91 protein-coding genes and 1 riboswitch (2 of these 92 cut by a window edge) are annotated in these 115,343 nt (G+C 72.4%); of the genes, 47 read left to right on the top strand and 44 right to left on the bottom strand.

Annotated features, from left to right (window positions below; translation table 11 throughout):
- A protein-coding gene (locus tag DEJ48_RS15385; RefSeq protein WP_055569378.1) for a cobalamin B12-binding domain-containing protein crosses the window boundary here: on the top strand, positions 1-52 show its end. The gene continues 362 nt to the left of window position 1, outside the view; only the last 52 of its 414 coding nucleotides appear in the window; the start codon falls outside the window, past its left edge; its stop codon occupies positions 50-52.
- A 106-nt stretch (positions 53-158) separates the two neighbouring features.
- On the opposite strand, the gene DEJ48_RS15380 is transcribed toward DEJ48_RS15385, so the two are convergent.
- On the bottom strand, positions 159-1,730 hold the full coding sequence (locus tag DEJ48_RS15380; RefSeq protein ID WP_150221202.1) for a DUF5691 domain-containing protein: 1,572 nt from the start codon (positions 1,728-1,730) through the stop codon (positions 159-161).
- Between the two features lie 230 nt (positions 1,731-1,960).
- Positions 1,961-3,373 carry an SWIM zinc finger domain-containing protein gene (locus DEJ48_RS15375; RefSeq protein WP_150216664.1) on the bottom strand — a complete coding sequence of 471 codons (1,413 nt, stop codon included), beginning with the start codon at positions 3,371-3,373 and terminating at the stop codon, positions 1,961-1,963.
- A 153-nt stretch (positions 3,374-3,526) separates the two neighbouring features.
- Between DEJ48_RS15375 and DEJ48_RS15370 the strand changes: the two genes are divergently transcribed.
- The 5 genes from DEJ48_RS15370 to sucD all read left to right on the top strand — a co-directional run bounded on the left by DEJ48_RS15370 (position 3,527) and on the right by sucD (position 10,942).
- On the top strand, positions 3,527-4,681 hold the full coding sequence (locus DEJ48_RS15370) for an ATP-binding protein (protein ID WP_150216663.1): 1,155 nt from the start codon (positions 3,527-3,529) through the stop codon (positions 4,679-4,681).
- Complete coding sequence (locus DEJ48_RS15365; protein ID WP_150216662.1) at positions 4,678-7,176, top strand: DUF5682 family protein; 2,499 nt, start codon at positions 4,678-4,680, stop codon at positions 7,174-7,176. Before DEJ48_RS15370 ends, DEJ48_RS15365 begins: the two co-directional genes overlap by 4 nt.
- Positions 7,177-7,370: 194 nt before the next feature.
- Complete coding sequence (locus tag DEJ48_RS15360; protein ID WP_150216661.1) at positions 7,371-8,546, top strand: VWA domain-containing protein; 1,176 nt, start codon at positions 7,371-7,373, stop codon at positions 8,544-8,546.
- Between the two features lie 311 nt (positions 8,547-8,857).
- The gene (sucC, locus tag DEJ48_RS15355; protein ID WP_150216660.1) at positions 8,858-10,036 is read left to right on the top strand and encodes an ADP-forming succinate--CoA ligase subunit beta; all 1,179 of its coding nucleotides are present in this window, start codon (positions 8,858-8,860) and stop codon (positions 10,034-10,036) included.
- Between the two features lie 21 nt (positions 10,037-10,057).
- Positions 10,058-10,942 (top strand): succinate--CoA ligase subunit alpha, encoded by an 885-nt coding sequence (gene sucD / locus DEJ48_RS15350; protein WP_150216659.1) that lies wholly within the window; start codon positions 10,058-10,060, stop codon positions 10,940-10,942.
- 329 nt (positions 10,943-11,271) lie between these two features.
- Here sucD and DEJ48_RS15345 read toward each other — a convergent pair whose 3' ends face one another.
- Positions 11,272-12,588: a helix-turn-helix domain-containing protein gene (locus tag DEJ48_RS15345; protein WP_150216658.1), complete on the bottom strand. Its 1,317-nt coding sequence runs from the start codon at positions 12,586-12,588 to the stop codon at positions 11,272-11,274.
- Between the two features lie 152 nt (positions 12,589-12,740).
- Between DEJ48_RS15345 and DEJ48_RS40960 the strand changes: the two genes are divergently transcribed.
- Entirely contained in the window at positions 12,741-14,912 is a 2,172-nt protein-coding gene (locus DEJ48_RS40960) for a DUF6350 family protein (protein ID WP_411757459.1), read from the top strand.
- A gap of 93 nt (positions 14,913-15,005) precedes the next feature.
- Here the strand turns inward: DEJ48_RS40960 and DEJ48_RS15335 are convergent, their stop codons facing one another.
- Positions 15,006-15,839 carry a hypothetical protein gene (locus tag DEJ48_RS15335; RefSeq protein WP_223832057.1) on the bottom strand — a complete coding sequence of 278 codons (834 nt, stop codon included), beginning with the start codon at positions 15,837-15,839 and terminating at the stop codon, positions 15,006-15,008.
- Positions 15,840-16,099: 260 nt separating this feature from the next.
- Between DEJ48_RS15335 and purN the strand changes: the two genes are divergently transcribed.
- The gene (gene purN, locus DEJ48_RS15330) at positions 16,100-16,762 is read left to right on the top strand and encodes a phosphoribosylglycinamide formyltransferase (RefSeq protein WP_150216656.1); all 663 of its coding nucleotides are present in this window, start codon (positions 16,100-16,102) and stop codon (positions 16,760-16,762) included.
- Positions 16,759-18,360, top strand: a complete 1,602-nt coding sequence (purH, locus tag DEJ48_RS15325) for a bifunctional phosphoribosylaminoimidazolecarboxamide formyltransferase/IMP cyclohydrolase (protein ID WP_150216655.1) — start codon at positions 16,759-16,761, stop codon at positions 18,358-18,360. Before purN ends, purH begins: the two co-directional genes overlap by 4 nt.
- A gap of 75 nt (positions 18,361-18,435) precedes the next feature.
- Here the strand turns inward: purH and DEJ48_RS15320 are convergent, their stop codons facing one another.
- Positions 18,436-19,065, bottom strand: coding sequence for a hypothetical protein (locus DEJ48_RS15320; RefSeq protein WP_150216654.1), 630 nt, complete (start codon positions 19,063-19,065; stop codon positions 18,436-18,438).
- 279 nt (positions 19,066-19,344) lie between these two features.
- Between DEJ48_RS15320 and DEJ48_RS15315 the strand changes: the two genes are divergently transcribed.
- The 4 genes from DEJ48_RS15315 (at position 19,345) to DEJ48_RS15300 (ending at position 22,911) form a co-directional block, all read left to right on the top strand.
- Complete coding sequence (locus DEJ48_RS15315; protein ID WP_150216653.1) at positions 19,345-20,199, top strand: bifunctional methylenetetrahydrofolate dehydrogenase/methenyltetrahydrofolate cyclohydrolase; 855 nt, start codon at positions 19,345-19,347, stop codon at positions 20,197-20,199.
- Positions 20,200-20,232: 33 nt separating this feature from the next.
- Positions 20,233-20,766, top strand: a complete 534-nt coding sequence (locus tag DEJ48_RS15310) for a DUF3017 domain-containing protein (protein WP_150216652.1) — start codon at positions 20,233-20,235, stop codon at positions 20,764-20,766.
- Between the two features lie 266 nt (positions 20,767-21,032).
- Positions 21,033-22,196 (top strand): sensor histidine kinase, encoded by a 1,164-nt coding sequence (locus DEJ48_RS15305; protein WP_150216651.1) that lies wholly within the window; start codon positions 21,033-21,035, stop codon positions 22,194-22,196.
- A gap of 13 nt (positions 22,197-22,209) precedes the next feature.
- Positions 22,210-22,911, top strand: coding sequence for a response regulator (locus tag DEJ48_RS15300; RefSeq protein ID WP_150216650.1), 702 nt, complete (start codon positions 22,210-22,212; stop codon positions 22,909-22,911).
- An 11-nt stretch (positions 22,912-22,922) separates the two neighbouring features.
- On the opposite strand, the gene DEJ48_RS15295 is transcribed toward DEJ48_RS15300, so the two are convergent.
- The gene (locus DEJ48_RS15295) at positions 22,923-23,219 is read right to left on the bottom strand and encodes a hypothetical protein (RefSeq protein WP_150216649.1); all 297 of its coding nucleotides are present in this window, start codon (positions 23,217-23,219) and stop codon (positions 22,923-22,925) included.
- 535 nt (positions 23,220-23,754) lie between these two features.
- Between DEJ48_RS15295 and DEJ48_RS15290 the strand changes: the two genes are divergently transcribed.
- A complete protein-coding gene (locus DEJ48_RS15290) occupies positions 23,755-25,245 on the top strand; it encodes an XRE family transcriptional regulator (RefSeq protein ID WP_150216648.1) in 1,491 nt (496 codons plus the stop codon).
- Between the two features lie 407 nt (positions 25,246-25,652).
- A complete protein-coding gene (locus DEJ48_RS15285; protein WP_150216647.1) occupies positions 25,653-26,642 on the top strand; it encodes a malate dehydrogenase in 990 nt (329 codons plus the stop codon).
- A gap of 92 nt (positions 26,643-26,734) precedes the next feature.
- On the opposite strand, the gene DEJ48_RS15280 is transcribed toward DEJ48_RS15285, so the two are convergent.
- Positions 26,735-28,132 carry an MFS transporter gene (locus tag DEJ48_RS15280; RefSeq protein ID WP_150221201.1) on the bottom strand — a complete coding sequence of 466 codons (1,398 nt, stop codon included), beginning with the start codon at positions 28,130-28,132 and terminating at the stop codon, positions 26,735-26,737.
- 119 nt (positions 28,133-28,251) lie between these two features.
- On the opposite strand from DEJ48_RS15280, the gene DEJ48_RS15275 reads away from it, so the two are divergent.
- The gene (locus DEJ48_RS15275) at positions 28,252-29,169 is read left to right on the top strand and encodes a LysR family transcriptional regulator (RefSeq protein WP_150216646.1); all 918 of its coding nucleotides are present in this window, start codon (positions 28,252-28,254) and stop codon (positions 29,167-29,169) included.
- A 14-nt stretch (positions 29,170-29,183) separates the two neighbouring features.
- Here DEJ48_RS15275 and DEJ48_RS15270 read toward each other — a convergent pair whose 3' ends face one another.
- Entirely contained in the window at positions 29,184-29,510 is a 327-nt protein-coding gene (locus DEJ48_RS15270) for a hypothetical protein (protein WP_150216645.1), read from the bottom strand.
- A 61-nt stretch (positions 29,511-29,571) separates the two neighbouring features.
- Here DEJ48_RS15270 and DEJ48_RS15265 point away from each other — a divergent pair, with 61 nt between their 5' ends.
- From DEJ48_RS15265 to DEJ48_RS15235, 7 genes are all read left to right on the top strand, one after another.
- Positions 29,572-29,817, top strand: a complete 246-nt coding sequence (locus tag DEJ48_RS15265; RefSeq protein ID WP_150216644.1) for a helix-turn-helix transcriptional regulator — start codon at positions 29,572-29,574, stop codon at positions 29,815-29,817.
- Positions 29,817-30,377 carry a hypothetical protein gene (locus tag DEJ48_RS15260; protein ID WP_150216643.1) on the top strand — a complete coding sequence of 187 codons (561 nt, stop codon included), beginning with the start codon at positions 29,817-29,819 and terminating at the stop codon, positions 30,375-30,377. Before DEJ48_RS15265 ends, DEJ48_RS15260 begins: the two co-directional genes overlap by 1 nt.
- A gap of 101 nt (positions 30,378-30,478) precedes the next feature.
- Entirely contained in the window at positions 30,479-32,008 is a 1,530-nt protein-coding gene (locus DEJ48_RS15255; protein WP_190537434.1) for an aldehyde dehydrogenase family protein, read from the top strand.
- 138 nt (positions 32,009-32,146) lie between these two features.
- Positions 32,147-33,682, top strand: coding sequence for a GMC family oxidoreductase (locus tag DEJ48_RS15250; protein WP_150216641.1), 1,536 nt, complete (start codon positions 32,147-32,149; stop codon positions 33,680-33,682).
- On the top strand, positions 33,679-34,782 hold the full coding sequence (locus tag DEJ48_RS15245; RefSeq protein WP_150216640.1) for a glycine betaine/L-proline ABC transporter ATP-binding protein: 1,104 nt from the start codon (positions 33,679-33,681) through the stop codon (positions 34,780-34,782). Before DEJ48_RS15250 ends, DEJ48_RS15245 begins: the two co-directional genes overlap by 4 nt.
- On the top strand, positions 34,782-36,749 hold the full coding sequence (locus DEJ48_RS15240; protein WP_150216639.1) for an ABC transporter permease: 1,968 nt from the start codon (positions 34,782-34,784) through the stop codon (positions 36,747-36,749). Before DEJ48_RS15245 ends, DEJ48_RS15240 begins: the two co-directional genes overlap by 1 nt.
- 1 nt (position 36,750) lies before the next feature.
- Positions 36,751-37,716, top strand: coding sequence for an ABC transporter substrate-binding protein (locus DEJ48_RS15235; protein ID WP_150216638.1), 966 nt, complete (start codon positions 36,751-36,753; stop codon positions 37,714-37,716).
- Between the two features lie 56 nt (positions 37,717-37,772).
- Here the strand turns inward: DEJ48_RS15235 and DEJ48_RS15230 are convergent, their stop codons facing one another.
- From DEJ48_RS15230 to DEJ48_RS15220, 3 genes are read right to left on the bottom strand one after another with little or no spacing between them, the layout of a single operon-like run.
- Positions 37,773-38,510, bottom strand: coding sequence for an isocitrate lyase/phosphoenolpyruvate mutase family protein (locus DEJ48_RS15230; protein WP_150216637.1), 738 nt, complete (start codon positions 38,508-38,510; stop codon positions 37,773-37,775).
- A complete protein-coding gene (locus tag DEJ48_RS15225; protein WP_150216636.1) occupies positions 38,504-38,950 on the bottom strand; it encodes a carboxymuconolactone decarboxylase family protein in 447 nt (148 codons plus the stop codon). The genes DEJ48_RS15230 and DEJ48_RS15225 overlap by 7 nt, the downstream gene beginning before the upstream one ends.
- Positions 38,947-39,441, bottom strand: coding sequence for a carboxymuconolactone decarboxylase family protein (locus DEJ48_RS15220; protein WP_150216635.1), 495 nt, complete (start codon positions 39,439-39,441; stop codon positions 38,947-38,949). Before DEJ48_RS15220 ends, DEJ48_RS15225 begins: the two co-directional genes overlap by 4 nt.
- Before the next feature lie 47 nt (positions 39,442-39,488).
- Between DEJ48_RS15220 and DEJ48_RS15215 the strand changes: the two genes are divergently transcribed.
- A complete protein-coding gene (locus DEJ48_RS15215; RefSeq protein WP_150216634.1) occupies positions 39,489-40,901 on the top strand; it encodes a PLP-dependent aminotransferase family protein in 1,413 nt (470 codons plus the stop codon).
- 82 nt (positions 40,902-40,983) lie between these two features.
- Here DEJ48_RS15215 and DEJ48_RS15210 read toward each other — a convergent pair whose 3' ends face one another.
- Complete coding sequence (locus DEJ48_RS15210) at positions 40,984-41,823, bottom strand: hypothetical protein (RefSeq protein WP_150221200.1); 840 nt, start codon at positions 41,821-41,823, stop codon at positions 40,984-40,986.
- A 158-nt stretch (positions 41,824-41,981) separates the two neighbouring features.
- Here DEJ48_RS15210 and DEJ48_RS15205 point away from each other — a divergent pair, with 158 nt between their 5' ends.
- From DEJ48_RS15205 to DEJ48_RS15195, 3 genes are read left to right on the top strand one after another with little or no spacing between them, the layout of a single operon-like run.
- The gene (locus DEJ48_RS15205) at positions 41,982-42,353 is read left to right on the top strand and encodes a hypothetical protein (RefSeq protein ID WP_150216633.1); all 372 of its coding nucleotides are present in this window, start codon (positions 41,982-41,984) and stop codon (positions 42,351-42,353) included.
- Between the two features lie 12 nt (positions 42,354-42,365).
- A complete protein-coding gene (locus DEJ48_RS15200) occupies positions 42,366-43,553 on the top strand; it encodes a glutathionylspermidine synthase family protein (RefSeq protein WP_150216632.1) in 1,188 nt (395 codons plus the stop codon).
- Between the two features lie 50 nt (positions 43,554-43,603).
- Positions 43,604-44,239 (top strand): hypothetical protein, encoded by a 636-nt coding sequence (locus DEJ48_RS15195; protein ID WP_150216631.1) that lies wholly within the window; start codon positions 43,604-43,606, stop codon positions 44,237-44,239.
- 28 nt (positions 44,240-44,267) lie between these two features.
- On the opposite strand, the gene DEJ48_RS15190 is transcribed toward DEJ48_RS15195, so the two are convergent.
- On the bottom strand, positions 44,268-45,287 hold the full coding sequence (locus DEJ48_RS15190; protein WP_150216630.1) for an NADP-dependent oxidoreductase: 1,020 nt from the start codon (positions 45,285-45,287) through the stop codon (positions 44,268-44,270).
- A gap of 143 nt (positions 45,288-45,430) precedes the next feature.
- Here DEJ48_RS15190 and DEJ48_RS15185 point away from each other — a divergent pair, with 143 nt between their 5' ends.
- Positions 45,431-48,775, top strand: coding sequence for an AfsR/SARP family transcriptional regulator (locus DEJ48_RS15185; protein WP_223832056.1), 3,345 nt, complete (start codon positions 45,431-45,433; stop codon positions 48,773-48,775).
- 12 nt (positions 48,776-48,787) lie between these two features.
- Here the strand turns inward: DEJ48_RS15185 and DEJ48_RS15180 are convergent, their stop codons facing one another.
- Entirely contained in the window at positions 48,788-49,912 is a 1,125-nt protein-coding gene (locus DEJ48_RS15180) for a serine hydrolase domain-containing protein (RefSeq protein ID WP_411757539.1), read from the bottom strand.
- Positions 49,913-50,127: 215 nt separating this feature from the next.
- Positions 50,128-51,309: an ornithine--oxo-acid transaminase gene (gene rocD, locus DEJ48_RS15175; protein ID WP_150221197.1), complete on the bottom strand. Its 1,182-nt coding sequence runs from the start codon at positions 51,307-51,309 to the stop codon at positions 50,128-50,130.
- A gap of 183 nt (positions 51,310-51,492) precedes the next feature.
- Positions 51,493-51,586, top strand: a riboswitch (ZMP/ZTP riboswitch).
- Positions 51,587-51,626: 40 nt separating this feature from the next.
- Here rocD and glyA point away from each other — a divergent pair.
- Positions 51,627-52,910 carry a serine hydroxymethyltransferase gene (glyA, locus tag DEJ48_RS15170; protein WP_150216629.1) on the top strand — a complete coding sequence of 428 codons (1,284 nt, stop codon included), beginning with the start codon at positions 51,627-51,629 and terminating at the stop codon, positions 52,908-52,910.
- Positions 52,911-52,970: 60 nt separating this feature from the next.
- On the opposite strand, the gene DEJ48_RS15165 is transcribed toward glyA, so the two are convergent.
- Entirely contained in the window at positions 52,971-53,717 is a 747-nt protein-coding gene (locus tag DEJ48_RS15165; protein ID WP_150216628.1) for a hypothetical protein, read from the bottom strand.
- Positions 53,718-53,941: 224 nt separating this feature from the next.
- Here DEJ48_RS15165 and trpS point away from each other — a divergent pair, with 224 nt between their 5' ends.
- The 3 genes from trpS to DEJ48_RS15150 all read left to right on the top strand — a co-directional run bounded on the left by trpS (position 53,942) and on the right by DEJ48_RS15150 (position 56,875).
- Positions 53,942-54,955, top strand: a complete 1,014-nt coding sequence (gene trpS, locus DEJ48_RS15160) for a tryptophan--tRNA ligase (RefSeq protein WP_150216627.1) — start codon at positions 53,942-53,944, stop codon at positions 54,953-54,955.
- Between the two features lie 86 nt (positions 54,956-55,041).
- On the top strand, positions 55,042-55,623 hold the full coding sequence (locus DEJ48_RS15155; protein WP_150216626.1) for a 2'-5' RNA ligase family protein: 582 nt from the start codon (positions 55,042-55,044) through the stop codon (positions 55,621-55,623).
- A gap of 34 nt (positions 55,624-55,657) precedes the next feature.
- Complete coding sequence (locus tag DEJ48_RS15150; RefSeq protein WP_150216625.1) at positions 55,658-56,875, top strand: hypothetical protein; 1,218 nt, start codon at positions 55,658-55,660, stop codon at positions 56,873-56,875.
- 15 nt (positions 56,876-56,890) lie between these two features.
- On the opposite strand, the gene DEJ48_RS15145 is transcribed toward DEJ48_RS15150, so the two are convergent.
- Positions 56,891-57,646, bottom strand: coding sequence for a decaprenylphospho-beta-D-erythro-pentofuranosid-2-ulose 2-reductase (locus tag DEJ48_RS15145; protein WP_150185834.1), 756 nt, complete (start codon positions 57,644-57,646; stop codon positions 56,891-56,893).
- Positions 57,647-57,713: 67 nt separating this feature from the next.
- Positions 57,714-59,138 carry an FAD-binding oxidoreductase gene (locus tag DEJ48_RS15140; RefSeq protein ID WP_150216624.1) on the bottom strand — a complete coding sequence of 475 codons (1,425 nt, stop codon included), beginning with the start codon at positions 59,136-59,138 and terminating at the stop codon, positions 57,714-57,716.
- A 176-nt stretch (positions 59,139-59,314) separates the two neighbouring features.
- Between DEJ48_RS15140 and DEJ48_RS15135 the strand changes: the two genes are divergently transcribed.
- The 4 genes from DEJ48_RS15135 to DEJ48_RS15120 are packed head-to-tail and all read left to right on the top strand — an operon-like array spanning position 59,315 to position 62,301.
- Positions 59,315-59,836, top strand: coding sequence for a phosphatase PAP2 family protein (locus DEJ48_RS15135; protein ID WP_150216623.1), 522 nt, complete (start codon positions 59,315-59,317; stop codon positions 59,834-59,836).
- On the top strand, positions 59,829-60,785 hold the full coding sequence (locus DEJ48_RS15130; RefSeq protein WP_150216622.1) for a decaprenyl-phosphate phosphoribosyltransferase: 957 nt from the start codon (positions 59,829-59,831) through the stop codon (positions 60,783-60,785). Before DEJ48_RS15135 ends, DEJ48_RS15130 begins: the two co-directional genes overlap by 8 nt.
- A complete protein-coding gene (locus tag DEJ48_RS15125) occupies positions 60,782-61,279 on the top strand; it encodes a GtrA family protein (RefSeq protein WP_223832055.1) in 498 nt (165 codons plus the stop codon). Before DEJ48_RS15130 ends, DEJ48_RS15125 begins: the two co-directional genes overlap by 4 nt.
- Positions 61,267-62,301, top strand: a complete 1,035-nt coding sequence (locus tag DEJ48_RS15120) for a YihY/virulence factor BrkB family protein (protein WP_150216621.1) — start codon at positions 61,267-61,269, stop codon at positions 62,299-62,301. The genes DEJ48_RS15125 and DEJ48_RS15120 overlap by 13 nt, the downstream gene beginning before the upstream one ends.
- On the opposite strand, the gene DEJ48_RS15115 is transcribed toward DEJ48_RS15120, so the two are convergent.
- Entirely contained in the window at positions 62,292-63,530 is a 1,239-nt protein-coding gene (locus DEJ48_RS15115; protein ID WP_362724791.1) for a D-alanyl-D-alanine carboxypeptidase family protein, read from the bottom strand. The two genes, DEJ48_RS15120 and DEJ48_RS15115, sit on opposite strands and share 10 nt — an antisense overlap.
- 133 nt (positions 63,531-63,663) lie before the next feature.
- On the opposite strand from DEJ48_RS15115, the gene DEJ48_RS40320 reads away from it, so the two are divergent.
- From DEJ48_RS40320 to DEJ48_RS15100, 4 genes are all read left to right on the top strand, one after another.
- Positions 63,664-63,906: an SCO4848 family membrane protein gene (locus tag DEJ48_RS40320; protein ID WP_055566125.1), complete on the top strand. Its 243-nt coding sequence runs from the start codon at positions 63,664-63,666 to the stop codon at positions 63,904-63,906.
- Between the two features lie 2 nt (positions 63,907-63,908).
- Positions 63,909-65,189, top strand: a complete 1,281-nt coding sequence (locus DEJ48_RS15110) for a metallophosphoesterase (RefSeq protein WP_190537431.1) — start codon at positions 63,909-63,911, stop codon at positions 65,187-65,189.
- Positions 65,190-65,338: 149 nt separating this feature from the next.
- Positions 65,339-65,737 (top strand): ATP-binding protein, encoded by a 399-nt coding sequence (locus DEJ48_RS15105; protein WP_150216619.1) that lies wholly within the window; start codon positions 65,339-65,341, stop codon positions 65,735-65,737.
- Between the two features lie 61 nt (positions 65,738-65,798).
- The gene (locus DEJ48_RS15100; RefSeq protein WP_150216618.1) at positions 65,799-66,128 is read left to right on the top strand and encodes a MarR family winged helix-turn-helix transcriptional regulator; all 330 of its coding nucleotides are present in this window, start codon (positions 65,799-65,801) and stop codon (positions 66,126-66,128) included.
- A 2-nt stretch (positions 66,129-66,130) separates the two neighbouring features.
- On the opposite strand, the gene DEJ48_RS15095 is transcribed toward DEJ48_RS15100, so the two are convergent.
- The 9 genes from DEJ48_RS15095 to DEJ48_RS15055 all read right to left on the bottom strand — a co-directional run bounded on the left by DEJ48_RS15095 (position 66,131) and on the right by DEJ48_RS15055 (position 73,164).
- Positions 66,131-66,541: a VOC family protein gene (locus DEJ48_RS15095; protein ID WP_150216617.1), complete on the bottom strand. Its 411-nt coding sequence runs from the start codon at positions 66,539-66,541 to the stop codon at positions 66,131-66,133.
- A gap of 100 nt (positions 66,542-66,641) precedes the next feature.
- Positions 66,642-67,721 (bottom strand): hypothetical protein, encoded by a 1,080-nt coding sequence (locus tag DEJ48_RS15090; RefSeq protein ID WP_411757458.1) that lies wholly within the window; start codon positions 67,719-67,721, stop codon positions 66,642-66,644.
- Positions 67,709-68,353, bottom strand: coding sequence for a hypothetical protein (locus DEJ48_RS15085; protein ID WP_150216616.1), 645 nt, complete (start codon positions 68,351-68,353; stop codon positions 67,709-67,711). Before DEJ48_RS15085 ends, DEJ48_RS15090 begins: the two co-directional genes overlap by 13 nt.
- A gap of 54 nt (positions 68,354-68,407) precedes the next feature.
- On the bottom strand, positions 68,408-68,794 hold the full coding sequence (locus DEJ48_RS15080; protein ID WP_150216615.1) for a hypothetical protein: 387 nt from the start codon (positions 68,792-68,794) through the stop codon (positions 68,408-68,410).
- Positions 68,795-68,983: 189 nt separating this feature from the next.
- Entirely contained in the window at positions 68,984-69,748 is a 765-nt protein-coding gene (locus DEJ48_RS15075; RefSeq protein ID WP_150216614.1) for a succinate dehydrogenase iron-sulfur subunit, read from the bottom strand.
- Positions 69,748-71,502 carry a succinate dehydrogenase flavoprotein subunit gene (sdhA, locus tag DEJ48_RS15070; RefSeq protein ID WP_150216613.1) on the bottom strand — a complete coding sequence of 585 codons (1,755 nt, stop codon included), beginning with the start codon at positions 71,500-71,502 and terminating at the stop codon, positions 69,748-69,750. The genes DEJ48_RS15075 and sdhA overlap by 1 nt, the downstream gene beginning before the upstream one ends.
- A 16-nt stretch (positions 71,503-71,518) precedes the next feature.
- Positions 71,519-72,013: a succinate dehydrogenase hydrophobic membrane anchor subunit gene (locus DEJ48_RS15065; protein ID WP_150216612.1), complete on the bottom strand. Its 495-nt coding sequence runs from the start codon at positions 72,011-72,013 to the stop codon at positions 71,519-71,521.
- Positions 72,014-72,021: 8 nt separating this feature from the next.
- Complete coding sequence (gene sdhC, locus DEJ48_RS15060; RefSeq protein WP_150185849.1) at positions 72,022-72,402, bottom strand: succinate dehydrogenase, cytochrome b556 subunit; 381 nt, start codon at positions 72,400-72,402, stop codon at positions 72,022-72,024.
- Between the two features lie 150 nt (positions 72,403-72,552).
- A complete protein-coding gene (locus DEJ48_RS15055; RefSeq protein WP_190537429.1) occupies positions 72,553-73,164 on the bottom strand; it encodes a 2-oxo-4-hydroxy-4-carboxy-5-ureidoimidazoline decarboxylase in 612 nt (203 codons plus the stop codon).
- A gap of 220 nt (positions 73,165-73,384) precedes the next feature.
- Here DEJ48_RS15055 and DEJ48_RS15050 point away from each other — a divergent pair, with 220 nt between their 5' ends.
- The 3 genes from DEJ48_RS15050 to DEJ48_RS15040 all read left to right on the top strand — a co-directional run bounded on the left by DEJ48_RS15050 (position 73,385) and on the right by DEJ48_RS15040 (position 76,429).
- Positions 73,385-75,007, top strand: coding sequence for a beta-N-acetylhexosaminidase (locus tag DEJ48_RS15050; RefSeq protein ID WP_223832053.1), 1,623 nt, complete (start codon positions 73,385-73,387; stop codon positions 75,005-75,007).
- 216 nt (positions 75,008-75,223) lie between these two features.
- Complete coding sequence (locus DEJ48_RS15045) at positions 75,224-75,745, top strand: hypothetical protein (RefSeq protein WP_150216611.1); 522 nt, start codon at positions 75,224-75,226, stop codon at positions 75,743-75,745.
- Positions 75,746-75,823: 78 nt separating this feature from the next.
- Positions 75,824-76,429 (top strand): hypothetical protein, encoded by a 606-nt coding sequence (locus DEJ48_RS15040; protein ID WP_150216610.1) that lies wholly within the window; start codon positions 75,824-75,826, stop codon positions 76,427-76,429.
- Here DEJ48_RS15040 and DEJ48_RS15035 read toward each other — a convergent pair.
- The gene (locus DEJ48_RS15035) at positions 76,423-76,683 is read right to left on the bottom strand and encodes a hypothetical protein (protein WP_150216609.1); all 261 of its coding nucleotides are present in this window, start codon (positions 76,681-76,683) and stop codon (positions 76,423-76,425) included. The two genes, DEJ48_RS15040 and DEJ48_RS15035, sit on opposite strands and share 7 nt — an antisense overlap.
- Before the next feature lie 384 nt (positions 76,684-77,067).
- On the opposite strand from DEJ48_RS15035, the gene DEJ48_RS15030 reads away from it, so the two are divergent.
- Both DEJ48_RS15030 and DEJ48_RS15025 read left to right on the top strand, forming a co-directional pair.
- Positions 77,068-79,284, top strand: a complete 2,217-nt coding sequence (locus tag DEJ48_RS15030) for a hypothetical protein (protein ID WP_150216608.1) — start codon at positions 77,068-77,070, stop codon at positions 79,282-79,284.
- 30 nt (positions 79,285-79,314) lie between these two features.
- A complete protein-coding gene (locus DEJ48_RS15025) occupies positions 79,315-80,904 on the top strand; it encodes an amino acid ABC transporter substrate-binding protein (RefSeq protein ID WP_223832052.1) in 1,590 nt (529 codons plus the stop codon).
- A gap of 21 nt (positions 80,905-80,925) precedes the next feature.
- Here DEJ48_RS15025 and DEJ48_RS15020 read toward each other — a convergent pair whose 3' ends face one another.
- Positions 80,926-83,562: an FG-GAP-like repeat-containing protein gene (locus tag DEJ48_RS15020; protein WP_411757457.1), complete on the bottom strand. Its 2,637-nt coding sequence runs from the start codon at positions 83,560-83,562 to the stop codon at positions 80,926-80,928.
- Positions 83,563-83,780: 218 nt separating this feature from the next.
- Here DEJ48_RS15020 and DEJ48_RS15015 point away from each other — a divergent pair, with 218 nt between their 5' ends.
- Together DEJ48_RS15015 and DEJ48_RS15010 are read left to right on the top strand one after the other, a co-directional pair.
- Positions 83,781-84,638: a hypothetical protein gene (locus DEJ48_RS15015; protein ID WP_150216606.1), complete on the top strand. Its 858-nt coding sequence runs from the start codon at positions 83,781-83,783 to the stop codon at positions 84,636-84,638.
- Positions 84,639-84,741: 103 nt separating this feature from the next.
- Positions 84,742-85,320 carry an RNA polymerase sigma factor gene (locus DEJ48_RS15010; protein ID WP_150216605.1) on the top strand — a complete coding sequence of 193 codons (579 nt, stop codon included), beginning with the start codon at positions 84,742-84,744 and terminating at the stop codon, positions 85,318-85,320.
- 15 nt (positions 85,321-85,335) lie between these two features.
- Here DEJ48_RS15010 and DEJ48_RS15005 read toward each other — a convergent pair whose 3' ends face one another.
- From DEJ48_RS15005 to DEJ48_RS14940, 14 genes are all read right to left on the bottom strand, one after another.
- Positions 85,336-87,549 carry an MMPL family transporter gene (locus DEJ48_RS15005; RefSeq protein WP_150216604.1) on the bottom strand — a complete coding sequence of 738 codons (2,214 nt, stop codon included), beginning with the start codon at positions 87,547-87,549 and terminating at the stop codon, positions 85,336-85,338.
- A 48-nt stretch (positions 87,550-87,597) separates the two neighbouring features.
- Positions 87,598-88,404: a class I SAM-dependent methyltransferase gene (locus DEJ48_RS15000; RefSeq protein ID WP_150216603.1), complete on the bottom strand. Its 807-nt coding sequence runs from the start codon at positions 88,402-88,404 to the stop codon at positions 87,598-87,600.
- Positions 88,405-88,455: 51 nt separating this feature from the next.
- The gene (locus DEJ48_RS14995; protein WP_150216602.1) at positions 88,456-93,762 is read right to left on the bottom strand and encodes a MupA/Atu3671 family FMN-dependent luciferase-like monooxygenase; all 5,307 of its coding nucleotides are present in this window, start codon (positions 93,760-93,762) and stop codon (positions 88,456-88,458) included.
- The gene (locus DEJ48_RS14990) at positions 93,759-97,178 is read right to left on the bottom strand and encodes a non-ribosomal peptide synthetase (RefSeq protein ID WP_190537427.1); all 3,420 of its coding nucleotides are present in this window, start codon (positions 97,176-97,178) and stop codon (positions 93,759-93,761) included. Before DEJ48_RS14990 ends, DEJ48_RS14995 begins: the two co-directional genes overlap by 4 nt.
- A complete protein-coding gene (locus DEJ48_RS14985) occupies positions 97,175-100,582 on the bottom strand; it encodes a bifunctional LLM class flavin-dependent oxidoreductase/SDR family oxidoreductase (protein ID WP_150216600.1) in 3,408 nt (1,135 codons plus the stop codon). Before DEJ48_RS14985 ends, DEJ48_RS14990 begins: the two co-directional genes overlap by 4 nt.
- Complete coding sequence (locus tag DEJ48_RS14980) at positions 100,579-105,765, bottom strand: type I polyketide synthase (protein WP_150216599.1); 5,187 nt, start codon at positions 105,763-105,765, stop codon at positions 100,579-100,581. Before DEJ48_RS14980 ends, DEJ48_RS14985 begins: the two co-directional genes overlap by 4 nt.
- A gap of 111 nt (positions 105,766-105,876) precedes the next feature.
- On the bottom strand, positions 105,877-106,221 hold the full coding sequence (locus DEJ48_RS14975; protein ID WP_223832477.1) for a GYD domain-containing protein: 345 nt from the start codon (positions 106,219-106,221) through the stop codon (positions 105,877-105,879).
- Between the two features lie 181 nt (positions 106,222-106,402).
- Positions 106,403-107,809, bottom strand: coding sequence for a 3-carboxy-cis,cis-muconate cycloisomerase (pcaB, locus tag DEJ48_RS14970; RefSeq protein ID WP_150216597.1), 1,407 nt, complete (start codon positions 107,807-107,809; stop codon positions 106,403-106,405).
- Complete coding sequence (locus DEJ48_RS14965) at positions 107,806-109,833, bottom strand: FAD/NAD(P)-binding protein (protein WP_150216596.1); 2,028 nt, start codon at positions 109,831-109,833, stop codon at positions 107,806-107,808. Before DEJ48_RS14965 ends, pcaB begins: the two co-directional genes overlap by 4 nt.
- The gene (locus DEJ48_RS14960) at positions 109,782-110,384 is read right to left on the bottom strand and encodes a hypothetical protein (protein ID WP_150216595.1); all 603 of its coding nucleotides are present in this window, start codon (positions 110,382-110,384) and stop codon (positions 109,782-109,784) included. The genes DEJ48_RS14965 and DEJ48_RS14960 overlap by 52 nt, the downstream gene beginning before the upstream one ends.
- A gap of 71 nt (positions 110,385-110,455) precedes the next feature.
- Positions 110,456-111,250: a maleylpyruvate isomerase family mycothiol-dependent enzyme gene (locus tag DEJ48_RS39730; RefSeq protein ID WP_190537425.1), complete on the bottom strand. Its 795-nt coding sequence runs from the start codon at positions 111,248-111,250 to the stop codon at positions 110,456-110,458.
- Positions 111,214-114,984: an AMP-binding protein gene (locus tag DEJ48_RS14950; protein WP_150216593.1), complete on the bottom strand. Its 3,771-nt coding sequence runs from the start codon at positions 114,982-114,984 to the stop codon at positions 111,214-111,216. Before DEJ48_RS14950 ends, DEJ48_RS39730 begins: the two co-directional genes overlap by 37 nt.
- The gene (locus DEJ48_RS14945; protein WP_150216592.1) at positions 114,984-115,295 is read right to left on the bottom strand and encodes an acyl carrier protein; all 312 of its coding nucleotides are present in this window, start codon (positions 115,293-115,295) and stop codon (positions 114,984-114,986) included. Before DEJ48_RS14945 ends, DEJ48_RS14950 begins: the two co-directional genes overlap by 1 nt.
- Positions 115,288-115,343, bottom strand: partial view of a PEP-utilizing enzyme gene (locus DEJ48_RS14940; RefSeq protein WP_150216591.1) — the 3' end only. 1,486 nt of this gene lie beyond the right edge of the window; the window shows 56 of its 1,542 coding nt (coding positions 1,487-1,542); its start codon lies off the right edge, out of view; its stop codon occupies positions 115,288-115,290. The genes DEJ48_RS14945 and DEJ48_RS14940 overlap by 8 nt, the downstream gene beginning before the upstream one ends.

Here is a 115,343-nt window from a genome sequence, read left to right as displayed (position 1 = left end):
CACGTCGATCGTGGAGTGGGTCCGGGGAAACGTGCGGCAGGCCGCCGTCTGACCTCCTCCGGTCGCAGAGTCGTGCCCCGCAGGTACGTCGCCCGTACCTGCGGGACCCGCGTTCTCGTGTCATGCCTCGTGTCCCGCCCTCGTGTTCCGTTCTCGCGTCACGGCGGCGGGAGTTCGTCCCGGATCGCCGCGCGCAGGCGCAGCGTGGTCACGAGGCGCTGGAACGCCTCCGACCAGTAGCCGCCCGCACCGGGAGAGGCGTTCTCCGCCTCGTCGGGTATCGCGGTGAGCGCCTCCAGGCGGACCGCCTCCGACGGGTCGAGGCAGCGCTCCGCGAGGCCCATCACGCCGCTGAAGCTCCAGGGGTAACTTCCCGCGTCGCGGGCGATGTTCAGGGAGTCCACCACCGCGCGGCCCAACGGCTCCGCCCAGGGGACCGCGCAGACGCCGAGCAGTTGGAACGCCTCCGACAGGCCGTGCGCCGCGATGAAGCCGGCCACCCAGTCCGCCCGTTCGGCGGCGGGCAGCGAGGCGAGGAGCTTGGCCCGCTCCGCGAGCGACACGGCGCCGGGGCCCGCCGCGTCGGGCGACGCCGGGGTGCCGAGCAGGGCACGTGACCAGGCGACGTCCCGCTGGCGCACCGCCGCCCGGCACCATGCGGCGTGCAGCTCGCTCCGCCAGTCGTCGGCCACCGGGAGCGCCACGATCTCGGCCGGTGTGCGGTTGCCGAGCCGCGGCTGCCAGGTGGCGAGCGGGGCCGCTTCCACCAGCTGACCCAGCCACCAGGAGCGCTCGCCGCGGCCGGTGGGGGGCTTCGGAGTGACGCCGTCCCGTTCCATGCCCGCGTCGCACTCGTGCGGCGCCTCCACGGTGAGGGTCGGTGCGTCGGAGGTGTGGTCGACGGCCACGCAGGAGGCCGCGCGGCTCGACATCCTGCCTGCCAGGGCCGAGTCGGGGAGCGCGGAAAGCAGCTCCGCCGCGGTGGCACGGACATTGCGGCTGCGGTCGGTGAGGGCCCGCTCCAGGAACGGCTCGTCCGCGGCGGACAGTCCCGTGCGCAGGGAGTCGAGGAACATCAGGCGGTCCTCCGCCCGCTCCGTCGACCACGTGGACACGAGCAGGTCCAGGGTCGCTCCGGCGTGATGCGCGCGCAGTGTGGTGAGGAGGGCGACGCGCTCGGCGAAGAGCCCTTCCTCCCAGAGCCGTCGCACCTTCGGCGCGTCGTCGGCGGAGGGCAGGGTCACGCCGCCGCCGGGAGTGGCCCGGAGTGCGAACTTCCAGTCCGGGTTCAGGCGGGCCAGCCAGAGGGCTCTGGGACCCGCGAAGGTGAGGGCCTGAGGGCGCAGATCCGTGCGGCCCCGCGCCGCGTTCAGGAGCGCGGGCAGCAACTCCGGCGGTGCGCCGTAACCCCGCGCGTTGGCCAGGGCCAGCCACTGGGGCAGGAGCTCCACCAGGTCGGGGGCCGCGCCCCTGCGTCCGCCGCCGGTGCCGGGCTGGTCGGTGAGCAGCGTGGCGAGTCGTCGCCGGGCCGCCGGGGGTACCGGGGGCCTGGGGTCGTCCGCCGCGGGCTCGGGCAGCGCGGCGGCCGGGGCCGGGCGCAGACCCGCCCGTCGGCGCAGCGTTTGCAGTGCCGCCGCGTCCAGGAGGGCGATCGGCGCCTCCTTGCCGGGGGCGTGCGCAGCGGCCGGCAACGGGCGGCGTTCGGTGCCCAGCAGGGCCGTTGTGACCAGGTCGTCCCAGGAAGGGCCGGTGGAAGCGGCCGGGCTGGTGGAACCGGCTGGGTTGGTGGGGCTGGTGGGGCTGGTGGAACCAGCTGGGTTGGTGGGGCTTGTGGAACTGTCCGGGCTGCTGGGGCCGAGCGAACTGCTGGGACCGGCCGAACTGCTGGAGCTGGCCGAGCTGCTGGGGCCGGCCGAACTGTTGGGGCCGTCCGGACCGCCGGCGCTGGTGGGCGCGTTCTTCAGCACAGCGACACCGTCTCTCCTGAGTCCTTCGGCCAGGCCGCCAGTGGGGTGAAGCCTCGGTGGCCGCACTCGCCGAACACCGTCAGAGGTGCGCCTCCGGAGAGGGCGATCAGACGCCACAGGCCCGGCCGGGATGTGGCGGAGGGTGCGAGGGGCAGGGCCGAGTCGGTCGCCGGATCGACCAGCTGCCAAGAGCCCGTGTCCCGGGTTTCCCGTGCGTCGCGCGTGCCCCGTGCATCCCTCGCGTCCCGCGGGTCTTGCGCACGGGTCGGTATCACCTCCGCGAGCGTCACCGGCCACGACTCCAGCCAGGGGTCGTCCCCAAGCGCCTCGCCGTAGCGGGCCGCGGCCTCTTCAGGACGTACGCCCGGTGGCCGTTGTGCGGTGGGCGCCGGTGCCGTGAACTGCTCGCCCAGCTCCACGCGCAGTTGCCCCGTACCCGTGTACCCGGTCACCTCGGCATCCAGCGCGAGGCCGACGGGCAGCGCGAGCGCGGGCGCCCGGCCCGCCGCCCTGTACGAAAGGAGGAGCGCGGTGCGTCCGGACTCCGTGCCGTACAGCCATATGCGGCGCGTGGTGAGCCGGCTGTCCGCCGTGTCGTACTGGGCGAGGACCACCCAGCGGTCACGCACCGGCGGTCCCTCCGCCTGTGCGGGCAGGCCGACTCGGGAGCGGACCGTGGCCGCGAGGCCGTCCGGCAGCCGGTCGCGGTGGAGCCAGCCCTGGTCGAGGAGGTGGAGCAGCGCGCACTCCTCCAGGAACCGTACGGGCCAACCGGGCCCGGAGGACGGTATGGCCCCCAACTCACGCACGCGCGCGGCCAGTCCGGGCGCCTGGGCGTCGACCATGCGGGCCGCCGTCTCCTCCCACAAGCCGTACCCCATCTGCTCCGCCGATGCCGTGCCACCGCGGAGCAGGTCGGACAGGCGCTGCTCCAGCTCCGTCGCGCCCGCGGTGATGCGCTCGGCCCGTTTCTCCGCTCTTTTGCGCGCGGCCTCCGGGTCGGCCGATGCGGCGGGCGCGGCAGCCGAACCCTGCTTGGCGTCCGCTCTCTTGCGGCGCGCCGCGAGCCACTCCTCGGCCCAGGCCGGCGGCTCGCCGCCGTCCGGCACGGTGCCGTCCGTCCCCGCCCACACCAGCAGCAGCCCCAACGCGTGCTTGCACGGGAATTTACGGCTCGGGCAACTGCATTTGTACGCCGGGCCCGCGACGTCCGCGATGTCGACGATCGTCTGATACGGCTTGCTGCCACTGCCCTTGCACAGTCCCCACACCGCCCCCTCGCCAGTACTTCCGGCCTCCGACCACGGCCCCGCGGCGCCGAGTTTGCTGCCCGCCTTGCGTGACGGGGCATCAGGAGCCAGTGCCAGCACCTGATCCGCCGTCCAGCGCACCCCCTGCTGAGTCATGTCTCGAAGGTAGGTGCCGCCACTGACAATCGGTTCGAGCCCGGGTGTTCACGCAGGTCAGAGCTGTTCGGAGGGCGATTGTCAGTGGCGTGGTGCACGGTGGAGACATCTCCGGGCCAGATGCGTCCGGACGAGCTGGAGGGGGATCGCTCCATGACCGTTTCCGTCGACTCGACGACGTCCGCGACCGCGAATCCGACGGCGCCCGCGCCCGGTTCCGCAGACGGTGCGGAAGCGCTCAGGCCGCATGCCGAGGATGCCTTCGCCGCCGAACTCGCCGCGCTCGCCGCGCAGGACGACCGGCCGCGGCCGCGGCGGTGGAAGCTGTCGCCGTGGGCCGTCGCCACCTACCTGCTCGGTGGTACCCTGCCCGACGGCACGGTGATCACGCCGAAGTACGTGGGGCCGCGCCGCATCGTCGAGGTCGCCGTCACGACGCTCGCCACCGACCGCGCCCTGCTGCTGCTCGGCGTGCCCGGCACCGCCAAGACCTGGGTGTCCGAGCATCTGGCGGCCGCCGTCAGCGGCGACTCGACGCTGCTCGTGCAGGGCACGGCGGGCACGCCGGAGGAAGCGATCCGGTACGGCTGGAACTACGCCCAGTTGCTCGCCCACGGCCCCAGCCGCGACGCGCTCGTGCCCAGCCCCGTCATGCGGGCGATGGCGGAGGGCATGACGGCGCGCGTCGAGGAGCTGACCCGCATCCCCGCCGATGTGCAGGACACGCTGATCACGATCCTGTCGGAGAAGACCCTGCCGATCCCGGAGCTGGGGCAGGAGGTGCAGGCCGTGCGCGGCTTCAACCTCATCGCGACGGCCAACGACCGCGATCGCGGAGTCAACGACCTGTCGAGCGCCCTGCGCCGTCGCTTCAACACCGTCGTCCTGCCGCTGCCGGAGAGCGCCGAGGCCGAGGTCGACATCGTCTCGCGCCGCGTCGACCAGATCGGCCGCTCCCTCGACCTGCCCGCGGGTCCCGAGGGCATCGACGAGATACGCCGTGTCGTCACCGTCTTCCGTGAACTGCGCGACGGCGTCACGGCAGACGGGCGTACGAAGCTGAAGTCGCCCAGCGGCACCTTGTCCACGGCCGAGGCGATCTCCGTCGTGACCAACGGCCTCGCGCTGGCGGCCCACTTCGGGGACGGCGTGCTGCGCTCCGGTGACGTGGCGGCCGGCATCCTCGGCGCCGTCGTCCGGGACCCGGCGGCGGACCGCGTCATCTGGCAGGAGTATCTGGAGACGGTCGTGCGCGAGCGCGACGGCTGGAAGGACTTCTACCGCGCGTGCCGCGAGGTGAGCGCATGACGGGGGCGCGCGTAAGGGAACCGCTGCTGCTCGGGGTGCGGCACCACGGTCCCGGATCGGCGCGTGCCGTGCGGGCCGCGCTCGACGCGGGGCGGCCGGACGTCGTCCTCGTGGAGGGACCGCCGGAGGCCGACGCCGTGGTGGAGCTCGCCGCCGACGAGGGGATGCGGCCGCCGGTCGCACTGCTCGCGCACGTGGTGGACGAGCCGGGCCGCTCGGCGTTCTGGCCGCTCGCCGGCTTCTCCCCGGAGTGGGTCGCCATCCGTTGGGCCCTCCGGCACGGGGTGCCGGTGCGGTTCATCGACCTCCCGGCAGCGCACTCGCTCGCCCTCCGCGCCGAGGACGACAGGGAGGGCGAGGGCGAGGGCGGTGACGGGGAGCGCGGTGGCGACGGGGGCGGCAAGGGGAGTGTGCGGGTCGATCCTCTCGGCGTGCTCGCCGAGACAGCCGGGTACGACGACCCCGAGCGCTGGTGGGAGGACGTCGTCGAGCACCGGGGGACGGCCGATGACGCGTTCGCGCCGTTCGAGGCGGTGGGCGAGGCGATGGGAGCGCTGCGCGAGGCCTACGGGGACGGGGGACACGTCCGCGACCTGGTGCGCGAGGCGCACATGCGGATCCAGGTGAGGGCCGCGCAGAAGGAGTTCGCGCCCGAGCGGGTGGCCGTGGTCTGCGGAGCCTGGCACGTACCCGCGCTGCGGCAGAGGACCACCGTGGCCGCCGACCGAGCCCTCCTCAAGGGGCTGCCCAAGGTCAAGGCCGAGATGACGTGGGTGCCGTGGACCCACCGCAGGCTCTCGCGCGCCAGCGGGTACGGGGCGGGGATCACCTCCCCCGGCTGGTACGTCCACCTCTTCGGAGCGGCCGACCGGCCCGTGGAGCGCTGGATGACGAAGGTCGCCCGGCTCCTGCGCGACGAGGACAGGCCCGTCTCGTCCGCGCACGTCATCGAGGCGGTGCGGCTCGCCGACACACTGGCCGCGATGCGGGGGCGGCCGCTCGCCGGGCTCACCGAGACGGCGGACGCGGTGCGGGCGGTGATGTGCGAGGGCTCCGACGTACCGCTGGCGCTGGTGCACGACAAGCTCGTCGTCGGGGACGTGCTGGGCGAGGTGCCCGATGCGGCGCCCGCGGTTCCGCTGCAGCGCGACCTCACCAGGCTGCAGCGCAGGCTGCGGCTGAAACCGGAGGCGCTGGAGCGGCAGTTGGAGCTCGACCTCCGCAAAGAGACGGACGCCGCGCGCAGCAGGCTGCTGCACCGGCTGCGGCTCCTGGGCGTCGCCTGGGGCGAGCCGACGGCGTCCCGGGGGAGCACGGGCACGTTCCGGGAGACCTGGCGGCTGCGGTGGGAGCCGGAGCTCGCCGTGCGGGTCGCCGAGGCGGGGGTATGGGGGACGACGGTCCTGGGCACGGCCACGGGCAAGGCGTCCTCCGACGCGGTGGACGCGGGGGCGCTCGCGGACGTCACCGCGCTCGCCGAGCGGTGCCTGCTGGCCGACCTGCCGGATGCCTTGCCGGTGGTGATGCGCGTCCTCGTGGACCGGGCGGCGCTGGACACGGACGTCGGGCACCTCGCGCAGGCGCTTCCCGCGCTGGTGCGGTCGCTCCGGTACGGGGACGTACGGGGGACCGGCACGGAAGCCCTCGGTGAAGTCGCTCTCGGGCTCGCCGAGCGGGTCTTCGTCGGGCTGCCGCCCGCGTGCACGGGGCTGGACGCGGACGCGGCTCTGGAGATGCGGCGGCATGTCGATGCGGTGCATCAGGCGGTGGGGCTGCTGGGGGAGTTCGGACCGAGCTCCGGTACGGGCACGGGTGCTGGTGCTGGTACGGGGTTCGGTGCGAGGGCTTCGGAGGGGGTCCGCGCCCGGTGGTATTCCGTACTGAGGGCGCTCGCCGAGCGAGAGTCCGTCGCCGGGGTCGTGCGGGGGCGGTGTGTGCGGCTGCTGCTGGACGGCGGGGAACTGGGGGACGAGGAGGTAGCCCGCCTCATGGGGCTCGCACTGTCCCGGGGGAGCGCGCCGGCCGAAGGGGCCGCCTGGATCGAGGGGTTCGTCGGGGGCGGCTCCAGCGGCGGAATGCTCCTCGTGCACGACGAGCGGCTCCTGGGGCTGGTCGACGACTGGCTGTGCGGGGTGTCGGAGGGCGCCTTCACCGACGTACTGCCGTTGCTGCGGCGCACGTTCTCGGCGTATGAGCCGGGGGTGCGGCGGACGTTGGGGGAGTTGGTACGGCGGGGGCCGACGGGTCGGCCGGGCGGTGCCGGCGACGGCATCGGGGGTGCGGGCGGGCAGGTCGAGGGGCTGCCCGGTTTCGGCACGGCGATCGACCCCACGCGCGCGGACGCCGTCGCGCCGATCGTCCGCTTGCTTCTGGGGCTGCCGACGGAGGCTGGCGCCGGGGCAGATGCAGGAGTGGAAGCGGAAGCGGAAGTGGAAACAGAAGCAGAAGCAGAAGCAGATGTCGTTGGCAACGGCTGCGTGGGGGTGGCGGGATGAACGAGGTGACCGAAGTGACTGGAGTGACTGAGGTGACTGCGGTTTCTGACGGAGCTGGCGTGACCGGGGGCGGGGTCGAAGGTGGAGTCGCGGTCGGAGTCGGAGTTGGGGCCGAAGCCGGGGCCGGGGGTGGGGGCGCAGACGGGTTCGGGGGCGGGACTGCCGCCGGGACCGGGCGCCGGGGCGGGAGCGGGATGGATGAGGGGAGCGGTGGGTCTGGAGAGCGGGTTCGGCGGTGGCGGCTCGTTCTGGGGGGTGAGGGGGGCGACGGGACCGGGTGTGCGCTTGGGGGGCGGGACGCGGCGATGGATGCCGCTCTTGGGGCGCTGTACGGGGGCGCGGGGGACAAGGACGACCGGGGGCGGCGGGAGCGTTCGGCGGGGCTGGGAGGCTCCGCGCCGTCCGTGGCGCGCTGGCTCGGGGACATCCGGACGTACTTCCCCTCGTCGGTCGTGCAGGTGATGCAGCGGGACGCCATCGACCGCCTGGGGCTCTCCACGCTCCTCCTGGAGCCGGAGATGCTGGAGGCCGTCGACGCCGACGTGCACCTCGTGGGCACGCTGCTCTCCCTGAACAAGGCCATGCCGGAGACGACCAAGGAGACCGCGCGGGCCGTCGTGCGCAAGGTCGTCGAGGACCTGGAGAAGCGACTGGCGACGCGGACCCGTTCCACGCTCACCGGCGCGCTGGACCGCAGCGCCCGCGTCAGCAGGCCGCGCCACCACGACATCGACTGGAACCGCACGATTGCGGCCAACCTCAAGAACTATCTGCCGGAGCACCGGACGATCGTCCCCGAGCGGCTCATCGGGTACGGGCGGGCGTCCCGGTCGGTGAAGAAGGAGGTCGTCCTCTGCATCGACCAGTCCGGATCGATGGCCGCGTCGGTCGTCTACGCCTCGGTGTTCGGCGCCGTGCTCGGGTCCATGCGGTCGCTCGACACCCGGCTCGTCGTCTTCGACACGAACGTCGTCGACCTGACCGATCAGCTCGACGACCCGGTGGACGTGCTTTTCGGCACTCAGCTGGGCGGCGGCACCGACATCAACCGCGCCCTCGCCTACTGCCAGTCGCAGATCAGCCGGCCCGCCGACACGGTCGTGGTCCTCATCAGTGACCTCTACGAGGGAGGCATCCGCGACGAGATGCTGAAGCGGGTCGCGGCGATGAAGGCGTCCGGAGTGCAGTTCGTGACGCTGCTCGCGCTCTCCGACGAGGGGACACCCGCGTACGACCGCGAGCACGCGGCGGCGCTCGCCGCCCTGGGCGCGCCGGCCTTCGCCTGTACGCCCGACCTCTTCCCGGAGGTGATGGCCGCGGCGATCGAGAAGCGCCCCCTTCCGATACCCGACCCCGACACGGTCCTCTGATCGCGGGAGCAACCGGAGCAAACAAGGGGTGTCCGACGACACAGAGGCCGCCCGGTCACCACGGCGGCAGCGGATTTTGCCGCGGTGACCACGTGATCTGTGACCGTCATCACCGCCCAAATGTGATCTGTGATTTAGGGACCTACGTCCCGCGGCGATAACCTGCGAGACGGACATGCCGCGTACCGGACTCCGTCCTACGCCTCCCTTGTGACAGCGCAGTCACGTTGCCCTCCGCGGCACGCCCACGCAGACAGCTGACACCAAAGCAGCGAGATCGCAGCGAGATCACGGAAAAGGGACGGACGCGCGTGGACCTGTTCGAGTACCAGGCGAGGGACCTCTTCGCCAAGCACGGTGTACCGGTGCTGGCCGGTGAAGTCATCGACACGCCTGAGGCGGCGCGCGAGGCCACCGAACGCCTTGGCGGCAAGTCGGTCGTCAAGGCACAGGTGAAGGTCGGTGGCCGCGGCAAGGCCGGCGGCGTGAAGCTGGCGGCGAACCCGGACGAGGCCGTCGCTCGCGCGACGGACATCCTCGGCATGGACATCAAGGGCCACACGGTCCACAAGGTGATGATCGCCGAGCTGTCCCCGGAGATCGAGGCGGAGTACTACGTCTCGTACCTCCTCGACCGCACCAACCGCACCTTCCTGGCCATGGCCTCGGTGCAGGGCGGCATGGACATCGAGGAGGTCGCCGAGAAGACCCCCGAGGCGCTCGCCAAGGTTCCGGTCGACTCCAACGAGGGCGTCACCATCGAGAAGGCCCGGGAGATCGTCGCCCAGGCGAAGTTCCCCGCCGAGGTGGCCGAGGGCGTCGCCGAGGCCATGGTGACCCTGTGGGAGACCTTCGTCGCCGAGGACGCGCTCCTCGTCGAGGTCAACCCGCTGGTGAAGACCAAGGACGGCCGCATCCTGGCCCTGGACGGCAAGGTCTCGCTCGACGAGAACGCCGACTTCCGCCAGGCCGACCACGAGGCTCTTGAGGACAAGGACGCAGCCAACCCGCTCGAGGCTGCTGCCAAGGCCAAGGGCCTCAACTACGTCAAGCTCGAGGGCGAGGTCGGCATCATCGGCAACGGTGCCGGTCTGGTCATGTCGACCCTGGACGTCGTCGCGTACGCCGGTGAGAACCACGGCGGCGTGAAGCCCGCCAACTTCCTCGACATCGGTGGCGGCGCCTCCGCCGAGGTCATGGCGAACGGCCTGGAGATCATCCTCGGCGACTCGGACGTCAAGTCCGTCTTCGTCAACGTCTTCGGTGGCATCACCGCGTGCGACGAGGTCGCCAACGGCATCGTGCAGGCCCTGGAGCTGCTCGCCTCGAAGGGTGAGAAGGTCGAGAAGCCGCTGGTCGTGCGCCTCGACGGCAACAACGCGGAGCTGGGTCGCAAGATCCTGAGCGACGCCAACCACCCGCTCGTGCAGCGTGTGGACACCATGGACGGCGCGGCCGACAAGGCCGCCGAGCTCGCGGCCGCGAAGTAAGGGACGAGGGACAGAACAGCCATGGCTATCTTCCTCAACAAGGACAGCAAGGTCATCGTCCAGGGCATGACCGGTGCCACGGGCATGAAGCACACCAAGCTCATGCTCGGTGACGGCACGAACATCGTCGGCGGCGTGAACCCGCGCAAGGCCGGCCAGTCCGTCGACTTCGACGGCACCGAGGTCCCGGTCTTCGGCTCCGTCAAGGAGGCCATGGAGAAGACGGGCGCCAACGTCTCCGTCCTCTTCGTGCCGCCGGCCTTCTCCAAGGCCGCCGTCGTCGAGGCGATCGACGCGGAGATCCCCCTCGCGGTCGTCATCACCGAGGGCATCGCCGTCCACGACTCCGCCGCCTTCTGGGCGTACGCGAAGTCGAAGGGCAACAAGACCCGCATCATCGGCCCGAACTGCCCCGGTCTCATCACCCCGGGCCAGTCGAACGCCGGCATCATCCCGGGCGACATCACGAAGCCGGGCCGCATCGGCCTGGTCTCGAAGTCCGGCACGCTGACGTACCAGATGATGTACGAGCTCCGTGACATCGGCTTCTCCTCGGCCGTCGGCATCGGTGGCGACCCGGTCATCGGTACGACGCACATCGACGCCCTCGAGGCGTTCGAGGCCGACCCCGACACCGACCTGATCGTCATGATCGGTGAGATCGGCGGCGACGCGGAGGAGCGCGCGGCGGACTTCATCAAGGCGAACGTGACGAAGCCGGTCGTCGGCTACGTCGCGGGCTTCACGGCGCCCGAGGGCAAGACGATGGGCCACGCGGGCGCCATCGTCTCCGGCTCCTCCGGCACCGCCGCCGCGAAGAAGGAGGCCCTTGAGGCCGCCGGCGTGAAGGTCGGCAAGACGCCGACCGAGACGGCGAAGCTGGCTCGCGAGATCCTGGCGGGATGACGTCCGTCGGTTGAGCAGTGTTGAAAAGTGGGCCCGCACCGGGTGGTGCGGGCCCACTTTCTTTCTCCGGCAGGCTCGGCCGGCTGGTCAGCTGCGGGTGCGTGGGGGCTTGTCGCGCAGTTCCTCGCGCCCCTTGACTGGGCCTGTGTCGCGTGGCCCTTGTGCGGGTGGGTGGGGGTTTGGCGCGCAGTTCCTCGCGCCCCTTGGTTGGGGCTGTGCCGTGTGGCTTTTGTGCCGGTGGGTGGGGGTTTGGCGCGCAGTTCCCCGCGTCCCTGGCTGCGTCTGCGCCCCGCACCCCTGACTGTGCGTCGGCGACTGATCGGCGCGGGTTACTTTGCCTGGGGGATCAGGCGTTCCTGGCCGTTGGGGAGTTCCGCTCGGAGTTTTTCGCGGAGGGTGGTGTCCTCGTAGGTGAGGGGGCCCGGGCCCATGCGGGGCGGGACGCCGCTGATGGCGCGGCCGGGGGCCTGCGGGGGTTCGTAGTGGGTGGGGGCGTTCCGCAGGGTCAGGGCCGTCGCTCCGATGATCAGCGCCGTGAACGCGATGGCGGCGCGGGTCCAGAAGCGGGCCCGGTACTCGCTGCCGGTGCGGACGCGGTCGGCCTTCGGGAGCCTCAGCTTCTCGGCCTTGCCGACCTCCGCCAGACGCAGGTGGAGCGCCTCGGGGTCCGCCAGGTCGGGCAGGCGCTCGGCGATGGCCTCGCGGGCGTGCAGGAGGCGGTTCGCGGTGGCGGGCGTGCTCGCCTCCGTCTCGGCCGCGGTCTCGGGCAGGTCAAGGCCGATGCCGTCGTAGAGCATCAGGGTGCGGCGCTGCGCGGGCGGCAGGCTCAGGAGCACGTCGAGGAAGGCGCGGTCGGCCGGCTGGGCGGGCGGCGCGTCCGGGTGGCGCTGGCTGGGGCGGAAGCGGTGCCAGGGGGACATCGCGTACTCGTACGCCGCCGCGCGGACCCACCCCGCCGGGTCCCGGTCGATCGCCACCTCCGGCCAGCGCTGCCACGCCAGCTGGAAGGCGCGCTCCACCGACTCGTGGGCGAGGCCGCGCCGTCCGGTGAGCAGATACGTCTGGCGTACGAGACCGGGGGCGCAGCGGGCGCACAGGGCGTCGAAGGCCTGGGCGGGGGTGAGGTCCGGGTGCCTGGCGGTCTCGGGGCGCGTCACGCGGACCGGGAGCGGGCGGATGTGGCCGTTGGCGGCGGGAGCGGCGGACGCCAGGGGGGCGGGGGTCCGCGGCTTCGCCGCGCGCTTGGCTGCCGGTTGCGGTCGTGAAGTCGACTTTCCGCCTGGGGTGGGCTTTGTCCGGACGGGGTGCCTGTGTGTGGTGGGGGTGGGGGTGGGAGCGGGGGTGTTCGTGGGAGTGGGGGGCTTGGCGTCCTTGGTCACGGTCTTCGCGAAGGTTGTTTTGGCTTCCTCCGCCGAACGTCGCCGCTCCTCCGGGCCCGCGTTCCCGTTTGCGTTTGCGTCCAGGAGTTTCGCGTACGTCTCGCGCTTGCGGCCGCGCGGGTTGGTGCGGCCCGTTTCCCAGGAGCGGACCGTTTCACGGGTGACGCCGATCTTCGCCGCGAGATCGGCATGGCTCAGCGACTTCGCCTCGCGCAGCCTGCGGCGTTCCTTGGGGGACGGCAGAGGCGTGGCAGGGCTCTGGGGCATCTCGGAATCTCCGCACCGTGGGCCGACGTACGGCGGGTTTGCCGGGCGGAGCCGACCTGCCGTACGAAAAAGTACATAAACGTATATTGAGCGACACATCCGATATTCGCCTGTTACGGGAAGAAAGCGCGTGTCGTTGGGAGCATGGCCGGGTGACCCAGACGACCGATCCCCACGCTTCGTCGCCGCCCGTGGAACCGTTGCGCGGACGGGCCCGCGACCGTTCTCCCGCCCTCGCCACCTGCGTACTGGGCGGGGCCGTCGCCGCGGGCCTGGGGCTCGGGTCGTTCGCCGTGCTGGTGATGGTGCTGTGGATCAGCTCGCCGTACCCGGACAGCGGGCCCGACGGGGCGCTGCACGTGGCGGCGGGACTGTGGCTCCTCGCGCACGGCACGGAGCTGATCAGGACGGACACGCTCTCGGGCGCGCCCGCACCGATCGGGGTGACGCCGCTGCTCCTCGTCGTCCTGCCGGCCTGGCTGCTGCACCGGGCGGCCCGCGACGCGGCGTCGCCCGAGGAGCGCGGGCACGCGGCGCGTACAGCGTGGTCCGGGGTGGTGGCCGGGTATCTGCTGGTCGGCGTGGCCGCGGCGCTCTACGCGACGGGTGGTGAGCTGCGGCCTGACTGGATCAGTACGGTCGTGCACGTGCCGGTGCTGGCGGCGGGGGCGGCGGGGCTCGGGGTGTGGACGGCGCGCGGGCGTCCGCGCGGGCCGCTCCCGGCGTTCCTGCGCAGCCCTCTCGCCGCCCTGCCCGGCGGGGTACGTGCCTTTCTCCGGGCCGCTCTCGTGCGCGGCTTCCTCGCCCGGCGCCTCACGGTGGCCGTCGTGCGGGCCGGGGCGGCGGCCACGGGGGTCCTCGTCGGGGGCGGCGCGCTGCTCGTCGCGGTGTCGCTGGTGCTGCACGCGGGGCCGGTTCAGGCGTCGTTCATGCAGGTCACGGACGTGTGGTCGGGGCGGCTCGCGGTGCTGCTGCTGGCCCTGGCGCTGGTGCCGAACGCCGCGGTGTGGGGCGCCTCCTACGGCCTCGGGCCCGGCTTCGTACTCGGCACGGGAACCGTCGCCGGGCCGCTCGCGGCGGGCTCGGCACCGTTGCTGCCACCCTTCCCGCTGCTCGCGGCGCTGCCGTCGCAGGGGTCCGGATCGCCGCTGACCTGGGCGTCCGCGGCGGTGCCCGTCTGCGCGGGGCTCGCGGTCGCCTGGTGCACGGTCCACGAGGCGGCGCCCGCGTTCTGCGACCGGAACGAGGCGTGGTCCCGGGGCCGCACGGCCGCGGGCGCGGCGCTGGCGGCGGTGGTGTGCGGAATCTCGACGGCGGCCCTCGCGGCCCTGGCGGGCGGCCCGATGGGCGTGGCGGTGCTGGCCGACTTCGGCCCGGTGTGGTGGCAGACGGGAGCGGCCGCGCTGGTCTGGTCGCTGCTGCTCGGAGTGCCCGCGGCACTTGGCCTGCGGGGGTGGCGCCTGCGGAGGGGGCGGGTACGCGGCGGCGGCGAGCGGGGGCTCTTGGGTCGGGTGGGGCGGTTGTGGGGGCGGGGGCCGGTCTGTGCGGAGCGGGTGGCGCACGGTGACGGGCAGGGTCAGGGGGTTGACGTCGGGGAGGGGCTCGGCTCCGGCGGGGATGAGGTCGGCCCCGGCGGGGAGGGGGCTGGCTCCGGCGGGGGAGAGGAGCCGGTCGGTGAGCGGGAACAGGCGGCCGACGGGAAGCGGCGGGCCTGGCTGTCGTGGTTCACGCTGCCCTCACTGCGACTCCCGCGCCCCCGCGGGCCACGGTCCGGGCCTACGGCCGAACCTGAGACAGATGCGCTCGCCGCCCAGACGGCCGCCGACCACGACGGCACATCAGGGCCGACGACAAGCCCCGAGCCGTACGGGAGCCCCGAGCCGTACGGGAGCCCCGAGCCGTACGGGAGCCCCGAGCCGTACGGGAGCCCCGAACCGCTGGGGCGGCCCGAGTCGGCGGGGAGGCTAACGAGCGCCAGCGCCGACGAACCTCGGCAAGCGCCGACCGCGCCGACCGCGCCGACCGCGCCGACCGCGCCGACCGCGCCGACCGCGCCGACCGCGCCGACCGCGCCGACCGCGCCGACCGCGCCGACCGCGCCGGGCGCCCCGGACGCGGCGGGCGCACCTGGCGCGTCAAACGCACCCGGCGCGTCGGACGGACCTCGCGCACCTGACGCACCGGACACGCCTGAGCAGCCCCCGACCCCTCCCACCGCCCCCGCCTGGCGCGACGAAGCCGCCCGCGAAGCCCGTTGGCAGGCGCTGAAGGAGGAAGGGGAACGGCTCTGGGAGCGGCGGACGCCACCCCCGGAGTCGTCCTGACCCCGGGAGACGCCCGGACCCCGGGACGCCCGGACCGCGGGACGCCCGGACCCCGGGACGCCCGGACCCCGGGACGCCCGGACCCCGCGTACGTCAGTCCTGTTCGCCCAGCAGCGGTCGCAGCTGCTTCGGCAGCAAGTCCTCGCAGGACTGCTTCGACGCGCTCGTCAGCGCGTCGTCCACGCACGTGTAGTAGTCCTGGTACACCAGCTGCGCGGTGAACGTCCCGGCCACCATCAGGAGCGCCAGCGCGCCCGTCACCAGGCCGCTGATCGCAGCCGTCGTCTGCGGCCGCGTGCTGCTCGCCACAGGAGTGGCGGGAGTGGCGGGCGCCGAGGGGCCGGCGGAGCCGGTCGTGGTGGTCGCCCCAGTGGGCGCCGTCGAGGCGGAGGGTGTGGTCGGCGCCGTCGGGTCCGGTCTGCGCGGCTTGGCGCGCAGCGACTGGATCGCCCACATCGCCGCGAGCGCGCCGAGCAGCAGCGCCACGTACCGCCAGCCGAACAGGGCGAAGAAGAAGCCCCACATGCCGGAGAGCAGCGCGTACCGCGCGCGGCGCTGGGCCGGGTCGGTCGGGTCCCAGCGCATGCCGCCGCCGTTGCCGCCCGGCGCGGAGGGGTCCTCCTTGCCGGGGCCGTTCTGCTGGCGGGGGCGGTCGCCGAACCCGCCCTGCGAGCGGCCGGGCTGGCGGTCGCTCCACTGACTGCCCCACGGGGACCCGTGGCCGCCGCCCCCGGAGTCGTCGCCGTCCGGGGCGGAGTCGCCCGAGGGGCGGCGCGGCCGCCACGGCCGGTCCGGTGTCCCCTCCGGCGGCGGCGCGAAGGGGTTGTCGTCGTCCTTGCCCGTTCCCTGGGCACCCGGGCCCCGGGACTCGGGTCCCTGGGATTCCGGGTCCTGCGGCGGAGACGAAGGGCGGCTACGGTCCGGCATCAGGTGTGCGTCTTCCCCTTGGTAGGGCCCTTGGCAGGGCCGTGGCGGAGCCGTCGCGCGGCTCGACAACGCGGCGTTCTTCGGTATTCAGGCGCTTCCCCACAGACGCTACCTTCCGCCCGCGCCCCCGTCCCGTGAGGGGCGGGTCCGGGTGCCGGTATCGTTGCTGGCGGTCGGCCGCTTCGTAGGGTTCCCCGTATCGCGGGCCTCGAAGCCTTCGTACGACCGTACAAAGGCATCCTCCGAGAAAGGGCCCCGCTGTGGCCAAGAGCGCTGAGGTCGCGCGCCCCGAGCGCCCAGTCGAGCGCCCCGTCAAGCGTCTCGTCGTGCTGGTGTCCGGCTCGGGCACGAATCTCCAGGCCCTGCTCGACACCATCCGTGCCGAGGGCCCGGAGGGCTACGGCGCCGAGATCGTCGCCGTCGGCGCCGACCGCGACGGCATCGCGGGCCTGGAGCGCGCCGAGCGCGCGGGCGTCCCGACCTTCGTCTGCCGGGTGAAGGACCACGCGACCCGCGACGAGTGGGACGCGGCCCTGGCCGAGGCGACGGCCGCGCACGACCCCGACCTGGTGGTCTCCGCCGGGTTCATGAAGATCGTGGGGAAGGAGTTCCTCGCGCGCTTCGGCGGGCGGTTCGTGAACACGCACCCCGCGCTGCTGCCCAGTTTCCCGGGGGCCCACGGCGCGCGCGACGCGCTCGCGTACGGCGTGAAGGTCACCGGCTGCACCGTCCACTTCGTCGACGACGGCGTCGACACCGGCCCGATCATCGCCCAGGGCGTGGTCGAGGTCCGGGACGAGGACGACGAGAGCGCTCTGCACGAGCGCATCAAGGAAGTCGAGCGCACGCTGCTCGTCGATGTCGTGGGGCGTCTGGCCCGGCACGGCTACCGCATTGAGGGACGAAAGGTTCTTATCCCGTGACCGCCGAAGCTACGAACCCTGCGAACGCGAACGCCGCGAACGCGAACGACGCACAGCGCCCCATCAAGCGTGCGCTCGTCAGCGTCTACGACAAGACCGGCCTGGAAGAGCTCGCGCGCGGGCTGCACGAGGCGGGCGTCGAGCTCGTCTCCACCGGTTCGACCGCCTCGAAGATCGCCGCCGCCGGGGTGCCCGTCACCAAGGTCGAGGAGCTCACCGGTTTCCCCGAGTGCCTGGACGGCCGGGTCAAGACCCTGCACCCGAAGGTCCACGCCGGCATCCTCGCCGACCTGCGCCTGGAGGACCACCGGCGCCAGCTCGCCGAGCTCGGCGTCGAGCCCTTCCAGCTCGTCGTCGTGAACCTCTACCCCTTCAAGGAGACCGTCGCCTCCGGGGCCACCCCCGACGAGTGCGTCGAGCAGATCGACATCGGCGGCCCGTCCATGGTCCGCGCCGCCGCCAAGAACCACCCCTCGGTCGCGGTCGTCACCGACCCGAAGCGGTACGCCGACGTGCTCGCCGCGGTCAAGGCCGGCGGCTTCGACCTGACCGCGCGCAAGCGGCTCGCCGGAGAAGCGTTCCAGCACACGGCCGCGTACGACGTGGCGGTGGCGAGCTGGTTCGCGGACGGTTACGCCGCGGCGGACGAGTCGGGCCACCCCGGCTTCCTCGGCGCCACGTACGAGCGCAAGAACGTCCTCCGCTACGGCGAGAACCCCCACCAGGGCGCCGCTCTCTACGTCGACGGCACGGGCGGTCTCGCCGAGGCCGAGCAGCTGCACGGCAAGGAGATGTCGTACAACAACTTCACGGACACGGATGCCGCGCGCCGCGCCGCGTACGACCACGACGAGCCCTGCGTCGCGATCATCAAGCACGCCAACCCGTGCGGCATCGCGATCGGCGCGAGCGTCGCCGAGGCGCACCGCAAGGCGCACGCCTGCGACCCGCTCTCCGCGTTCGGCGGCGTCATCGCCGTGAACCGCCCGGTCTCCAAGGAGATGGCGGAGCAGGTCGCCGAGATCTTCACCGAGGTCATCGTCGCGCCGGAGTACGAGGACGGCGCCCTCGACGTCCTCACCAAGAAGAAGAACATCCGCGTCCTGCGGGCCCATCGGGCGCCGTCCAACGCGGTCGAGGTCAAGCAGATCGACGGCGGCGCGCTGCTCCAGGTCACCGACCGCCTCCAGGCCGACGGCGACAACCCCGCCAACTGGACGCTCGCCACGGGCGACGCGCTCAACGCGGGCGAGCTCGCCGAGCTGGCCTTCGCCTGGAAGGCGTCCCGCGCGGTCAAGTCCAACGCGATCCTGCTCGCCAAGGACGGCGCGTCCGTCGGCGTCGGCATGGGCCAGGTCAACCGCGTCGACTCCGCGAAGCTTGCCGTCGAGCGGGCGGGCGAGGAGCGGGCCCGCGGCTCCTACGCCGCGTCCGACGCGTTCTTCCCCTTCCCCGACGGCCTGGAGATCCTGACGGCCGCGGGCGTCAAGGCCGTGGTGCAGCCGGGCGGTTCGGTCCGTGACGAGCTGGTGGTCGAGGCGGCGAAGAAGGCGGGCGTCACGATGTACTTCACGGGGACGCGGCACTTCTTCCACTGACCTGACCTGATGTGAGAACGACGGTGGCCGCGCCCCTCGCAGGGGCGCGGCCACCGTCGTACGTACCCGACTCGCTCAGTAGCGCGGGCGGTTGAACCAGGCGGCGCCCGAAGGGGCGATCATCGCCGCGGCCATGATCCCGCCGAAACCTATCCAGAGCAGGGCCCAGACCAGTCCCACGGTCGTGTCGGCGTCGGCCGAACCGATCAGGATGAGCACCCCGAACAGGGCGCCGAGGATGCCGTACACCATGGTGGTGATGCGAATGCCCTGGCCCCCCTTCGAGAACTTCACGCCGAGCGTGATGGACAGCGCGGCGAGCCCGAGGAAGAGCAGGGCGACGACCAGGATGATGGCGGCGGAGTCCTGCCCGATGTCGGAGAACTCGTTGTCCCCGAAGGTGTCGGACGCCGCGTCCGAGGCGTCGTTGACGGTGGCGGCAGCGAAGATCGCGAAGATGCCGATGAGGACCTGCACCGCGGCGACGATGAACAGGAACACACGAGCGGTCATCATCAGACCCGGCATCGACTGCTGCATCATGTTGCCGCCCGGGTAGCCGGGGTACGCCGGCTGCTGCGGGTAGCCGTAGGGCTGCTGCGGCGGGACGCCGGGCGGGCCCTGCTGGGGGTAGCCGTATCCGGGAGCGGCCGGGGGCTGCTGGGGCGGCTGCCCGTATGGGTTGTTCGGGTCGCCGTAACTCATGGCGGTCTTCCTCCGTCGGGTGGTGCGGGGACGACGCGGCACACCACGGAGGAAGGTTCTACAGATGCGGTCCGTCCCCCCGACACTGCCCGCGGCACTGTGCCGCTCATCGTTCTTTAGGCCTGGCTTATTTGTCCAGTCACATTCGGTATGTGTTGTGCAAGTGCAACCTCGCTGATCAGCGGCTGAAATGGCCCAGCGGACCCGGCGGGTGACCGCGGTCGCGCCGGGGGGCGCCCTGATTGGTACCGGGCGGGTCTCATCCGGGAAGATGGGGGCATGACCGCCCAGATTCTCGATGGCAAGGCCACCGCAGCCGCGATCAAGTCCGAACTGACCGCCCGCGTGGCGGCCCTGAAGGAGAAGGGCGTCACGCCCGGACTCGGTACCGTCCTGGTCGGCGACGACCCGGGCAGCCAGAAGTACGTCGCGGGGAAGCACCGTGACTGCGCGCAGGTCGGCATCGCCTCCATCCAGCGCGAACTGCCCGCCACCGCCTCCCAGGAGGAGATCGAGGCGGTCGTCCGCGAGCTCAACGAGGACCCGGCCTGCACCGGATACATCGTCCAGCTCCCGCTCCCCAAGGGCATCGACGAGAACCGCGTCCTGGAACTCATGGACCCGGACAAGGACGCCGACGGCCTGCACCCGATGAACCTCGGCCGGCTCGTCCTGAACGAGCCGGCGCCGCTGCCCTGCACCCCGTACGGCATCATCCGGCTGCTCCGGCAGCACGACGTGGAGATCAAGGGCGCCGAGGTCGTCGTGGTCGGCCGCGGCGTCACCATCGGCAGGCCCATGCCGCTCCTGCTCACCCGCAAGTCCGAGAACGCCACGGTCACCCAGTGCCACACCGGCACCCGTGACCTCGCCGCCCACCTCAGGCGGGCGGACATCATCGTGGCCGCCGCGGGCGTGCCGCACCTGATCAAGCCCGAGGACGTGAAGCCGGGCGCCGCCGTCCTGGACGTGGGCGTCTCGCGCGACGAGAACGGCAAGATCGTCGGCGATGTCCACCCGGGCGTCGCCGAGGTCGCGGGCTGGATCTCCCCGAACCCGGGCGGCGTCGGCCCGATGACCCGCGCCCAGCTCCTGGTGAACGTCGTCGAGGCCGCGGAACGCGCCGCGCGCTGAAGCCGCGCGCCGAACAGGAGAGGGACGAGGGTGATGAGCGAGACCACGGGCCCGGAAGCCGAACCGGGCAGCGCCTCGGAAACCGGGCCGGGCAGCACCTCGGAAGCCGCACCGGGCGGCGCCGCGGACGTTCCCCGGGCCAAGGGCGCGGTCAGCGCGCCGGGCCCGGACGGCCGGCCGCGGAAGGTGTCGCGCCGCTTCCCGCTGTTCACACGGGACACCGCGCGTCCCGAGGGCGGCGGCCGCGCCGCGGCGGGCGACGCGCCCGCGCCGGCCCGGCAGTGGCCGCTGCTCAGCGTCGTCTCGCTGGTCGGACTCGGGCTGCTGCTCACCGCGTTCGACGTGTTCCGCGTCGGCACGCTGCTGATCGGTCTCGCCCTCATCGGCGGTGCCGTGCTGCGCTGGGCGCTGCCGGACGTCGGGATGCTCGCCGTCCGCTCGCGGTTCACGGACATGGTCACGTACGGAGTGCTCGGCGTCGCCATCGCGCTCCTCGCGATGATGGCGCAGCCCAGTCCCTGGCTGGTGATTCCGTTCCTGGACGACACGCTGCACTACACGATCTAGACAGACGCAGTGCCGAATGGTGGCCCGTCCTCCCCCGAGGGGACGGGCCACCGCCGTGCGGACCGGGCCTTCCCCCGTGCGGTCTCCCGACGGCCGCGGTCCTGTGGTGCTGGTCCCACAAACTACGGGCGCCCCGTCCCTCACGTCGTCCCGTCCTGGTTGTAACTCCCCCTGCTCCCGCGGCGGTATACGGCCGGTTCCTACAACTTCCGCGGTACCGCGGCTGGTTGACGTTCCGGCCCCCATATGCGCGTTACGCTGCGGCGATGCGGATCCGCCCCCTCGCTGTCGACGCATTGATCGCGGTCGCCCTGACCACGGTCGCCGTGCTGCTCGGCCAGGAGTCCGTCAAACAGGGCTGGATCGCCCTCGACCCCCTGGGATACGCGCTGGTCGCGCTGGTCTGCCTGCCGGTCGCGGTCCGCGGCAGGGCCCCGCTCACCGTCTTGCTCGTCGTCCATCTGGCGTGGTTCGTCTACGTCACCGTCGGCTACTGGCCAGTGGTCGGCACGTTCGGCCCCATGCTCACCGTCTACACGGTCGCCTCCCTGCGCTCCCCACGCGTCTCCCTCGCCTGCGCCGCGCTGATGGCCACCCTGTGGATCTACGCCGGCGCGATCAGCGAGGGCGCGTCGATGCCGTCCGTCGTCGGCCAGGCCGTCGGCTTCTCCCTCGTCCTGTGGCGCTTCGGGTACGTCGCACGCCGGTCGGCCGAACTGGCCCGGCAGTTGAAGCGCGAGCAGGACGAGCGGGCCCGCCGCGAGGTCGCGGAGGAACGTGGACGCATCGCGCGCGAACTGCACGACGTGGTCGCCCACCACATGTCGGTGATCTCCGTGCAGGCGGGCCTCGCGACGTTCGTCTTCGGCTCCGACCCGGCGACCGCGCGCGCGGCGCTCGGCACCATATCCGGGACCAGCGGCGAGGCACTCGAAGAGCTCCGCCGCATGCTGCGCGTCCTGCGCGCCGAGGACGGCGAGCACACCGGCGACGAGCCCGCGGCCCCGATGCCGGGTCTGGCCCGCCTGGACGAGATGGTCGAGCGGGTCCGCGCGGGGGGAGTCCCCGTCGAACTGCGGGTCACGGGGACACCGCGGCCGGTGGCGCCCGGTATCGAACTGTGCGCGTACCGCGTGGTGCAGGAGGCGCTGACCAACGTACTGAAACACGCCCGCGGAGCCGCCGCGACCGTCGAACTCGCTTACCGGCGCGGGCACATCGAGGTCTCGGTCACCGATGACGGGCAGGGGGTGATTCAGGACAGAGTGCGGACGGGCAGTGGACACGGCTTGATTGGGATGCGGGAGCGGGCCAAGCTCTACGGCGGGGCGATCAGTATCGGCCCGCTGAGCGAGGGGGGGTTCGCCGTGCGACTCACCCTGCCGACCTCGGCGCGGGCCGCGGCGCGGGGGGACGACGCAACGGAATGAGCCGGGTGACCGGATGAGCTCACGTATCAGGGTGCTCGTCGTCGACGACCAGTTCCTCATCCGCGCGGGGCTGGTGGGGCTGCTGCGCGCCGCGCCCGGCGTCGAGGTCGTGGGGGAGGCGGGCGACGGCGAGGAGGCCGTGGCGCTCGCCGCGCAGACCCGCCCCGACGTCGTCCTCATGGACATCCGGATGCCGGGCATGAACGGCATCACCGCCACCGAGAAGATCCTTGGACAGGCGGGCGAACCGGCGCCGCGCGTGCTGGTCCTGACGACGTTCGACCTCGACGAGTACGTGTACGGGGCGTTGCGCGCCGGTGCGTCCGGTTTCCTGCTCAAGGACTCGGGGCCCGAACGGCTGCTCGCGGCCGTGGCGGCGGTCGGCGGCGGCGACGCGCTCTTCGCGCCGAGCGTGACGCGGCGGCTCGTCGAGGCGTTCGCCCGGCAGACGGCGGGTCCCGGCGCCGACGACGCGGAGCCGCCGCCCGACCTCGGGGCGCTGACCCTGCGCGAGGTGGAGGTCCTGAAGCTGATCGCGGGCGGCCTCACCAACGCGGAGATCGCGGAGCGGCTCTACATCAGCGAGGCCACGGTCAAGACCCACCTCAACCGCACGATGAGCAAGCTCGACCTGGACAGCAGGGCGCAGGCGGTGGTGGTGGCGTACGAGACGGGGCTCGTGACGCCGGGGGCGGGGCCGGGGAACGGCCGATGATCACGTTCTGATCAGCAGGTGACGACCTTGCCGTAGGAGCCGCGGCCCCAGTTCCACTCCCACTGCTCCTTGTTCTGGTACGTCAGGCACGGCGAGTCGCTGCCCCAGTCGATGACGACCTTCAGGTGCATGGCCTGACCGCAGAGGTTGGTCACCTTCACGTACTTGCGGTGCTTGACGACGTCCCGCTTCACGCACGCGGGGGCGGTGCCGGACGTCGCCGACGCGGCGGGGGGCGTCGCCAGGGTGGCGCCCAGGAGGGCGGCTGCGGCGAGGACGCCGCCGGCGAGGCGCTGACGGTGCTTCATGTCGGGCTCCTTGGATTCTCTTCGGAGGTGCGGCTGCGGATGCCGCAGACCGACTCTGCCGAGTACGTGGGTTCCCAAGGCCGCAAGACATGCGGGAAACGGCCGACATCGCCCTTTCGGGGACGGTGCCCGTCCTCACCCCCGAGAGAGGACGGGCACCGCCGTTCGGGCTCGACCAGAGTCATGGACCCGCCAAGTGTGATCAAGGGGTGTTGATCCCTGTGGCACGGAGGTGACCATTCCGCAACGGGTGACGTGGGGCGAATCATGCATTCCGGAAGGTTCGGGAGGTCTCGGCCGGTGCCCGGGGTTCCGCATCGTGGAGGGGTGCCGCGGTGGGAGACTGGGCCTGACCGCGGGCAGTGCGGGGAGTGCGGCAGCGCCGCCGGTGGCCCGAATGCTCCCGTGCGCCTCTCGCCCGGGAACTGACATCCCGGCTCCGCGCATCCCACTGGGTAGTCCAGGGACGGCGCGGGGTCGACGCGGGGACGGCGCGGGGGCAGAACAGGAACGCACGGGGGGATGAGGGGGAGCAATGCCTCGTTGGAAGGCGCTACCGGACGAGCTCGACCCGGAGGTCAGGGAGTTCGCCGGCCAGCTGCGCAGGCTGGTCGACCGCAGCGGGCTGAGCATCGCGGCGGTGTCCGACAGGACCGGCTACAGCAAGACGTCGTGGGAGCGCTATCTGAACGGGCGGCTGCTCGCGCCCAAGGGGGCGATCGTCGCGCTGGCCGAGGTGACCGGGACGCCGCCGGTGCACCTCATCACCATGTGGGAGCTCGCGGAGCGGGCGTGGAGCCGCTCCGAGATGCGGCACGACATGACGATGCAGGCGATCCGCATCTCGCAGGCACGGGCCGCGCTGGGGGAGACGGGCCCCGACCCGATGAGCGGGTCCGGCAAGGCGGACGGCAAGGGAGCGCCCGGGAAGACGCCGAAGGCGCCCAAGGCGCCCAGGCCTGGGAAGACCGAGGGCAAGCGGGACGCGCAGCAGGACGCGAAGCGGGGCGCGCAGCAGGACGCGAAGCAGGACGTGACGCAGGACGCGACGCGGGACCGGCAGGCGCCGGGCCGGACGGCGCCGGGTGCGCAAGCCCCGGGTGTGCAAGCACCGGGCGGGCAGGCCCCGGGTGCGCAGGCCCCGGGTGTGCCAGCGCCGGGCGGCCAAGCGCCGGGCGGCCGGGCCCCGGGGCGGAAGGCGGCCGGGAACGCGCCCTCCCCGTGGCCGTCGCCGCCTTCGCAGCCCTCCTACCCCGGGCAGCCGTCTCCGCAGCCGCCTGCCCCCGGGGGCAGGGGCGCGGCGCGCAACGGCTCCGGCGGTGGTGCCGGGCCGGTGACCGGGGTGGCGGGTCCTGCCGGGGTGTCGCCCACGGTGGGGCCGCCCTCGGTCGGTTCGTACGGGGCGTCCAGCTCGTACGGTGACGTCTCGGCGTCCGCCTTCGGCGCGGCCGGGAGCCCCGGAGGCCCCGGAGGTCCGGGCGCGCCCGCAGGTCCCGGCGGTCCCGCGGGATCGCCCGACAGGCAGCGGCGGCGCCGGAAGCTGACGATGTTCCTCGCGGGCATAGTCGGGGCCCTCGTGGTCATCGCCGCCGCGGTCTTCATGACCGGGTTCGGCGGCGACGACAAGGGTGACGACAAGGCGAAGCCGTCCGTGACGCCGACCAAGAAGGACACGGACCTGCCCGCCGGGGTCGAGTGCAGCGGCAAGGCCTGCGCGGGCAAGGACCCCGAGAACATGGGCTGCGGCGGTGAGCTGGCGAAGACGACGGCGCGGGCGACGATCGGGCAGACCCTGGTCGAGGTGCGGTACAGCAAGGTGTGCGGCGCCGCGTGGGCGCGGATCACCCAGGCCACGCCGGGGGACGAGCTGACGATCACGGGGCCGGGCGGCGGTGCCGGGGCCAAGCAGAACAGCACGGTGAACGAGGACTTCGACGCGTACACGCCGATGGTGGCCGCCGAGTCGGGGACGGCCGCGAAGGCGTGCGCGACACTCACGACCGGCAGGACGGGCTGCACCGCGTAACCGTCCCAGTGGCGATTCGCGGGCGAAGTCGCTGGTCAGCGGGGTGAGTTGGGGTGCAGGGAAGAAAGTTGAGAATTTGGGGGCATGACACGTGACTCCGAGGGCAGGCGAACCGTACCCCCACGGGAGTGGTCACACCCCCACGGCGGCCGCCACGCTCCCCCCCCCCTCGTGGCGGCCGCCCCCCTTTTTTTGGGGGCGGCCGGAGCTGTGGGCCGGGCCACACCGACCCGGCGGCCAGGGGTGGCCGGGGCGCGATAGCCTGACGGCGGATCTCTCTTGATGCCAAGAGATCGATCATCGAGAGGCGATCGAGGACTCGACGCGGTGTCGGCGGGGATCCAGGAACAAGGGGATCCGCGGAAGCGACCAGGGACCCCACCGCCAGCTGTCTTACGGAGATCGCCATGACCCGCACTCCCGTGAATGTCACCGTCACCGGCGCGGCCGGCCAGATCGGCTACGCGCTGCTCTTCCGCATCGCCTCGGGCCACCTGCTCGGCGCGGACGTGCCGGTCAACCTGCGCCTTCTCGAGATCACGCCGGCGCTCAAGGCCGCCGAGGGCACCGCCATGGAGCTCGACGACTGCGCCTTCCCGCTGCTGAACTCGATCGAGATCAGCGACGACCCGAACGTCGCCTTCGACGGCGCCAACGTCGCCCTGCTCGTCGGCGCCCGCCCGCGCACCAAGGGCATGGAGCGCGGTGACCTCCTCGAGGCCAACGGCGGCATCTTCAAGCCGCAGGGCAAGGCCATCAACGACCACGCCGCGGACGACATCAAGGTCCTGGTCGTCGGCAACCCCGCCAACACCAACGCGCTCATCGCGCAGGCCGCCGCCCCGGACGTACCGGCCGAGCGCTTCACCGCGATGACCCGCCTGGACCACAACCGCGCGCTCTCGCAGCTCGCGAAGAAGACCGGCTCCTCGGTCGCCGACATCAAGCGCCTCACCATCTGGGGCAACCACTCGGCCACCCAGTACCCGGACATCTTCCACGCGGAGATCGCCGGCAAGAACGCCGCCGAGGTCGTGGGCGACCAGGCCTGGCTCGCCGACACCTTCATCCCGACCGTCGCCAAGCGCGGTGCCGCGATCATCGAGGCCCGTGGCGCCTCGTCGGCCGCCTCCGCAGCCAACGCCGCCATCGACCACGTCCACACGTGGGTCAACGGCACGGCCGAGGGCGACTGGACCTCCATGGGCATCCCGTCGGACGGTTCGTACGGCGTTCCCGAGGGCCTCATCTCGTCCTTCCCCGTCACCACCAAGGACGGCAAGTACGAGATCGTCCAGGGCCTGGAGATCAACGAGTTCTCGCGTACGCGCATCGACGCCTCCGTGCAGGAGCTCACCGAGGAGCGCGAGGCCGTGCGCGGTCTCGGCCTCATCTGAGCCGACGTCCCGGGCTCGTCCGAGCCGTATGACGTCCGCGCGACCGCCCCGGCAGATCCCTGCCGGGGCGGTCGCGTGTTCTCCGGTGGCGGTCACGGCTTCTTGCCGTACCCGAGCGTGACCACCGCCGCCGCGGCGATCACCACGAACGACACGATGCGCAGCGCCGCCTCCATGCCGCCGAGGAAGCCGCCCGAGGCGTGCGAGGCCAGGGTCGTGCCGGTCACGGCCACGCCGAGCGCGGCGCCGACCTCGCGGGCCGAGGTGCTGAGCCCGGAACCGAGGCCCGCCTGGTGGGGCGGGAGCGAGCCGACGACGCTCAGTGTGAGCGTGGGCATGCACAGGCCCGTGCCCGCCGAGATGACCAGGAGCCAGCAGGCGTAGAGCGCGTAGGGCGTCGAGCCGTTCGCGGTGGACGCGCCGAGCAGGCCGAGGCCGATCAGGAGCAGGCCGCCGCCCGCCACCGCACGCGGGGGTCCCGGCAGGCGCGCGGCGAGCTTGGGCACGAGCACCATGCCGATGGTGAGCGGGATGATCGCGAGGCCGGCGCGCGCGGCGCCGTACCCCTTCTCGTACTGCAGGTACTGCGAGTTGACGTAGAAGAGCGAGAAGAGACCGAAGAAGCTCACGGCCGTGCCGAGGGTCGCGGCGCGCAGCCGCGGCGCGGCGAAGACCCGCGGGTCGAAGAGCGGGGCGCGCGAGCGCAGGGCGTGCGTGACGAAGAGCGCGACGAGGGCCGCGCCGATCGCGAACGCGGCCAGGATGCGCGCGGACGTCCAGCCGTACATCGGGCTCTCGATGATGCCGAAGAGCAGCGCGAGCAGACCGCCGGTGAGCAGGAGCGTGCCGAGGGGGTCCAGGGCGGGGGCCTTGACCGCCTTGTCCGTACGGGGCACCACCCGTGCCACGGCGAGGGCGAGCAGCGCGGCGAGCGGCACCACCACCCAGAACAGCGCACGCCAGGACAGGTACTGGCCGACGAAGCCGCCGCCGACGTTGCCCGTGAGGCCGCCGAGCCCGGCGGCGAGCGTCCAGGAGGCGACGGCGCGCGGCCGTTCCTCCTGCGAGGCGACGCGCATCAGGATCGACATGGTCGCGGGCATGACCAGCGCGGCGCCCGCGCCGGAGACACCGCGTCCGGCGATCAGCATCGCGGGGGAGACGGCGAGCGCGCTGACGGTCGCGCCCGCGGCGAAGAGGCCGAGTCCCGTGAGCAGCGCGCCCTTGCGGCCGTACCGGTCGCCGAGCGCGCCGGCCGGGATGAGGAGCCCCGCGAAGACGATGACGTACGCGTCGACCGTCCACAGGAGTTCGCTCGGCGAGGGGTGCAGTCCTGACGAGCTCAGCTGGGGGACGAGGAGGTTGATGGCGGCGACCATGCCCTGTGCGACGAGGACGCAGGCGCAGAGGGTGAACAGCGTCGTCCGCTTCAGGGGGGACGGGGCGGGCTTCGCGGGTGCGGGCGGGGCCGCCGGAGTCGGAGGCCGCAGGGCAGGTTTCAGGGCAGGCGAGGGCAAGGCTCCTCCTCGGGAGCGTCGTGGTGTGGGATGCCCTGTCACCGTAGGCTCGCCCTCGACTTGCTTTCCAGTGCAACTTTCGCAAGGGATTGATGCGTGTGACGCAATCCAGTGGTGCGGCCGGACTCGATCTCAATCTGCTGGTCGCTCTCGACGTCCTCCTCGAGGAGCAGAGCGTGTCGGGCGCGGCTCGCAGGCTGCATCTGTCGGAGCCGGCGATGAGCCGCACGCTCGGCCGTATCCGCAAGGCTCTCGGCGACCCCGTCCTCGTGCGGGCCGGGCGGCAGATGGTGCCGACGCCGCACGCGCTGGCCGTGCAGGCCGAGGTGAGCGCGGTGGTCGAGCGGGCCCGTGCGCTCTTCGCCGGGCCGGGCGCCGTCGACCTGCACACGGTCTCCCGCACCCTCTCGATCCTCGGCTCCGACGCGATCGCCGCCGCGTACGGCCCCGAGCTCTTCGCCCGCGCCGCCGAGGAGGCCCCCGGCGTGCGTCTGCGCTTCCTCGGCGAGAGTCACGTCGACGAACCCATGCTGCGGCAGGGCACCGCCGATCTGGAGCTCGGCGTGATCGACACGACGGCGCCCGAGGTGCTCGTGGAGAAGATCCGCGAGGATCGGATGATCGGCATGGCACGGCCCGGGCACCCCCTGCTGGAGGGCGAGTTGACGGCCCGCCGGTTCGCCGCGGCCGATCATGTGAACGTCTCGCGCCGAGGGCGCCTGTCGGGGCCGCTGGACGCCGCGCTCGCCGAACTCGGCCTGGACAGACGGGTGGTGGGCAGCATGGCGACGTTCTCGTCGTCCGTCTTCGTGCTGCTGCGCACGGACCTGGTGGGGCTGGCCGCGTCCTGGACCCGCCCGCTCTCGGAGGCCTTGGGCCTGGTCACCTTCGAGGTCCCGGTGGACCTGCCGTCCCTCCCGCTGGGCATGGCCTGGCACCCCCGCCACGACGCGGACCCGGCGCACGCGTGGCTGCGCGCGTGCGCGCGGGAGCTCCTCGCGGCTGTGTAGCCCGCATCTCGCGGCTACGCGGCCTGGATCGCCGCCGCCTCCTTGGACAGCTGCACCGCCGACACCAGGCTCAGGCCCGGCTCGGCCCGGCGCAGGGCCTTGACCGCCTGGACCGAATCGGCGGGGCCCGTGCACCCGGCGTCGGTGATCCGGCGCAGGGCCCAGCGGCCGCGCACCTCGGCGTCCGGGACGGCGGCGGCGCGGGCGAGGAGCTCCGCCGCGCGTTCCAGCCCCGGGCGCTCCCGCTCGTCGGCCGTGGCGAGCGCTTCGCGCAGCTCGGCGGCGACCACGTCCGTGTCGCGCAGGGCGATCACCATCAGTTCCGGTTTGGTGCCGAACATGTCTCCCGCTCCCTGATGTCAGTCATTGCTCTTGTCCTCGTGAATGTAGTACTTCTTATACATGAGCGAGCAAGTGCACAACAGGTTGGCGATGGTGCGCGCCGAACGGAAGGTGTCGCGTCAGAGCCTGGCCGAGGCAGTGGGAGCCCACTACCAGACCATCGGCTACATCGAGCGCGGGCAGTACAACCCGAGCCTCGACCTCGCGCTGAAGATCGCGAAGCACTTCGCACTGCCGGTCGAGGCCCTGTTCTCCCTCGAACCGTTCCGCCCGCTCACGGACGAGGTCTACGGGAGGGACCACTGATGAAGACCGACGAGCCCACCATCACCGGCTACGACCGGCGCATGTACGCGATCATGAACCGCCGAGAGGCCGCCCCGCTCCACGCCACCGCGGCCCGCCGCAAGACCGTCGTCGTCACGCACATGGTGCTGACCGCGGTCGGCATCGCGTGCTGGCTCTACTCCGTCCTCGGGGACGAGCGCTGGGCCACGTTCGGCATGCTCGGCATCCTCCTGCCGTGGTGCGTGGCGACCGGCGTGATCAACGGCGCCACCCGCGGCCTGCTCGAACTGCGCGTCCGCGCCCTCGACGAGCGCCAGCGCGCCGAGAAGAACCGCGTGGCGGCCCGCGCGCAGTACGTGATGATGTGGCTGCTGCTCGCCGCCACCGTCTGCACGGGTCTGGCCGGTTTCGCCGGGGTGGACATCGAGGGGCTGATCTTCCCCGTGCTGTTCAGCGTCTTCGTCGTGCACTGGCTGATGCCGCTGTGGCTGGCCGGTCTCATGGCCGAGGACGACCTGCCGGACGAGGATCTGCCGGACGGAAACCTGTCCGACCAGGCACTTCCGCGCGAGGTCTGAAACACGCGCAGTGACACGCCGCACTTTCGGCCATCGAACGTGCATGCTTTCTTCCGCTCAGGGCAGGTGCACCCGGCTACCGCGAGTGACAGGCGGGGCATATGACAGGAACGGAAGGCAAACGGGACGTGTCCGCACAACAGACCATCCATGTGGACGGAGAGTGGCGTGCCGCCATCTCCGGCGCCACCCGCGACATCCTCGACCCGGCGGACGCCAAGACGTTCGCCGTGATCGCCGAGGGCGGATCGGAAGACGCGGACGCCGCCATCGCAGCCGCCCGCAAGGCCTTCGACGAGGGCCCCTGGCCGACCACGCCCGTGGCCGAGCGCGCCGCGCTGCTGCGCCGCGTCGCCGACCTCCTCGTGCGCGACCGCGAGGAGATCGGCCTCCTGGAGAGCCGTGACGCGGGCAAGACCCTCGAAGAGGGCCGCGTCGACGTGGACTGCGTCGCCGACGCCTTCCGCTACTTCGCCGACCTGGTGATCGGCGAGGGCGCCGGCCGCGTCGTCGACGCCGGCTCCGACGACATCCACAGCGTCGTCGTGCACGAGCCCATCGGCGTCTGCACGATGATCACGCCCTGGAACTACCCGCTGCTCCAGGCCAGCTGGAAGATCGCGCCCGCGCTCGCCGCCGGCAACACCTTCGTCATCAAGCCCAGCGAGATCACCCCGCTGACGACGGTCGCGCTCATCGAGCTGCTCGTCGAGGCGGGCCTCCCGGCCGGTGTCGCGAACATCGTCACCGGACCCGGCCACACCGTCGGCGCCCGGCTCGCCGACCACCCCGACGTCGACCTGGTCTCCTTCACCGGCGGCCTCGTCTCCGGCACCAAGGTCGCCCAGGCCGCCGCGCTCGGCGTGAAGAAGGTCGCCCTGGAGCTCGGCGGCAAGAACCCCAACGTGGTGTTCGCCGACGCCTGCGCCACGGAGGAAGGCTTCGACACCGCCGTCGACCAGGCCCTGAACGCCGCCTTCATCCACAGCGGGCAGGTCTGCTCCGCCGGTGGCCGCCTCATCATCGAGGAGTCGGTCCGCGAGCGCTTCGTCGCCGAACTCGCCCGCCGCGCACGGAAGATCAAGCTCGGCCGCGGCACCGAGGACGGCGTCGAGTGCGGCCCGCTCGTCTCGCAGCAGCAGCGCGAGAAGACCGAGATGTACGTCGCCTCCGCCCTGGAGGAGGGCGCGGTGCTCCGCTCCGGCGGCAAGCGCCCCGAGCCGAGCGACGTGCGCCCCGCCGAGGGGTACTTCTACGAGCCGACCGTGCTCGACCAGTGCCACCGCGAGATGAAGGTCGTACGGGAAGAGGTCTTCGGGCCCGTCCTCAGCGTCGAGACGTTCCGCACCGAGGACGAGGCCGTCGCGCTCGCCAACGACACCGAGTACGGCCTCGCGGGCGCCGTGTGGACCAGCGACCAGGGCCGCGCGAGCCGCATGGCCCGCCGGATGCGCCACGGCACGATCTGGATCAACGACTTCCACCCCTACCTGCCGCAGGCGGAGTGGGGCGGCTTCGGCAAGAGCGGTGTCGGGCGCGAGCTCGGTCCCGCGGGCCTCGCCGAGTACCGCGAGTCCAAGCACATCTACCAGAACCTGGCACCGGCGCCGGTGCGCTGGTTCGGCGGCTGACGGCGGCCGGACAGAGCCGGACAGAGAGAGGTGCGCGGGGCGGGAGGTCCGCCCCGCGCAACACGTTGGAGCAAGCACCCCCCGCTCATTACGCGCAAGCACCTTGGCACGACCTCGCAGGAAGAGGAGTACGTACGCATGTCTGACCAGACCGAGTTCGACTACGTCATCGTCGGTGGCGGCACCGCGGGATCGGTGATCGCGTCCCGCCTCACCGAGAACCCGGACGTCACCGTCGCCGTCATCGAGGGCGGCCCCAGCGACGTCGACCGGGAGGACGTCCTCACGCTGCGCAAGTGGCTCGGCCTGCTCGGCGGCGAGCTGGACTACGAGTACACGACCACCGAGCAGCCGCGCGGCAACTCGCACATCCTGCACAGCCGCGCCAAGGTCCTCGGCGGCTGCTCGTCGCACAACACCCTGATCTCCTTCAAGCCGCTGCCGTCCGACTGGGACGAGTGGGAGGCGGCGGGCGCCACCGGCTGGAACGCCAAGGCCATGGACCCGTACTTCGGCAAGCTGCGCAACAACATCGTGCGCGTCGCCAAGAAGGACCAGAACCAGATCGCCACCGACTGGGTCGAGGCGACGAAGACCGCGCTCGGCGTACCCGAGGTCATCGGCTTCAACGACAAGCCCTTCGACGAGGGCGTCGGCTTCTTCGACCTCTCGTACCACCCGGAGAACAACAAGCGCTCCTCCGCCTCCGTCGCCTACCTCCACCCCCACATGGAGGCCGGTGACCGCCCGAACCTCCACCTCTTCCTGGAGACCTGGGCCACCAAGCTGGAGCTGGACGGCAAGACCGCGCGCGGCGTCCACATCCGTACCAAGGAGGGTGTGGAGAAGCTCTTCACCGCCCGCCGCGAGGTGCTCGTGTGCGCCGGCGCCGTCGACACGCCGCGGCTGCTCATGCACTCCGGCATCGGCCCGAAGAAGGACCTCGAAGCCCTCGGCATCCCCGTCGTCCACGACCTGCCGGGCGTCGGCGAGAACCTCATCGACCACCCCGAGTCGGTCATCGTCTGGGAGACCAACGGGCCGATCCCCGGCAACTCCGCGATGGACTCGGACGCCGGTCTGTTCGTGAAGCGGGACCCGGACCACAAGGGCCCGGACCTCATGTTCCACTTCTACCAGATCCCGTTCACGGACAACCCGGAGCGCCTCGGCTACGAGCGCCCCGAGCACGGTGTCTCGATGACGCCGAACATCCCCAAGTCCCGCTCCCGCGGCCGTCTGTACCTGACGTCGGCCGACCCGGAGGTCAAGCCCGCCCTCGACTTCAAGTACTTCGAGGACGAGGGCGACTACGACGGGCAGACGCTCGTCGACGGCATCAAGCTGGCCCGCAAGGTCGCCGAGGCCGAGCCGTTCAAGAAGTGGCTCAAGCGCGAGGTCTTCCCCGGCCCCGAGATCACCGACGACGCCGAGATCAGCGAGCTCGTCCGCAAGGCCGCGCACACCGTCTACCACCCGGCGGGCACCTGCCGAATGGGTGCTTCCACTGATGAACTCGCCGTGGTCGACCCGGAGCTGAAAATCCGGGGCCTGGCAGGAATCCGTATCGCGGACGCATCCGTCTTCCCGACGATGCCCGCCGTGAACCCGATGATCGGAGTACTCATGGTCGGGGAGAAATGTGCCGAGATCCTTGGTGGTGACGGCCGATGAGCGAGGCCACCGTGACGACCACGGACCAGCACGAGACGCCCGCGGGCGGGCCCGTCTTCGCCGTCAAGAACCTCTGGAAGGTCTTCGGCCCCAAGGCCGAACGAATACCGGACGACACCGCGCTGCACGACCTGAGCCCCGCGGAACTGCGGGAACAGACCGGCTGCACCGCCGCCGTGCGTGACGTGTCCTTCGAGGTCAACAAGGGCGAGGTCTTCGTCGTCATGGGCCTGTCGGGCTCGGGCAAGTCCACCCTCGTACGCTGCCTGACCCGGCTCATCGAGCCGACCTCCGGCACCCTCGCCATCGACGGCGAGGACGTCCTCGCCATGGACAAGGCCCGCCTGCGCGAACTCCGCCGCCACCGCGCCGCCATGGTCTTCCAGCACTTCGGGCTCCTGCCGCACCGCACGGTCCTCGACAACGTCGCCTACGGCCTGGAGATCCAGGGCGTCGGCAAGGCCGAACGCCGTGCCAAGGCCCTCGAAGTCGTCAAGAAGGTCGGCCTCGAAGGGCTCGAACAGCGCAAGCCCGGCCAGCTCTCCGGCGGCCAGCAGCAGCGCGTCGGCCTCGCCCGCGCCCTCGCCGTCGACCCCGAAGTCCTCCTCTTCGACGAGCCGTTCAGCGCCCTCGACCCGCTGATCCGCCGCGACATGCAGGAAGAAGTCGTCCGCCTGCACCGCGACGAAGGCCGCACCATGGTCTTCATCACCCACGACCTCAGCGAGGCCCTCAAGCTCGGCGACCGCATCGCCCTGATGCGCGACGGCCGCGTCGTCCAGGTCGGCACCCCCGAGGAGATCGTCGGCTCCCCGGCCGACGACTACGTCCGCGACTTCGTCCGCGACGTCGTCCGCGCCGACGTGATGAGCGTCCGCAGCGCCATGCGCCCGGCCGACGACGATGAGGAGAACCGCGGCGCGGCCCTCGCCCCCGACGCCAAGGTCTCCGAGGCCATCGAGGCCGTCGCCCGCTCCGGCTTCCCGGTGCGCGTGATGGACGGCAAGCGCTGCCTCGGCGTGGTCGACCACGAGGGCCTGCTCGCCGTGGTCGCGGGCACGGCGCGGACAGCTCCCGGCAAGGGCGAGGTGGTCGCCTGATGGCCACCGCCACCGCCTCCAGTCCCGTACGAGATACGGGAATCGGCGCGCTCCTGCGTCACCGTGCCGTCGGCAAGCTCCTGCTGCTCGCCGTCGCCGCGGCGGTCCTCGTGCCGATCGTGAACGCCAAGTGGGCCTCCGGCGCCTGGCCGGACGCGCTCACCGTCGACCTGACCGAGCCGCTGGCCAAGACCACCGACTGGATCATCGACAACCGCGACAGCCACCCGCTGTTCATCTACTTCCTGGGCCACGTCAGCAACGCCATCGTGCTCTCCGTGCGCGGCGTGTACCTCGTGCTGCTCGCCGCGGGCTGGGCCGGCGTGACCATCGGCGCCGGCCTGATCGCCTGGCGCGTGGCGGGCGTCAAGCTCGCCGTCCTGGCCTCGTCGGCGTTCGCCGTGTGCGGCCTGCTCGGCATGTGGGTGCCGACCATGCAGACCCTCGCGCTGATGATCGTGGCGGTCCTCGCCTCCGTCGTCATCGGCCTGCTGCTCGGCCTCGCGGGCGGCCTCAACGACCGGATCTTCCGCATCCTGCGGCCGGTCCTCGACACCATGCAGGTGCTGCCTGCCTACGCCTACCTGCTGCCGTTCGCCCTCGTCTTCGGCATGGGCGTCCCGGCCGCCATCATCGCGACGGTCGTCTACGCCGCCCCGCCCATGGCCCGCCTCACCGCGCTCGGCCTGCGCGGCGCCGACGGCGGCGTGATGGAGGCGGTGACCTCGCTCGGCGCGACCGGCCGGCAGCGGCTCTTCTCCGCGCGCCTGCCCCTCGCCCTCAAGGAGCTCCTGCTCGGCCTCAACCAGACGATCATGATGGCGCTCTCGATGGCCGTCATCGCGTCGGTGATCGGCGCGGGCGGTCTCGGCGACCGCGTCTACCAGGCGCTCTCCACCGTCGACGTCGGCCAGGCGCTCGCCGCCGGCATCCCGATCGTGCTGCTCGCCGTGGTCCTCGACCGCGTGACCGGCGCGGCCGGGGAGCGCACGGGCGCGCACGCCGAGGACACCTCGCCGCTGCGCGGCTGGCGCGGCTGGTCGGTCGCCGCCGCCCTGACGGTCGTCGTCGCGCTCGTCGCCCGCTTCGCGGACCGCGTGGACTGGCCGACCGACTGGGTCGTCAACATCGCCCCTTCGGTCAACACCGCCAAGGAGTGGATGGTCGACCACATCTACACCGGCGTGCCCGTCGTGGGCGGCACCGCGGACTGGGCCGCCAACTTCACCACCTGGTTCCTCAACCCGCTCAGGGACGGCCTGCAGGGCCTGCCCTGGTGGTCGGTGCTGCTGGTCGTCGCCGCGCTCGCCTGGCTGATCGGCACCTGGCAGACCGCGCTCACCGCCGTCGCCGCGATGGCCGCGATCGGCGTGCTCGGCGTGTGGGACAAGTCCCTCGACACGCTCGCGCAGGTCCTCGCCGGTGTCGCCGTCACGCTGATTCTAGGCTTCGCCATCGGTATCGCGGCCTCCCGCAGCAAGCGGTTCGAGAGCCTCCTGCGCCCGGTGCTCGACGTGTTCCAGACGATGCCGCAGTTCGTGTACCTCATCCCGGTCGTCGCCCTCTTCGGCATCGGCCGTGCCCCCGCGGTCGCCGCCGCCGTCGTCTACGCGCTGCCCGCCGTCGTCCGCATCACCACGCAGGGCCTGAGCCAGGTCGACGCCGCCGCGATGGAGTCCACGCGCTCGCTCGGCGCCACGAGCTGGCAGCAGCTGCGCAAGGTCCAGCTGCCGCTGGCCCGCCCCGCGCTCATGCTCGCCCTCAACCAGGGCGTCGTCCTGGTCCTCGCCGTCGTCGTCATCGGCGGCCTGGTCGGCGGTGGCGCGCTCGGCTACGACGTCGTCTTCGGCATCGCGCAGGGCGACCTCGCGACCGGCCTGGTGGCCGGTGCCGCGATCGTCTGCCTCGGGCTGACGCTCGACCGCGTCACGCAGCCGACGGAACGCCGCGCGAAGAAGGGAGCGTGACATGCGAGTTCGTACGCGTGTCATGAGTGCCGTCACGGCCGGCGGCGCGCTCCTCGCGCTCTCCGGCTGCGGCGCCGCCGACATGAGCAAGCAGGCGTCGCCGTACGCGAACGCCGAGGGGGCCAAGACGGTGACCCTCTCGGTCCAGTCGTGGGTCGGCGCGCAGGCGGACGTCGCCGTCGCCGAGTACCTGCTCAAGAACGAGCTGGGCTACCGCGTCGACAAGGTCCAGATCGACGAGGTCCCGGCCTGGGACGCCCTGAGCCAGGGCCGCGTCGACGCGATCATGGAGGACTGGGGTCACCCGGACCAGGAACAGCGGTACGTCAAGGACAAGAAGACGATCGTGCCCGGCGGCGACGTCGGCGTGACCGGACACATCGGCTGGTACGTCCCCACGTACTTCGCGAAGAAGCACCCGGACGTCACCGACTGGAAGAACCTCAACAAGTACGCGGATCAGTTGAAGACGTCCGAGAGCGGCAGCAAGGGCCAGCTCATGGACGGCTCCCCGTCGTACGTGACGAACGACAAGGCGCTCGTGCAGAACCTCGACCTGGACTACCAGGTCGTCTTCGCGGGCTCCGAGGCGGCGCAGATCACCCAGATCGAGCAGTTCGCCAAGCAGCAGAAGCCGTTCCTCACGTACTGGTACAAGCCGCAGTGGCTCTTCGAGAAGGTGCCGATGACGGAGGTGAAGCTGCCCGAGTACAAGGAGGGCTGCGACGCCGACCCGGCGAAGATCAAGTGCGCCTATCCGCACACCCCGCTGCAGAAGTACTTCAACGCGGACTTCGCGAAGAACGGCGGCGACGCCGCGAAGCTCCTGAAGAACTTCAAGTGGTCGGAGGAGGACCAGAACGAGGTCTCCCTGATGATCGCGGACAAGAAGATGTCCCCGGATGACGCGGCCAAGGCGTGGATCGACAAGAACGAGTCGAAGTGGAAGGCGTGGCTGCCCAAGTAGCGGCCCGCTGACTGTGTGAAAGTGCCGGGCTCCCGTTGGCAGGGAGCCCGGCACCGTCATGCCCGGCGCACTCCGTCGGCGATGTCCCGCAGCGCCGCCATGGCGCGGCGCAGCAGGCCGGGGCCGAACGTGACGCGGGTCGCGCCGAGTCCGCCCAGCTCGCGCGGGGAGGGACCGTCCGGCGTCGCGAGGACGTTGAGCGGTCCCTCGATGCCCGCCCGCAGGACCGGGACCGCCTCGGGCGGCGCGAGGATCGGGTAGACGCAGTCCGCGCCCGCCGCCAGGTACAGGCGGGCCCGCTCGACGGCCCGTTCCGGGTCGGCGACACCGCGGACGAACGTGTCGACGCGCGCGTTGATCACCAGCCGGTCGCCCGCCGCATCCCGCACCCGCGCCAGCCAGTCGGCCTGCTCGTGCGGGTCCCGGAGGACGCTCGCGGAGCCCTCGCCCGGGCAGGAGTCCTCCAGGTTGCAGCCGACGGCGCCCGCTTCGAGGAGCCGGTCGACCAACTCCTTGGCGGTCAGGCCGTATCCGGTCTCGGCGTCCATCGACACCGGGACGGAGACGGCGCGGGCGATCCGGCCCACCGCCTCGAACATCAGCTTCGGCGGGACCTGCCCGTCCTCGTACCCGAGGGCGAGCGCGATGCCGGCGCTGGGCGTGGCCAGCGCCTCGTACCCCGCCTCCTCGAAGACGCGGGCACTCGCGGCGTCCCACGGTCCGGGCAGGACCAGCGGGTCGTCGGGCGCGCGGCCGTGGTGGAGGGCGCGCAGGGTCCGTGCGGGGCTCACCATGCCGGGCCTCCGGGCGCGATGCGGCGGCTGACCATCAGGCGGTTCCAGCTGTTGATGACGGTGATCACGCCGAGGAGGTGGGCGAGTCCGGCTTCAGTGAAGTGCTCGGCGGCCTTCGCGTACACCTCGTCCGGCACGAAGCCCTCGGTGAGGACGGTGACGGCCTCGGTGAGCGCGAGGGCGGCGCGTTCGCGGGCGCTGAACAGATCGCCCGCTTCCTCCCAGGCGTTCAGGAGCGCGATGCGCTTCGGGGTCTCGCCGTGCTCCAGGGCGACGTCCGCGTGCATGTCGAGGCAGAAGGCGCAGGCGTTGATCTGCGAGGCCCGCATCATCACGAGCTCCGCGAGCACCGGGTCGTCAAGGCCCTTCTTCGCGGCGGCGCCCAACGCGCTCATCGCGCTCACGACGCCGGGGTCCAGGTGCGTGGTGCGAGGGGTCACTTGTTGCCCTCGGCCTTGTAGTGGCCCGGCACCATCCGCGTGCTGACGCCGAAGCGGTTCCACGCGTTGATGACGGTGATCGCGGCGATGAGCTGGGTCAGCTCCGCCTCGTCGAAGTGCTCGGCGGCCTTCGCGTACACCTCGTCCGGCACGAAACCGTCGGTGAGCACGGTGATGGCCTCGGTCAGTTCGATCGCGGCGATCTCCTTCGCCGTGTAGAAGTGCCGCGACTCCTCCCAGGCGCTGAGCTGGATGATCCGCTCGACGCTCTCGCCCGCCGCGAGGGCGTCCTTGGAGTGCATGTCGAGGCAGAACGCGCAGTGGTTGAGCTGCGAGGCGCGGATCTTGACGAGTTCGTGGACGACGGGGTCGAGGCCCTTACGGGCGGCCGTGTCGAGCTTGATCATGGCCTTGAAGACCTCGGGGGCGTGCTGGGCCCAGTCGAGGCGGGGGGTGTGCTCGTGGACGTGGGGTGCGGAGGGAGTGCTCATGGTGTCGACCGTACGCGCGGAGTAGCCCACGGGTATGGTCCATTTCCATGGGAGATACGTGGGCCAATCTGGGCGTCGACCTGCATCTGGAGACGGGCGGCTCCGTGTCCCGCCACGGCGTCCGCAAGGGCCTGACGGACGCGCTGCGGGAGGCGGTACGCGGCGGCCGTCTCGCCCCCGGCACCCGCCTGCCCTCCTCCCGCTCCCTCGCCGTCGACCTCGGCATCGCGCGGAACACGGTCGCCGACGCGTACGCCGATCTGGTCGCCGAGGGCTGGCTCACCGCCCGCCAGGGTTCGGGCACGCGCGTCGCGGAGCGCGTCGTGCCGCCACCGGTGCGGCCCGCGCCGCCCCGCAGGCAGGGCGGGGCGCCGACGTACGACCTCACCCCCGGCTCGCCGGACCTCGCGTCGTTCCCGCGCGCGGAGTGGCTCAAGGCGGCCCGGCGCGCGCTGGCGGCGGCTCCGCACGGCGCCCTCGGGTACGCGGACCCGCGCGGCCGCGCCGAGCTGCGCACCGCGCTCGCCGAGTACCTCGCACGGGCGCGGGGCGTGCACGCCGACCCCGATCGCATCGTCGTCACCGCCGGGTTCGTGCACGCTCTCGCGGTCATGGGGCGGGTGCTGCGGGCGCGCGGGGAGCGGGAGGTGGCCGTCGAGTCGTACGGCCTCGACCTCCACTGGAACCTGCTGCACCACGCGGGCCTGCGCACGGTGCCGCTCGCCTTCGACGCCCTGGGCACCGATGTCTCCGGCCTCGGTCCCGGCTCCTGCTCGGCGAAGGCGGTGCTGCTCACCCCCGCGCACCAGTTCCCGATGGGCGTGCCGCTCCACCCCGACCGGCGCGCCGCCGCGGTCGACTGGGCGCGGCGCGCGGGCGGGGTGATCATCGAGGACGACTACGACGGTGAGTTCCGCTACGACCGGCAGCCGGTCGGCGCGCTCCAGGGCCTCGACCCCGAGCACGTGATCTACCTCGGCACGGCGAGCAAGTCCCTCGCCCCCGGCCTGCGGCTCGGCTGGATGGTGCTGCCGTCCGGCCTGCGGGACGAGGTCCTCGCCGAGAAGGAGGCCACGGGCGCGTCCTGCGGCGCGCTCGACCAGCTGACGCTCGCGGAGTTCCTCACGTCGGGGGCGTACGACCGCCATGTCCGTGCCGCACGGCTGCGGTACCGGCGCCGCAGGGACCAGTTGGTGGAGGCGGTGGCGGGGCGGGCGCCCGAGGTGCGTGCGACCGGCATCGCGGCGGGGCTGCACGCGGTGCTCGAACTGCCGCGGGGCACCGAGCAGTCCATCGTCCAGGCCGCCAATTGGGAGCGGCTCGCGGTCCACGGCCTGAGCCGCTACCGCCACCCGCTCTCGACGGCGCCGACGCGGGACGCGCTGGTGGTGGGGTACGGGACGCCGACGGAGCATGCGTGGGCGGGGGCGTTGGGGGCGTTGGGCCGGGTGCTGCCGTAAGGGGGCCGGATTCAGCCCCTCCGGCGTTTGAGGAGCGGGGTCCGAGGCGGGGCGAAGGGCGGCGCGCAGACGCCGGACAGTGCTACCCCCGCTGCTCCAGTGAAGCGTCCGCCGCCTCGCCGAAGCGGGCCAGCGCCAACGCCCCGGCGACCGCCACCGCGAATCCCAGGACCGCCAGCCACCCCAACCCGTCCCGCGTGCGGTCGCCCAGCCAGACCACGCCCACCAGTGCCGGACCGATCGTCTCGCCGATCACCATGCCCGCCGTCGCCGTGGTCACCGACCCGCGCTGGAGGGCCGACGTGAGCAGCAGGAACGCCGCGCCTCCACCCACCAGCAGCGCGTACGTCGCCGGATTGGCGAGCAGCGCGCCCGGCGACACGTCGTCGATGAGCCGCACGGTCACCTCGACGACCCCGAACCCGCACCCCGCCCCGAGGCCGAGCGCCAGCGCCCGCCCCCGGTCGGGGAGCCGCCCCGCGACGGCGCCGAGCACCAGCACGGCGACGGCGATGCCGAGCATCACCCACCGCAGAGCCGTCGACCCGACGCGGTCGCCCTCGTCGCCGGAGGCGAGCCCCAGCATGGCGAGCCCCGCGCAGACGACGCCCACCGCGCCCCACTCGACGCCGCTCAGCCGCACCCGCAGCAGCCGCGCCGCGACCACCGCCGTGACGGCGAGACTCGCGGCGAGCGCCGCGCCCACCGCGTAGATCGGGACGGAGCGCAGCGCCACGATCTGCAGCAGGAAGCCGAGTCCGTCGAGGGCGAGCCCCGCGACGTACCGCCACTGGCGCACGGCGCGCAGCAGCAGCGCCGGGTCGACGCCGGAGCCGGTGCCGGGCGCGGTGGAGCGCGTGGCGACCGCCTGGAGGACCGAGGCCGTACCGAAGCAGACCGCTGAGCCGAGTGCGCAAATCATCCCAAGAGACACGAAGTGACTGTAGAGGAAGGTGAGTCAAAGGAGACCCAAGGGACATCCGGTGCAGGCGGCTGGCACGGTTCACGGTGGCTTACCTACGCTGACCGCCGAACATGTACAGAGCAAGCCGTGCACAGAGCGCGGCAACGGGGGATCGCATGACGAAGAAACAACCGCGAAGGCTGCGTTCGAGCACCGTCGCACTCGGCGGCATGGGCGTCCTCGCGGCGGCCCTGACCTCCTGCGGCTCGGACCCGGACCGGCGCTGCGTGGACCGGGACAGCTACGACTACGTCAACGGGTACCGCGTGGTCAGCGACAGCACATGCAAGTCCGGCACATCGGGTTCCTCCGGGAAGTCCCGCAAGAGCCCCTACGGCACCGGCAAGACGTCGGGCCGTGTGGATCCCGCCTGGTACTACGACGCCGACGTCGAAGGGCGCTACGCCGATAACGGCACCTTCAGCCGCAGCGAGGCCGTGGACCGGGACGGCTTCGGCTGCTCGGGCAGCGGCAGTGGCGGCGGCTGAGCGCCGTACGCCATGGAACGCCGCACCATAGACCCCCGTCCCGGCTGGCAGCGGACCGTCGAGGACCAGGGGCTCATCTACCCCCTCACGCGCTACCCCGACGACACCCTGCGCCCCTACTGGGACGAGAGCGCCTACTACGTCTTCTCGCTCCCCGAGGTCGAGGCGCTGGAGGAGGTCGTCGAGGAACTGCACGCGATGTGCCTGGCCGCCGCCGCGCACATCGTCGAGCACGACCGCCTCGCCGACCTGGGCATCACGGACCCGGACGTCGCGTCCGCCGTCACGGAGGCCTGGCACCGCCGAGCCGAACTCCCGTCCCTCTACGGCCGCTTCGACCTCCGCTACGACGGCGGGGGCGGCCCGGCCAAGATGCTGGAGTACAACGCCGACACCCCCACATCCCTGGTGGAGGCGGCGAGCCCGCAGTGGTTCTGGATGGAGGAACGCTTCCCCGGCGCCGACCAGTGGAACTCCCTCCACGAGCGCCTGGTCGACGCCTGGAAGAGGCAGGCCCCACTCCTCCCGCCCGGCAGCCCGCTGTACTTCGCGCACTCCGCCGCCGACGAGCTCGGCGAGGACCTGATGACGGTCGCGTACCTGCGGGAGACGGCGGAACAGGCGGGCCTCGCCACGGACTCCATCTCCATGGAGGACATCGGCTGGGACCGTCTCTCGCGCCGCTTCGTCGACAAGAAGCTCCGCTTCATGCGCAGCTGCTTCAAGCTCTACCCGTGGGAGTGGCTGACCACGGACCGCTTCGCACCGCACGTCCTGGAGACCCTGGACAACGGCGGCGGCACGGGTTCCACGCTGTGGATCGAGCCCGCCTGGAAGATGCTCCTCTCCAACAAGGCGCTGCTAGCCGTGTTGTGGGAGCTGTACCCGGGCCATCCGAACCTGTTGCCCGCGTATCTGGACGGCCCTCGCGAGCTGGCGGGGTCCGGCGGGTACGTGGCCAAGCCGCTGCTCGGGCGCGAGGGCGCGGGGGTGACGGTGCACGAGCCGGGTTCCGCGCCCGTGCTCCGCGAAGAGCGCTGCTGCTACCAGGAGCTGGCGCCCCTCCCCGACTTCGACGGCAACCGGGTCGTGCTCGGCGCGTGGGTCGTGGAGGACGAGGCGGCCGGGCTCGGCATCAGGGAGTCGTCGGGCCTGATCACGGACGAGTACGCGCGGTTCGTCCCCCACGTCATTCTTTGACCCACGCACGATCCACGTATCGATGCGCCCATCGCAGCACCAGGAAGCACATGAGCATGCACAGCAACACCCAGTACCGCCGTCGTCTCGGCCTCGCCGCCGTCGCCACCCTCACCGCCGTCTCCCTGGCGGCGTGCGGCGGCTCCGGCAAGAAGAGCGGTTCCGGCGGCTCCGACAAGGGCTCATCCGGGGCCTCCGGGTCGACCGAGGCGCCGAAGAACCTGAAGCTGGGCCAGGCCGGCCCGGTGCAGGAGATCACCAAGTACGACAAGACCGGCAAGTTTTCGCTCACTCCGACGAAGGTCACCCTCGGCGAGCCGGAGGACCTCGACGAGCTGGACGACAAGAAGAAGTACAAGGACCTCAAGGTCGCCTGGATCTATGTGAAGGCCCAGCACGTGGGCGGCTCCGCGGTGAAGCAGCCGATCGTGATGAGCGACGTGAGCGGCGAGACGTCCAAGGGACAGCCCGCGACGAAGTTCCTCCTGATCGGCGACCTCTCCAGCCGCCCCGCGGACTGCCGCGGCAACGACGCGGCGAAGAGCCTGGAGGGCGACGACATCTGGAAGAAGGGCGAGACGCGCACGGTGTGCGAGCCGTACCTGATCCCGGCCGACGCCACGCTGAAGGCGGTGACGTACTCGCAGGGCTACTACAAGGCGCCGATCAAGTGGGCGGTGCGGTAGGCACGCTCGTCCGTGCGCCCGCCCCCGGTCAGGCCGCCCCGCCCGCGATCCTGACCAGCATCTTGCCGGTGTTGGCGCCGCGCAGGACGCCCAGGAACGCATCCGGTGCCTTCTCGATGCCCTCGACCACCGTCTGCTCCGTGCGCAGGGTGCCGTCGGCCAGCAGCGGGGCCGCGCGGCCGATCCACTCCGGGAACAGGTCGAGGTGGCTGGTGACGAGCATGCCGCGCAGGGTCGCCTCCTGCTTGGCGGCGTGGAAGAGGTTGTCGGGGCCGGGCGGCGTCGTCGTCGAGTTGTACGTGCTGATCGCGCCGACCAGCGCGATGCGACCGCCCGGACGGATCGCCCCGATCGCGGCCCGGAGGTGGTCGCCGCCGACCGAGTCGAGGTAGACGTCCACGCCGTCGGGCGCGGCCTGCGCGAGCTGTTCGGACAGTGCGCCCTCGCGGTAGTCGATGGCGGCGTCGTACCCGAAGGTGTCGAGGAGCTTCTTCGTCTTCGCCGGGCCGCCCGCCGAGCCGATCACCCGGGACGCGCCGAGCTCACGGGCGATCTGCCCCGCGACGCTGCCGACCGCGCCGGCCGCCGCCGACACGAAGACGACGTCGCCCTCGCGGACCGGGGCGGTACGGGTCAGCGCCGCGTACGCCGTCAGGCCCGTCGTGCCGAGCGGGCCGAGGTAGGCGGCGGCCGGGGCGAGGGTGGTGTCGATCACGGTCGCGGCCGCCGCGTCCAGGACCGCGTACTCCCGCCATCCCAGGAAGTGCGAGACGGTCGCCCCCACCGGGACCTCGGGCGCGTTCGACGCGACGACCTCGCCGACCGCGCTGCCGTCCAGCGGGGCGCCGAGCTCGAACGGCGGGATGTAGGACGGCACGTCGTCCATGCGGCCCCTCATGTACGGGTCGACCGACATCCACGTGTTGCGGACGACTATCCGCCCCTCGCCGGGCTGCTCGGACACGTCCGTGGTGACCAACTCGAAGTCGGCGGCGGTCGGTTCACCGACGGGGCGGGCGGCGAGGCGGATTTCGCGGGAGACGGTCATGGTGACTCCTTGGAGTGCGAGTGTTCCCGTGACCGCCGGGTCGCGATCACGAGTACACCGTGCCGGGGGCCGCGCACGGAACGCTGACGGTCCACGCACGGACCGCCGTCAGCGCGGATCGAACCCCGAATTAACGTGACCCCATGCGATTCGAGGTGCTGGGCCCCCTGACCGTGCGCACGGATAACGGGGAAGTCGTGCCCGCCCCGGAGCCGAAGGTGCGCGCGCTGCTCGCCGCGCTTCTGGTGCGGGTGGGCCGGCCGGTGCCGGTGGACACGCTCGTCGACGACCTGTGGGGCGGCCACGACCGCCTGCCGTCTTCACCCGCCAACTCCCTCCAGACGAAGGTCTCCCAGCTGCGTCGATCGCTGGAGTCGGCCGAACCCGGCGGCCGCGGACTCGTGGCGTACGGCCCCGCCGGGTACGAGATGCGCGTACCGCCAAGGGACGTGGACGCCGTGCGCTTCGAGACGCTGACTTCGCGCGCGTACGCGGAGAGCGACGCGGGAACGAAGGCGTCCCTCCTGACCGAGGCGCTGGAGCTGTGGCGCGGCCCCGCGTACGCCGACTTCCGCGACGTCGACTTCACGCGCGCGGCGATCTCCCACCTGGAGGAGCAGCGCCTCACCGCGCGGGAAGCGCTGACCGAACTGCGCCTCGCACGCGGTGAACACGCGGTGCTGGCCGATGAGTTGGCGCCCCTTGTCGCGCGCGAGCCGCTCCGTGAACGCCTGCGCGCCGCCCACCTCCGCGCCCTCTACGGCTCCGGCCGGGTGGCCGAGGCCCTGGACTCGTACCGCGAACTGCGCCTGCACCTCGCCGAGGAGCTGGGCATCGACCCGAGCCCCGAACTCACGTCGCTGCACGAGGCGATGCTGCGCCAGGAGGTGGACTCGGGGAGGAACGTGGGTGCGGCGGCGGTGGCCGTTCCGGAGCTCGTCCCGGCACCCGGTCCGGAGCTCGCCCCGGTCATCCAGATCCACCCCCTCACCAACCTCCCCGCCCAGGTCACCGACCTCATCGGCCGCGACCGAGAGGTCGCCCGCATACGCGACCTCGTCGGCGCCGGACGCCTGGTCACGCTCACGGGCCCCGGCGGCGTGGGCAAGACACGCCTCGCCCTGGAAGTGGCGGCGGGCCTGACGGCGGACTTCCCCGACGGCGTCCGACTCGCCGAACTCGCCGGTACGCGGGACGAGGTGACCGCCACGGTGGCGGCAGCACTGGGCATTCGCGACGACGCGCCGGGGGAGCGGGAGGAGCCAAGAGAGCCTGGGGAGTCAGGAGAGCCGGATGCGGCGGGGGGCGGCAGCGAGGACGGCGCTCCCTCGGACCAGGCGGCGGCAGCCGACCGGCTCGGCCGGGCCCTCGCCGGGCGTCGGCTCCTCCTCGTCCTCGACAACTGCGAACACGTCCTCGGGCCCGCCGCCGACCTGACCGCCCACCTCCTCCGCAGCGCCCCGCATCTGCGCATCCTCGCCACCAGCCAGGAACCTCTCGCCCTGACCGGCGAGACGTTGGAAGCCGTCGCCCCGCTCGGCGACGAGGACGCGCCACGGCTCTTCGCCGCCCGCGCCGCGGCCGCCGCGCCCGGCTTCGCCCTGGACGACGGGAACCGCGAGGCCGTCGCTCTCATCTGCCGCCGCCTGGACGGCATACCGCTCGCCGTCGAACTCGCCGCGACCCGCGTGCGCGCCCTCGGCGTGCACGCCCTCGCCGACCGTCTGCACGACCGCTTCCGCCTCCTGAACCAGGTACGCCGCGACGCCCCGGCCCGCCAGCGCACCCTGCGCGCGATGATCGACTGGAGCTGGGAACTCCTCACAGGGCCGGAACAGCGGACCCTGCGCCGCCTCGCGGTCTTCGGCGGCGGCTGCACGCTGGAGAGCGCGGAGGCGGTACTCGCCGCGCCCGAGGACGACGAGACTCTCGACATCCTCGACCTGGTGACACGCCTCGTGGACCGTTCCCTCCTCGTACCGGACACGACCGGTACCGCCGACACGACCGGTACCGCCGACAGGTCCGGCGCCACCGACACGACCGGCGTCACCCACACCCCCGAGCCGCCCCGCTACCGCATGCTCGAATCCGTCACCGCCTACAGCCTCGAACGCCTCGACGAAGCCGCCGAGACCACCGCGACCCGCCGCCGGCACGCCCTCCACTTCGCCGCCTTCGCCGAACGCGCGTCCGCGGCCCTGCGCGGCCCCGACCAGCGGATCTGGCTGCGCCGCCTGGACCGGGACGCCGTGAACCTCCGCGCCGCCCTCGACTGGTCGGTCACCGACTCCGACGCACCCACCGCACTACGCCTCGTCAACGCCCTGACCTGGTACTGGTTCCTCCGCGGCCGACTCCGCGAAGCCATGCGCTCCCTCGACCGCGCCCTGAGCCCGAACCCCGCGCCGCACGCATCACGGGACGGCGGACTCACCTCGGCCCGCACCGCCGCGGCCTCCGCACACGCCGCCTTCGCCCTCCTGGCCGGCGAGGACGCGTGCGCGGACGGCGGCACGTGCGAGCGCGCGGAGACCACGCCCGCCGACGCCCGTTCCCGCTGGCTGCTCGCTTTCGCACGGTGCGGCTTCGACCACACACCGCGCGAGGCCGCACGGGTCGACGCGCTCCTCGCCGAGTTCCGCGACGCGGGCGACCGCTGGGGCGAGGCGGCCACACTCTCCACCCGGGCCACCCGCGCCCTCTACCGCGGCGACCTCCCCGCCTTGCGCCGCGACGCCGCCCGCAGCCTTGACCTCTTCGTCGAACTGGGGGACGGGTGGGGGCAGTTGCAGGCGACGGAACAGCTCGGCATCCTCGCCGAGATCGCCGCCGACTACGACGAAGCAGCCCGGCTCCAACGCGACGGCGCGCGCAGCGCCGAGGAACTCCAACTCTGGACCGACCTCTCCTTCCGCCTCTCCCGCCTCGGCCGCCTCGCGCTCCTCACCGGCGACGACCCCGCCGCCACCGCCTTCCACGAACGCGCCGCCCGCCTCGCCGCCGAGCAGTCCCACCGTCCCGCCCAGCAGTTCGCCGAGACGGGACTCGCCCTCGGCGCCCGCCACCGCGGCGACCTCGACACCGCCGAGAAACTCCTCCTGCCCTGGCTCGACTTCAACCGCCGCTTCGGCGTCGACTCCGGCACGGCACTGATCCTGGCCCAGCTCGGCTACGTCGCCGAACAGCGCGGAGACGCCGCCCGCGCGGAGAAACTCCACCGCGAAGGCCTCGCCGTGGCCCGCACGACAGGCGACGAACGCGCGGTGGCCCTGGCCCTGGAAGGCCTCGCCGCCGCCCGCTCCCTCGTCGGCGACCACCCGCACGCCGCACGCCTCCTCGGCACCGCCGCCCGCATCCGCGACGCCGAAGGCGCACCCCTGCCACCCGCGGAACGCACGGACACGACCCGCGCCGAACACCGCATCCGCCGGGCCCTGGACGACATCGCCTTCAAGGAGGCATACGCCCAGGAGGCCCGAGCGTGAGCCCCCACGGCGTCAGCGGTGGCGGCACAACGCCCTGTCCACGACCTTGTCGACGTGCGTCATGACCGCCTTGTCCGTCGGCTGCATCGTCACGGCGACATTGACCGCACGCCGCCCGTCCTCCGTGACCCCGCCCCGCGTCTCGTACCCCGGGTAGCTCCCGCCGTGCCCCCAGTACAGGCCGCCGCAGGACAGCGGCCTGCTCACGATCCCCAGCCCGTACCGGGCGCCCTTGCCGAAGTAGTCGGCGGCGACCGTCGTACGCATCTGGTCGAGCTGGGGTTCCGGCAGGAGGCGGCCCGGCGTGAGCAGCGCGGCGTAGAACCGGTTGACGTCGGAGTTGGTGGAGATCAACTGTCCCGCCGCCCAGGTCCACGAGGGGTCGAGCTCCGTGATGTCCCGCAGCGGCGCACCCGGAGCCTCCTGGAGATACCCCTTGGGGTGGGGTTCGCGGATCGTCGCGTCCCGGGGCGCGGGGAAGTAGGTGTGGCGCAGCCCGAGCCGCTTGATGATCCGCCGGTCGATCTCCTCGGCGATGGAGTGCCGCGTGACCTTCTCGACGATCAGCCCGGCCAGTACGTAGTTCGTGTTGCTGTACGCCCAGTCCTCCCCGGGATCGAACTCCGACTCGTACTCCAGCGCGATGTCCAGCAGCTCGCGGGGCTCGTAGTAGCGGGGCCGCAGATCGCCCTTCGTGTAGTTGGGCAGCCCGCTCGTCTGTTGCAGGATCTGCCGGACCTTGATCTTCCGGCCGTCGATCCCGTGCCCGCGCACGACCCCCGGGAGATACGTGTCCACCGTGTCGTCGAGGCGGATCCTCCCCTCGGCGACCAGTTGCAGCACGACCACCGCCGTGAACGCCTTCGTGTTGCTGCCGATCCGCACCTGCCCGTCCCTGGGCACGGCGGCGCCGGTGGCCAGATCGCCGACCCCGGCCGTGTACGTACGCCCGCGCCCGCCCGGCTCCTTGACGCTCGCCAGCGCCGCGGGCAAGCCGTCCGCGCGCACCAGTGCGTCCAGCCCTCGCTGGACGGTGTCCGTCGTACGGGCCCCCGACGCGCCGAACACCGCGGACGCTCCGGGTGTCTCGGCCGCCCCGGACACCGCGGCCGCCTCGGACACTGCGGGCGTTACCAGCACACCCACCGCCATGATGCCCACGGCTACCGCCGCTGCCGACACCGCTCCGCGCCGTCGCGCCCTCCGCCTCACTTGCTCACGCACTGGTCGACTCCTGTGGAAATGCGGGGAACCCGGCGCTTCCCGCCGGCCCCCAACACTTCCGGAGGCGGTCGGCCGGGACGATCCGGCCAACCGCCCACTCCCGGTGGGGAAAACCCCCGACACAGGCCCTAGCTCAGCACCGCCCGCAGCTGACCGAGGCCCCAGTCCAGATCCTCCTTGCTGATCACCAGCGGGGGAGCGATACGGATCGTCGACCCATGGGTGTCCTTGACCAGCACCCCCCTCTCCATCAGCTTCTCCGAGATCTCCCGTCCCGTGCCGTACGACGGCGCGATGTCGACGCCCGCCCACAGCCCGCGACCCCGCACCTCGGTCACCGCCCCCGTGCCGGCCAACAGCGCCAGCTCGGCGTGGAGATGCTCGCCCAGCTCCGTGGCCCGCTGCTGGAACTCGCCCGTCGACAGCATGTCGACCACCTCCAGCGCCACCGCGCACGCCAGCGGGTTGCCGCCGAACGTCGAGCCGTGCTCACCCGGCTTGAACACGCCGAGCACATCGGCGTCGGCCACCACCGCCGACACCGGCACGACCCCGCCCCCGAGCGCCTTGCCCAGCAGATACACGTCCGGCACCACGCCCTCGTGCTCGCACGCGAACGTACGCCCCGTCCTGCCCAGGCCCGACTGGATCTCGTCCGCGATGAACAGGACCCCCCGCTCGCGGGTCAACTCCCGCACCCCGGGCAGGTATCCGGCCGGCGGCACCAGCACCCCGGCCTCGCCCTGGATGGGCTCGATCAGCACGGCGACGGTGTCCTCGGTGACCGCGGCCCGCAACGCCTCCAGGTCGCCGTACGGCACGATCTCGAAGCCCGGCGTGTACGGCCCGTAGTCCGCCCGCGCCTCCTCGTCCGTGGAGAAGCTGATGACGGTCGTCGTTCTGCCGTGGAAGTTGCCGGCCGCCACCACGATCTTCGCCCGGCCGTCCGGCACTCCCTTGACCTGGTACCCCCACTTCCGCGCGGTCTTCACGGCCGTCTCGACGGCCTCCGCGCCGGTGTTCATCGGCAGCACCATCTCCTTGCCGCAGAGCTCCGCGAGGCGCGTACAGAACTCGGCGAACCGGTCGTGGTGGAACGCCCGCGAGGTCAGCGTCACCCGGTCCAGCTGCGCCTTCGCGGCATCGATCAGGCGGCGGTTGCCGTGCCCGAAGTTGAGCGCGGAGTACCCGGCGAGCATGTCGAGATAGCGCCGCCCCTCGACGTCGGTCATCCAGGCCCCGTCGGCCGAGGAGACCACGATGGGCAGCGGATGGTAGTTGTGCGCGCTGTGCGCCTCGGCCGAGGCGATGTACCGCTCGCCGGCCGTCCGGGAGCTGGTCGTGGCGGAAGATGACGTAGCGGAAGATGACGTACTCGACACGGGGTCTCCGTTCGTCCTGCGGCTGGGGGCGGGTGTGGCGCCCAATTCCTATCGTCGCTCGCATCGCGGACGAAGAAACCTGCCGGATCGGCGTGCCCGCTAGGGTGGCCCTGACAGCACGGTGACTGGCGCACGGGGAACCGACCCCGATGAAGCCGTGCGAGGCACAACCCTCTTCGAGGTGCCGACCGCCTGGGCACCCCGGGACCACGACCGGACACTGACCGCTCGCCCCGGAGGACGCCATGACTTCCCCTTCCCCTGCCGCCCAGCACCACCCCGCCCTCGCCGCCGAGGACCCCGAACTCGCCGCCCTCGTCGGCGCCGAGGAGCAGCTCCAGGCCGACACCCTGCGGCTGATCCCCAGCGAGAACTACGTCTCCACCGCGGTGCTCGAAGCGTCGGGCACCGTCCTGCAGAACAAGTACAGCGAGGGCTATCCCGGCCGCCGCTACTACGAGGGCCAGCAGAACATCGACCCGGTGGAGCGTCTGGCCATCGCTCGTGCCAAGGCCGTCTTCGGCGTCGAGCACGCCAACGTCCAGCCCTACTCCGGCTCCCCGGCCAACCTCGCCGTCTACCTCGCCTTCGCCGAGCCCGGCGACACCGTGATGGGCATGGCCCTGCCGATGGGCGGCCACCTCACCCACGGCTGGGGCGTCTCCGCCACCGGCAAGTGGTTCCGGGGCGTGCAGTACGGCGTCCGTCACGACACGGGCCGCATCGACCTCGACGAGGTCCGTGACATCGCCCTCAAGGAACGCCCCAAGCTGATCTTCTGCGGTGGCACCGCCCTCCCTCGCACCATCGACTTCGCCGCCTTCGCCGAGATCGCCCACGAGGCCGGCGCCGTCCTGGTGGCCGACATCGCGCACATCGCCGGTCTGATCGCGGGCGGCGCCCACCCCTCACCGGTGCCGCACGCCGACGTGATCTCCACGACGACCCACAAGACCCTGCGCGGCCCGCGCGGCGCGATGCTCATGTCCCGCGAGGAACACGCCAAGGCCATCGACAAGGCCGTCTTCCCCGGTCTGCAGGGCGGCCCGCACAACCAGACCACCGCCGCCATCGCCGTCGCCCTCCACGAGGCGGCCCGGCCCTCCTTCCGCGACTACGCCCACGCGATCGTCGACAACGCCAAGGCCCTCGCCGACGCCCTGCTCGCCCGCGGCTTCGACCTGGTCTCCGGAGGCACCGACAACCACCTGATCCTGATGGACCTCACCTCCAGGGACGTCCCCGGCAAGATCGCCGCGAAAGCCCTCGACCGCGCCGGGATCGTCGTCAACCACAACACCGTCCCGTTCGACCCGAGGAAGCCCTTCGACCCCTCGGGCGTCCGTATCGGCACCCCCTCCCTCACCTCCCGCGGACTCCGTACCGAGCACATGGCGACCGTCGCCGAATGGATCGACCGCGGTGTCGCGGCCGCCCGCACCAGGGACGAGGGCGCCCTGACGAAGATCAGGTCCGAGGTCGCCGACCTGATGGCCGCGCACCCGGCCCCGGGCCTGCCGGCCGCCTGACCCGGCGCAGGACGGGCCGCCGCTCCCGCCCGGCACCGCGCGGGAGCGGCGGCCCGTCGCTCACAGGTCCCGCAGCTCCTGCCGGGGCCCCGGGTCGTCCGGTCGCCGCCGCCACGCCGACACCGCCGCCCAGCGTCCGGCCACCGGACCCCGCAGCAGCAGCGCGGCCACCGCGCCGACGCCCGCGCCCGGTATCGCCCACCACCAGTCCGTGCTCCCACCTCCCGGCCCGCTGCCCCCCACGGCCGCCGGCGGCGCGTCCCCGTCCCCGCTCGTCCCGGAGCCGGCGGGCTCCGGCGCCACCTGAGACTGCGGCGCGATCCCGGGGCCGCCCCGATCCGACGCCTTGCCGAGGAGCCCCAGCTCCTCGAACAGCGACAGCACCCGCTGCGGCTCCTCGGCCCGGTGCCAGTCGCCGTTCAACGACTCCATCTCCGTCGACCTGTGCACCCAGACGTCCGCGTCCTTCTTCTTGCCGGACAGCGGCGCATAGACCCGGTCGAACCGCCACGGCATCACATCGTGCGCCATCCACGTGACATTGATCTGACGGCTGCCCCGAGCCACGTCGAGCCCCGGCGGCTCCTCGCCCGCCTTCCTGCCGGAGGCGGAGGGCGCGAGCCGGCTCTCCAGTTCGGCGTACTCCTCGTCGCTGTAGTACAACGATGCGCTTTCCGTGCTCTCCGGTGATACCAGCAGCACGCTCGTCGGCCCACCGGCCGCCGCCTGCGGTGCCGCGAGCACCACCAACGCCGCCGTCACGCCCAGCCCTGCCGCCGCCCCGCGCAGTCCCCTCGACGTCCGCATGTCCCGCCCCCAGCCGTCCGCCGACGCGGCCCCTCCGCGCCGGTTCACTTCCGGTACACCGCCCGAGGCTCTCAGGTTCCCGATTCGGCCGACCCCACATGAATCGGCTGATGTGTGGCGGCTCACGATCGTCGGCCATGAGACGGGGAACACAGTGCGTCTCGGTTCCCACCCGTCACACACCTGTTTCCGAGCTATGAGAGTCACCTGAGAGAATGGGCACCATGGCCTCTGAACGACCTCGTGTGCTCTCCGGAATCCAGCCCACCGCCGGCTCGTTCCACCTCGGCAATTACCTCGGTGCGGTCCGCCAGTGGGTGGCGCTGCAGGAGTCCCACGACGCCTTCTACATGGTGGTGGACCTGCACGCGATCACGATCCCGCAGGACCCCGCCGAGCTGCGCGCCAACACCCGGCTCGCCGCCGCCCAGCTGCTCGCCGCAGGCCTCGACCCGGAGCGCTGCACGCTCTTCGTCCAGAGCCACGTCCCCGAGCACGCCCAGCTCGCCTGGGTGATGAACTGCCTCACCGGATTCGGCGAGGCCTCCCGCATGACGCAGTTCAAGGACAAGTCCGCCAAGCAGGGCGCCGACCGCGCCTCCGTCGGCCTCTTCACGTACCCGGTCCTGCAGGTCGCGGACATCCTGCTCTACCAGGCCAACGAGGTCCCGGTCGGCGAGGACCAGCGCCAGCACATCGAGCTCACCCGTGACCTCGCGGAGCGTTTCAACGGCCGTTTCGGTGAGACGTTCACCGTGCCGTCGGCGTACATCCTCAAGGAGACGGCGAAGATCTACGACCTCCAGGACCCGTCGATCAAGATGAGCAAGTCGGCATCCACGCCGAAGGGCCTGATCAACCTGCTCGACGAGCCCAAGGCCACCGCCAAGAAGGTCAAGAGCGCCGTCACGGACACCGGCACGGAGATCCGCTACGACGTGGCGGAGAAGCCCGGCGTCAGCAACCTCCTCAGCATCTACTCCACGCTCACGGGCACCGGTATCGCCGAACTGGAGCAGAAGTACACCGGCAAGGGCTACGGTGCGCTGAAGACCGACCTCGCCGAGGTCATGGTCGAGTTCGTGACCCCCTTCCGGGACCGCACGCAGCAGTACCTGGACGACCCGGAGACGCTCGACTCGATCCTGGCCAAGGGCGCGGAGAAGGCGCGTGCCGTCGCCGCCGAGACCCTCGCGCAGGCGTACGACAAGGTGGGCTTCCTGCCCGCCAAGCACTGAGTCACCGCACCGAGCACGACAACAACCGCATCGCGCTGCCCGCCGGGCTGCGCCCCTGCCCATCGACACGACGACAGGAGTACGACGTGGGGACCGTAACGATCGGCGTTTCGATCGCGGTCCCGGAGCCTCACGGCAGCCTGCTCCAGGAGCGGCGTGCGGGCTTCGGGGACCCCGCGGCGTACGGCATCCCCACGCACGTGACCCTGCTGCCGCCCACCGAGGTGGATGCGTCGGCGCTGCCCGCGGTCGAGGCGCATCTCCTCTCGGTCGCGGCGGCCGGCCGGCCCTTCCCGATGCGCCTCTCCGGAACGGGCACTTTCCGTCCGCTGTCCCCTGTGGTCTATGTACAGGTGGTGGCGGGCGGGTCGGCCTGTTCCTGGCTGCAGGAGCGGGTGCGGGACGCGTCCGGGCCGATGGCACGCGAACTGCAGTTCCCCTATCACCCGCACGTCACCGTGGCGCACGGCATCTCCGAAGAGGCCATGGACCGTGCGTACGAGGAGCTATCGGAGTACGAGGCCGAGTGGCCCTGCACCGGGTTCGCCCTGTACGAGCAGGGTGCCGACGGCGTCTGGCGGAAGCTGCGCGACTTCGCTTTCGGCGGCACCGTGGTGCCCCCTCAGGCCTCCGCCCCGGCGGCACGGGGTACGCTGCCCGCTCGCTGACCGGGGTGCCCCGGCCGATCGTGCTGGGGGGACCATGCGCAACGCGGCGGCGGCCGTCGCCGTACTCGCTTTCCTGGCGGTCGGCTGCGGGACGCACCAGTCCGGCGGGGACGCGGACGGCAGGACCGGCAAGCCCCGCGCGGCAGGGCTCTCCTGGGCGTACGAGCGCATCGACGAGCGGGACGGCGAACTGATCGACGGGGCCGCGCGGGCTCCCGACGACATCTGGGCCCTGGGCGGCGACGACGTCGGCGACGGGCGGCTCACGCGGGGACATCTGCTGCACTTCGACGGCAAGAAGTGGGCACGTGAGCCGATGCCGGTCGACGGCGACCCGCACCTCTCGCGGCTCGATTCGCTGGGGTCGGCGGGCATCCGGCTGAGCACCGTGGACAAGAGCGGAGCCGAGGAGAAGCGGCGGTACGCACTCTGGGACGGTGCCCGGTGGACGCCCCTGGGCGGCGCCACGGCCGCGGAAGGGCTGTCCGGTGACGCCCCGCGCGGACAGCTCACGGACGTCGAGGTCATCACTCAGGAGGACGTGTGGGTGCTCCAGGGAGACGGCGGGGTGACGCACTGGGACGGCAGCCGGTGGACGGTGACGCCGATGCCTGCCAAGGTCGTCGCCCTCGCGGGTTCGGCCTCCGACGACGTGTGGGCGGTCGGCTCCCGTACGGAGGGCCCCGGCATCGGCGGCCGGGGCGGTGAGGTGAGGCAGCCCGCCGCGATGCACTACGACGGGAAGAACTGGTCGCTGACCAGGACACCCACGTACCGCTTCCCCGATCCTGTGCCACCCGGGCCGTACGCGGAGTTCACCGGGATCGACGTCGCCTCGAAAACGCACGTCCGTGCTCACGGAGGGCACTCCTACAAGGGCTACGACGGCGAAGAGGTCCGTGATCCCGAGTCGGAGGCCGTCGAGCTGAGTTGGGACGGCACCCGCTGGAAGGACTCCGCCCCCTTGCCCGGAGCGTGCGCCCACCGCAACCCCGTGGCCCGGGACGGTGACCGCGGCTTCTTCATGAACGGCAACTGGCACCTGACCACCGACGGCACCTGCACCAAGATCAAGAAGCGGCGGCTGCCGGAGGGGCAGGGCGCGCGCCCGGAATCCGAGCAGCAGCTCTGGCTCAAGAAGATCGTCGCGGTGCCGGGCACGGACAAGGTGCTCGGGTTCGGAGCGGTCGACGTCCTGCAGAGCGGCGCCGCCCCGCACCGGGCCGTCGTCGTCTCCCTGAGACGCTCCTGAGGCGGTCCTGAGGCGCTAGAGGGGCAGTCGGCGGAACACCGGCCTCGGCGCATGCCGCAGCGCCGACATGACCAGCCGGAGCGCTCCCGGCACCCACACCGTCTCCGAGCGCCGTCGCAGTCCCGTCTCGATGGCCGCGGCCACCGCGTCCGGGGTGGTCGCCATGGGGGCCTCCTCCAGGCCCGCCGTCATCTTCGAGCGCACGAAGCCGGGGCGGACGACCATCACGTGCACCCCCGTGCCGTGCAGCGCGTCGCCGAGGCCCTGCGCGAACGCGTCCAGTCCGGCCTTGCTTGAGCCGTAGATGAAGTTCGAGCGGCGTGCCCGCTCGCCCGCCACCGAGGAGAGGACGACCAGGGAGCCGTGCCCCTGGGACTGAAGCGCCCGCGCGCAGACCAGGCCGGCCGAGACCGCGCCCGTGTAGTTGGTCTGGGCGACGCGCACGGCCGCGAGGGGCTCGTCCTCGTCGCGTGCCTGGTCGCCGAGGACGCCGAAGGCGAGGAGCACCATGTCGATGTCGCCCTCGGTGAAGATCTTGCCGAGGGACTCCTCGTGGGACTCGGGGTCGAGCGCGTCGAACGCGACGGTCTTCACGTCCGCGCCCATGTCGCGCAGCCCCGCGGCGGCCTTCTCCAGAGCGGGCGACGGGCGTCCGGCGAGCCAGACGGTGCGGGTGCGGCGGGCGACGAGGCGCCGCGCGGTGGCGAGGCCGATCTCCGAGGTGCCGCCGAGGACGAGCAGGGACTGGGGGGTGCCGAAGGCGTCTTTCATGTCTACCGGTCTCCTATGGGGCTCAGAGGGCTCAAGTGGCTCAAGTGGCTCAGAGGGCTCAGAGGGCTCAGAGGGCGAGGCGGCGGGAGAGGTCCGAGCGGAAGACGCCGCGCGGGTCGAGCTCGGCCCGCAGGGCGCGGAAGTCGTCGAGCCGCGGATACATCGCGGTGAGCATCTCGGGGCGCAGGCGCGAGTCCTTGGCGAGGTAGACGCGGCCGTCGGCCCCGGCCACCTCCTCGTCGAGCTCGTCGAGGAACACGCCGAGCCCGGGGAGGTTCGCCGGGATGTCGAGCGCGAGGGTCCAGCCGGGCATCGGGAAGGAGAGCCAGCCCGGATCGCCCTCTCCGAAGCGCTTCAGTACGGCGAGGAAGGACGGGCAGCCGCGCTCCGAGATGCGCCGCACGATGTGGCGCAGGGCCTCCTCCTTGCCGTATCCGACGACGAATTGGTACTGCACGAAGCCGCTGCGGCCGTAGATGCGGTTCCAGTGGGGGACCCCGTCCAGCGGGTGGAAGAACGTGGAGATCTTCTGCAGCTCGCCGGTGCGGGAGCGGGGTGCCTTGCGGTACCACAGCTCGTTGAAGAGGCCCACCGACGCCTTGCCGAGCAGCCCTTCCGGGAGGAACGAGGGCGCGGCGGGCAACTGTCCGGGGCGGAACGCCAGAGGGGCTCTACGCGCGCGTGCCCGCTCCGGAAGTGCGTCCAGAGGGGCGTGGTCGCCGCGGGTCAGGACCGAGCGGCCCATGGCCGCGCCGCGCGCGAGGAGGTCGATCCAGGCGACCGAGTAGCGGTAACGGTGGTCGGTCGCGGTGAGGCGGGCCATCAAGTCGTCGAGGTCCGCCGCCCGTTCCGTGTCGACCGCCATCAAGGAGGTCTCCACGGGGAGGAGTTGCACGGTCGCCGAGAGGATGACGCCGGTCAGGCCCATGCCTCCGGCCGTCGCGTCGAACAGTGCGCTGCCGGGCTCGACCGTACGGACCGTGCCGTCGGCGGTGAGCACGTCCATCGCGAGGACGTGGCGTGAGAAGGACCCCGAGACGTGGTGGTTCTTGCCGTGGATGTCGGCGCCGATGGCCCCGCCGACCGTCACGTAACGGGTCCCGGGCGTCACCGGCACGAACCAGCCGAGGGGGAGCAGGACTTCCATCAGGTGGTGCAGCGAGACGCCCGCGTCGCAGACGACGGTGGCCGCGGGGGCACCGGTGTCCGACGTCCGCGTGGTGTCGATGACCCGGATCCGGTCGAGGCCCGTCATGTCGAACACGGCGCCGCCCGCGTTCTGCGCCGCGTCTCCGTAGGCACGCCCCAGGCCGCGCGCGATGGCTCCGCGCTCCCCGCACTCGCGCACGGCGGCCGCGGCCTCCTCGTGGGTCCGGGGTCTCACCAGCCAGGCGGTCGTCGGCGCGGTGCGGCCCCAGCCCGAGACGGACACGGCGGGCGACGTCGGGGCCGAGGCGTGGGTACGGGAATCGGCGGGGGAGTCGGCAGGCATACCTGTGACCGTATCGCCCATACTCGGGCAATTCACTCAAACACATCCCGGCTCTCACCGAAATGGGTGATTGAGCGAGTGTCATCCAAGATTGACGTAATTATTGGGATGTTGCCTAGAAGAGTCGAGATGACCGGCTACCGAATGCTCTCGAATGTCTTCGAAATAGAGGCGACATGCACGACATGGACCACCGGTTGCTGTCGGCCCTGCGCGACTGCGGCAGCGACGCGCGCGTGGCGGCCGCCGCCCGCGCCCTGTCCCGCACCGGCGAGCACGGCGCACTCTGGATCGTCGCCGGCCTGGCGGGCGCCGCCGTCGACCGGGAGCGCCGCGGCGCCTGGCTGCGCGGCACGGCCCTCACCGCCGCCGCCCACCTGGCCAGCATGGGCGTCAAACGCGTCGTGCGCCGCCCGCGCCCCGCCGCCCTCGGCGGCATCGAACCCCTCGTGCGCACCGCCGGCCGGCACTCCTTCCCCAGCTCGCACGCCACGTCCGCCGCCGCGGCCGTCGTCGCCTACGGCGCGCTGCGCCCCGTCGGAGCCCACCTTCTGCCGCCGCTGGCCGCCGCGATGTGCGTCTCCCGGATGGTCGTCGGCGTCCACTACCCCTCGGACGTGGCCGCGGGCGCGGCGCTGGGCGCGCTCACCGCGCGCGCGGGCGCGGCCTGGATGAACGGAGGCCGCATCGATGCCTGAACCCGTCTCCACGGTCCTCGAACGGCCCGGACCGCCCCGCGCGCCGCGCCAGGGCGCCGTCGGCCTGCCACTCGGCCTCCTGAAGACCGCACGCCCCCGCCAGTGGGTGAAGAACGTCCTCGTCGTCGCCGCCCCCGCGGCCGCGGGCGAGCTCTTCTCGCGGCACGCCGTCACGCAAGTCGCGATCGTCTTCACGCTGTTCACCGCCGCCGCGTCCGCCGTCTATCTGATCAACGACGCCCGCGACGCCGACGCCGACCGCGCGCACCCGACCAAGTGCCGCAGACCGGTCGCCTGCGGGCAGGTGCCGGTGCCCGTCGCCTACGCCGTGGGAGGGCTCCTCGCCGTCCTCGCGCCGACGGCCGCCACGATCCTGTGCACGCCCCTCACCGCGGCGCTCCTGGCCGCGTACGTCGGCATGCAACTCGCCTACTGCATCAGCCTCAAGCACGTCCTCGTCGTAGACCTCACCATCGTCACGACCGGCTTCCTGATGCGCGCCATGATCGGCGGCCTCGCGCTCGACATCCCGCTGTCGCGCTGGTTCCTGATCACCACGGGCTTCTGCGCCCTCTTCATGGTCTCCGCCAAGCGCTACTCCGAAGCCGTCCAGATGTCCGCGAGCTCGGAGAAACTGGGCGCCACGCGCGCGTTGCTCACCGAATACACCACCGGGTACCTGCGCTTCGTGTGGCAGCTGGCCGCGGGCGTCGCCGTCCTCGCGTACTGCCTGTGGGCGATGGAGGAGGGCGGCACCGCCGACGGCGGCTCCCTGCCCTGGCGCCAGCTCTCCATGGCCGCGTTCATCCTCGCCATCCTGCGCTACGCCGTCTTCGCCGACCGGGGCACCGCGGGAGAGCCCGAGGACGTCGTCCTGCGGGACAGGGCGCTCGCCGTGATCGGTCTGGTGTGGCTCGCCATGTACGGGCTCGCGGTCGCGGACTGGTGAGTCGCGAACAGCCGAGTCCGACCGCCCTGCCCGCACGGCTGCGCGCGCTCGGGCCCGAACTGCTCGGCTTCGCCGCCGCGGGGATCTGCGCGTACGCCGCCGACCTCGGTCTCTTCATCTGGCTCCGCGGACCCGTCGGCCTGGACCCGCTCACCGCCAAATCCCTCTCCTTCGTGGCGGGCTGTTCCGTGGCGTACGTCGGCAACGCCCTCGGCACCTACCGCGGGAAGGCCGCGGAGATCTCGCGGCTGCGCCAGTACGCGGTGTTCTTCGCCGTCAACATCGCGGGCGCCCTCGTCCAACTGCTGTGCATCGCCGTGTCCCACTACGGACTCGGTTTCACCTCACAGCGCGCGGACACCGTTTCGGGCGCCGGCATCGGTATGGCACTCGCCACTGTTCTGCGCTTCTGGGGTACCCGGACCTTGGTTTTCCGCGGGGCGGGCAGGACAACAGGCAGGACACCAGGCACGGAGGCGTCATGGACTGGCTGAAGAAACTTCCCGGCATCGGGCCGCTCGTCACGAAGGGCATGCGCACGCACGCGTGGCAGTCCTACGAACGGCTCGACGAGGTGCACTGGACACGCCTCGCGGCCGCCATGACGTTCATCAGTTTCCTCGCGCTCTTCCCGCTGCTCACCGTGGCGGCCGCGATCGCCGCGGCGACGCTCTCGAAGAAGCAGCAGGCCACGCTGGAGAGCAAGATCTCCGAGCAGGTCCCCGGCATCTCCGACCAGCTGAACCTGGACGCCCTCGTCGAGAACGCGGGCACCGTGGGCCTCGTCGCGGGTGCCCTGCTGCTCTTCACCGGCATCGGCTGGGTCGGCTCGATGCGGGAGTGCCTGCGGGCCGTCTGGGAGCTGCCGGACGACGAGGAGAACCCCGTCCTGCGCAAGGTCAAGGACGCGGGCGTGCTGTTCGGGCTCGGCGGCGCGGGGCTCGCGTCGTTCGCCGCGTCCGCGCTCGCGTCGACCGCCGTCGGCCGGACCGCCGACCTGTTCGGCATCGACGAGCAGGGCTGGGGCGCGGTGCTGCTCCAGGTCGTCGCGTTCGCCATCGCCGTCCTCGCGGACTTCCTGCTGCTGCTCTACGTGTTGACGCTGTTGCCCGGCGTCCAGCCGGACCGGCGCCGGCTGATCACCGCCGCGCTGATCGGCGCGGCCGGTTTCGAGCTGCTCAAGCTGCTGCTCGGCGGCTACATGAAGGGCGTCGCCGCGAAGAACATGTACGGCGCCTTCGGAGTGCCCGTCGCGCTCCTCCTGTGGATCAACTTCACGGCGAAGCTGCTGCTGTTCTGCGCGGCGTGGACGGCGACGCACAGCGCGTCGCGTACGGAGAAGGACGAGGCGGCCTCAGAAGAGACCGCCTCCACAACCACACTCTCCGAAGAGACCGCTCCCGCAACCGCACCCTCCGAAGAGACCCCCTCCGAAGGTGCCCCCTCCGAAGGTGCCCCCTCCGAAGGTGCCCCCGGAGCCACCGTCTACGGAGACGACCGGCGACCTCAGTCCTGAGGCGTACGCCGACCCGCCTGGCCCGGCAGCGGCAGTCGTCGCCGGATCACGAAGGCGCCGCCCGCGAGCACCACGAGCACGCCGCCCGTGATCGCGAGCGCGGTGCCCATGCCGCTGCCCCCGCTGTCGGTGGAGTGCGCGGCCTTCTCCGCGTCCGTGCCCGCGCCGCCGCTGCCCGGGGCACCCTTGCCCGCGCCGCCCGTGGCACCCTTCGGAGCGACCAGCTGACCCACGGGGTCAACCTTGCCCGCGGCCTTGAAGCCCCAGTCGAAGAGGCTGGCGGTCTCCTTGTAGACCGCGTGGGCCTCGCCCGAGGAGGGGTTCATCACGGTGACGAGGAGGACCTTGCCGTCGCGTTCGGCAACACCGGTGAAGGTGTTTCCCGCGTTCGAGGTGTAGCCGTTCTTGACGCCCGCGATGCCCTTGTACGCGCTGATGCCGGGCGCGCCGGTGAGCAGCCGGTTGGTGTTCTGGATCTCGAAGGTGCCGCGCTTCTTCTTGCCCTTGTCCTTGCCCTTCTCGATCTTCTTGGTCTCTCCGGGGAACTGGGCCGTGGCCGTGGAGCAGTACTCGCGGAAGTCCTTCTTCTGCAGCCCCGAGCGGGCGAACAGCGACAGGTCGTACGCGGAGGAGACCTGCCCCTTGGCGTCGTAGCCGTCCGGGGAGACCACGTGCGTGTCGAGGGCCTGGAGCTCCTCGGCGTGCTTCTGCATGTCCTTGACGGTCTTCGGGACACCGTCGTTCATCGCGGACAGGACGTGCACCGCGTCGTTGCCCGACTTCAGGAAGACGCCGAGCCACAGGTCGTGGACGCTGTACGTCTCGTTCTCCTTGATGCCCACCATGCTGCTGCCCGCGCCGATGCCCGCCAGGTCGGAGAGCGTGACCTTGTGCTCCTGCGACTTGGGGAACTTCGGCAGGACCGTGTCGGCGAAGAGCATCTTCAGGGTGCTCGCCGGAGGCAGCCGCCAGTGGGCGTTGTGCGAGGCCATGACCTCGCCCGTCTCGGCGTCCGAGACGATCCAGGAACGCCCCGAGAGGTCCTTCGGCAGCACCGGCGCACCCGGCTTGAGCTTCACCTGGGTGCCCGCCTCGCCGAGCTGCGCACCGCCCACGGTGGACATCTTGGAGGGCGGCTTCGGTTGGCCGTCGTCGTCTTTGGGCTTTCCGTCCGCGAGCGCGGGCGCCGCGGTCGACATGGTCAGCAATGCGGCGGAAGCGACCAACATGGCGGTCTTTTTTACGGCAGGCACGGACGAGAACGTACAGGGCGGCGCTGTGTAAGTCGCTTCCGAGGTCGACTGTGTCCCCTCGTCCCCACCCCGGCGGCGGTGCGGCAGGGAGGCTCGCGATACTGAACGTATGAAGCTCAGCCGCCCTGTCTCCTGGTTCCTGCTCGCCTTCGGGGTGTGGAGCTGGTTCATCTGGATCACTTTCGTCAAGAACCTGTGGAAGGACGGCAGCGGGCTCGCCTTCGACGACGCGGACAACCCGACCGGGTACTTCTGGGTGCACCTGACGCTTGCCGTTGTCTCCTTTGTCTTGGGGACGGTGGTAGGCACCATCGGGTTCCGTGGAGTCCGTGCTCTGCGCAGAACGTCATAGCCGTGGTTGCCCTCATGGTCCTCGTGGGCCTGGCCGTCCTGGCGGCCTTCGCGGCCCTCCACTGGTATGCGTGGCGCCGCCTCGTCCGGGACACCACGGCCGGGCCCGGGTTCGCCCGGCGCGCCGGGACCGCGGTCTTCGTCGCGGCGCCGCTGATGATGTTCGCGGCCCTGGTGGCCGAGCGGACCGGGGCGCCGTTCCTGCTCCAGCAGGTGCTTGCCTGGCCGGGCTTCATGTGGATGGCCCTGTCGCTCTACCTGCTGCTCGCGCTGATCGTGGGGGAGCTCGCGAGGCCCCTGGTGCGGCGGTGGGTGGAACGGGAGGGGACGGTTCCGGAGACGGCCACGGAATGCGTACCCGCAAGTGTGGCGGAGCCCACTGCGCCGGGCCCCGCAGAGGCTGCCCCCGAGGGCGAGAGGGGTGCCCCCGCGCCTGCCCCCGAGAGGGCGATCGCCTCCCCTTCCCGCCGCCTCTTCGTCTCCCGCATCGTCGGCGGCACCGCCGCGGCCGTCGCCGCCGGAACCGTGGGCTACGGAACGTACGGCGTCCTGCGCGGCCCCAAGGTCAAGCGCGTCACCGTGCCGCTGGCGAAACTGCCCCGCGCGGCCCACGGGTTCAGGATCGCCGTGGTCAGCGACATCCACCTCGGCCCGATCCTGGGCCGCGACTTCACCCGGCGCGTGGTCGACACCGTCAACGCCACCCAGCCCGACCTGATCGCCGTGGTGGGCGACCTGGTGGACGGCAGCGTCGAACATCTCGCCCCCGCCGCGGCGCCACTGGCCGGAATGCGGGCCCGGCACGGCGCGTACTTCGTCACCGGCAACCACGAGTACTTCTCCGGTGCCGAGCAGTGGGTCGACCACGTACGCGAACTCGGCCTGCACCCGCTGCGCAACGCCCGCACCGAGCTCCCCGGCTTCGACCTGGCGGGCGTCGACGATGTGGCGGGCGAGGACGAGGGGAAGGGCCCCGACTTCGCCAAGGCGCTCGGCGACCGGGACCGCTCGCGCGCCTCCGTGCTCCTCGCGCACCAGCCGGTCGTCATCCACGACGCGGTGGAGCACGGCGTCGACCTGCAACTGTCCGGCCACACGCACGGCGGTCAGCTCTGGCCGGGCAACCTGATCGCCGACCTGGCCAACCCGACCCTCGCGGGCCTGGAACGGTACGGCGACACGCAGCTCTACGTCACCCGCGGCGCGGGCGCGTGGGGACCGCCGGTGCGCGTCGGGGCGCCCTCGGACATCACGGTCGTGGAACTGGCGTCACGTCAGGCCTGACACGGGCCATGTGGTCCAGAACTGGCCAGATGCGGATGGGCCGGGGGTGCCGCAGTGACACGCGCGGTGACGCCGCGCAGCATTGACACGTCAGTGGGGGTACGGGGAGGCAGGGACAACAGGGGCCATGGGGTGGGGGTACAGGGGACGTGCTGAGACGTGAGGCCTTCAGATTGCCGCCGCACCCGGCGTCGGTGCCACTGGCCCGGACGCGGGTGTACGACCATCTGTCGGCGTGGGGACACACGGCGGACGACGGGGCGCTCGACGACACCGTGCTCCTCGTGTCGGAACTCGCGACCAACGCGATCGTCCACGGGTACGTGGCCGCGGGGGAGTTCGAGGTCGCGGTGACGGTGCTCGCCGACGGCGCCTGCTTCATAGAGGTGTCCGACGAGAGCCCCGCGGAGCCGGAGATGCACAAGCCCGACGCCTGGGAGGACGAACACGGCCGAGGCATGCGCCTGCTCGACGCGACGGCGGAGGCGTGGGGGGTGTGGCGGCGCGGGGGCTGCGGCAAGACGGTGTGGGCACTAGTGCGCGGGTGAGGGCGAGGGCGACGGTGTGGGTGAGGGGGCGGTCTCGGGTGCGGGGAGGGTGAAGCCGCGTATGCCGGACACCGCCGCCGTTCCCGCGCACGCCACGCCCACGACCGCCGCGGACCTGGACCTCGCCCCCGCCTCGATCACCGGCCGCCTCGACGGTCTGGAGCGCCGGGGGCTGGTCCGCAGGACGCCGTCGAAGAAGGACCGGCGCCGGGTCGACGTCGAACTGACGGAGGCGGGCGCGTCGGCGTGGGAGGGCGCGATGGCGGTCCTGGGCCGTGAGGAGGAGCGGCTCCTCTGCGTGCTCCCCGCGAAGGAGCGGCGGCAGCTCTCCGACATGCTGCGCCGGATCATGGCGGTGGCCGAGGAGGGCGGGGGTGCGGGGGGGCGGTGACGTCAGGGAGTGCGCGCCAGCTCCGGTCGCTTCAGGTAGTCCGTGAACCCGACGACGTTCCCCCACGCGTCGGCGATCTCGACGGTCCAGCCCGTGGCCACGGAGAACGGTTCGCTCAGGAGGGGGATGCCCACCGCCGCCAGGGCCTGGGCCTGCGCGCGGGCGTCGGGGACCTCCAGCCAGATGCGGGGGGAGGGCCACGGCGGCGTACGCGGCACGATGCCGTCCTCCACGCGCAGGAGCAGGCCCGGCGTCTCCTTGCCGACCTTCAGGATGGCGAGGCCGAGTTCGTCGATGCGGGCCTCGACCGGGAAGCCGGCCCGCTCGTAGAAGCCGACGGCCTCGCCGAGGTCGCCGACGGGGAACAGGACGTTGTCGAAGCCGAGCAGTCCGACCGGCTGGTTGTCTGACATTCCGTCAGGGTAGGGCGGGGGCCGTCACGGCGGCGCAGGCGCGCATGGAGCGCACCGGGCGCGCGTGATTCTTCGGCCGTACGGCCCCCATATCGCCCGCCTAGCGGTTGATGGACTGGATCTCCTGGACGTCGACGTCCTGGGTGCCCTCGAACGTGCCGTCGGGCAGGTCGCCCCCGGCGCCGCCGTTGCCCTGCCAGGTGATCTCCCACGTGATGGAGGCCTTCATCCGGAACGGGTCGCCGCCCGTCGCCCGCAGGTACTTGATGCCGCACGGCGGATCCTCCTTCGCGGAGCCCTTCCTGTACGGCGTGCCGATGCTGCCGTCATCGTCGACCGCGCACTCGCCGTCCGCCGGGAACGTCTCGGCGTCCGGGGTGCCGGGGTCCAGATGGAGGCTGACGGGCTTGGCGGTGGTCTCGGCCCACAGACCCGTGCCCGGCAGCTCGGCGCGGACCTTCACCGGCTCGAACTTCCCCTTGTCCAGCCAGACCCAGGTGGGCAGGTTCACGGTCGACTTGCCCGTCGGCTTCGTCTCGACCTTGGTGTCGGGGACCTTGATCTTGTTGTACGCGTACCCGGCCAGGATCTTCGGCGTGGGCGCGTTCTTGATGTCGGGGATATCCCGGGCGTCCTGCCAGAAGAGGTTGGTCTCGCACTGCCGGGCCTCGAACGTGTCCTCGACGTCGGGGTTCATGACTCCGCGCCAGAACTTCCCGTCCTTGCCGATGTTGAAGTCCTTGTAGCCCTCGGCGCCGTCCGACTGGTCCTTCCCCTTCTCATAGTGGTTCACCATGAGCTCTTCGCCCCAGCTCAGCGAGGGCGTCACGTGGACCAGGTCGCCGCCCTTCTTCAGCTTCTCCACGCTGTCCTTGAGCTGCTCGGGGGTCGCCACCGGCTCGTACCAGCAGGACGGCGGCTTCCAGTTCGGGTCCACCGCCACGACCGGCTTCGAGCCGCCGCCCTTGCCGCCGCTGACCTGCTCGACCGTGACGCTGGTGCCGACGCCCGCTGTGAGCGTGTTGCCGGAGGCGCCGCCGGACGGCTCGGCCGGTGCGTTGTCCTCCTTGCCGCCGAGCGCGTGTGCCGTCGCGGGCCAGGCGCCGAGCGCGAGGACGGACGCGGCCACCAGCGGGAGGGACCTCTTCAACGCGTACGACGCGTGCCTCACTTGTCGCACCCCCCGCGCTCCGTCTCCAGCGAGACGGTGCTCCAGACGCCGTCGGAGTTCTTCCGCAGGGTGGTGCGGTACTGGAGGACGGGGTCTGTGTCGTCCGGGGTGCCCGCGCGCTTCTTCGTCCTGCGGTTCTCGGTGTACCCCTTGCTCTCGTCCACGCAGTAGAAGAGCACGCCGCCCGCGTCGGACAGGCTCACCTGAGGGTTGAACACCCGCACGCTCCCGACCAGGGTGTCGTCGGTGTCCACGTACCCCTTGACGTACTTCTGGGACGACTTCAGCGCCTGCATCGAGGTGTAGAAGCCCAGCGGCTTCGCCTGCGGGTCGGCGTCGATGATGGCCAGGTACTCCGCCTTCAGCCGCTCCCTGCCGTCGTCCAGGATCGCCTGCTTCTTCGGATCGCTGTGGTGCCAGCCCACGAAGTCGGCCTTGAACGCGCTCGGCAGCTTCACGCCGGGCCGCTCGCTGCCGTCCGGCTCGGCGCTCGCCGAAGCCTTCGGCTTTCCGCCGACATCGGCACCCTCGATCTTGTCGGAGGAGCCACCGTCACCCCCTCCCGACCCGCACGCGGTCAGCAGCAGGGCGGCGGACACGGCCAGCGCGGCCGTCGTGAGGCGAAGGGGATGGCGGTTCACTCTGAACTCCTGGTGGGGGGGAGGGGGAGGGGGAGAAAGTGGGGGGAACTGAAGCTAGGGGTGGGCGGAAAGGAAGGCGCGGACTTCGTCGATGGTCGTCCGCCATTCGGAGATCTCGTTGCCGTCCTCATCGACCGTGCCGCGCGGCTCCACGGAGAGCCACGGCTCCGTCGGCCGGAACGCGTCGGCGAGTTCGCCGAGGAAAACCGCGGCATTCTGTACGTACACATCAGTGCCGCGCCGGTAGAGCGGCCAGCAGAAGACGAAGTCCGCGGTCGCGGGGTCGGTGATCGAGGTGACCAGGCAGGAGTCGACCTCGTCCCGCCACGGTGATCCTGCCGACCGTTCCGGACCCGGTCCCGGTGCCGTGCGTGTCGTCCTCCGTCGGCGGCTCCGGGAGCACCCGGATCGAGAAGGCGTCGCCTTCAGGATCAAGGGCATGCCAAGGTGACGGCCAGTGGCCCCCCATGTGCATCCCCCGTCGAGCGTCGCTCACCGCCGCGGCGGTGATGTCCGTGCGAACTTTCCCTGTGCGAACTCACGATATCCACGCGGTGGCCGGAAACGCACCGTGGGCCCCGCTCCTGACTGGAGCGGGGCCCACGGGGACGTGCGGTGACGGAAGCCGGATCAGAAGCGGCGCGTGATCAGCGCGCGCTTCACTTCCTGGATCGCCTTCGTGACCTCGATGCCACGCGGGCAGGCGTCCGTGCAGTTGAACGTCGTGCGGCAACGCCACACGCCGTCCTTGTCGTTGAGGATCTCCAGGCGCTGCTCGCCCGCCTCGTCACGCGAGTCGAAGATGAAGCGGTGGGCGTTCACGATCGCGGCGGGGCCGAAGTACTGGCCGTCGTTCCAGAACACCGGGCACGAGGACGTGCACGCGGCGCACAGGATGCACTTGGTCGTGTCGTCGAAGCGCTCGCGGTCCTCGGCGGACTGCAGACGCTCGCGCGTCGGCTCGTTGCCCGTCGTGACCAGGAACGGCATGACGTCGCGGTACGCCTGGAAGAACGGGTCCATGTCGACGACCAGGTCCTTCAGGACCGTCAGACCCTTGATCGGCTCGACCGTGATCGGCTTGGCCGGGTTGATGTCCTTGATCAGGGTCTTGCAGGCGAGACGGTTCTTGCCGTTGATCCGCATGGCGTCCGAGCCGCAGATGCCGTGCGCGCAGGAGCGGCGGAACGTGAGCGTCCCGTCCAGCTCCCACTTGATCTTGTGGAGACCGTCGAGGACGCGCTCCTTGGGGTCGATCTCCATCTGGAAGTCTTCCCAGGTGGCGTCCGCCGAGACCTCAGGGTTGAAGCGGCGGATGCGGAACGTCACCGTGATCAGGTGCGAGCCGTTGTCCGCTTCGAGAGCCTCGAGCTTGTCCATCGTCGGGGTAGCCATCAGTACTTACGCTCCATCGGCTGGTAGCGGGTCTGGACGACCGGCTTGTAGTCGAGACGGATCGTCTCCGTGCCGTCGTCGCCGACCTCGCGGTACGCCATGGTGTGGCGCATGAAGTTGACGTCGTCGCGGGTGGGGAAGTCCTCGCGGTAGTGACCGCCGCGCGACTCCTTGCGGGCGAGCGCGGACTGCGCCATGACCTCGGCCAGGTCGAGCAGGTTGCCCAGCTCGATGGCCTCCAGGAGGTCCGTGTTGAAGCGCTTGCCCTTGTCCTGGATCGAGACGTTGAGGTAGCGCTTGCGCAGCTCCGCGATCTTCTCCACGGCCGTCTTGATCGTCTGCTCCGTGCGGAACACCATGACGTTGGCGTCCATGGTCTCCTGGAGCTCCTTGCGGATCTCGTGGACCCGCTCGTTGCCCGAGGCGTCGCGCAGGCGCTCGACCTGGGAGACGACGAGCTCCTCCGGGTTCTCCGGGAGCTCGACGAAGTCGTTCTTCGCGGCGTACTCCGCGGCGGCGATGCCGGCGCGGCGCCCGAAGACGTTGATGTCCAGGAGCGAGTTGGTGCCGAGGCGGTTGGCGCCGTGCACCGAGACGCAGGCGACCTCACCGGCGGCGTACAGACCGGGGACGACCGTCTCGTTGTCCGCGAGGACCTCGCCCTCGACGTTCGTCGGGATGCCGCCCATGGCGTAGTGCGCGGTCGGCTGGATCGGGATCGGGTCCGTGTAGGGCTCGATGCCGAGGTAGGTGCGGGCGAACTCCGTGATGTCCGGGAGCTTCGCGTCCAGCTGCTCCGGCGGGAGGTGCGTGAGGTCGAGGTAGACGTGGTCGCCCTCGGGACCGCAGCCGCGGCCCTCACGGATCTCCGTGTAGATGGAGCGGGACACGACGTCACGGGACGCGAGGTCCTTCATGACCGGCGCGTACTTCTCCATGAAGCGCTCGCCGTCCTTGTTGCGGAGGATGCCGCCCTCACCGCGGGCGCCCTCCGTGAGGAGGATGCCCATGCGCCAGATGCCGGTCGGGTGGAACTGGAAGAACTCCATGTCCTCCAGCGGCAGACCGCGCCGGTAGCAGGCCGCCTGGCCGTCACCGGTGAGCGTGTGCGCGTTCGAGGTCACCTTGAAGAACTTGCCGGTGCCGCCGGACGCGTAGATCACGGCCTTCGCCTGGAAGATGTGGATCTCGCCGGTCGCCAGCTCGTACGCGACGACGCCCGCGCTCCGCTTGACCCCGTCGACCTCGACGATGAGCTGGTCGAGGACGTAGAACTCGTTGAAGAACTCCACACCCTCCTTGACGCAGTTCTGGTAGAGGGTCTGGAGGATCATGTGGCCGGTGCGGTCCGCGGCGTAGCACGAGCGGCGCACGGCGGCCTCGCCGTGGTTACGGGTGTGACCGCCGAAGCGGCGCTGGTCGATGGTGCCGTCCGGGGTGCGGTTGAACGGCAGGCCCATCTTCTCGAGGTCGAGGACCGCGTCGATGGCCTCCTTCGCCAGGATCTCGGCGGCGTCCTGGTCGACCAGGTAGTCGCCGCCCTTGATCGTGTCGAAGGTGTGCCACTCCCAGTTGTCCTCCTCCACGTTGGCGAGCGCGGCGGCCATGCCGCCCTGCGCGGCGCCCGTGTGGGAACGCGTGGGGTAGAGCTTGGTGAGCACGGCGGTGCGGCTGCGCTTCGTCGCCTCGATGGCGGCGCGCATGCCGGCGCCGCCCGCGCCGACGATGACGGTGTCGTACTTGTGAATCTTCACGGAAGTCGCCTCGGCTTTAGCGGATGTTCGGGTCGAAGGTGAAGATCACCAGCGTGCCCAGAAGGATGGTGAACACCGTGGCGGTGTACAGCAGGCCCTTGAGCCACAGACGCGTGTTCGGGCGCTCCGCGTAGTCGTTGATGACCGTGCGCAGACCGTTGGCGCCGTGCAGCATCGCGAGCCACAGCATCAGCAGGTCCCAGACCTGCCAGAACGGCGAGGCCCAGCGGCCTGCGACGAACGCGAAGCCGACCTTCGAGACGCCGCCGTCGAGCACCAGCTGGATCAGCAGGTGGCCGATGACGAGGACGACGAGGACGACGCCGGACAGGCGCATGAAGAGCCATGCGGCCATCTCGAAGTTGCCGCGGGTCGAGCGCGGGGTCTTGGAGGTGCGCTTGCGCGGCGCCTCGATGACCGGGGCCGGGTTGTCGGAGTCGTAGAGCGACGCGCCCTCGACGGGCCCGATACCGGACGTTCCGGACTTCTCAAGCGTGGTGTCAGCAGACATGTCCGGCATCAGCTCCCGAAGACTTCGCGTACGGCGTGGCCGAGGACGGGGTAGAGCGCCCCGACCATCAGGACGACCCAGATGCCGACGACGGTCCAGAGCATCTGCTTCTGGTAGCGGGGACCCTTCGACCAGAAGTCGACGGCGATGACACGCAGGCCGTTGAGCGCGTGGAAGAGGATGGCGGCGACCAGGCCGTACTCGAGGAGTGCGACGATCGGCGTCTTGTAGGTGCTGACGACATCGTCATACGCCTCCGGGGAGACGCGGACGAGAGCGGTGTCCAGCACATGCACGAACAGGAAGAAGAAGATGAGGACGCCGGTGACTCGGTGAGCCACCCAGGACCACATTCCTTCCCGGCCGCGGTACAGCGTTCCAGCCGGCACGGCAGAACCCTCCGGGAGCGGGGATTGGGGCCAGCCGGCTTTGGGTGGTCGGACGGGCCCGGCCGGGTACGGTCCACCGGCCGCTCGTCATCGTATCGACGAGTTGTCGGTGGCCCTGCCCCGGGTCCGCCGGTGTGATCAAACAGGCAATCAAACAGGCACGTACGGGCTATCGGGAAGCGTTCTTGATCGACTCTCCGGCACGGCGTGTCCGGGCACGTCGCCGAGGGTGAGCCGGGTCAGACGGCCGCGGGCGAGGCGGCGCAGCTCCTCCGCCGCGAGGGCGCGCTCGTCCTCCGGATCGTTGCCGAGGCGTGACCGGATACCGGCGAGCAGCTGGCCGAGGGCCTCGCTGGGCGGGACGTCGTCCAGGCAGATGACGAACGTGTGTCCGAAGCGGCTCTCGTACGCGGCGTGGGCGGCGCGCAGCGCGGTGTGGGCCGCGCTGGAGCCGGTCCTCGGGGCTCCCTGGTGCGGGACCTGGGGCAGCACCGCGTCCAGGGGTTCGCAGGCCAGGGCCTCGGTGAGGTCGGCGTCCGACAGGTCGTACGCCGCCTCGTCGGAGGCCGCGAGCAGGGCTTCCAGGTCGGGGTAGGGCCGGTGGGCGGCGACGCGGCGGGCCCAGCGTCGGCTGCCGCAGCAGGTGAGCAGGGCGGCTTCGGCCGCGTCCGGCGTGGCGGAGTTCAACTGGTGCGGGTGCAGCGTGCGCTCCTGGGCAGGGGGCGGCGGAGGTGGGGCCGAGCGGGTGTGGGGGTGACGCAACGGTATCGAGGCGTGCTGTCGACTGTCCGACGGGTGAGCGAATTTCACCCGAATGGGAGAGTTTGGCGTCACGATGTGGACGAGCCGCGTGTGACGGCGCGTCGTAGCGTGGCGGTATGGCTCTGACTCTGGACTCGGTTCTGACTTCAGATTCGGCTCGCTTCGCGGCGGACGCGGCCTGCTCACCATTCCGGGCGCGTTCCGCCGGGCGAGGTGACCGGTGAGGCGCGGCCCCGTCGCCGCGGCGGGCGGTGTCGCCGTCGTGGGGGCGGTGGTGCTGGCCGTCGGGTTCTGGCCCGGCGGGGACGGCGACGGCTCCGACGGTGCGGCGCCGTCGGGCGGCAGATCCGCCGCCGCGCCCTCGACGAGCCCCACCAAGAGCTACGCCCTCTCCAAGGCCCCCGCCACCATCCCCGCCGTGCGCGAGCACACCGCGGCGCGCGGCCCCGGCTGGCGCCCCGACGAGGGCAAGGGGCGCGTCGTGATCGGCGACGGCGACAGCGGCCTCGCCGACGAGGCGAAGCTGCTCGCGGGGGAGCTGAAACTGAAGTACGGGGGAGAGTCGGACCCCCGCGAGGGCGACGTACAGCTGACGCTGTCCGACGGCGACGAGGGCAAGGACAAGGGCAAGGGCAAGGACAAGGGCGGCGACGAGTCGTACACCCTGACCGTCAAGGGCGAGCGGGTGCGCATAGCCGCGCCCGCGGAGGCGGGCGTCTTCTACGGGACCCGAACCCTCAAGCAGGCGGTGAGCGGCGGCAGGACCGCCCCCGAGGGCGTCGTGCGGGACCGCCCGGCCAAACCGCAGCGCGGCTTCATGATCGACATAGCCAGGAAGCACTACGACCTGAAGTGGCTCGAGGACCGCGTACGCGACCTCGGCGACCTCAAGTACAACCAGCTCGGCCTGCACTTCTCCGACGACCAGGCGTTCCGCATCGAGTCGGAGTCGCACCCCGAGATCGTCTCCTCCGACCACCTCACCAAGGACCAGGTCCGCGGCCTCGTGAAGCTGGCCGCGAGCCGCCACATCACCGTCGTCCCGGAGATCGACTCGCCCGGACACCTCGGCGCGGTCACCCGCCGGCACCCCTCCCTCCAGCTCCGCGACTCCCGGGGCAAGGTCACACGCGGTGCGGTCGACATCTCGAAGCCGGCGGCGGCGAAGATCGTCGACGACCTCCTCAAGGAGTACGCCGACCTGTTCCCCGGCGCGTACTGGCACCTCGGCGCCGATGAATACCTCGCCCTCACGGTCAAGAACCCCGAGGCGTCCTATCCGCAGCTGGCCGCCGCCGCCCGCGAGCGCTACGGCGCCGACGGACGCGTCCAGGACCTCGCCACGGGCTGGCTCAACGACCGGGCCGACACCGTGCGCCCCTTCGACAAGAAGCTGAAGGCCTGGAACGACGGCTTCTTCCGGGGCGGAAAGACTCAGGCCGCCGACGACCTCGAGGTCGCCTACTGGACCGGCAAGGAGATCGGTGCGCGCGAGCCCGACGCGTACCTGAAGGCGGGCCGCAAGCTCGTCAACTACAACGACGAGTACCTCTACTACGTCCTCGGTCAGCCCCAGACCTTCCGCTATCCGACCGGGCAGCGGATCTACGAGAGCTGGACCCCGCTGGTCGTCCGCGGCACGAAACCGGTGAGCGAGCGGTACGACGACCAGATCCTCGGCGGCACGTTCGCGGTCTGGGGCGATCTGGCCGACGCGCAGACCCAGGAACAGGTGGCGGCGGGCATCCGCATGCCGCTGCGCGCCACCGTGCAGAAGCTCTGGGATCCCGGGAAACCGGACCTGGCCTGGAAGGACTTCGTGAAGCTGGCCGACGGGCTCTAGGGCCTGTGCCGGAAGTCCCGCCCGCCCCGCGATGTCCGGCACGGGGCCCGCCCTCCGGGCGGACGACGGGACTTCCGGCACAGGCCCTGGCGGCGCCGGACGGGACAGTTCCATTCTTCTCTTCCGGTAGCGAACTTGCCTGTGTCTGTGGTGTATTCGGCCGGGAACGACAAGATTGCGGCACGGAGTGTGCGGATCACGGCGGGGGGACGCGGCATGGGCTACTGGGGGTACTACGTCGTCGGCAGAAGCGAGCGCCCGCTCGCCGAGCTCACGGCGGTGGAGGGCCTGCGCGACGAGCTGACCCTCCTGGACCGGCGGCCCGACGGGTGGCAGGTGTGGGAAGTGCCGGGCGGCGACGGCACCGACGGAAACGGCGCGCCCGACGTCGGCAACATGAACACGCTGGCCCGCGAGTCGGGCGCGCCCGCGCTCTTCGGGTACGTCATGGACAGCTCCTGCGTGATCATCGAGGCGGCGGCGCCGGAGAGCGGCGCGTGGACGACGTGTCTGGCGCGGCGCGCGATGGCGGGCTACATCGGCGGCGACGAACTGACCGTCGAGGACTACTTCCTGGAGCCGCGCGACGCCGCCGAGCGTGCGGTGGCCTGGGCCGCGGAGTCGGGCAGGACGGTGCCCCGGGGCCCACTCCTCGACGTACTGAACGCGGACGCCGAACCCTCCGCGGAGGAACTCTTCTTCCGCTTCCTCGACCGGCTCGGCGTCGTGCCCCAGTGACGTTCCCGGGGCGGCGCACGCAGTAAGGGGCAGCGCAGGGTCCGTGACGGGGGATCCGTGACGGGGGAGACGTACAGCATGAGCCTGGTGGAGCTGATCGCGCAGGCCGACGACTGGGGCCTGGCGGCGAGCGGGCTGGCCTGCCTCGACCGGTGCGTGCCGGTGCTCGGCGGCGACGACGACGTGCTGCGGCCGCTGTGGGCGAGGCTCGCGGAGGGCGGCGACTGGCGGGGCCCCCTGGCCGAGGCGCGCTCCGCGCTCGGGGCGGCCCCCGGCGACGCGGCGACCGCCCCGGCGCCCGGCGCCGGTACGTCCCACGAGGCGGCCACGCTGACCCGGCGCATGCTCGACGCGGTCCCCGCCGGGCCCTCGGGCGCCGAGGTGCGGGAGTGGGCCGACGGCTGTTCCGTGGCCGCGCTCCAGGTCCACCGCCTCCTCGACACCGCGCACGCCGACGGCACCCGCTCGGTGGCGGCGCGCCGCGAGGGCCGCACGGACGCCGTGTCCACCCTCACCTCGCCGCTGGTCGCCGCCGAACTCCGCCGCCAGGTACGGATACTCGAACTCCTCGCCAACAAGGGCGCGGGCCCGGTGGGCGGGCTGCGGCAGGCCCTGGACGTGTCCATGGAGGGGCGGCGCGTCCTGCGCGCGGTGGTGTCGCGGCGGGCGCGGGGACATCACTGACCGCCGCGCTCGGCCCCCTCCGTCACCGAGGCCGTGGGCACGGGACGACGCTCCGGCTCGTCCCCTCCGGTGAAGCCGAGGACGACGAACCCGGCGCAGATGCCGAGCAGTAATCCGCCCACGGCCAACACCCGCCGGTTCGATATCTCACCGACCACCGTCGGATCGTCCGGGTCCTCCGGAACGACGACTTCCCCCAAGCCGTCGCTTTCTCTGCTCCCCATCGCGTTTTCGGCCATTTCCTCGGTCCGCATGTTCCCCCACCCCTGAATGAATCCGGGCTGGTTATACAACACAAAGAAGGGCGATGACCAGGCTGCGGGGAAATCGGTGGGGAGCAGACGCTTCAGCTGGGTTGATGGTTGTACGTGACGTGGAAGATTTTCCCTTGGGAAAGTCGTCAATTTTCATCGAGCGCGGCGGGACGAATTATCGAGGCTTCTTTAAATATGGAGGGCCGCGGCACGGTTCTCGGATATGGGCGCGGACTCGTCCGCGGCGACGCGGGAGTCGGGAGCGGCCCGGGACGCGTGGTGACAGCGGGTGAGGAGTGGTGAGGTCTGCCCAAATGGACTGCCACGCAGCTAATCTGACGTGTCCTCATGTGTCGACCGGCCGATCCGGCCACGGAGAGGCCCGTGCCTGACGAACTCGGATTCGACGAGCTGCTGGACGACGGCGGCCTGATCGCCCGGCTGCTCGGCAGGACCGCGGCCGGGCGCAAACGGGAGCTGCTCTACGGCCACGGCGCCGACCTGCCCGTCGTGCTCCTCGTCGGCGGACCCGGCATGGGCAAGGGGCGGTTGCTGCGCTGCATACGGTCGCGGTTCGGCCCGCGCGTGCCCACCGCGTTCCTGGACTGCGCCCAGACCGACGCACGGGAACTGGCCGAGGAACAGCCGGGCAGCCGCTCGGAAGTGACCGAGGCGTTGCGCAAGATCGCGCTGCAGTACGGCGACTGGGGCGGCGACGGCGGCGGGATCGCCGTGCCGCGGCTGTACGCGGGACTCGCGGCCGTCGCGGCCAGCGACCGGCTCGCCCGCGCCGCGCCCCTGGTGGACGAGGTGGGGCGGCTCGACGGGATCCTGCCGCCCGGCTCCTTCTGGCGCGGAGTGCTGAAGGGGACGGCCAAGAACTACGCGGGCTACCTGGCGGGGCTCGTCACCAGCCCCCTCGCGGGGCCCTTCCTCAACGCGCTGCTCGACGGCCTCTTCGCCCGCGTCTCCACGGAGGGCAGGGCGGCGCTCGCCGCCTGCTACGGCGAGTACCCCGGCGCGGGCGGCCACCCGCAGGCCGGGCTGCGGGCGCTCGGCGAGGACTTCCAGCAGGGCGGCGAGGCGCGCCGAATAGCCGAGGGCTTCCTCTTCCGGGCGCTGCGGCAGGACATCGACGCCGCCTACCACGGGGTGCGCGGGCGGATGTCGCGCGTGGGGCGCCCCGCCCTCCTCCTCGACCACGCGGACGGCTCCCTCGGCCGGCGCCTGGTGAAACCGGCCCTGGAGGACCGGGAGCGCGGACACCACGACCGCCTCGTGATCTTCGCGACGGCCCGGCGCGAGGACGGCGGCCGCTTCCTGCACAGGGCCGGCACCAGTCACGACTCCATGGCGACCTGGCAGCCCTTCACCGGGACGCTCCCCGAGTGGAGCCGTCCGCCGGGCGGCGTCCCCGACCACGCGCCCCTGTGGCGCGGTGTCCTCCTCGTCCGCATGCCCGTGCTCACCCGGGACCGGCAGAAGGACGAGATCGGCCGGCTGCGGGGCGGCCACGGGCAGCCCGACAACGCCGTACGGCTCCGTATCCACAGCGGTGTGCACCGGCTGAGCGGCGGCCGGCCGCGGTTCGTGACCCGGCTCGGCGAGGCCACCGCCGCCACCGCCTTCCCGACGCCCGAACAGTGCACGGACTGGGCGATCCTGGACGCCCGCGTCCGCGCGGGCGAGGACGAGCAGGGCCGCCCCGTCGCCGACCGCGCGGTGGCCGACGTACTCGTCGACGAACTCATCGACAAGGAACGCCCCGAGGAGCTGCCGCCCGAACACCGCAGCCACTGGCTCGACCTGCTCACCCACCTGTCCGTCGCGCACGACGTGGAGTGCGCCCAGACGCTGATGCGTGCCGTCCAGGAAGACCGCACCGAGCGGCTCAATGCCTACCGCATCGCCGAACTCCTGGAGGACACCGGCTGGCCCGGCTGCCCCCGGCACTTCATCGGCGACCTCGGCCTGCGCCGCCTCCTGACGCGGCGGCTGTACAGGATGCGCGACCGGGGAGCCGCCTGGCACGCCGACCACGCGCTGCTCCAGGGCCACTACCGCGATGTGGGCGACCGCCACCCCGACCCGCTGTTCGTCACCGCCGCCGCCCACCGGATGCACCATCTCCTCGCCTCCGACGGCGCGGACCTCGTCACCCGCTACCTGGCGGACGCCTTCCGCACCCGCCCCGTCGACGAGTGGTGCGAGGAACTCCTTGCCATCGCGGACGCCGCGCTGATCGGCGTGGCCGACGACCGGTACGCGCGTGCCCTCGGCGAGACGCAGGTGCGCGGCGACACCCTGCGCCGCCAGGTCGACCGGCTCCTGCACGCCGTGTGGCTCACCGAGGACCGGACGCAGCCGCTGGAGGAGATCGTGCCCGGCGTCCTGCGCGGTCCCCTGCGGGAGCTCAGCGAGGAGCTGGCCCGGCTCGCCGACGAGGCGGTGCGCTACCAGGGGCCCGAGGGGGCCGATGTGGCGCGGGCGGCGGACGGGGCCGCCCTCCTCATCCGCATGGCCCGCGACTGGGGGGACCGGGCCGAGGACAAACAGCCGCTGAAGCGGTGCGTGTGCACGGAACACATCGGCTTCGGCTGACCGAGCGAACCACCGAGAGGGAGGGCAGCGTTGAGGCAGTTCGGGAACTGGCTGTACAACACGTTCTTGGCCAACTGGATGCGCAGGATCCTCACGCTGGCCGGCCTCGTGGCCGCGGGCGTGCTCCTGTACGTGTTCCTGCCCCCGATCGGTGAACCGGAGAGCTGCGCGACGGGCGTCGAGAAGCACGGCGGCGAGTGCATCGGCGTCAACGGCACCGGCTATGCCTTCGGGACACCGGAGATCGACAAGGTGGCCCGGGCCATCGCCAAGGAGAACGAGGAGTTCGTCGGCGACAAACCGCACGTCACCGTCGCCCTGATGCTGCCCCTCCAACCCGACATCGACGCCGAGCGCATCCAGCTGCGCAGCGAGATCCAGGGCGCCTACCTGGCCCAGTACCGGGCCAACCGCGAGGAGAACACCCCGCTGCTGCGGCTCGTCCTCGCCAACCCCGGTGACTCGTACGCCCAACAGGAGCGCGTCGTCGACCAACTGGCGGACATGACGGGCGACAAGAAGGTCAACCTCCGGGCCGTCACCGGATTCAACCTCAGCCTGGACGCCACGAAGAAGGCCATCGCGCGCCTCACCAACGAGCTGCACATCCCGGTCCTCGCGAGCCGCGTCAGCGCGGACGAACTCGCCAACCCCGAGGGGAGCGCCAAGGCCCCCTATCCCGGCCTCGCCCGCATCATCCCGACCAACCGCCAGCAGGCCGACGCGCTGGCCAGCTTCCACGGCGAGCTCAGGGACGAGCAGACCGTGCTGGTGCGGGACAAGCGGCCGCACGACATCTACAACAACTCGCTCGCCAAGGCCTTCAGCCGTGACGAGGACGGGCCGCCCGGACCCAAGGACCAGACGTTCGAGTCGCCCTCCATCACCGACCCCGGCGACACGGGCAACGACTTCACGCTCATCGCCCAGAACATCTGCCAGTCCACGGCACGCTACGTCTACTTCGCGGGGCGCCCCGTCCACCTGCGGCTCTTCGCCCTGAAGCTGGCCGACGTGCAGTGCCGCGGCAAGAAGTACACGATCGTCAGCGGCTCCGGCGCGGCCACGCTCAATCGCTACCTGAAGGACGGCGACTGGGACCGGCTGCGCGGCGGCGGCAAGGAACCCCTCGTCACGGTGCAGTACGCGGCGCCTGGCCACCCCGACTCCTGGGGCCACGAGCTGCGCGACACCAGGCGCGCGGAGGAACGCCGCGACTACTTCACCGAGCCCCGGGCCGAGCTGGACAAGCTGCGCACGCTGATCGACAAGGGCAGCGCCGGGGACATCGGGCCCGTCCCGCTGGAGGACTCGCGCACCATGCTTGTGTACGACGGCACGCGCACGATCGCCAAGGCGGTGCTGCTCGCCAACGCCCAGACCGAGGGCACGGTGCCGCCCCTGAGGCGGGTCTCCGACATGTGGCAGCGCCTCGAAGCGGTCAACCGCGTCCGCGGGACCAGCGGCTGGATCTGCCTGACCAACGCGGGGAACGCCTACGACAAGCCCGTGGCCGTCGTCGAACTCGACCCGCGCACGGAGAGGTTGCGGTACGTCGGCGTCGGCTGGCCCAAGGGCAGGGCGCAGCCCGACGACTGCCGGGTGCCCAGCGACAGCTGAGGCACCCGGCCGAAGGTGTGGCTACGGCGTCAGCGACTGGCCGAGACGGGCGCCCGCCGGGGTGCCCAGGAGCGTACGGCCGTAGTAGACCCCGCTTGCGCCGGGGACGCCCGAACTCCCGCTGTCCAGCTGGAGGATCGTGCCGTCACCCGTGTCCTCGCCCTCGACACCGATGGCCAGGTCGGCGCGCCCGTTGCCGGACAGGTCGGCCAGCGTCACCGACGAGCCCAGGCGGTCGCCCGACTCGGTGGAGCCGGGGACGTCGGGCTCGTCCTGCGAGAAGGCCTTCGCGCCCGTGCCGGTCAGACCGGCGGCCGAACCCTTCAGGAGCAGGGAAGTGCCCGCGTCCGCACGGTTCTTGTCGGCGCGGGTGATGTCCTCGTTCGGTGCGCCCGTCAGGACGTCCGCGTAGCCGTCGAGGTCGTAGTCGCCCGCCGCGACCGACCAGCCCATCGCGTCGCCCGACTCGGCGGCGCCGGGAACCCCGGACGTCGCCTGGTGGACTGTCTTCATGCCGGTCGTCGTGAAGCCCGTCGACGTACCCGGGACCACCGTGACCTGGCCGCCCGCGTGGGCGCCGGACTCGGCGGTGTACGGCTGGCCGATGACCAGGTCGTCGTAGCCGTTGCCGTTGACGTCGCCCACGGCGACCGAGCGGCCGCCCGGCACGGAGAGCACGCCGACCCGGCTGAGGCCCGAGCGGCCGCCCCTGAACCAGGCGACCTTGCCCTTGCCCGCCTGGTCGCGGTAGGTCAGCGCGACGTCCGCGTAACCGTCCCGGTTGAAGTCGCCGGACGCGGCGTCGGGGTACGCGATGGCCGTGTCGCCCCGGGTGAGGCTGCCGCCCGACTCGTGCTCCGGGTCGAGCCGCGCGGCCCACGAGCCGCCGGTGCCCGTCGACGCGGCGAACACGTCGGCCTTGCCGTCCGCGTTGAAGTCGCCGGACGCGACCGCGGCGCCGAACCGGGCGCCGGGGTAGTGGAAGTCGGGCGACAGCTGCATGTCGGTGCCGGACGTGAACGTCGGCCCGTACAGCATCGTGACCGCGCCGCGGTCCTTGTTGGACGTGTCGTCCTCGCCGGGGGCGCCGATGACGAGGTCGGCGTACCCGTCCGCGTTCAGGTCGCCCCACGCGGTGGCGGCGCCCCAGTCGTCGCCGGTCTCGGAGGCGCCGGGGACGCCCTCGCTCGCCTGTGTCAGGGAGATCCTGGAGGCGCCGACCGGTCCGCCGGGCCCGCCGGGGACGACCGTCACGCGGCCGCGGTTCGAGGACGCCTTCGGGGTGGCCGCGATCAGATCGGCGATGCCGTCGCGGTTGTAGTCGGCGGTCGGAACGGCGGAGTTGCGGCCCGCGCTGGTGGCGTAGCGGCGTATCTCACCGAGCTTCGCGTACAGGTTCTTGCCGGGGGAGGGCGCCGCGGAGGCGTCCCGGTGGCCGGAGACGGTGTTCAGCGAGGCCTGGTCGCCCTTCTTCCACACGCCGGTGTCGTCGGCCGCGGTCAGCGTCACCTTGCCGGCCGGGTCGCCGCCGTACTGGCCGAGCTTCCAGGCCGCCACGCGCGCCACCGACTCCAGGGCCGCACGGCTCGGCCTGCCCGCGGGCTTGTCCGTCGCCGGGTCGCCCTCGAAGTCGCCGAGGACGGCGATGCCGGTCGAGTCGCCGTCGAAGCCGTGGGTGTGCGCGCCGCGGACCGGCAGGGCGATGCCGCCCGCGCGGCCCTCGAAGATCTGGCCGCACTTGTCCACGAGGAAGTTGTAGCCGAGGTCGGTCCCGTGCTCGACCTCCATCTGGTACGTCATGATGCCGCGGACCAGCGACGGGGACTCGGCGCAGCTGTAGTCGTTCGAACCGGCCGTGTGGTGGACGAAGACGGCCTCGACCTTCTCGATGTACTCCGCCGGGTCCTTGACCTCGGACTCGTCGGCGCCCCACGTCGCGCGGCCGATGACGGGCGGCTGGGTGACCGTCGACGGCGGGGCCGTCGGCTTGGTCGGGGTGGGGTCCGGCTCGCCCGTCGTCGGGGACGGGGCGTCGGGCGACGGGGCCGGGGCGTCCGCGGCGAAGGCCGCGGGGGCCATGGCGGTGCCCTTCGCCTCCCGGGCGGTCACGCCCGGGTCCACGAGGTTGACCTCCAGCCCCTCGGGCAGTTCGGAGCCCGCCGACCCGTCGGCCGCGACGACGCGGACCTCGACGCCGTCGGAAGGGCCGACCCAGAGCGGGTCGGACGCGGCACGCCTGCCGCCCTCGCCCCGCTCCACGGGCCGCGTCTCCAGGTCGACGGCCCGCCAGGCGCTCCACGCCCCGGAGCCGACGGCACGCGTGCGCACCTGAGCCGTGCCCGCCAGTTCCTCGCCGGCCCCGTCCCACGAGAGACCGAGGAGGGAGAACAGCTCGGTGGACGTGCGCGGCAGCTCCCGCTTCGTCGCGCCGGCGGCCTCCAGCGGAAGGCCGTGCACGCTCGTCGGGCGCTCGGCGCGCGGGTCGACGCCGGGACCTTCGCCGTCGCCGGGCCCGGCCACCGCGTACGTCACCGCACCCGCACCGGTCAGTGCGACGGCTCCGATCGTCAGCCACGCCCTGCGCTTGAGACTCAGCGGTCGGTACGCATGCGTGGTACGCGCCTTTTGACGCGGTTTGCGCGGGCTCAATTGCCCCACCCCTCGGCGAAATTCAGGTGAACACAGCGAGTTCGTACGACTGATCGAGCGGCGAAAGGGTTGTAGCGGCACGGGGGATTTGTCGCGTGATCTATCCCGCACGTCCGAGCAGTGACACAGGGACGGGCCGATGCGCTGGCTCATGTGAGAGTTGTGTGCGCCGATGGTGTGCGCTGATACGGGTGGGGCTTGAAGTGGGGGAACGGGTGGGGCGACGAGTGCGGGCCGGGACACGGGCGGCCGGAGGGCGGCTGCGCAGGACCGCGCTCTGCGCCGTCGCGGTGGGCGCGGCCGTGGGCGGCCTCGCGTCCTGCGGCACGAGCCGCGAGGTGACGTACGCCGGAGGCACCCTCGAAGAGCTCGTGCCCGAGGACGAGAAGCGCGGCAGGGAGATCGCGACCGAGTCGATGGCGCTGCTCCAGGAGGCGGAGTCCGTTCGCATCGGCGTCGAGATGAACACCCCGAAGGGCCACCAGAAGGTCTCGCTCCTCATGGACCGCGACGGCAACTGCACGGGAACCTTCGACGCGGGGCCCGCGCAGCGCGGCGACATGATCATGGTCGGCGGCGGCTCGATGTACGTACGGTTCAGCGACGCGGCGCTCGCGGAGATCCGGCGGATGGCGGCGAGCCGGGGCCCGGAGACCGTCGCGCGCGTCCGGGAGCGGACCGCCCTGGCGAGCGGGAAGTATCTGAAGATCCCGACGGGTCCTGGCGGGGGCGCGGGGCGCGTGATGCCGGTGAACAGCTGCGACCTCGACAAGTTCACCCGCGCGATGCCCGGCAGCCCGGGGACCGACGACGTCATCGAGGCCCTCCCCGAGTCCCGGTGGCACGGCGAGGACGTCATCCCGCTCGTCGAGAACAAGGACAAGGGGGAGGACAGGACGTCGGTGTACGTGGCCGCGAAGGGCAAGCCGTACCTCCTCGGCGTCGAGGCGGAGGAGAACGGCGAGATCATGAAGATGCGCATGTCCGAGTACGGCGAACCGGTCTCCGCGGTGGCCCCGACGGCCGCAGAGACGATCGACATCTCGAAGTTCGGCCCGGGCGGCGCGGGCCTCTTCGAGGTCTGATCCCCGCCGCCTCCCGCTGTGACATTTCCGCTTCCCGCGACGCAGTCGACCGTGAAGGCACAGGCACGGCGATCTGCGCCCGAGCGGGCCGGATGGGAGCGGGTTGGGCCAGGGTGGGGGACCCCGTCGGGCGCAGGCGCACGACGAGGAGCTGGGCAGGGCCGTCGCGGCGGCCCAGGAGGGTGACGAGGCGGCGTTCGCGGTCGCGTACCGCCTGGTCCAGCCGGGGCTCGTCGGCTATCTGCGCGGCCTCGTCGGGACGGACGGCGAGACGGCGGAGGACGTCGCCGCCGAGGCGTGGCTGGAGATCGCCAGGGACCTCGGGCGGTTCCGCGGGGACGGGGCGGGGTTCCGCGGCTGGACCGCGACGATCGCCCGCCACCGCGCCTTCGACCACCTGCGCCGCCTGAAGTCCCGCCCGCGCCCCGCCCCGTTCGACCAGGAACTGCTCGAACTCCCGGACCCGGCGAGCACGTCGGCGGCGGCCCTGGAGGCGATCTCCACGGAACGGGTCCTGGCGCTGGTCGCCGCCCTGCCCCGCGACCAGGCGGAGGCGGTCCTGCTCCGCGTGATCGTCGGCCTCGACGCGACGACGGCGGCCCGGGTCCTGGGCAAACGCCCCGGCGCGGTACGGACGGCGGCGCACCGGGGCCTGCGGAGGCTGGGGGAGCGGCTGCGCTGAGCGTGCGGCTCGGCGTCAGGTCACGGACGCGTGGCGTCCTGCCTCCCGCTCATCGTGTTCCGCGTCGTCCCGCGGGGCCTCCTCCCTGATGCGGAACCGGCTCAGGGACCGCGGCGCCCACCACGTGGACCTTCCGAAGACGCCCATCAGGGCGGGCACCAGGAGGCAGCGCACCAGGGTGGCGTCGACGAGCACCGCGAGGGCGGTGCCGAGGCCCAGCATCTTGGTCAGGGCGATCTGGGACGTGCCGATCCCGGCCATGACGACCGCGAGGATCACGGCCGCCGCCGTGATGATGCCGCCCGTGCGCGCGACCCCCGTGAGCACGGCGTCGCGGTGGTCGCCCGTGCGGTCGTAGTGCTCCTTGATGCGCGAGAGCAGGAACAGCGAGTAGTCCATCGACAGGCCGAAGGTGAGGCAGAACATCAGGACCGGCAGCGAGGTCTCGATGAAGCCGGTGGGGGTGAAGCCGAGCAGGCCGCTGAGGTGCCCCTCCTGGAAGACCCAGACCGCGGCTCCGAACATCGCCGTCAGACTCAGCGCGTTGAGGATCACGGCCTGGAGCGGCAGCAGCAGCGACCCGGTCATCAGGAACACCATGATCATGGTGACCACGACGATGAAGAGCAGTGCGTAGGGGAGCAGTTCACCGATGACGTGGCGGCTGTCCACGAGCATCGCGGCCTGGCCGCCGACCCGCACCCGGAACGGCGGGTCGAGGGCGCGGATGTCCCGCACCATGCGCTGGCTGTCGGCGGAGATGTCCTCCACCGTGTGGTCGGGCCAGACGGTCAGGTAGTTCGTCCCCGAGACCACCCTGCCGCCGGTGCCCTTCGCCGGCTCGGCGAGGCTCCCGCCGTGGAAGGTGCCGACCGGGGTGTCCACGCGGTCGACCTTCGCCACCCGGGACAGGCCGCGCGCGTACTTCTCGACCTCGGCCCGCCCGGCCCCGTCCGCCAGGACGCTGATGCCGCCGGTCGGGCTGTTCGTGAAGGACGCCCGGATCTCGTCGTGCACGAAGCGGGCTTCTGCGTGCTTGCCCAGCTGCCGGTCGTCGACCGTGCCGAAGTCGACGCGCAGGAACGGCAGGCCGAGCAGGACGAGGAACGCCGTCACCACCACGGTGACCACGGGGCCGCGCTTCATGACGCCCGCGGTCACGCCCCGCCAGCGCCGTTCGGCCGCGTCCCCGTCCCCGCGGCCGCGACGGCCGAACACCTTCAGGGAGTTGACCCGGTGCCCGAGGAGCAGGAGCAGGGCGGGCAGCACGGTGAGCGCGGCCAGCGCGGCGAGGACGACCACGGAGATGCCCGCGTACGCGAACGAGCGCAGGAAGTACATGGGGAAGATCAGCATGGCCGCGAGCGACACCGCGACGACGGACGCCGAGAAGAGGACGGTGCGGCCCGCGCTGTGCATCGTGGCCGCCAGCGCCCTGCCGGGGTCCGGGCGCTTGACCAGCTCCTCGCGGTAGCGGCGGACGATCAGCAGGGCGTAGTCGATGGCGAGTCCGAAGCCCAGCGCGGTCGTCAGGTTCTGCGCGAAGATCGACACGTCGGTCAGATGCGTGATGCCGAACAGGAGCGCGTTGGTGCCGAGGATGGCGATCAGGCCGATGGCGAACGGCAGGAGCGCCGCGACCACGCTGCCGAACGCGATCAGCAGGATGACCAGGACGATCGGCATCGCGATCATCTCGGACTTCACCAGGTCGTCGGCGGTCTGCCGCTGCGCCTCGTTGCGGACGGCCACGGTGCCGCCCAGCTTGACGTCGAGCCCCGCGTGCCGGCCGCGGTACTCGTCCACGATCCGGTCGTAGACCTTGCCCGCCTGCGTCTCGTCGCCCTTGATGTGGGCGACGATCAGCGAGTGCTTCCCGTCCTTCGATCGCAGGGACGGGTCCTTTCTCTGCCAGTAGCCGAGGACCCCTGTGATCCCCTCCTCCTCGGCGAGGCGCTGCGTCAGCGCGCTCCCCCGGCGGACGGTCCGTGCGCCGTCGGGCCCGTCGTCGCCGCTCCGCACGAGGAGTACGAGATTGGGCTGGCTCGCCGGGAACTTCTCGTTCAGCACGGTGAGCGCGCGCGACGACTCCGCGTCCGGGTCCTCGGTGCCGCCGAGTTGGAGCCGGTCCGTCAGGCCGCCGCCGATGACGGCCGCGGCGGCGAGGAGGAGTGCCGTGAGCGCGAGAAGGATCCGCGGCCGGGACGTGATCCGCAGGAGGAGGGACATTGCTGACTACCGCCGTTCACAGAGGTTCGGACACGTGATGCACGTCGATCAGGGCTTGGTCACGGCGAATATGAACGCGGATCCGAACTTGGTCAGGCGGTAGTTGGTGAAGCCGGCCTTCTCCAGCTCCTCGGGGAGCGTCCCGAGGTCGGTCCGGCGGATACCGGTCAGCTTCACGCCGAGCCGGCTGCTCGGGTAGTCGTTCTCGGCGAACGTGCTGGCCGTGTAGACGCCGCCGGGCTTGAGCAGCCGGAAGACCTCTCGGTACGCCGACTGCGGGTCCGCGTAGAGGTGCAGCGACCCGGGGTTGCTGACGCCGTCGAACACGCCGTCCTTGAAGGGGAGTCCGCGCACGTCTCCGCGGACCAGGCTCACGTTCGGCCGCCCGATGGTTTCCTGCAGCGCCTTGTTGAGCATCGCGACGGAGATGTCGAGGCCGACCACCGTGGCGTCGGGGATGGCGCCCGCGAGGCGGTCGGTGAAGTAGCCCGCTCCGCACGACAGGTCGAGCCAGGCGCCGGACCGGCTCTCCTCGAGCTTCAGCCAGTCGTGGTAGACCTGGAACTCCTCGGCGTAGCCCGGCACATGGCTGCCGAAACCGGCGAAGAGACGGGCGAAGAACGGCCGCATGGCGGTCTCGTAGAGGCGGACGAACGCCTTGCTCTCCATGAGGCGCTGGGCCGTGGTCGGCGCCGCGGGATCGGGCTGGCCCGGCTCCTGGATCATGTCGAGGAATCCGTCGGCCAGGGGCGAGATCCTGCCGCACGAGGTGCAGGCGAACGCGGTCGGCGTCCGCTGCTCGACCGCGGCGGAGCAGGAGGGGCAGGCGAGGAGGTCTGCCAGCTGGGGGCTCACGAGTCGTATCTCCTTGAGGGTGAGGGACTTCAGGGGGCTACAGGAGGGGCTTCAGCGGTCGGCGGCGTCGCCGATGGACTTGGCCAGATCGTCCGCGTGCGGTCTGGTCAGCATGGTCAGGTGGTCGCCGGGGACCTCGCGGACCGCGACGGGGTGCGTCGTGAACGCGCCCCATCCGCGTGCGGGGTCGTCGAGCAGCCGGGCCAGGGCCGGCGGCGGCACGTTGTCGGGGTGCAGCTCGGCCGCCCGGAAGAAGGTCAGCTCGCCGTCGTACGGCTCGGCGGGGGTGTGCAGGCTGCGCTGGTCGGCGATGTAGGTGCGGATGAACCCGCGCAACTGCACGTCGTCGTCGAGCTCCGGGGGGAGCACGTCGTGCTGACGCAGCCTCTCGCGCAGCCGGGAGATCTGCTCGTCGTCCGCGAGGCCGGTGAGCTCCTCCTCGGTGAGGTCCAGGGTGCGGCCGAAGAGGCGTCCGAACACGCCGGCCAGCGCCACCAGCCAGGTCGCCTGGTCCCACGCCGCGAAGTGCTCGTGGCGCTCGGGCAGCGGTGCCGACGTGTCGAGCAGGCCCACCAGCGCGACCTCGCGGCCCATGGCCCGCAGCCGGCGGGCCAGCTCCATCGCGACGTGTCCGCCGAAGGAGTGCCCGACGAACCGGAACGGACCGGTCGGCTGGGTGTCGAGCACCAACGGCAAATACTGGTCGGCCAGTTCGCGCACCAGGGACGCGGTGTCGACGTCCTCCGTGAAGTTCGGCTGGAGCCCGTGCACGGCGAAGCGTTCGGGCAGCCCGTCGACCAGCTCGTGGAAGTACATGAGGTTGCCGCCGGCCCCGGGAAAGAGGTACAGCGGCTCGTGGCCGCCCGGCCGCAGCCGGACCAGGGACCGCCGGGCCGTGTCGCCGTCCCGCACGAGGTTCGCCGCGAGCTCCGCGACCGTCGGTCCCTGGAAGAGGGTGGCCATGGACAGGCGGCGGCCGAACTCCTTCTCGATGCGCGCGAGGAGCGCCACGGCGAGCACCGAGTTCCCGCCGAGGCGGAAGAAGTTGTCGTGCGCTCCCACGGCGGACGCGTCGAGGATCTCGCCCCACAGCACCGCCAGACGCATCTGCGTGAGACCGCTCGGCGCCACCCGGTCCTGCTCGCGCCGGTCCGCCCGCGCGGGCGCGGGCAGCGCCTTGCGGTCGATCTTGCCGTTCGGCGTGTAGGGCAGCTCCGCGAGCACCCGCACGGTCGACGGGACCATGTACCCGGGCAGCCGGGCGCCGATGTGGCCGCGCAGCACCACGTCGCTGATCTCGGTCCCCGGGCGGGTCACCACGTATCCGGCGATCTGCCGCTCCACACCGGTGCCGTGGACCGTGGCGGCGGCCTGTGCCACGTCCGGGTGGGAGCCGAGGGCGGCCTCGATCTCGCCCAGTTCGATGCGGTAGCCGCGCACCTTGACCTGGTGGTCGGTCCGGCCGATGAACTCCAGGGTGCCGTCGGGGCGGAACCTGGCCAGGTCGCCCGTCCGGTAGAGACGGGCGTGCGGTGCGGTCGCGTACGGGTCGGGCACGAACCGTTCCTCGGTGAGGTCCGGCCGTCCCAGGTAGCCGCGGGCCACACCGGCGCCCGCGATGTGCAGTTCACCCGGGACGCCGATCGGCGTGGGCGCCCCGTGCCGGTCCAGGACGCGCAGGGCGGTGTTGGCGATGGGGCGTCCGATGAACACCGTGCCCGTCGTGTCCACCCGGTGCGTGCTGGACCAGATGGTCGTCTCGGTCGGCCCGTACATGTTCTGCACCCGGGCGCCCGTCACCGCCGTGACGCGCTCGGCGAGCCCGGCGGGCAGTTCCTCGCCGCCGAGCAGCAGCAGGTCCAGACCGCCGAGCGCCGACGGGCCCCCCGGCTCGTCGAGGATCATGGCGGCCTGGGAGGGCGTGCACTGCAGCTTGGTCACACCGTGCCGCTCGATCAGCTGCGGTACGGAGAGACCGGGTGCCGTGTTCCGGTCGGCGTGCAGCAACCGGGCGCGGTCCAGCAACGGCAGGGAGTCGAGCACGGCGTCGTCGTCGACGCCGAAGTCGATCAGACAGGCGATCTCGTCGACGCCGGTGTCGGCGATGCCGTCGAGGAGTTCGGCGGCCCGCTCCGGCGTGCCGAACACCGCCGCGGTGTCGTAGTACCGCTCGAAGGCGTGGTCGAGGAGGGTCCGCAGATCGTCCTCGGGCAGGTTCCGCAGGTCGTCGCCGAGTCCCAGGCCGCGGGCGAGGTTGCCGATCAGCCCCAGCGACGAGGACAGGTAGTCGCGGAACGGGCCGCGGACGGTCTCCTTGACCAGGTCGGGGTCCTTGCCGACGAACGTGTGGACCATGAGCGTGACCCGCCCCGGCCCCGTGTGGCCCGCTTCGGCCCTGGCCCCGCGGTAGAGCGCGATCTTCTCCGTGAGCTGGTCGAGGTCCTGGTTGAGGAGATGGGTCAGGAGGTGGGCGCCGGACTCGCCGGCCGCGCGGAAGGTCTCCTCGCTCCCCGCCGCCGTGACCCAGACGGGCAGCTCCGGCTGTACGGGCCGGGGCAGCGACCGGACGGCGGTCGTCCGTCCCGTGCCGCCCGGCATCTCCACCGCTTCGCCCCGCCACAGGGACCGCAGGGTCCCGATGCCGTCCAGCATGATTTTCTTGCGGTCGGCGTAGTGGTCGGGGGCGAGCACGAAGTCGTCGGCCTGCCAGCCCGAGGCGATGGACACGCCCACCCGGCCGCCGGAGAGGTTGTCGACGACCGCCCACTCCTCGGCGACGCGCAGTGGCTGGTGCAGGGGCAGCACCACGCTGCCCGCGCGCACGGCGACCCGTTCGGTGACCGCGGCGACGGCGGCTCCGGTCACCGCCGGGTTCGGGTAGATGCCCCCGAACGCGTGGAAGTGCCGCTCGGGTGTCCACACCGCCTCGAAGCCGTGGGTGTCGGCGAACCGGGCGCCCTCCAGCAGGAGCCGGTAGGCGCCGGGGGAGGCCGGGCCCTCGGTCTCCGTCGCGCTGGAGAAGTAGAACAGGCTGAGGTTCGCGACCTTCCCCGGCCGGCGCGTGGCGGACCGTGCGGGATCGGGCTGCAGCACCACGGTCGACCCCTGCGTCAGCGTCCACACCAGTTCGAGGACGGAGATGTCGAAGGAGACGGTGGTGACGGCCAGCCAGGGCCCCACGCCGTCCACGCCGAACTCGTGGGTCATGGCGGCGCAGAAGTTGACGACGTTGCGGTGCTCGACCATGACCCCCTTGGGCCGGCCGGTCGAGCCGGAGGTGTAGATGGCGTACGCGAGGTCATCGGGCCCGGCGCCGCCGGACGTCCGCGGCGCGTCGGGCTCCTCGGACCCCAACGGCTCGCCGAGGTCGCTGAGGTAGCCGAGTTCGTCGAGGCAGACGACTTCGGTGGTGTCGGGAGCGGTCACGGTGGCGCGCAGCGCCGCCTCCGTCAGCAGCAGCCCGGCCCCGGCGTCGCCGAGGATGTACGCGTTGCGTCCGGCGGGCGCGGTCGGGTCCAGCGGCACGTACGCGGCGCCCGACTTGAGCACCGCGAGCAGTGCGACGACCAGCTCGGGGGTGCGCGGCAGGCACAGTCCGACCAGGGTGCCGGGGCCCGCGCCCCGCTCGCGCAGCAGCGCGGCGAGGCGGTTCGCGCGGACGTCGAGGTCCGCGTACGTCACCACCGTGTCGCCCTGCACGATCGCGGCCTGCCGCGGGGTCCGCTCGACCTGCCGCTCGACCAGCGAGTGCACCGTCGCGTCCGGGACGTCGAGCGCGGTGTCGTTCCACCGCTCGACGAGGAGGTGCCGTTCGTCCGCGCCGAGCAGGGGCAGCTCGGAGAGCGGGGTGCCGGGCGCCGCGACCGCCGCGGTCAGCAGCGTGCTCCAGTGGTCGAGCCAGCGCTCGGCGGTCGTCGAGTCGTACAGGTCCGTCGCGAACTCCAGGACTCCGCGCAGGCCGTCGGGGTGCTCCTCCGCGATCAGCGTCGTGTCGAACTTGGCGGTGCCCGTGTGCACCTCGTCGAGGCGCGCGTCGAAGCCGGGGAGCCGGAAGCGCTCCGTCGTCGCGTTCTGCAGGATGAACATGTGCTGGAAGAGCGGGCTGTAGCTCAGCGTGCGCTCGGGCTGCAGCTCCTCGACGAGCTTCTCGAAGGGGAGGTCCTGGTGCTCGAAGGCGCCGAGGGCCGTCGCGCGGACCCGCCGCAGCAGTTCGTCGAAGGTCGGCTCGCCGCTCGCGTCGACCCGCAGGACGAGGGTGTTCACGAAGAAGCCGATGAGCGGCTCCACCTCGGGCCGCACGCGCCCGGCCACCGGCGTCCCCACCGGCACGTCGACGGCTCCGCCCAGCCGCGCGAGGAGCGCGGACCAGGACGCGAGCAGCACCATGTACGGCGTGCAGCTGTTCCGGTGCGCGAGCTCCCGCACCCGCTCCATGAGCGGGGCCGGCAGGTGGAAGGGCAGGGAGCCGCCGCGGTAGGACTGGACCGCGGGGCGGGGCCGGTCGGCGGGCAGTTCGAGCAGGCCGGTGATGTCGGCGAGCGACGTCCGCCAGTACTCGAGCTCCGGGGCCAGCGCCTCGGAGGTGAGGTGCTCGCGCTGCCAGGCGGCGTAGTCGGCGTAGCGGACGGGCAGTTCGGGCAGCGGGGCGGCGTCGGCGGCGCCGGTGCGCGCGGCGTAAAGCGCGGCCAGATCGCGGTAGAGGATGCCGAGCGACCAGGCGTCGGCAGCGATGTGGTGCACCGAGAGGAGCAGGTGCGTCAGCCCCGGCGCCTCGTGCACGAGGGTGGCGCGCACCAGGGGCGCCCGGCCGAGGTCGAAGGGGCGCCGGGCCTCCGCCGCGGCCACCTCGTCGATCGTCTGCCGAGACGTCAGATAGGTTTCTGAAAAGGGCAGTTCGTAGGCGTCGACGACCTCGGCGACCGGCCCGTCCTCCCCGGCGCGCACGATCGTGCGCAGGGCCTCGTGGCGCTCCACGAGGTCGGCGAAGGCCTGACGCAGTGCTTCCCACGCGCCCGGGGGCGCCTCGCCCTCCAGCGTGATCCGGCCGGACAGCACGTAGGCGGCGCCGCCGCTCTCCGGCAGCATCTCGGACATGACCCACATCCGCTGCTGACCGAAGGACAACGGCAGCTCGTCGTCGGCGGCGTCCACCGGGCCGATCGCCGGGCGTTCGCCGCGGCGTTCGCCCCGCGCCTCCCGCAAGAGCGCGATCAGCGCGTCGCGGTGGCCCTTCAGCCGGGCGCGCAGCTCGTCGTCGAGCGCGCCGGGAGGCGCGCTGAAGCGCAGCCGTCCCTCCTCCTCCCACAGACGGATGTCGCGGGCACGCAGCTCGCTGAGCAGTTCGGCGGGGGCGGTCACAGCTCTCCCTCTTCCCATTCCTCATCCGCGCCGGCGGGCACGGGCGGTGCGGACGCCCAGAGCAGGACCTCCAGGTTCTCGGCGAGCGCGGCCACGGTGGGCCGGGCGAAGACGGTGCGCGCGGTGACGTCGACGCCGTGCTCCTCGCTCAGTCGCAGGGCGGCACGGGTGGCGGCCAGCGAATGGCCGCCTGACTGGAAGAAGTCGTCGTCGCACCCCACCCGTTCGACGCCCAGGACGTCCGCGAAGACAGCGGCCACGGACTTCTCCAGCGCCGTGCCGGGTTCGCGCCCCGTGACCGGCGCTCGCTCCGGCTCCGGCAGCAGCGAGCGGGCCACCTTGCCCGCGACGGTCAGCGGCAGGGCGTCCAGCGGCACGAAGACCGTGGGCACCATGTACTCGGGCAGCCGGTCCAGGCAGTGCCGTCTGAGCTCGGCCGCGGACGGTGCCGCGCCGTCCGCCACCACCCAGGCCATGAGCGCCCGGTCCGCGCCGCTCCCGCGCGCCTCCACCACGGCCTCCCTGAGCGCGGGATGGCCGAGGAGCACCGCGGTCACCTCGCCGGGCTCGACCCGGAACCCGCGCACCTTGACCTGGTGGTCGACCCGCCCGAGGTGTTCCAGGGTCCCGTCGGCCCGCCATCGGGCGAGGTCCCCCGTGCGGTACATGCGCTCGCCCGCGGTGCACGGGTCCGGCACGAACGCCTGGTCCGTGAGGTCGGGACGGTGCAGATAGCCCCGGGCCAGACAGGGCCCGGCCACGTGCACCTCGCCGGGCACGCCCTGCGGTACGGGGGCGCCGTGCGGGTCGAGCACCCGGATCCGCACGTTGTCGACGGCGGTGCCCACCGGGGGCAGGTGCTCCCAGGTGTCCGGTGTGCCCGACAGCGTGTACGACGTGATCACGTGGGCCTCCGAGGGCCCGTACTGGTTGTGCAGCACCGCCCCCGTGTGCCGGAAGAAGTCCCGCAGTTCCTCGGTGACCTGGAGCTGTTCCCCGGCGCTGAACACCTCGCGCAGCTCCGTGGGCCACCGGCCGTCGCGGGCCCGTGCCACCTCGGCGAGCTGCTGGAGGGCGACGTAGGGCAGGAAGAGGCGGGTGATGCCCGTCTCCCGCACGTACGGCAGGAGGCGCATCGCGTCCCTGCGCGTCTCGGCGTCGACCAGCACGACGGTGCCGCCCGCCGCCCAGGTGCCGAACATCTCCATCATGCAGATGTCGAAGTGCAGCGGACTGAACTGCAGCACCCGGTCGTCGGGGGCGAAGGGGAAGGCCTTTGTCTGCCAGGCGAGAAGGTTGGTGATCGCGCCGTGCCGCATGGCGATGCCCTTGGGCTTCCCCGTCGACCCGGACGTGTAGATCACGTAGATCAGGTCGTCCCGGTCCGTCGTGGGCAGGGGCGCGTCGGCCGGTACGGCGGACAGGTCCAGCTCGTCGAGGCGCAGCAGCGTCGCCTCCCGGTCCGCGCCGACGTCCAGGGGCGCGTCGCTGAGGACGATGTCGGGACGCGCCTCGTCGAGCATCTGGCGGGTGCGCTCGGCGGGGTGGTCGGGGTCGAGCGGCAGGAAGGCGGCACCGGCCTTCATGACGGCGAGCACCGCGACCAGCTGGCGCGGCGTCCGCTGTGCGTGGAGGCCGACGAGGGTGCCCCGGTCCACACCGCGGTCCCTCAGCAGGGCGGCGAGCCTGCTGCTGTCCTCGTCGAGCCGGGCGTAGGTCAGCGACTGGTCCGCCCGGCTCACGGCGACGGCGTCGGGGCGCAGCGCGGCCTGCTCGGTGACGTACCGGTGCACGGGCCGGTCCAGGTCGAGGGGCCGGTCCGCGCCGAGGCCCGCCTCGACGGCGCGCTGCCGGCCCGCCGGAGTGAGCAGCGGCAGCCGGGCGACGTCGGACCCGGGGGAGTCGAGCGCCGAGCCGAGGAGGTGCCGGAAGGCGTCGGCCAGGCCGCGGGCCGTCGCGGGGTCGAAGAGGTCCCGCGCGTACTCCAGGGAGCAGGCGACGCTGTCGCCCCGGTGCTCCGCGAAGAGCGTCAGGTCGAACTTGGCGGTGCCGTTGTGCACGTCCGCGCGGGAGACCGTGACGCCGCCCGTCTCGGTGTCGGCCAGCGGCGACTCGAAGTACGTCAGCATCGCCTGGAAGACCGGGGTGTGGCTGAGGGACCGCTGCGGGGCGGTCTCGGCGACGATGCGCTGGAACGGCACGTCCAGGTGGTCGACGCCTTCGAGGAAGGTGCGCTGGACGTGGCCGAGGAGCTCCTCGAAGGATGCGGCGGCGGTCAGGTCGACGCGCAGCGGCAGGGTCTTGACGAAGAAGCCCACCAGGGACGCCGCCTGCGGCTGGTCCCGGTTGCCCACGGGCGTCCCGACGACCACCTCGTCGCTGCGCCCGCAGCGGGCCAGAACGGCGGCCCAGCAGGTGAGGAGCACGGTGTACGGGGTGACGCGGGCCCGTGCGGCCACCTCGGCCAGACGGGCGGTCGTCGGCGCGTCGAGGACGAAGTCGACGGTGTCGCCCTCGAAGGAGGGGTGCAGGGGCCGCGGCCGGTCCGCGGGCAGTTCGAGCAGCGGCGGCGCATCCGCCAACTGGGCCTTCCAGTACGCGAGTTGCCGGTGCTCGTCCAGCGGTGACAGGACGTCCCGCTGCCACGCGGAGACGTCCGCGTAGTGCAGGGAGAGCGGCGCCAGCGCGGACGGCTCGGCGTCGGCGTCGTACAGGACGAACAACTCGCGGAAGAGCACGGCGAGCGAAGCGGCGTCGGCGGCGATGTGGTGCAGCGCGAGGACGAGGTACGCCTCCTCGGGCGCCGCGGTCACCAGGACCGCGCGCAGCAGCCGTCCTGCCGCCAGGTCGAACCGCTCCCGGCCGGCCGCGCGCGCGACAGCGGCGAGCTCCTTCTCCCGCTCCTCGGGCGGCAGTTCCGTCAGATCGACGCGCGCCACGTCGAGCGGGGCGGGGTCGAGGACGACCTGCCGCGGGGTGCCGTCGTCCCCGGTGCGGAAGGCGGTGCGCAGGGCCTCGTGCCGGTTGGCCACCTGGGAGAGGCAGGAGACGAGGACCTCGGGGCGCAACGGTCCTTCGAGCCGGATGACGCCGCTGATCACGTACGTAGGACGGTGCCCTTCCAGCTGGTCGAGCACCCAGAGCGCCTCCTGGCCCGGCGAGAGCGGGAAGGTGCGGCCGTCGCGCGGCAGCGCGGGCACCGGCGCGGCGGCCCGTGCCTGTGCGCCGAGGTGGGCGAGCAGACCGGGCTTGTGGTCGACGAGACGGTCGCGGAGCTGTGCGGTCAGCGCGCCCTTCGCCGCCGACACGCGCAGCTCGCCGTCCTCCGCCGTCAGCCGGATCCGGGCGTCCTCCACGGCCCGGAGCAGATCGGTGAGTTCCCGGAACGCTCCCGTGGCCTCCTGTTCCCCGCTCACAGGGTGATCTCCTCTCGTTCCGTGGGGTCGTCCCATGCGTCGAGCTCGTCGGCCAGCTGTTCCAGCACGTACGCGGTGAGCTCCTCGACGGAGGCGCCCTCCAGGAAGCGCACGATGGGGACGACGACCCCGAGGTCGTTCTTGATGCGGTTGCGGATGTCCAGGGACATCAGGGAGTCCAGCCCCAGCTCGGTCACCGGCTGCTGGGGGTCGAGGTCCGGGCCGAGGCCGAGCACGCCGGTGAGGCGTTCCGTCAGGTATCCGCCGACGATCGCGGCCCGTTCGGCGGGATCGGCGCCCGCGCACTTGTGCAGCAGCGCGGTCGCGCCGCTGTCGCCCGCCTCGTCGAGGAACCCGGCGAACTGCTGGGTGCGCCGGGCCGTGGGAAAGGCCTCGAACACACCGGACCAGTCGATCCGCGCGACCGTGGTCTGCCGGGGGTCCTTGTCGAGGACCCGGTCGAAGACCTCCAGCGCCTCGGCCGGGCGCATGCTGCCCACGCCCACCCGCGCGAGCTGGTCGAGGCCGTTCTCGCGGACGGCGAGACCCACGTCGTTCCACGGGCCGTAACCGAGCGCCGTACCGGCCGCCCCTCGGGTGCGCCGGTGGTGGGCCAGCGCGTCGAGGAAGGCGTTGGCGGCCGCGTAGTTGGCCGCGCCGACACCGATCGGCCCGAAGACGGCGGGCAGCGCCGAGACCAGCAGGAACAGCTGCGCGTCGGCGAAGACGCGGTGCAGGTTCCAGGAGCCCGCGACCTTGGGCGCCGCGACCTCCCGCAGCCGCTCCACGCCCAGGTCGGCGAGGAGCGCGCCGTTGACGACCCCCGCCAGATGGACCACGCCGACCACCTCGGGCAGCCCGAGGAGTGCGAGCTGCTCCGGCAGCGCCCGGACCTCCGGGGCGGACGCCACGTCCACCGCCAGGGTGGTGACCCGCGCGCCCAGCGCCGTCAGCTCGTCCACCGCGGCACGCTGCGCGTCGGTGCTCAGGCCGCGCCTGCTGGTCAGGACCAGGTGGCGGGCGCCGCGCCGCACCATGCGTCCGGCGACGGCGAGCCCGAGGTCGCCGAGGCCGCCGGTGAGCAGATAGGTGCCGGCCGGGTCGAGCCGCGGCAGCACGTCGGCCGGGCGGGCCAGCACGGTGTCCCGCACCAGCCGCGGCGCGAGCAACCGCTCGCCGCGCAGCGCCAGTTGGTCGGCCGTGCCGTCGCGCGGCGCGAGCAGCACGGCCGTCAGACGCCCGGCGGCCGCCCGGTCCGCGTCCCCGGCGGGGTCCAGGTCGACGAGGCCGCCCCAGATGTCGGGCTGCTCGGCGGCGAGCACCCTGCCGAGCCCCCAGACGGGGGCCTGCAGCACGCCCGGCAGGGTGACGTCGTCGAGGGCGGGCTGCGCGCCGCGGGTCACCAGCCACAGCCGGCCGCAGCGCGTGGGGTCGTCCAGCTCCAGGGCGGCCCGGACCAGCGCGAGCGCCGCCTCGCTGCCGTGGCGCTGGGAGTTCTCCACGGCCTCGGTGGCCGGCTCGTCGCCCGTGCCGGACCCGGCGGCCCCCTCGGCGTCCAGCGGCCACAGTAGGGCCACGCCGTGCAGCGGGCCCTCGGCGACCGCCCCGTAGAGCGCGCGCCGCAGCGCCGTGACGTCCGGTTCCCCGGCGGCGTGGACCACGTCCGCGGTGTGGCCCGCGGCCCGCAGCCCGTCGGCCAGCGCGTCGCCGTGCCCGTGGGCGTCGGCGAGGACGAGCCAGCGACCCGGGCTCAGCTCGCTGGACGCGGGCTCGGCCGTCTCGGCCCACTCGGTGCGGTAGCAGAGCTCGGCGCCCGCGTCCGCGTGCTCGCCGTCCGCCTCCACCAGGCGCATGCGCAGGCCCTCGGCGCGGGCGACCGTGCCCGTGTCGTCGAAGAGGCGTACGTCGGCGACCAGTTCGTCGGCGCCCTCGGCCACGGGCGTGCGCACCACGTGCGAGTGGATCGTGCCGCGGGGGGAGCGCAGGATCTCGAAGGAGCCCACACCGCTGGGCAGGGCGAGCGCCTCCGAGCCGCTGAGCGCGCCGGGGGCCAGCGCGCCGAGCAGCAGGAACGCGTTGTCGAGCAGCGCGGGGTGGAACTGGTAGGCCTCCTCCGCGGGGCCCTCGGGCACCGTGAGGCGGCCGAGCACCTCGCGCTCGCCGACCCAGACGTTCTCCAGGCACCGCATGGCGGGCCCGTAGGCGGCGCCGGCGGCCTCGATCCGGCCGAAGAACTCGGTCACGTCGAACTCCGCGAGGCCGCGGGCGAGGAGGGTCGCGGCGTCGGCGTCGGCTTCGGTGTCCCGCGCGGACGCGGTGACTTCGGGGGCCGTACGGGGTGCCGACGCGACCGTCGCGGACATCTCCCGCAGCCGGTCCAGCTGGGGCAGCCCGTCCAGCACCTCGTCGGGGGCCGGCCCGAAGTCGAGGAGGCAGGCGAGCTCGTCGGCCCCCACGTCCGCGAGCCGCCGCACCAGCGGCAGACAGGACTCCGGGGAGCCGATGAGCGACCTCTCGGCGGCGAACCGGTCGTAGAGGAAGGAGACGAAGCGGGTCAGCTCCTCGTCGGGCAGCGTGCCGATGTCGACGCCCTCGCCGTGCCCGCGGCTGCGGGCAAGACCCTTGAGCAGGCCCAGGTTCGCCTTCAGATACGTGCAGTACGGGTCCTTCGCCCGGGCCACGGCGGTGTCCGCGTCCTCGCCGACGAAGGTGTGCAGCATGACGGTGACGCACCCCTCGGCCGGATCGAACCCGGACTCGGCGCGGGCCGCCCGGTACCGGGCGATGTTCTCGGCGAGCCCTTCCACGCCCTGGTCGAGCAGGTGGGTCAGCAGGTTCGCGCCGGCCCTCCCGGCCCGCACGAAGCTCTCGGGCGAGCTGGCGGCGGTCAGCCAGAGCGGCAGCTCCGGCTGCACGGGGCGCGGATAGGTGCGCACGCGGATGGGTGCGCCCGTGCCGCTGGTCGCCGGCACCTGCTCGCCCCGCCACAGGGCGCGCAGGGTCGGCACGGCCTCGGTCAGATAGGTGTTGCGCGTGGCGTAGCGCTCGGGGAAGAACGCGAAGTCGTCCGGGTTCCAGCCGGAGGCCAGGGAGATGCCCACCCGGCCGCCCGACAGGTGGTCGACGACGGCCCACTCCTCCGCGGTGCGCAGCGGATCGTGCAGCGGCGCCACCACGCTGCCCGCCCGCAGGCCGATGCGCCGGGTCTCCCGGGCGAGGGCGGCGTGCAGGAGCGCGGGGTTCGGGAAGAGCGAGCCGAGCGGGGTGAAGTGCCGCTCCGGCACCCACACGCTGTGGAAGCCGTGCTCGTCGCCGAAGCGGGCGCTGCGCACGAGCAGGTCGTAACGGTCCGCCCCGGCCAGCGCGTTCTCGTCGCTGGCGAAGAACATCAGGCTGAACTTCATGCCGCACCCTCCGCGTCGGTCGTGCGGGCGGCCCTCTCGCGGGCGCCCTCGTTCCTTGGCGGGGCGCCGACCAGCCGCGCACTGGCGTGCTCGGTCCACTCGGGGCCCCCGGTCTCGTCCCGGCTGTGCACGCTGAAGGACAGCGATCCGTCCGTACGCCGGTGAAGGGCGGCCTGCACCACGCGCGCCCCGTCCGGCGGGACGCCGAGCATGCTCTGGTAGCGCACGTCGTGCAGGACGTAGCGGCCCTGTGGGTCCAGCTCGCGGGCGGCGGCCAGGGCCAGTTCGATGTAGCTGGTGCCGGGTGCGACGACCCGCCCCTGGATGCGGTGGTCGTCGAGGACCGCCACCTGCCCCTGGGCCAGCACCCGTTGCCACACGTGGCGTTCGGGTTCCGCCGCCACCGGGGGCAGCGGCCGTCCGAGGAGCGGATGCCAGGAGACGTCGGCCGACGGCCCGTGGTCGGGGGAGCGGCGCAGGTCCCGCGGGGCACCGGCGCCGGGCGACACCTGGTCGGGCAGCCAGTACCTGCTGCGCTGGAAGGGGGTGGAGGGCAGCGGCCTGCGGCGGCCGGGACGGCCGTGGCGCACGGCCGTCCAGTCCGGCTCGAAGCCGGCGCTCCACAGGGCGCCCGACACGCGTGCCAGGGAAAGCTCCTCCGGTGTGCCGCCGCGCAGCGAGGAGACCCAGAGGCCGCCCGCGGTGTTCCTGGTGATCCGCCGGGCCAGCGGCGCGAGGACCGCGTCCGGACCGATCTCCACGCCGGTGGCGCAGCCGCCCGCGACCAGCGCCGCCACGCCGTCGGCGAACCGGACGGCCCGGCGCAGCTGGTCCACCCAGTACTCGGCGGTGGCGAAGAGCCCGGTCTCCTCGTGGCCCGTCACCGAGGACACCAGTGGCGTCCGGGGCGCCCGCAGCGTCACCCGGTCGAGCGCCGCGCGGAACTCGTCCAGGACGGGTTCGACGAGCGGCGAGTGGAAGGCGTGCGAGGTGCGGACCGGCGCGGACTGGTGGCCGCGCCCGCGCAGCACCTCGGCGACGGCGTCCAGCGCCTCGGCCGCCCCCGAGATCACCGTCTCGTCCGGACCGTTGACCGCGGCCACCGCGGCCCGGTCGGCGTACGGCGCCAGCGCGTCGCGGACGACGTCCTCACCGGCACGCACGGCGCGCATGGCCCCACCGGCCGGCAGGCCCTGCGTGAGGCGTGCCCGGGTGCCGAGCAGGACCAGCGCGTCCTCCAGCTCGAACACCCCGGCCAGGCAGGCGGCGACGTACTCGCCGACGCTGTGCCCGAACATGCGGTCCGGGGTCACCCCGAACGAGCGCCACAGCGCCGCCAGGGCGTACTCCACCGCGAAGATCGCGGGCTGGGCGTACTCGGTCCGTGCCAGCGCGTCGGCGTCCGTGACCACCGCGTGCAGGTCCCAGCCGAAGTGCCGCTCGATCACCCGAGCGCAGTGGTCGAAGGCCTCCCGGTACGCGGGGCGGTTCTCGTACGACTCCGTTCCCATGCCGGGGCGTTGGGCACCCTGCCCGGTGAAGAGGAAGGCGAGCGGGGTGCGGCGGCGCGGCGCGTGGCCGACCAGCGCGTCGGTCGCCGGACGGCCGGTCTCGGCGAAGCGGGCCAGGACCTGCCGTGCCTGCGCCGCGTCGGACGCGGTCACCGCGAGCCGGTGCGGCCGCAGGGTGCGGGCGGTCGACGCGGTGTGGACGGCGTCCGCCCACGAGACCGCCGTACCGTCCAGGGCGTCGGCGTGGCGCCGGGCCAGCCCGCGCAGTGCTTCGGGCGTCCGCGCCGAGAGCAACAGGGCCTCCGGGGCGGGCGGTTGACCGTCGGGGGAGCCCTCCGTGGGGCTTTCCCCGGCCGGGGGAGCCTCGCCGACGACCACGTGCACGTTGGTGCCGCCGAATCCGAAGGCGCTGACCCCCGCGGTGCGCCGCTCCGCGGGCCATTCCAGCGGGGCGGTCGGCACGGTCAGCGGCGAATCGAGGTCCGCGATGTGCGGGTTGAGCCGCGTCAGGTGGATCTGGCCCGGGATGGTGGCGTGCCGCAGGGCGAGCACCACCTTGATGAGGCCCGCGATGCCCGCCGCGGACTCGGTGTGGCCGATGTTCGCCTTCACCGAGCCGACGTGGACCGGCGCGACGGCCCCGCTCCGGCCGTCGCCCAGCGCCTCCGTCAGCGACTCGAACTCGATGGGGTCGCCGAGCGCGGTGCCGGTGCCGTGCGCCTCGACGTAGCCGAGCCGGTCGCGGTCGAGGCCGGCGGCCGCCCATGCGGCGCGCACGACGTCGACCTGCGCCCGGCCGTGCGGCGCCGTGAGGCCGTTGGACCGGCCGTCCTGGTTCGCGGCCGAGCCGGGGATGACGGCGAGCACCTCGTCGCCGTCCGCGCGGGCCCGCGAGAGGGGCTTGAGGACGACGACGCCGCAGCCCTCCGACCGCACGTATCCGTCGGCGCGCTCGTCGAAGACCTTGCAACGGCCGTCCGCGGCCATCATGTTGGCGCGGGAGAAGACGGCGGTCAGCTCCGGGGACAGGATGAGGTTGACGCCCGCCGCGAGGGCCGTGGTCGTCTCGCCGCGGCGCAGCGACTCGCACGCCTGGTGCACCGCGAGCAGGGACGAGGAACAGGCGGTGTCCACGGCCAGGCTGGGGCCGCGCAGGTCCCACAGGTACGAGAGCCTGGCCGCGGCGACGCTCAGCGCGTTGCCCGTCCCGTAGTACGCGTCGAGGGCGGAGTCCGCGCCCGCGGTCAGGCGGGAGTAGTCGTTGTTGCTGATGCCGACGTAGACGCCGGTGGCGCTGCCGGCCAGGGTGTCGGGGTGGATCGCGGCGTTCTCCAGGGCCTCCGACGCCACTTCGAGCAGCAGCCGGTGCTGCGGGTCGATGGCGGCGGCCTCGGTCGGCGAGATGCCGAAGAACTCCGGTTCGAAGCCGTCGACCTGGTCGAGGAATCCGCCCCACCGGGTGCTGACGGCGCCCGGTGCGCGCAGCAGCGGGTCGTAGAGCGCGTCGGCGTCCCAGCGGTCGGCAGGCACCTCCACGATGGCGTCGCCGCCGTCCCGCACGAGGCGCCAGTACGCCTCCGTGTCCTCGGCGCCGGGGAAGCGGCAGGCCATACCGATCACGGCGATGGGCTCGTCGGCCGCCGTCGGCGTGGCCGCGGGCGCGACCTGCCCGGTCGCCTCGTCCTCCCCGTCCTCCCGGGAGAGGTGCCGTGCGACGTCCTCGGCGGTCTGGAACTGGTAGAGGAGCGCGGCGGGCAGCCGACGGCCCAGGGTGCGCTGGAGCGCGCCCGAAATGGCCACGGTGGCGGCGGAGTCCAGGCCGTACGCCGCGAAGTTCTCGCCGGGCGCGATGTCCTCGGGGGACCTCTCCAGGTGCTCGGCGACGGCGGCGACCACGGCGTCGAGGTAGCGGTCCTTCGAGACGGAGGCCGCGGTCGGGGCCGAGGCCGGACGTCGGGTGGAGCGCCAGACCGCGACCGTGTCCAGGGTGCCGTCGAGGTAGCCGCTCCGGGCGGCGCGGCGGGCGATCTTCCCGCTCGACGTCTTGGGGACGGCACGGTTGCGCAGCAGGACGAGGGCGTCCAGCGTCACCTCGTGCTCGGCGGCGAGGACGGCGGCCGCGGCGGACCCGAGCGCGTCGGCGTCGACGTCCTCGTGGCGCACCTCCTGGACGACCACGACACGCTCCTGGCCGTCCGACTCGACGGCGAAGGCGGCCGTGCAACCGGGCCGGAAGACCGGGTCCACGTCCTCGACGGTGCGCTCGATGTCCTGCGGGTACAGGTTGCGGCCGCGGACGATGATCAGATCCTTGATGCGGCCCGTGATGCACAGTTGTCCGTCGTCGGTGAGGAAGCCCTTGTCGCCCGTCGCGAGCCACGGCGGGGCGTCGTCCGGTTCGCCGGCCAGCCGGTTGCCGAAGGCGGTGCGAGTCTCCTCGGGGCGCTGCCAGTAACCGCTGCCCGCGCTGGGGCCGCGCAGCCAGATCTCGCCGACGGCGCCCGGCTCCAGGGGCCGCGGGGTCTCCGGGTCGACGACGAGCAGCTCCTGGTCGAGGTGGGCGCGCCCGCAGGCGAGCACGGCGTGCGTGCCCGGGGCGCCGGGGTCCGCCGTGACGGCCCGGTCCTGTTCGAGCCGGGCCCCGTCCAGGTACTGCACCCGGGCGCCCTCGCCGGCGTATCCGGAGGTGACGAAGACGGAGTTCTCGGCGAGGCCGTAGGCCGGGTACCAGGCGTCGGGGCGGAAGCCGTGGTCCGCGTAGAGCCCGGCGAAGCGCTCCAGGGTGTCGGCCCTGATCGGCTCGGCGGCGTTGAGGGCGATGCGCCAGCCGCTCAGGTCCAGGCCCGCACGGTCCTCGGTCCGGGTGCGGCGCACGCACAGCTCGTACGCGAAGTTGGGGGCGCAGGAGAAGGTGCCGCCGAAGTCGGACAGGGCGCGCAGCCAGCGGGCCGGGTCCTGGAGGAACGCCTCGGGCGGCATGTAGACGAGCCGGGCGCCCCAGTGGAGGGAGAGCAGCAGGTTCGCGATCAGGCCCATGTCGTGGAAGAGCGGCAGCCAGGAGACCAGCACCGGCTGCTCGGCGTGGTCCATCGCGTGGGCCATCATGCCGAGGTTGTGCAGCAGGTTGGCGTGGCTGAGCATCACGCCCTTGGGCGCGCCGGTGGACCCGGACGTGTACTGCAGGAAGGCGAGCCGGGTGGGGTCGTCGTCGGGCGCGCGCCAGGCCTCGGCGGCTTCCGGGGGCACGGTGTCGGTGGCGATCCAGCGGGCGGTGAAGGAGGTCGTGGCGGCCAGCCGGTCGTGCAGGGCGGCCGGGGCGGCGATCACCGCGGCGCCGCAGTCCTCGGCCACCGCGTACAGGCGGGCCGCGTGCTTGTCGGAGCGCGGCGGGTAGGCGGGCACCGCCACCATGCCCGCGTACAGGCAGCCGTAGAAGGCGACGGCGAACTCGGGGCCCGAGGGGCAGAGCATGAGCACGCGGTCCCCGGGGTCCGCGATCTCCCGCAGCCGGGCCGCGAGGGCACGGGCGCGGAGGTCCAGGTCGGCGAAGGTGAGTTCCTCCGTGACCCGTGTGCCGTCGGCGAGGAACGTGAACGCCGTCCGCCCGGGGTGCTCGGCGCTGCGTGCCCTGAGGAGGTCCACCAAGGTACGGGCCGGCGGGGCCGATGACACTGACTGGGGTATACCGCTCACTTCTGCCTCTCTCGGGACCTCGGAAGATGCCGGGCGCCGGGCGGTGGGAGAGCACCGCCCGGCGCCGGAGCCGCCGCACGCGGCGCGTGCCTACTCGGCGGCCGTGGCCTGCGGCGGGTAGAACAGGTGGACGGCCGGGGCGGCCCGCTTGAGCGCGCCGACCATCTCCTCCGCCGAGGCGAGCGGGATGACCTTGCCCTCCACGAAGGCGCCCGTGGAGTAGCCGGTCAGCACGGCGGCGTGGGCGGCCTCGGCGTCCGGGAAGTCCACGACGACCGCGAAGTTGTACTCGATGTCGCGGGTGAACCAGTAGTTCACGACGGTCCCGCCGAGTGCGCCGTAGAACTTGAAGGCGTGCTCGTCGCGGGCGATGACCGCCTGCGGGTCCTCCAGGATGGTCTTGACGACGTCCTGCGTGTAACGGGCGAGAATCATGAACTGCACGGGGTACCCCTCCAGGAATACGTCGGCTCAGCGCGCCCGGAAGACTCCGGAAGAGGGCGAGCCACAGGATCACTTTCAGCCATGCTTCCGGCACCCCGGGTGCCGGAACAACCGCATGGCAGCAAGACGACAGCCGCTGGCACCCTGTGGCCAGCGGCTGTCAAGTGGGCGTTCAGGCAGGCTTGTTGGCGTTCCGCAGGGCCGTGTCGACGAGGGTTCCCGCGGCGCCGACGTAACCCTCCGGGTCGCACAACCCGGCCAGCTCGCCGGGTGCGAAGTCCGCGTCCGCGAGGTCGCCGAGCGCCTTCTCCAGGGGTTCACCGGTGCTCCGGGCGCGGTCCGCGGCCCGGGTGAGCAACCGCCGGGCCCCGGCCTTGCCGAGACGGGGCGCGAGCACGGCGGTGATCCGCTCCGAGACGACCTGGCCGCCGGTGAGCGCCAGGTTCTCGCGCATGCGCTCCGGGCGCACCCGCAGCCCCTCGGCGAGCTCCCGCGCCGTCCACGCGGCGCCGCCCGTCAGCCGCAGGCACTCGCGCAGCGGCTGCCACTCCGCGTGCCAGGACCCCGCGGAACGCTCGTCCTCGCCCAGCATCGCCTGCGTCAACCCGGCCGCCAGCGCGGGCACTTGCAGCGCGGCGCTGCGGATCAGCGTGGCCAGGACGGGGTTGCGCTTGTGCGGCATGGCCGAGGAACCGCCCCGCCCGGCTCCGCCGGGTTCGGCCAGCTCACCGATCTCGGTCCTGGCCGACGTCTGCACGTCCACGGCCAGTTTGCCCAGCGCGCCCGTGACGAAGGCGAGCAGGGCCGCGAGGTCGGCGATCGGGGTGCGCAGTGCGTGCCAGGGCAGGGCGGGACGGGCAAGCCCGGTCTCCGCCGCGAACGCCTCCGTCAGCCGGTGGACGTAGCCGTCCTGCGACGCGCCGGGTCCCGCGTACTCCAGGTATCCGGCCAGCGTCCCCGCCGCGCCGCCCAGGGAGACGGGCAGCCCGCTCTCCCGCACCCGCTCCAGCCGGTCCAGGGCGTCCAGGACCAGGTGGCGCCACCCGGCCGCCTTCAGACCGAAGGTGGTCGGCACGGCGTGCAGCGCCAGGGTGCGCCCCGGCATGACGGTGTCGCGGTGTTCCCCGGCGAGGCGGGCCAGCGCCCGCGCCGTCGCCCCGAGGTCGTCGTGGATCAGGCGCAGCGCCCGGTCGGCGACGAGCATCGCCGCGGTGTCCAGGATGTCCTGGCTGGTCGAGCCGCGGTGGACGTACTCGGCCGCCTCCTCGTCGACCGCGGCCACCACCCGGGTGAAGGCGGGCACCAGGCCCACGACGGGGTTGGCGGCCTCGCGGGCGGCGACGGACAGGGCGCGCAGATCGAGGAGTTCGGCGCGGGCCGCCCCGGTGATGATCCGCGCGGCCCGTTCGGGAACCGTGCCGAGGCGGGCCTGGGCGCGGGCGAGGGCGGCCTCGGCGTCCAGCATCGCCTGCAGCCAGGCCGGGTCGGCCACCACGGCCTCGACGGGAGTGCCGGCCCGCACCGGGGACAGCAGCCCCGCGTCCTGTGCGGCGGGCGGCAGGCGGTGGGCGTCGGTCATGCGAGGACTCCGATCGGCTCGTGCACGTCGTCGGCCCCGGGGGGCGCGAGGGCCGGGAGCGCGTGCAGGGTGGCGGCGATGGCGTCGGAGTCCGCGAGGGTCACCGAGTCCACCCCGGGTCTGATGCCGGCCGCGGTCACCCAGTGCACGCCCTCGGTGGGCACGCCGTAGGCGAACCGGCGCGGGTGGGCGCGGCCCTCGGCGTCCACCAGGTGGTAGGGCCGTTCCGTCACCGCGAGGCCGCCCGTCTCGTGGTGGCCGCCCCCTTCCTCCGGTATCCGGAACGGCGCGGCCTGGCCGGAGCCGAGCAGGTACGACAGGAGGGGGTCCGCGCTGCGGCGCAGGTCGGGCTCCTGGAGCCGGGCCTCGATGAGCACCCGGGCGCGCACGGGCGGCCCCGGCACCCGTGCCGAGCGGGCCGTGAACGCCGCCTCCCGTCCCGATGTCTCGATGCGTATCTCGGTGCCGGGGCCGAGCAGTTCGACGACCCCCGCGTCCAGCAGCGCGATCAGTTCCTCGATCCGGGAGACCGGGGGACCGATGGACAGGAAGCCGTTGAACGGCGTGTACCACTCGCTCAGTTCGTGCCGGTGGGACGCGCCGTCGAGGCCGGCGTGGTCCACCACGAGACGCACCTCGTTGCGCAGGTCCCGCAGCACGTCCAGTGCCGCCTTCAGCGGTCCGTGGCGGTTGCCCTTGCGCGCCTCGGCGACGTCCCGCACCAGGTGGGCGCGTGCCCAGGCGCCGAAGTCCGCCCGCCCGCCGAACTCGCGGTCGCGGTACGGCTGGGCGAGCTCGTCCCAGCGCAGCCGCTCCCGGACGCCGACGGCGTCGAGCAGCGCGTCGCGCTCCCCGGGGCCCGCGGCGGCCGCGTAACGGTCGACGAAGGCGGCTTCCTCACCGCCGCGCCCCGACTCCCGGAGCAGCGTAGCGTAGTAGACGCTCTCCACCTCGGCGGCGACGAGCGGCCACAGCTCCTCGCCGAACCGCACCCGCTGGCCCAGGCGGGCCCGCTCGCGGAACCCGGCGATCACCTCGGGGGTCAACAGCCTCGGCCGGTGCCGCTCGGACACGCCCTTCTGGTTCTCGCCGCGCGCGTGGTACGGGATGCCGCGCCGGGAGGTCGCGTACATCCGCGGCTCGCGGCCCGAGGGCCGGTACACCAGGCGCTCGCGGTCCTGGACGAACACGCCGCCCCTGCCGGTGGTCAGCAGGGCCAGATAGTCGAAGAAGCACAGCCCGAGACCGCGCAGCAGCACCTCGTCGCCGGGCCGGACGGAGGCCAGGTCGACGTCGGCGGGGTTGGCGGGGAGCAGATGGGTGAGGCCGTGACGGCGTGCCAGGTACGTGGTCCGCAGCTCCCGCGCGAGCGGACGCACCGGGGTGTGCCCCTGGGCCAGCACCACCGCGTCCAGGCCCCCGAGCCACGTGCCGTCCTCCAGACAGACGCTCTGGGCCTCCCCGGTGTCCAGCAGGGCGACGGCCCGCGTCCGGTGCGCCTCCACGGCGACGTGTCCGGGCGCCCGGTCCACGACGCGCCGGAACGCGGCGCGCAGATAGCGGCCGTACAGGGCGCGCGTCGGATACGTGTCCGGCCCCAGCGCCCCGGCGGCGGCACGCGTCGCGTCGTCGAGGTCCGTGCCGTCGCCCGCGGCCACCCGCACCGCCCACTCGTACAGGCTCGGCCCCGGCTCCACCGGCCCCCGCACGTCACAGCTGTCGTCGGTGTACAGGGTGATCTGCGAGGCCACGGTGTTCATCAGGAGCTGCGGGGGCTGGTCGGTGCGCCAGACGGCGCCCGCGCCCGGTTCCCCCGGATCCACCAGATGCACGGTCAGCGAGCCGTGCGCCGGATCGTGCCGCTCCCGGGCCAGCAGCCGTTCGAGCACGGAGAGCCCGCGCGGACCGGCTCCGACGACGCACACCGTCTTGTGCGCGGCGCCGGATCGGGCGGGTGGGAGCGGCGTGGCCGTCACGTCAAGTCCGCGCACAGCAGGCGCATATCGCGGTGGGCCAGGTGCCATACCGTGTGGTAGCTCTCGACCAGCGGCGACGTCACGTAGGCCGTGTCGCCGTCCCGCACGCGGTCCAGCGCGGACCGCAGCCGGGCCGGGTAGCTCTCCCAGAGGGGGTGGGCGGCGCCGACCGCGTCGACGGCGGCCGCAGCGTCGGCGTCGAACGCGGCGAGCTTCTCGCCGATGCCGTCGCCCTGGCGCTGATAGTCCGTCACCAGGTGCTTGAGCGAGGAGTCGTGGGCCTCGAAGCCGGCGAGCGCCGAGCGGGCCCCGGAGCGCTCCTCGGGCGAGGCGTCCTTCCGCCAGGCGGCCAGCAGGTCCTTGGCCCGCTGCGTGCCGTCCGGCGTGAGGCCGTACAGCTCGCCCCGGGGGCTCTTCACCAGCCGGACGAGCCCGTCGTCCTGGAGCAGGGCCAGGGCCGTCCCGGCGTCCGCGACGCCCCAGACCTCGAATCGTTCGGTGGCGAGCCAGCCCGCCACGTGCAGCGCGTGCAGTACGCGGGTGCCGGGGCCTGCCAGGGCCTCGTCGGCGTGGCCGGGCAGGTGCAGAGAAGTCGTCATGGTGCTTCCTTTGTGCGTCGTACGGGGAAAGGGGCGCCCACCCGATGGCGTGCGGGCGGCAGGTCAGCGCCTCACAGGAAGGCCTTGGCGTGGGCGACGGCCAGCTCCGCCAACGGGCCCCGCGCCGCCAGGCGTCGGGGTGCGGCGGGCAGGTCGCGCCGCGTCGCCGTCTTCAGCCATGCCTCGGCGGGTCCGGTCACGCGGTCGGTGGCGTCGGCGGGGCCGAAGACCCACCGGCCGAGCGGTCCCGCGTCCAGTTCGAGGCGGAGGGAGCGGCCGGGGGGTGCCTTGACCCTGGCCCGGCGCAGGGCGAAGGGCAGCGTGTCGTAGCCGAGGGAGGCCACGTGGCGGCTCCGCGGCGCCATCCGCTCGGGCAGCCCGAGCGCCCGTTCCAGGTCCCAGGCGTGGGCCCAGCTCTCCATCAGCCGCGCCCGCGCGAAGTCCCGGGCGGAGAGCCCGAGCGCCCAGGGCACCCTGGCGTCGGGCCCCACGCTCTCCAGCGCCGCGAGGGTGGCGTCCTGCCCGCGCACCAGCCACGCCAGCAGGGAGTCCCGGTCCCTGCCCGCGGCCCGTGCGACACCCGCGGCGGTGAAGTCGTCGGCGTTCCGGTACGGACGTACTGCCTCGGCGAAGGCCCGCGGACCGCCGAGAACGGTGTCCGCCGCGACCTCCTCGGTGTCCGCCAGGTGGGCGATCTGGTCCCGGACCGCCCACCCCGCCGCGGGGGTGGGCAGGTCCAGGTCCCGGTCGGTGACCTCGGCCAGGAGCGCGCGCACCGCACGGAACTGGGCCGCCAGGTCCCGCAGTTCCGTGCCGGTGGCCGTGGCCGTCACTCCTGCCTCGCCCACGCCACCGCGAGCGACCACCGGGCGTGCGGCACCTGCCGGGCGTCCGCGAGGACGACGAAGGCAGGCGGGGCGGACGGCAGGTCCGTACGCCACGGCCGTTCCGCGTCGACAGCGGTGTGCAGATAGGCGGCGCGGCCGCCGCTGCGGGTCCACTCCTCGGCCACGTCGGCGGCGTCGGTGGCCACGAGCGTGTCGTCGGCCAAGGCCCGCAGCTCGTCGGTCGTCCCGCACCGCACGGCCCGCACCGGACCGGCCTCCGGCGCGGCCGGGCCCTCGGGGGCGGCCAGGGCCAGGGGGGCGCCCGAGACCGCGTCGAGGAGCACCGGCGAGCCGCCCTCCGCCACGCCGGCCGCGAGGCAGACGGCCGTGGTGCTCCCGCCCGCGTGGAGCAGCTCCTCCGCGCCCGTGCTGTCCGGCGGCGGCACCGTCGACGGCAGCCGCCCCCACCACACGCGCCCGGACGTGCCGCACACCGTCACCTCGGGCAGCGCCTCGTCCGCGTCGAACAGGTCCGCGTCCTCCCGCTCGCCGAGCAGGACGTCGGCGGCGTCCGCCGAGAGCTGGACGCCCACCACGGTCGGCACGTTCAACTCCCGTGCCACCACGGCCGCGTGCGAGGTGCCGCCGCCCTGCAGGGTGACCACGGCGGCCGCCTGGCTCATCCCCACGAAGTCCTCGGGTTCGGTCGCGGGCCGGAGCAGCACCGTGTGCCCCGGAGGGTGTTCCAGGACCTCCTCGACGCTCCTGACCAGCTGCCCGTATCCGACGCCCGCGCAGGCGGAGAGGCCGGTCGCGAGCGGCTCGCCGTGGTCGCCGGTGACCGCCGCGGGCAGCGGCCTGAACAGCGCGTCGACGTCGAGGCGGGCCAGCGCCCCGCGGGCGTCGAGGCGACCCTCCTGCCACATGGTCCGGGTGACGCGGTTGAGCACGTGCGGCGCGGCCGCCGCGGCGCGCACCTGGACCAGCCAGAGACGCCCGCGCTCGACCACGAACTCGACCTCGACCATGGCGCCGAGGACGTGGTACAGGTCGGTGACCATGCGGGACAGCTGCCCGAACACCACGTCGTCGCGGTCCTTGAGCACCGAGATCGGCATCGGCGTCCGGGTGCCCGACACGAGGTCCTCGCCGGTGCTGCCCGCCAGGTACTCGCCGAAGAGCCCGGAGTCGCCGTTGACCGGGTTGTGGCTGAAGACGACCCCGCTGCCGGAGACCCCGTCGGCCATGCCGTAGGAGAGGGCCTGCACCACGACGGCGGGCCCCGGCGTGTCGGGGATCCGGTTGACCCTGCGGTACTCCTGGGCCCGCGCCGAGTCCCAGGACGCGCGCACCGCCTCCAGCGCCACCCTGACCTGGGTCGACGGATCGGCGGGGTAGGGCTGCCCGGTCAGCTCGGTGTACAGCGCGCACAGCTGCTCGAACCGCTGCGGCGCCTCGTGCGCGCTCTCCGCCTCGACGAGCCGCGCGGCGCCCGCACCGCCGACGTACCGAGCCAGGTGTTTGGCCTGGGTGACCAGCACGTTCCACGCCGCACGCTCGGAGCCGAGGCGACGGGCGAGGGGGCCCACGTCGTCGGGGGTGAGGCCGATGCCGAGCAGGGTGTCCATCATGCCGGGCATGCTGCGCGGCGGACTGGAGCGGACCGCGAACCCGACCGTGGCGGCCGACACCGCCATCGTGTCGGTGGCGGCGCCGGTCAGCTCCGCGAGAACGGCACGCACCGAGACCTCATCGACGCCACCCGCCGTCTCCACCGCGTCGAAGACCCGGAACGGCGGCACCGGAAGCCCGTGCTCCGCCATGAGCCGCAGATTGCGCCCCTTGCCGCCGAGCTCGGGCTCGGGAACCGGCCGGGCGGCGCCGGCGGAACTGGCCGTATCGGCAGGACTGGCCGTGTCGGCGGTTCGGACCGTGCCGGCGCGGCCGGCCGCGGCGACGGGTCCGGCCGTGACGAGCGGACCGGCCGTTCCGACGGGTCGGGCCGTGCCGACGGGATTGGCCGTGTCGACGGCGTCGGCCGCGGCGACCCGGGAGCGCCCCGAACCCGCGTCCGTCACCAGCTCGTACGGGAAGTCGGTGCCCCGGAACAGGACCGTGCCCGTCATGTCGCCGGATGCGAACGTGCGCCACATCAGGCCGCGTTGGGGCTTGCCGCTGGTGGTGCGGGGGACGGCCAGCGCGCCCACGTGCAGGAGCAGTGCGCGGCCCGCGGCGAGGCCGAACGGTTCGAGGACGTCGGCGAACCGCTCCTCGTCCACGTCCGCCGCGCGCCGCTGCACCGTCGTCAGGGTGACGGGGACCCCGCTCTGCGAGTTCAGGACCACCGTGATCTTGTCCTGGGGCAGGCCGAACGCCCGGCTGAGGGCGAGCTCGACGTCCTCCGCGGTGACGTACCGGCCGTTCACCTTGACGGAGTCACCCAGCCGGCCGAGGACGTAGATCTCGTCCTCGTGGCGGAAACCGAGGTCTCCCGTGCGGTAGCCGCCCGTGGTGAACCGCTCGTCCTCCGGCGGCGCACCGAAGTACCCCTGGGACAGGGCGGGGGAGCGCACGAGGAGCTCGCCGACGTGCCCGTCCGGCAGGCCGCGGCCGTCCTCGCCGGTGACGGTCAGGTCGGCGCCGAGCAGTTCGGTGCCGCACGACACGATGCTGTGCAGCCCCTCCGGGCGCGGCCGGGTGTCGGTGAGCATCCGGCGCTCCACGATGTCCACCGGGTGGCCGGTGGAGAACTCGGGGGAGCGGACCAGGAGTTCGTGCGGCTCCTGGCCGACGCCGACGCCGGAGACGGCGAGCGTGGCCTCGGCCATCCCGTACGACGGGGAGAGGCCGTGGGCGGGCAGGCCGAACGGCGAGAGCAGCGCGTGGAACCCTTCGAGCATCGGCATGCTGACCCGGTCGGAGCCGACGATGAGCGACTTCCAGCGGGAGAAGTCCATGCCCTGGAGGTGCTCCGCCTTCACCCGGCGCAGCACGCGGTCCAACGCGAAGTTGGGGATGGCCGCGTGGGTGCCCCGGTGTTCGCCGAAGACGCGCAGCCATTCCAGCGGGCTGCGCACGAAGTGCTCGGGCCGCATGAGCCACAGTTCGCAGCCGAGCACGATCGGGGTGACGAACAGGCCGATGAGGCCCATGTCGTGGTGGACGGGGAGCCAGGACCCGAAGACGCAGTCGTCGTCGATGGCGTACTTGTCCTGCAACAGGTCGACCTGGGAGAGCACCGCCTCGCTGGTCAGCGTCACACCGCGCGGCGCGCTGGAGGAGCCCGAGGTGAACTGGATGAGCGCCAGGTCGTCCTTGGCGAGGACGGCCCGGGTGCGGTCGCCGTCGGCCGGCAGGGGCGCGGCGGCGTCGACGAGGACCGGACGCGTGCCGCCCTCGGGGGCGGGCAGACCGGCGAGCAGGTCGAGGGCGCCGCCCTCGCTGACGACGCCCGTGGGGCGCAGCGCCTCGAAGCGCTGCGCCGCGAACGTCGCGTAGTCCATCGGCCCCTGGTAGCCCTCGGGGGCCAGCGGGGTCGGCGTCGCGCCGATGGCGATGGCCGCGAAGAAGTACCGGGCGAACGCGGGTCCCGAGCGCAGGACCAGGGCTATCCGGTCCTCCGCGCCGAGCCCCTCGGCCCGCAGGGCGGCGGCGCTCGCCAGCACCTCCCGGGCGAACTCGGGGTAGGGGGTGCGGGCCCAGCGCTTTCCGTCGTAGTAGTTGATGCCCGCGTCGGGGCGGGGTTCGAGCAGCCAGCTCGTCAGGTCGCGCATCAGGGCGTCTCCGGCGTCGGCGCGGTCTGCGGCTGCGCGGCCCGTGCCTGGACCACGGCGACGAGTTCACCGACCGTGGTCGCCGAGTAGATCTCGGGGGCGTCGATCAGCTCGATGTCGAAGGCCTCCTCGACCCGCGTGAGCACTTCGAGGAGCGCCAGCGAGTCCAGCCGGATGTCCTGGCTGATGGAGTCGGTGAGCCGCAGGTCCCGGCGGGGCCGGTCCACGGCCACGGCGTCCTCGAGGGTGCGTACGACTGCCTCGGTGCTCGGCAGGTCCTGCGCGGTCTGGGTCACAGTGTTCTCAGTCAAGGGTCCTCACTTCTCCCGTATCACCGTTCACGTGCACGCGGCGTCCCG

The sequence above is a fragment of the Streptomyces venezuelae genome (assembly GCF_008642315.1).
Classification (GTDB): domain Bacteria; phylum Actinomycetota; class Actinomycetes; order Streptomycetales; family Streptomycetaceae; genus Streptomyces; species Streptomyces venezuelae_D.
Note: the sequence above shows the minus strand (reverse complement) of the source record. Positions and strands in the feature narration are given on the sequence as shown.

Excerpts from the sequence above, each read along its gene's own strand:
- DEJ48_RS15005 (WP_150216604.1), bottom strand. The coding sequence starts at position 87,549 with ATGTCCCTCCTCCTGCGGATCACGTCCCGGCCGCGGATCCTTCTCGCG.
- DEJ48_RS15270 (WP_150216645.1), bottom strand. The coding sequence starts at position 29,510 with ATGTTCGGCACCAAACCGGAACTGATGGTGATCGCCCTGCGCGACACG.
- DEJ48_RS15205 (WP_150216633.1), top strand. The coding sequence starts at position 41,982 with ATGACGAAGAAACAACCGCGAAGGCTGCGTTCGAGCACCGTCGCACTC.
- DEJ48_RS15190 (WP_150216630.1), bottom strand. The coding sequence starts at position 45,287 with ATGACCGTCTCCCGCGAAATCCGCCTCGCCGCCCGCCCCGTCGGTGAA.
- DEJ48_RS15305 (WP_150216651.1), top strand. The coding sequence starts at position 21,033 with ATGCGGATCCGCCCCCTCGCTGTCGACGCATTGATCGCGGTCGCCCTG.
- DEJ48_RS15235 (WP_150216638.1), top strand. The coding sequence starts at position 36,751 with ATGCGAGTTCGTACGCGTGTCATGAGTGCCGTCACGGCCGGCGGCGCG.
- DEJ48_RS14975 (WP_223832477.1), bottom strand. The coding sequence starts at position 106,221 with ATGATTCTCGCCCGTTACACGCAGGACGTCGTCAAGACCATCCTGGAG.
- DEJ48_RS15365 (WP_150216662.1), top strand. The coding sequence starts at position 4,678 with ATGACGGGGGCGCGCGTAAGGGAACCGCTGCTGCTCGGGGTGCGGCAC.
- DEJ48_RS15375 (WP_150216664.1), bottom strand. The coding sequence starts at position 3,373 with ATGACTCAGCAGGGGGTGCGCTGGACGGCGGATCAGGTGCTGGCACTG.
- DEJ48_RS15240 (WP_150216639.1), top strand. The coding sequence starts at position 34,782 with ATGGCCACCGCCACCGCCTCCAGTCCCGTACGAGATACGGGAATCGGC.
- DEJ48_RS15265 (WP_150216644.1), top strand. The coding sequence starts at position 29,572 with ATGAGCGAGCAAGTGCACAACAGGTTGGCGATGGTGCGCGCCGAACGG.
- DEJ48_RS15260 (WP_150216643.1), top strand. The coding sequence starts at position 29,817 with ATGAAGACCGACGAGCCCACCATCACCGGCTACGACCGGCGCATGTAC.
- DEJ48_RS15065 (WP_150216612.1), bottom strand. The coding sequence starts at position 72,013 with ATGTCTGCTGACACCACGCTTGAGAAGTCCGGAACGTCCGGTATCGGG.
- DEJ48_RS15080 (WP_150216615.1), bottom strand. The coding sequence starts at position 68,794 with ATGCCCTTGATCCTGAAGGCGACGCCTTCTCGATCCGGGTGCTCCCGG.
- DEJ48_RS15310 (WP_150216652.1), top strand. The coding sequence starts at position 20,233 with ATGAGCGAGACCACGGGCCCGGAAGCCGAACCGGGCAGCGCCTCGGAA.
- DEJ48_RS15035 (WP_150216609.1), bottom strand. The coding sequence starts at position 76,683 with ATGCGGACCGAGGAAATGGCCGAAAACGCGATGGGGAGCAGAGAAAGC.
- DEJ48_RS15145 (WP_150185834.1), bottom strand. The coding sequence starts at position 57,646 with ATGAAAGACGCCTTCGGCACCCCCCAGTCCCTGCTCGTCCTCGGCGGC.
- DEJ48_RS15255 (WP_190537434.1), top strand. The coding sequence starts at position 30,479 with ATGACAGGAACGGAAGGCAAACGGGACGTGTCCGCACAACAGACCATC.
- DEJ48_RS15285 (WP_150216647.1), top strand. The coding sequence starts at position 25,653 with ATGACCCGCACTCCCGTGAATGTCACCGTCACCGGCGCGGCCGGCCAG.
- DEJ48_RS15165 (WP_150216628.1), bottom strand. The coding sequence starts at position 53,717 with ATGCGGACGTCGAGGGGACTGCGCGGGGCGGCGGCAGGGCTGGGCGTG.
- DEJ48_RS15185 (WP_223832056.1), top strand. The coding sequence starts at position 45,431 with ATGCGATTCGAGGTGCTGGGCCCCCTGACCGTGCGCACGGATAACGGG.
- DEJ48_RS15320 (WP_150216654.1), bottom strand. The coding sequence starts at position 19,065 with ATGAGTTACGGCGACCCGAACAACCCATACGGGCAGCCGCCCCAGCAG.
- DEJ48_RS15045 (WP_150216611.1), top strand. The coding sequence starts at position 75,224 with ATGGGCTACTGGGGGTACTACGTCGTCGGCAGAAGCGAGCGCCCGCTC.
- DEJ48_RS15290 (WP_150216648.1), top strand. The coding sequence starts at position 23,755 with ATGCCTCGTTGGAAGGCGCTACCGGACGAGCTCGACCCGGAGGTCAGG.
- DEJ48_RS15040 (WP_150216610.1), top strand. The coding sequence starts at position 75,824 with ATGAGCCTGGTGGAGCTGATCGCGCAGGCCGACGACTGGGGCCTGGCG.
- DEJ48_RS14965 (WP_150216596.1), bottom strand. The coding sequence starts at position 109,833 with ATGGCACCTGGCCCACCGCGATATGCGCCTGCTGTGCGCGGACTTGAC.
- DEJ48_RS40320 (WP_055566125.1), top strand. The coding sequence starts at position 63,664 with ATGAAGCTCAGCCGCCCTGTCTCCTGGTTCCTGCTCGCCTTCGGGGTG.
- DEJ48_RS15200 (WP_150216632.1), top strand. The coding sequence starts at position 42,366 with ATGGAACGCCGCACCATAGACCCCCGTCCCGGCTGGCAGCGGACCGTC.
- DEJ48_RS15150 (WP_150216625.1), top strand. The coding sequence starts at position 55,658 with ATGCGCAACGCGGCGGCGGCCGTCGCCGTACTCGCTTTCCTGGCGGTC.
- DEJ48_RS15360 (WP_150216661.1), top strand. The coding sequence starts at position 7,371 with ATGGATGAGGGGAGCGGTGGGTCTGGAGAGCGGGTTCGGCGGTGGCGG.
- DEJ48_RS15315 (WP_150216653.1), top strand. The coding sequence starts at position 19,345 with ATGACCGCCCAGATTCTCGATGGCAAGGCCACCGCAGCCGCGATCAAG.
- DEJ48_RS15335 (WP_223832057.1), bottom strand. The coding sequence starts at position 15,839 with ATGCCGGACCGTAGCCGCCCTTCGTCTCCGCCGCAGGACCCGGAATCC.
- DEJ48_RS15140 (WP_150216624.1), bottom strand. The coding sequence starts at position 59,138 with ATGCCTGCCGACTCCCCCGCCGATTCCCGTACCCACGCCTCGGCCCCG.
- glyA (WP_150216629.1), top strand. The coding sequence starts at position 51,627 with ATGACTTCCCCTTCCCCTGCCGCCCAGCACCACCCCGCCCTCGCCGCC.
- DEJ48_RS15195 (WP_150216631.1), top strand. The coding sequence starts at position 43,604 with ATGAGCATGCACAGCAACACCCAGTACCGCCGTCGTCTCGGCCTCGCC.
- DEJ48_RS15075 (WP_150216614.1), bottom strand. The coding sequence starts at position 69,748 with ATGGCTACCCCGACGATGGACAAGCTCGAGGCTCTCGAAGCGGACAAC.
- DEJ48_RS15300 (WP_150216650.1), top strand. The coding sequence starts at position 22,210 with ATGAGCTCACGTATCAGGGTGCTCGTCGTCGACGACCAGTTCCTCATC.
- DEJ48_RS15135 (WP_150216623.1), top strand. The coding sequence starts at position 59,315 with ATGCACGACATGGACCACCGGTTGCTGTCGGCCCTGCGCGACTGCGGC.
- DEJ48_RS15100 (WP_150216618.1), top strand. The coding sequence starts at position 65,799 with ATGCCGGACACCGCCGCCGTTCCCGCGCACGCCACGCCCACGACCGCC.
- trpS (WP_150216627.1), top strand. The coding sequence starts at position 53,942 with ATGGCCTCTGAACGACCTCGTGTGCTCTCCGGAATCCAGCCCACCGCC.
- sucD (WP_150216659.1), top strand. The coding sequence starts at position 10,058 with ATGGCTATCTTCCTCAACAAGGACAGCAAGGTCATCGTCCAGGGCATG.
- DEJ48_RS15210 (WP_150221200.1), bottom strand. The coding sequence starts at position 41,823 with ATGATTTGCGCACTCGGCTCAGCGGTCTGCTTCGGTACGGCCTCGGTC.
- DEJ48_RS14985 (WP_150216600.1), bottom strand. The coding sequence starts at position 100,582 with ATGAAGTTCAGCCTGATGTTCTTCGCCAGCGACGAGAACGCGCTGGCC.
- DEJ48_RS15095 (WP_150216617.1), bottom strand. The coding sequence starts at position 66,541 with ATGTCAGACAACCAGCCGGTCGGACTGCTCGGCTTCGACAACGTCCTG.
- DEJ48_RS15370 (WP_150216663.1), top strand. The coding sequence starts at position 3,527 with ATGACCGTTTCCGTCGACTCGACGACGTCCGCGACCGCGAATCCGACG.
- DEJ48_RS15230 (WP_150216637.1), bottom strand. The coding sequence starts at position 38,510 with ATGGTGAGCCCCGCACGGACCCTGCGCGCCCTCCACCACGGCCGCGCG.
- DEJ48_RS15245 (WP_150216640.1), top strand. The coding sequence starts at position 33,679 with ATGAGCGAGGCCACCGTGACGACCACGGACCAGCACGAGACGCCCGCG.
- DEJ48_RS15275 (WP_150216646.1), top strand. The coding sequence starts at position 28,252 with ATGCGTGTGACGCAATCCAGTGGTGCGGCCGGACTCGATCTCAATCTG.
- DEJ48_RS15115 (WP_362724791.1), bottom strand. The coding sequence starts at position 63,530 with ATGTTGGTCGCTTCCGCCGCATTGCTGACCATGTCGACCGCGGCGCCC.
- pcaB (WP_150216597.1), bottom strand. The coding sequence starts at position 107,809 with ATGACCGACGCCCACCGCCTGCCGCCCGCCGCACAGGACGCGGGGCTG.
- DEJ48_RS14960 (WP_150216595.1), bottom strand. The coding sequence starts at position 110,384 with ATGACGACTTCTCTGCACCTGCCCGGCCACGCCGACGAGGCCCTGGCA.
- DEJ48_RS15220 (WP_150216635.1), bottom strand. The coding sequence starts at position 39,441 with ATGAGCACTCCCTCCGCACCCCACGTCCACGAGCACACCCCCCGCCTC.
- DEJ48_RS15120 (WP_150216621.1), top strand. The coding sequence starts at position 61,267 with ATGGACTGGCTGAAGAAACTTCCCGGCATCGGGCCGCTCGTCACGAAG.
- DEJ48_RS15250 (WP_150216641.1), top strand. The coding sequence starts at position 32,147 with ATGTCTGACCAGACCGAGTTCGACTACGTCATCGTCGGTGGCGGCACC.
- DEJ48_RS15295 (WP_150216649.1), bottom strand. The coding sequence starts at position 23,219 with ATGAAGCACCGTCAGCGCCTCGCCGGCGGCGTCCTCGCCGCAGCCGCC.
- DEJ48_RS15345 (WP_150216658.1), bottom strand. The coding sequence starts at position 12,588 with ATGCCCCAGAGCCCTGCCACGCCTCTGCCGTCCCCCAAGGAACGCCGC.
- DEJ48_RS15215 (WP_150216634.1), top strand. The coding sequence starts at position 39,489 with ATGGGAGATACGTGGGCCAATCTGGGCGTCGACCTGCATCTGGAGACG.
- DEJ48_RS15130 (WP_150216622.1), top strand. The coding sequence starts at position 59,829 with ATGCCTGAACCCGTCTCCACGGTCCTCGAACGGCCCGGACCGCCCCGC.
- DEJ48_RS14950 (WP_150216593.1), bottom strand. The coding sequence starts at position 114,984 with ATGCGCGACCTGACGAGCTGGCTGCTCGAACCCCGCCCCGACGCGGGC.